This is a genomic window from Thalassotalea piscium (assembly GCF_030295935.1).
In the GTDB taxonomy this organism is placed as follows: Bacteria; Pseudomonadota; Gammaproteobacteria; order Enterobacterales; family Alteromonadaceae; genus Thalassotalea_B; species Thalassotalea_B piscium.
This window is the reverse complement of the sequence record NZ_AP027362.1, coordinates 57,672-173,014: the sequence shown is the minus strand read 5'-3', so window position 1 is coordinate 173,014 and position 115,343 is coordinate 57,672. Positions and strand designations below refer to the sequence as shown.

The window sequence follows — 115,343 nt, the reverse complement described above, 5'->3', positions numbered from 1 at the left end:
AATAGTAATTAAAAAGGCAGCAGAATGGGTGCCCATATGCCAACCATCAGCAAGTAAAGCCATAGAGCCCGACCAAATTCCTGCGGTGACTTCAAGGATCATAACAATGGTAGTCAACCAAAATACTTTCTTAACTTTATTGACGTTACTTGTATTTGCTACACCAAAGTCGTGAGCATGTTTCCAGTCAATATTACTTTCTTTTTTCATCTAACATCCAAATAAACTGATACATAAGAGGTGAATACCTCGACATCAATAGCGTCAACAAAACACTTTGTGTATACTATACCCCAGTATACTTGCTTTCAAGTTCCGGAATATTTATGTCACACAGCGTTGCCGATAAAAAAAAGTTACTCAATCGCGTTAAGCGAATTACAGGACAATCAGTGGCATTAGAAACCACATTACAAGGTGAGCCAGATTGTCTCGCTGTTTTACAACAAGTTGCCGCCATAAAAGGTGCTGCAAATGGTTTAATGAAAGAAGTGTTAGAAAACCATTTACGTGAGCACTTAGGTGCTAACGATTTAACCAATGAACAACGCTCACACGAAGTTGAACAAGTTATTCATATTCTTAAAAGTTACTTAAAGTAGTAGAAAAAAATGATTGAAGTCATTGCGCTTGCAATAGCATTAAGTATGGATGCATTTGCTGTGTCCATTGGGCTAGGCTCAAAACGAACACAGTCTATAACAGCACTAGCATTAATATCAGCATTATACTTTGGTTTTTTCCAAGCAGTTATGCCTTTAATTGGCTATGCCGGTGGCATAGGAATTTTGGGCTTGTTGAATGATTATCTCTCTTGGGTTTCGTTTCTATTATTACTCATAATTGGGGGGAAAATGATTTATGAATCATCAAAATCAAATGGACAAGATGAAATAGTAAACATAACACATAAAATTATGCTTTTACTTGCCGTTGCAACAAGCATAGATGCTATGGCTGCTGGGGTTACATTGACGATATTAGAAGTTAACCCTTTTGTCGCCTGCTTAATAATTGGGATTACTACTTTTGCCTTCAGTTGGGTTGGTGTTTTCGTTGGTGCAAAAAGTGGTACCTGGCTTGAGAATAAAGCAGAATTTTTTGGAGGGATTGTTTTAATAGCCATTGGTATAAAAATATTATTGCCTTTGTAAAGTTAACAAATCCACGATTATAAACAGCTTCAAATTGATAAATTTACCTAGTACTGTTAGTATTAATGCAATGATATTTTATTTATCAAGGTGTTAAGTGGGGCATACAGCATTAGGTTTTAAGGCGTTAACACGGGAACATCAATTAACATATAATATTGATGACTCAATAGTTACCCTTAATGTTGATGATAATAAAATTCCTGCCCTTTCTGAGCTTGTTAATTTTCAAAGTCGTTATTTTTATCAAAAAAATAGATATATACCTTTCCGAACTTTTCACCACTCTCAGCTAGGCGATAAAAGTTCACACACACCATCGAATATTATTATTAAAAATAACACTTCATCAAGTAGCACTATTCACCCTCTGCTAGCCCAAAGAAAATTAACAATTCAATCAAATAGCATTAATAATGATTGGTTTTTGGTAATACACTCACCAATTGATCAATTATTGCAGGACAACTAAATAGTTTAACTATAAGGTTTAAACACTTTAAAACGGAACAAACGTGAATATCGATAGCGAAGCATCGTCAAGGGAAGCAATAAAAACAAGCATTCAAGAAATGTCAGATAAACTGAATGAATGCTTTTTAACACACTCAATTCAAATGCTAATGCGCGAAAGAGCCAAGCATTTTGATCACCTGCTTTTACAATTATGGCAGCACTACCAACTTAATGCAGATAATCTTTCGCTTAATGCGGCGGGTGGATATGGTCGACAATCGCTTCATCCCCATTCAGATATAGATTTAGCCATTATTTATAACGGCAAGCTTTCTTCTGAACAGCAAGAAAATCTTTCTTTGTTCTTAACAAAATTATGGGATTTTGGTGTTGATATAGGTCATTCTGTACGTTCGATAGATGAATCGCTCAGTTCAGCTAAAAACGATATAACTATTGCGACTAACTTACTTGATATTCGTCATTTATCAGGTGCGGAGCAACATGCAGAAACAATACGCATTAACCTATATCAAAACCATTTATGGTCTAGCGAGTCTTTCTACCATGCAAAAATTGCTGAGCAAGACGCTCGCCAGAAAAAAGCGAAAGATACGTCGTTATATTTAGAGCCTAATTTAAAAAACAACCCTGGTGGCTTACGTGACGCGCACACAATTATGTGGATCGCGCAAAAACACTTCTCTGTTGAAAACGCTAATGCCCTTCCAAGTACTGGTTTTTTGCAACAGGACGAATTAGCAGAGTTAAGTGAGTCTTACGATTTTATTTGCCGCGTTCGATGGGCATTGCATTCAGTAACTAATAGCCCACAAGAAACGTTATTATTTGAACATCAAGCCGATGTAGCAAAGTTTATGCATTTTGGTAGTGGTGATAATAGCCAAACAGCTATTGAGCGTATGATGAAGCAATTGTTCAGAGCCATGACCCGTGTGCGAGAACTAAATCAGATGATCAGTGATTCTTTCAGACTTGATACACTTAATGGTAGAGCAACCGAGAAAAACATCATAATAGATGAATACTTTATGGTGCGAGATAATTTAATTGAAGCTCAATTTGAACACGTTTTTATTAACAAACAACAAGTTATTCGATTATTTAAACTAATAGCTGATAACAAAAACATCGACGGAATTGCGCCACAAACCCTGCGGTTACTTCGTCAAACACGACGTGGTTTGCTAGGTGAGCTGCAAGACTATCAAGGCTGCCGTGAAGAATTTCTCGCGATTCTTGCTCATCCAACCGGTACACAAAAAGCACTTGCACTTATGCATCGTTATGGAATTTTAGCGTCTTACTTTCCTCAGTGGCGACATATTGAAGGGCAAATGCAATTTGATATGCACAATGCCTACACTGTTGACGAACACGCCTTTAAAACACTGCAATTTATTGACTCGTTTAAGCGCAACAAAGACAAAACAAGCCTAGCCTACGCTGTTTGCCGAAGTATAAAAGATGAATTAGGCTTAAAATTTGCCGCTTTATTCCATCACTTATCAGGTATTCAAGCCATAGACAAAAATATGTTAAGTGCCATGCAGGCAAAAGAAATAGCCGATTTACATCAGTTAAAAAACTCTTCCATCAATCGAATTCAATGGTTAATTACCAACCAAGATTTACTTGTTTCAGCTATTCAAACACAAAACATTAATGAACCCGATGAAATAAAGCGACTCGCTCAACTTATTGGCTCTCAAGAAAAATTAAATTCGTTATATATTTTGACCATGGCTGACATGATGGCAACCAATGAAAATTATTTTAACGATTGGCATGAGTATCAGTTGAATCAAATATATATGTTTATTCGTGATGCGTTAAACCAAGGCTTAGAGAATATTTTTGCTGCCAGACAAGTGATACGTGAAAATAAACAAGATGCTCGAAAGCTATTAATTGAATTAGGCCTTAGCGAAGTGCAAGTTAATCATTGCTGGGCAGTATTGCCCAATAACTTTTTTAGTCATAACTCTTTGCCTGATATTGTAAGTATTACATCTGTATTAGCCAAATCGTTAGGCGATGAAAAAGTGTTTTCTATTGAAAATAGCGATCAAAACATTACCTCTTTAGTGGTTTATACCAAAGACAGACCTAAGTTGTTTGTTGACTTATTTAAAACATTTTCAAGCTCTAAATTACGAGTGAAAGACGCGCAAATAATGCGTACGAAAAATAATTATGCATTAGAAATTTTTAGACTGCTTGATCATGACGATGAACCACTTGACGATGAATATCGATTACAATCTGTTATTGAGCGTATTGAGCAAACTCTAACGAATGAGTTTACTCCTTCCTCTTTGAGTACACCTTTATATGTTAGAAACTTCGAGCACACCCCAAATATTGAACTACTTAAAACAACAAGCAAAAATAAAGCATTACTTAAGGTTAATACGTTAGATGATCCAAGTTACATTGAGCAAATTTGCCACTTATTCTCTAAGCATAATTTTTTTATACATTCAGCTAAAATTAGTACACTTGGTGAAACTACCGAGAATGTATTTTTAGTATCTCATGCAAATGCTGAAGGTGAAAAACAACCTATAGAGCATGAAAAACTAGTCGATTTATTAGCAAAAGAGATTTCTTAATTCGTGAGTTCTACTTACCTGTGAATGTAGGCTAGATTGATATTGCTGCTCGTAAAAAAGCATAAATGCAGTAAAAAAACTAATACGGCCTAAGGTTTTTCTCTAATGCTATTGTCCATAGGCGCTATTTCTAATACTGGCGATGCATCAAGTTCATTCGCGTCCATCATAGTCGCGATACGTTGCATTGAAGACAGCAATAGCGACTGCTCCCAGTCTTTTAAAGAACAAAACTTATCAATAAAGTGCTCTTGCAATGGTTGCGGAGCCCCCACTAGGCACTCTTTACCTTCGTCTGATAAATAAAGGCCAACCCGTCTTTTGTCTTCTAAGCTTCTTACTCGGTGAATTAAATTTCGTTTTTCCAATCGATCTAAAATGTTGGTAACCGTAGCCGCACTTACATTAATATTTTTGGCAATTTGGCTCGCCATAACACCTGAGACTTGTGAAATTTCTTTCATAATCAACAATTGCGGACCAGTTAAACCTGAAGACTTATTTAGTTGTTTTGAATGAAGGTCAATCGCTCTGATCACCTTTCTTATAGAGACAAGTAGCTCTTCATATTTTTCCATAATTAACCCAGAGGTATCACATTAATAGATTGTATAAAATTTGTGTGATGAGGATAACATTTGCCTGTTAGCTTGTAACTTTTTATTGTTAGGCCCCTCCTATTAATTACGTATAAATAAGGATATTTAAATAATGGGTTGATCAAATAGTTTTCGCCCCTCTGTTAATAAATGCTGTACCGCTGGGTGCTTTACTTTACGTTCTGGTGAAATCAAAAAATATTGCTCATTAATCTCATCTGTTTTACCAATTAAAGCCACATTAAATTGCTCAATAATATGCTTTTCAATAATCGTTGGCGCACAAAAAACACCGTAGCCTGCTTGGCCAAAATAATTAGACAATACAGAGTCATCAAACTGACCAATAATTGTCGGTGAAATTTTAAGTTGGTCAAACCAGGCACTAGCACTTAAGTGTTGATTAGATCCCTCTCCTGCCGTAAAAAAAGGATAGTTATCAAGTGAGTAAGGGAAATTATCACGTAATGTATCAGCAATAGTTTTATGGGCAAAGAAACTAAAGCCACTTTTTCCTACAAGATGACTATAGACTTTAAGGCGTGAGCCAGACTTTAAAGGAGAGTCGGTTAAAATAGCATCGAGCTTATTAGTGGCTAGCTCGCCTAATAACACATCTAAATTTGTTTCTTTGCACACCAATTTAATCGAGTCGTCCATCTCATAAATAGCTTTTAAGAAGTTAAACGAAAACACCTTTGCAATTACATCAGATACTCCGATAGAAAAACGAGCAGAAAAATCGGTCGAATGGTTTTTCAATGAGTGCATCAACTCATCACCCAAGCTAAAGATCTCTTGAGCGTAACTTAATGTTGTACGGCCCATTTCATTAAGCACTAAACGCCGGCCCTTACGCTCAAATAAATGATACCCCAACTGATCTTCTAACAAACTAAGCTGAGCGCTAAGTGTTTGTGGCGTGATATGCAGCAGCTTTGATGCTTTAGCAATACTACCGTGCGTGGCAATGGTATAAAAGTAATGCAGATGATGAAAATTTAACTTCCCCATTTAATCTCCCCAATAAAACAATGCGTTACTTACAACACTATCAATTTTAAGTTGTTATTAACACAACTATAGTCGACTTTTATTGCCTACGATGTTTGCTATAAAGTATAAGAACAAACCAAAAGGAGAGGCCATGCCAGAGAATATTCTCGTTCAACGATGGAAACGATTTATAAAAACAGATGCTAGCTCAGGTATTATTTTAGTAGTTGCAGCTGCACTCGCCTTGATAATGGCGAATAGCTATTTCAGTTATAGTTATAATGCGTTTCTTGAATTTCCAGTAAGTATCACTTTAGGTGACTTTGCTATTCGTAAACCACTGGTTTTGTGGGTTAATGATGGCTTAATGGCGCTGTTCTTTTTTGTGGTGAGTTTAGAAATTAAGCGTGAGTTACTCTATGGGCAACTGTCGAACCGTGACCAAATAGTGTTACCTTTTTTAGCAGCCGTTGCCGGAATAATTTTCCCTGCTTTGATCTATGTTGCTTTTAACTACCACGATGCAATTGCCATGAATGGATGGGCAATACCTTCTGCCACTGATATAGCCTTTGCACTTGGTATTTTTATGTTATTTGGCAAGCACTTACCCCCTAGCCTAAAGTTATTTTTATTATCTGTTGCCATTATTGATGATATTGGTGCTGTCATTATTATTGCTCTTTTCTACTCACAAGATTTAGCACCCTATTCGTTAATTGTTGCCAGTGTAGGCTTAGTTTTGCTGTTTATATTTAACCGACTTGAGCTTGAAAATAAAACACCTTTCATTCTTGTTTCAATTGTAGTTTGGGCCGCGGTATTAAAATCTGGTGTTCACGCAACACTTGCCGGTTTTGCTGTTGCTTGGTTCATACCCATTGCGCGAAAAGAGTCTGAGTCAATGTCTTATCAAGTAGAGCAAGGTTTGCACCCTTGGATTATATTCTTCGTGCTACCTTTATTCGCTTTTGCTAATGCAGGTGTTGGCTTAACAAATGTGTCAGCGGATAAGCTATTTACGCCAATTTCTATAGGCATTATTGGCGGGTTATTTATTGGTAAGCAATTAGGTATTTTTACGGCTTGTTTTATTGCAATTAAGTTGAAACTTTGCCGCATGCCTAAAGGCGCTACATGGTCTCAGCTATATGGCGTATGCTTGCTTTGCGGCGTTGGCTTTACCATGAGTTTATTTATTGGCTCATTAGCATTTGAAGAACAAGGCTTAGCTTATCAAACACAAGTAAAAGTTGGTGTTTTAGTTGGGTCATTAATCTCAGCAGTGGCTGGTACTTTATTAATTCGCAAATCATCAAAGTTAAAGACAGCCACTATAGATAGCGCCACCGACAAAAGTAGTGAATTGTTTAAATTAACTGAAGGAGAAAACAAATGAACACCCTAAAAAGCTTTATTTTTACAGCGCTAGCGCTAATGCTATTAGTAAGTCCATTAAGTGCGTTTGCTAACTTTAAGTCTGCAATTATCGACTCATGTTCGACGTATCAGCAAGATAGCAAAAAGGAAAAAATAAATGCCTGTAAATCTTATATTGACGGCTTCATCGACTCGTCATTAATTACTGACGATGCCGTGATAAAGCCAAAAGCTCAAATATCACAACAGGCAGAGCCTAAAAGTGATTATTTGAAGCGAGCTTATCAAACGCGCTTACTAACCACATCGTCGATGTTAGATAATGAGCAGGCGCATGAATTTTGTATTCCAAGAGAATTAGACCGTCAATCAATCGCTTCAAAAGTAGCTCAATCTATTGATATACAAAAGTTAGAGCACAAAACTCTCAAAGAGGTTTTGCTTGAAACCTTAATTATTAATTTTCCTTGTCAACAGTAACAAGGTTGTTAATAAAAGTTATGTCTGTGCTATTTAGGGTGTCTATTTCAAACGAATAAAAATAGGCACCTTTTGATTATAGGAACATTTTTACAAATAAAAGCGTATAAACACAAGTCATACCAAACCATTTAAGCAAGTAGCCGAGTAACGATAATATTTACGAAATGGTACTAAACCCCAAACAGGGCTAGATTTTACCCTAAGTTCAAAGATATACTAACAATCGCTTGTTATGTATAACTTGATAATAAATGACATTTTTACCAATCTTAAGGTCTCAAAATGAAAACCCTTTTACTTTAAATTTCTTTTCGAGATTTTTAGTCTTTATTGTCATCTTTCAAGTTATTGTTTATTGCATTCATCAAAGTCAGTTACTGTCTTATGCTGTACAACTTGCAATAAGCCATAGTGTTGCTTTTTTTTACTCGTTAGTAGCAGACATAACAATAATTGTTGATGGTAATCACCTAATACATAGTGATTCCCCTCGATTTTTAATTGTAGACAATGAATGTACTGGGTTAATGCTGTTTGCTAGCGTTAGCGCTGTTATTATGAGTTTTAAGCAACCTTTTACAGCACGGTTAAAAATGGTATTACTGGCTGCTGTGTTATTGTATTGTGAAAACATGCTACGAATTGCACACTTATTGTTTGAAGTAAAAAAAGATAATAATCAATTTGAGTTTTACCACCTGTATGTTTGGCAAATTATTAATTTTCTAACGGCATTACTTGTAATTACCGGTGTAGAGCGTTTATTTGGAACTAAAGAGGTTTAAATGAATAGAGTGCTTGTTGTCATTCTAACGTTATTAATTATGTCTACTCCTTTATTTGCCTTTGCGGGTGGTGGCGGTGGTGGCGGCGGTACCGGTGGCAGTGGTTCTAGCGTTCCGGTAATGAACTCACTATTTCATCTTTTATTTGTGGTGATCGCGCTCACTATTTATCGCAAAAAAAAGTAGTATGGCGCTATCATTAGCTTCTTTTCAGAGTTGCTTTAAACGTACTGAGCGTAACCTACAAATATTCAGCCTGCTTATGGGGCTGCTTACCATCTTGTTTTTTTATCTAGCGTTCCCAAGCGGTGGTGTGCCAGAGTTAGCCTGGTTTACTCTCGTGCCTGTGCTTTTTGTGCTAAACAAATTGTCGTTACGTAATGCGTTTATGCTGGGATTGCTTGCTGCAACTTTAGGTTGGTTTGTGAGTATTTGGTGGGTTATTGCAGGCCTTGCCGAAATAACCTCTTCCTCAGCGAATATCATGCTACCTTTTGTGCTGTTATTTTGCCTGCTATCAGCACTACCTTACGCTGTAGCCTGCTGGACACATGTGCGCTTTAAGTTTGGCCACTCAATAAGTGGCGCATTTTTCTCAGCAATCGTATTTACGGTGCTCGTCAATTACATTCCGCATATTTTACCCGGAAATTTAGCCCATGCACTTTATCAACAGCCCATTTTTATACAATTAGCAGATATAGGTGGTGTGGCTTTAGTATTTTTTATTATTCATGTGATCAATATCCTTATTGCCAATGGTATTAATTTCTCAACATCAAACACAACTAAAGCAACTCAATGCTTTGGCTTAGCGTGTTTACTATTTTTGGCTAATATGGCTTATGGTAGCTATAAACAGCACGCACTATTAAATTATGTAGACGCTCCAACAAAAACGATTAAAATAGCCATGTTGCAGCCTAACATTGATGTGAGTAACCGTAGTCGCATTGATTGGAAAAATGCTCAAGCTACAATATCGCAACTTTTAACACAGGTGAATAAAGAACAAGGGATTGATTTAATTATATTCCCTGAAGTTCCCGTACCAATTTCATTTCAACATTATCAAAACGACGGACTATTTTTTAATCGTTTTTTAGCAGAAACACCATTATTATTAACCGCAATAAGTCCGTTTGATGAATCGACAACGCAAGATGTTAGCTATTTTAATACGATGGAACTTATTGAGAGTAATGCCGTTCAACAAGAATACGCCAAGCAAGTACTGTTACCTTTTGGTGAATATTTACCCTATGAACAACAATTCCCTTGGCTTAGAAAAGTATTTCCATTTGCGCCGAATTATAAGCCTGGTAATACTTCCACATTGTTTACCCTTAATAACGCTCAAGGTGAGTCGATACAAGCCATTCCATTGATCTGCTACGAAGCTGTTTTTTCAGAGCAAATTGCCGCTGGAGTTGCCCAAGGAGGTGAACTAATGATAAATACATCTAATGACGCTTGGTTTTTTCAAACCGCGGGAAGAAAGGTGCATTTAGCTTTGTCTCTGTTTCGCAGTGTTGAGTATCGCCAGTATTTGGTAAGGGCGACCAACACCGGCTTAAGTGCGGTGATTAATCCGTATGGCCAAATAGTTGAAGGGTCTGAAATTACTGCTGATACGCAAGGTTATTCTGTGGTTGATATACCGATTGAAAAGCACTCAAGCTTTTATCAAATGTTTCCAAATTTTATAAAAATTATATTTATATTAATTTGCTTTGTATTTTTAATTTACGCAAGGGTAAAAAATGTTAACCGTTAACAAACAAGTAGAAACCATAGTAGCTGAGTATACGGATATACCCGCTGAAGAGTTTGCTCTGGCTACTTCCTTTAGCGATTTAGCAATTGATTCGCTATCTGTTGTTGAGATTGTTTTTGATATTGAAGAAACCTTCGATATTAAAATTCCTAATGAAACAGATCTTCAAAGCAAAGGGTTTTCTGTTGAGAGTTATAACGATATATTAAAAATAGTACTCGCATTGGTAAAAGAAAAAAAATCAAATGAATGAAGATATTGTCGTTACTGGACTCGGCTGCATTAGTGCTGCAGGTAATAATTTAATTGAATTTGAAGATCAATTATTTAACCAAAATAATCACGACAGCATTGGTCCTATATCACTATTTCCTTGCTCAGCTACTGATAACTTCATTGGTGCAGAAGTAAAAAACTATCAAGCAAGTGACCACTTTGCCAATAACCAGCTAAAACTACTCGACCGTTACGCACAATTTGCCGTTATTTCAGCACAAGAGGCAATACAACATTCAGCAATTGACTTTACACAATGCGATTTAAGTCGAGTAAGTGTTGTACATGGAACAAGTATTGGCGGGCAACAAACTATTGAGTCTTCTTATGCTCAGTTGTTTGAACAAGGAAAAACCCGAACACACCCTTTTACCGTACCTAAATTGCTGCCAAGTGCTGCAACTAGTCAAATATCGATACAATATGGCATAACCGGACCTAGCTTTGCTACATCGTCGGCTTGCTCTTCTTCTGGCCACGCTATTGCCATGGCTGTACTTATGCTAAGAAGTAACCTTATTGACGTTGCAGTTGTTGGTGGCGCCGAAGCATGTATTACCAAAGGCAACTTTATTGCTTGGGATGGATTGAGAGTATTGTCAAATGATACGTGTCGCCCATTTTCTAAAGGCCGTAGTGGATTAGTTATTGGTGAAGGCGCAGGTACGCTGATATTAGAAAGAAAATCTTTTGCGTTAGCGCGCAATGCGAATATTCATGCAAAAATAACAGGAATTGGCATGAGCTCTGATGCACACAATGCCGTGCAACCATTAGCAAAGGGCGCTCAACAAGCAATGCAAGCAGCATTAACAGACGCTAAACTCAATGCCACAGCGATTGACTATATAAATGCTCATGGCTCAGCGACCAACCAAAACGATCTAACCGAGAGTTCGGCAATTAATGCTACATTTAAGCATTCACCTTGGGTTTCATCAACAAAGTCAATTCATGGCCATGTACTTGGGGCGGGGGCAGTAATTGAAGCAATAGCCACAATTCTTGCTCTTAAAAAACAACAAATACCACCCACGGCAAATGTTAAAGAACAAGATCCCCTGTGCGCTATTAACCTTGTAGCAAACAAAGCGCTAGCAACACAAGTTAATAAGGCGCTGAGTAATTCATTTGCTTTTGGTGGCTTAAATGTCTCGTTAATATTTGAACAAGACATTACATAAACAACCTCAACTCGGGATAATAAATAGCTCTCTAGCAGCTATTTTTCCTTACCTCTGCGTTAAATTCATAAATAAAAGAATAATATTCTTAATGAATTTGCCTTGAATGAAGAAAAACTATCAAGCTAGTGAGTTGCTACAACCACAAGTCTAGCAATTTCAGGGCATTAATACCAATCTCACTAATTATATGATCATTTCTACTGGTTAAAACAATCAACTACTGCGTTATTTATTTTATAATTAGAACAACTAGTTATGAAAATAAATGCCTTGTATTTGACTGTTTTCACTGCGTATAAAATAGATCACATATTTAATGAAACTGGTATAACTTATCTCTTAACCCGAGCTAAGGTTAAATAATAAATTTAGCCGTCAAATTTTATTCTAATACCCGCATTAGCAATAAAACCATCATTACGTGACCAAATATCTGTAGTCCATTGACCATTAGGTGCCCCTGCTGGCAATAGTAACGGGTGCTCATCAGTTTGCTTAACATTTAAAAGGTTCTCAAAGTTGATAAACCAACTCACACGACCGATTGTTATTTCACCCATTAAACCTAAGTGCCAGTAAGGTCTTGATTCATTGATATAGGGATTATCATTTAAGCGTTGTGGCCCTGTATAATAGGCCTCAAAACCAGTTCTAAAGCTACCATGTTGTTCCCACATCGCAACAAATCCAGCTGAGTGTTGAGGCGTTAAGGCGATTTTTCTTCGCCCTTGTCCGTTTTCACTCTCCTCAGTAGCATCTAAATATAAGTAACTTGCTGTTAGTTTTATGTCTTCCCAACGGTAGCGCAGCAACACTTCTGAACCACGAATTTTACTTTCACCCGCTGCGTTAACTAATTTTATACGATCAAATGTAGCATCATTATTCGATGAAAAAGCTTCTAGGTTAGTAACATTATCAACATTTGAACCAAATAAGGTTAAGCTAGTTTCAATATGCTCAAAGGTATAGGTAAAATCTAGCGAAGCCGTTTCTGCATGTTCTTCTTGTAAATTTTTAATTTCTTCAAGCTTTGATAAACCAACAGCTTCTACTTCTTCGACAAAAGGCGTTGTAGCAAAGTAACCGCGGCCAAATGACGCTCGTATTGTTAAGTCTGATGGTCGATAAAGTAGTGACACTCTTGGATTAAACTGCGTACCATACTCACTATGCTCATCTAACCTAGCACTGAGTGAGGTTGTTAGCTGATCGCTAAGTTCATAATCTAGCTGGCCAAAAACACCAGGAACTTCGTATGAGTAATTAAATTTAGGGAGTGTATCAGAAGCATAGATCTCTGATTGATAAGCAAGCCCTACAACCCAATCACTTTTATCGTTATAACCAGCAAGACTTGTTTCAACTAAATAGCTTTCATGTTGGTCATCTTCAATAACTTTACCGTAGCCATGCTTATGCTCTTGTAGCATTGTTGATGCTCGCGCATTCAAAGTAAGCGAGTCTAATAACGGCATAGTAAATACTAAGCCGCTATCAATTCGCTGTGACTCTTGTGATTGTTTAAAAAAAGTACCATCGGCAACGGTACCATTAGCCGTATTCCCGCCGACGCGATTCTCAGTCATCAGTCCGATGGTGGCATAAAGCGTTTCACCTTCGTTACCTTCCCAAAAAAGTCGCGGACGAGCGGTATAACGTTCATATTCAGCAAGGTCAATCCAACCGTCATTATCAATATCTTGTGCTGTTTGATAATGAGCGCCAGCGGTTAACGACCCTTTTATTGAGTCTGAAAGTGGTGCTTCAATATACGTGGTAAGATCTTGACCATTGCGTGTAGTTGCATTTAGCAGCATTTCACCGGTAAATTCATCACTTGGTCGCCTAGATACAAGGTTTATTACACCACCAAGGGCTGAACCACCGTAAAGTGAAGAAGCTGAGCCCTTTATAATTTCAACTCGACCTAAATCTGTAGGTGGTATTTGTAGTAAGCCAATTGAAGACGCTTGGTTGCCATAAAGTGGCAGACCATCAGCCAGTAATTGTGTATAACGACCATACAAACCCTGTAATCGAATGTTCGCACTACCTAATGCTGGCGACGTTGTTTGCATACGCACACCACCGGTTTCAGCAACTAACATTGAAATATTTCCAGGACGCATGGCGGCTTTTTCTTCAATTTCTTCTCTGTTAATAAGTTCAACTCGAATCGGCTGTTCATTAGCAATACGGCCAGAACGCGTGGCTTGTACAATTATTTTTTCTATTTCTTCTTCGTGTTCATGATCATCTTCATGATGCTGTTCTTGGGATTCTTGTGATAATTCAGAATCCTTAGCTGGCGAACGAATATCTGCACTGAGTACCTCTGCACGGCTATGTGGAATAAAGCTAAGGGTAAATACAAGTAGGATTAAAAACTTAGAATTGAACATAGATAATTTTTCACACAAAATTTAAAATATTAAGGGAGTTAATTCTAAAGGTTACGCCTACTGGAAGGTCAAGGTAATAAGTTAATTAATAAGAAAAACACGTTAAAAAACGCGCTAATAGGTACCTATTAGCGCGCTCCTGTTAGGGTTAAGCGTTTTTATTCAATAACTGATAAACTTTATTGTCTACTGAAAGCTTTCCGCCACCTTGAAATAGCAAGGCGACTGTCATCGCTAATAGCGCTAAACCAAATTCATAGCCGTTGTTACTCATAAATAAACCATTATCCAAATGCACTGTAACAATGGCAACCACCATAGTAATAGCAAGAACTAAACTTGCTGGTCTGGTAAGTAGCCCTATAATCAATAATAAGCCACCAAAAAACTCAGCACTTCCTGCCATTAATGCCATGAAGTACCCTGGAGTAAGCCCTATAGACTCCATCCATTGCCCAGTACCGTCTAAACCATAACCACCAAACCAAGCAAAAAGCTTTTGCGCACCATGTGCAGTAAAAAGAATACCAGCAACTATTCTTAATGGTAGTGCTGATAATGACTGTTCAGTTTTAGTGACGTTTTTAATTGTGTTGATAAAGTTCATAATGTTGCCCTTTGAAATTGTGGTTAATTGATAATGTCGCTATTGTATAAGTTGAAGGATAATTAAATAAGCGTTAATATTTGCTTAATAACATCAAAAAAATTGAACATTTATTTTCAATAATGCTAAAAGTGAGCATATAAAGATGAAAACACCACCAATAAGTGTTGAAGCCTTGCTGGTATTAGATGCCATAGAATACCGTGGTAGTTATGCAGCAGCGGCTGAGCAGTTGAATAAGGTACCCTCGGCACTTTCTTATATAGTGCAAAAATTAGAAGAACAGTTAAATGTAACTATTTTTCAGCGACAAGGCCGACGCGCCGTACTTACCCCCGCAGGAAAACACCTACTCAGTGAAGGCCGTAAGGTACTGCATACAATAAATGCGCTGGCTGAACAAACGCAAACCATGGCGAATGGCTGGGAGCCCAAAATACGCATCGCTTGTGATTCAATTATTAATATAAAACCAGTTTTTGCTGGCATACAACAGTTTTTAGCGCTACATGAAAATATTGAATTTGATATACAAGAAGAAGTAATGAATGGTACTTGGGAAGCACTAGTAGAAGACAAAGTTGACCTGGTTATTGGTGCACCAGCCCCTGTGCCCAATCAAAAAGGCATTCGCGCGATAAAAATAGGACAGTTAGACAGCGTGCTTGTTATGAGTAAGTCACATCCGTTATTTCAAGACCTTTCTCACGCAAACAAAGCAATGACCACCAACGAACTTATCAAATATAGAAGCATTGTTGTTCATGACTCTTCCTTACATGATATTCCATGGTCAATAAATATGATTAAAGGCAGCCAACATTTTTTTGTGAGTTCCATTACTCAAAAAGTCGCCGCTATTATTGCAGGAATAGGTATTGGGCATTTACCCAAAGCGACGGCTCAACAGCATATTAATGACGGAACACTTGTTGAAATAGATTTAGCCGAGCAGCCTTCACCTCAAGACATATACATGGCATGGAAAATAACAAATAAAGGCAAGGGGCTCAATAAATTAACAGAGATCTTATTAAATTCAGAAAACCAGTACTAACAAAAGCATCACCAACTATGTGAACATTGCTATTAGCTAAAACAAACTACTACTGCGTTATTTATTAAGATGATGTAAGTTGAGAAGCAGTAAATGGGGTGGCTAACGAGACTTGAACTCGCGACAACCGGAATCACAATCCGGGGCTCTACCAACTGAGCTATAGCCACCACTGAACTTACTTAGAACGCCTTATGGTAAGGCGCCGAGAGTATATTGCATTTAGGCCTTGATTGACAAGCAAAATTTGTAGTTTAAATTAAATTTTTCCTTACTGATCTATTCTCAAGAAAAATAGCAGCTACTTGCTGGTTGATATTACAGCAGCTCTTATTTATTAATTGCTTGAATAAGCTTTCTGTCTTCAGATTGAATATGGCTTACGAACCAATCTAATAAATTATCGAGTAACACTGTAGTTACATTGTGGTGAACATCCATTTTATAAGCATAAAGCTGCTCAATAAAATGTTTGTGCTGCAACCGGTGCAGCAGTACATCTTGCATACTTAAATGCTTAAAATACGCTTCTTCGCTGGCGAAATGATATTGGGTATAGCTGATCAGTCGATCAAACAGCATTTCTAGATAGTCAGCAGGCGCATTTTTATTAATGTTTTTTGCGATATCATTAATAAATTCAACGATAACTTGGTGCTCTCTATCAATACTTTCAATACCAACACTTAGTTTAGCATGATCCCATTCTATTAAAGACATAAGTTTATATACCATCTTTCATTAAAAGCGTACCATAATTTAATTAACACCAATAAGGCCTGCAAATTTTTAAATCTACAAAAATATAAAGCAAAGTTTAATGTGTCCTAGTACAATATTAATCTATATTTACGTTATGGCAAAAGTATTCCCGAATAATTACTAAAAGGTAATTTGTTATATTTTTCAGAACGCTATGGTATTAACTAATATAAGCTCAACACGTCCTAGATTAATTTGCTATCGCTCCTTTTTATATTGGTGAAATAATGTCATTAAATAAACTGTCAGAACAACTTAAATCACAAGCTGATAAAAAGCTGCCTCCTGTTGAATTATGGGATCCACCTTATTGCGGAGAAATTGATCTCATAATCAAAGCAGATGGTAGTTGGTTCTATAATGGCACTATTTTTAAACGACTTGCCCTTGTTAAACTGTTCGCTTCGGTGTTAACGCGAGAAGAAAATGAATATTTTTTGGTTACTCCGGTCGAAAAAGTAAAAATTACTGTAGAAGATACACCTTTTCTACTCACTCAATGGCACTGGCTTGACGAAGAACAAACAACAATAGTTGCGAGTACAAACTTAGATGATACGTTTGAAATTAACCATGAACATCCTATAGAGGTTAATGAAGATGGCGAATTATCTGTGACTGTTCGACGCAACTTACCAGCTAAAGTACATCGTAATGTATATTATCAATGGGTTAACATAGCAAAAGAGCGAGTAACAGCTAAAGGTACCGAACTAGTCATTACCAGTTCAGAGCAAACCTTTAGCTTAGGGCTTATTGAATATTAAATTACGCGCGAAAATCGCTGTTGATTAACATGTTGCTTCATATAGGCATCAAAGCTCATACAAATATTTCTAATTAATAAACGCGCTTTTTGGCTAACTGCAATATAATTTTCGCTATTCTCAACCAGTTCATCATTAATAAAAGTAGTTAGTAATGGCAGGTCATCGGCAAAATATTCATTAAAATTGATGCCATGCTTGTCATTAATCTGTTGTTTATCAACATAGTAATTACACATTAACTCACGAATTACATCTCCACGAATTATATCGTCTTTATTCAAAGTTAAGCCTTTTTCTAATGCGTGTCCTTGTGCATCGATTGCTTGATAGTATGGCGTTAAGTCTTTTATGTTTTGCGAATAACTATCGCCTATCGCACTTATTGAAGAAACTCCTAAACCTAATAAGTCGCAGCCACCTTTGGTGGTGTAACCTTGGAAGTTTCGGTGTAAATGCCCTTCTTTTTGGGCAATGGCTAATTCATCTGTTGGTTTAGCAAAATGATCCATGCCGATAAACTCGTAGCCGTAGTCACAGAGTTTTTCAATAGCCAGTTTCATTAATGCAAACTTTTCATCTACGCTTGGCAGCCATTCGTCACGCAGTTTTCGTTGCGCAGCAAAACGGCTTGGAATGTGAGCGTAGCTAAATAATGAGATACGATCAACATCCATTTCATAGGCTTTATCTATGGTTCGAGTGAATGTATCGGGCGTTTGGTGGGGTAAACCATAAATTAAATCTACGTTTATCGAGTTAAACCCTACTTTTTTCGCATGAGCGATAAAGTCGCTAATAAACTCAGTAGACTGAACACGGTTTATCGCAACTTGAACTTTTTCATCAATGTCTTGAACACCTAAACTTAAACGATTAAAACCAAGCTGGTATAGATGTTCTGCTAAGTTCATTTCGATTTCACGCGGGTCTATTTCTATGCTCATTTCTAGTTCATCAGCAAAATTAAACTCTTTTTTAAGCAAGGTTACTAATTTAGTAATTTGCGCATGGGTTAAAAAGCTAGGCGTACCGCCACCCCAATGGAGTTGTTTAACTGTGTACTCTTGAAATAACGGAGCACGTGAGGCAATTTCTTTCGCTAACATTTCTAAGTAGTCGTCTGCTTTACCACGATGACGAGTAATTATTTTATTACAACCACAGTAGTAGCAAAGGCTATGACAAAAGGGAATATGTACATACAAAGACAGCTCTCTGTTATCTGAGTTTTCGATTGCTGTAACTAAGTCGTTATGGGTAAATTCATCATTAAATTCGAGTGCGGTTGGATACGATGTGTATCTTGGGCCACTGGTATTGTATTTATTTAACAACCCTTTATCGAAAAACTGATCGGCTTTCATAACTATTCCTACTAAATGAACTTGAGGCATTCTACTGCAAAGCCATTTGGTAATAGTTGATCAAGCGCAAACTATAGCTATTCTACTTCACGGTGCAGGATTTAGCTGAAATGGAATGGGGATTATACAGTCTCACATGCTATATGATCCGTTCAACTAGTTAACATAATCAGCGACAGTGTTATTAAATAATTATCGCTACAAGAATGTAGTTAGGGCGTGTTGATCTTTGCTGTACATTTTTGCGCCTAGCGTTCACATTTAATTAAAGCGAGTATTCAATAGAAAAAAACCAGCGTATTTATTACGCTGGTTTTTGCTGCTAGTTAAACAACCTTAAAATAGATCATCTAATAATTTAAACCCATTTATGCTACTGCGAAGATATAGTCATTTCAGCTATTTTATTCGCTTCTATATCTGCTTCTTTAAAAAGCAAAGGACGCAATTGAGGCTGGGCAGAATATAACTCAGACTGATCTGTATTATGCTCGCTACCATAAGCATGCGATTGCGAATAACTAAGCAAGCCTTTTGCAACGGGTCCATCATCAGTAAAGTTTACTACGCTCATCCAGCTACTACCGTAACCAATATGGTATCCTTGCGCAGCTGCGCTTAAAATCGATGTTCCGTCTTGCGCGGGGTAAACATGGCGAGGTAGTAGTGTCCCGTCGTTACCTGTTCGGCTGGTAAAGACATTAAAGCCACCTTCAATATTATGTGCGCCAGCCCAAGCAATTTTCTCACCACTTGCGCTACCATCAGCTTTACTACGCTCAACAAATTGTACTTCATCTAACCTTGCATCAAGCGCAATACCTGCTGTTTTTATTTTATTGATCGCTTGAGCAAATTGGGCAAGCGTAGTGCTGTTATTAACTAAACCTGATGGTGTATTTAACGGATTGTTAGCATCAAAAGGCGTTATCCATTGTGGATCACGATTAAATTGAAATGCAAACTCACGAAATAGATGCGCTGCAACACTTCCTTTGTTCATCGTGCCATCCCAAAGTGCTAACGCTGAACAACCTTCACTAATATCAATACCATTAACAGGAGTACTACCTTGCGCGTTACAAATGGTTAGCAAGTCATTGAGTACCGCTTCACTTAAGTAACTTCTATTCCCCACAAGCGCTTGCTCAACTTCAGCAAGTGAAAATAAATTATCTGACCCTGCAGCATCACCCAATAACGTATGCGCCATGCGTGAGCGCAACGACTGTTGATTACCTACATTACCATACAAGGGTGAAACACCAACAATTGGCATTTCTGCATTCGTTAGCCAGAAACTATCATTTGAGTTTTGTACGTAGTCTGTTCCCATATACTTCGGTGCTTTATCGTACGGCACGGCATCATCAAAAATAAAGGCAGAAATATTACCTGGTAATACAGTAAACCCTGCTGCTTTTTTAATACCAATTAAGGTCGGATTCGTTGTTAATGTTGCGATAGCTGAATCACTAAGATTAGGGACAGTAGAGTCATCAATATAAAAAACATTTCCTTCTTTATCTGCTGACATCGTATTGTTAAAAATAACGCCATCGTAATCTTTAAATGCTTGTTTAAATTCATTAATATCACCAGCGACATTCATTGCTAGCCAATGATCAAGAATATCTAAATTTTCTTTGTTGGCATCTTTAATGGCAAACGCATTAGTATTTGTCCATTCAAAGCTACCTGGAACAACTATCATAGGGCCTTGTAAAGTAGAATAGCTTTTCTTCGCAAGCTTGATTGTTACACCAGGTGCTACTGCTACATCAATAACTAATTCTTCAACCTCGATTGGGCGAGGTGCACCATCAACAGTTTGATTAAGTAACCCTGGTAAACTGTTATCCAAGGTTAATTGATATACCACGAAATGTTCAGCAGTAGAAAAAGTGTGTGTCCACGCAATATTTTCATTAAAACCAATATTTACCACGCCTGGCATACCCATTAGTGAGCCACCCATAACATTTAAATGCCCTGGAATAGTGCTATGAAACTGCCAAAAGCGTAAATTGCCGGTATGTGGAAAATGAGGGTTAGCTAACACCATTCCTTTACCATTTTCGGTTTTATCTTTACCTAATCCCCAGCCATTTGAGCCCATATCACTCGGGTTTTTTTCTGGCATTGTTACTTTAGGCAATATTTTCATCGGCGCTGAAGAATTTCCTGCCACAGGGTATGGCATAAAGCTTTCACCCATTGGAGCAGCTAAAAACATTGGCCCAAGAAAGTTTGATGCACCAGGTAATAATGCAACACCAAGTGAATATGTAAGCATATCAACATCTGAAATTGGCTGCACCCAAGGCTGTCCCGCACAAGCAGCGTCAATATTTTCTACACCAGTATCAGCTAAATACTTATTATACCCTTGTGCATAACCTGACAATAATGCTTGGCTGTTGATAGACATTAGCTTGAGGTTTTTTTCCGCTTGTGAGCGGATCTCTAATGCTAAATAACCAAAATCATTAATTAAATGTTCAGAGTCACCCGACCCTGGCGACATATCAGGCCCATAATATTTCGATCGTTGTGAATTATATTTAAGAATTTGATCAGCAAGTACACAGATATTATCTTTAGCAAACGCATAGCCAACACCGTAAGAAAGGCTTTGCAAGTTATCTGCTGTCACATGTGGCACACCATAATCAGTCCAGCGGATATTGGCACTAAGTACGCCATCGTTATCAAATGCAGGTATTGGAGCAGCTGTTGCAGGTGGTGTCGGGTCAACCGGTTGTGTTGGTTGGTATGTAGAATTATTTTCATATTTATATTCACCGCCGCAAGCAGCAAGTAAACATGCCAAGCTTATTGCCGTCATTGGCTTAGCTATGTGTTTTAAGTTTTGTTTCAAAGCGTATCCCCCAAGGTATATTAATAGTATTTACAAGCCATTAAAGCGTGTTTATCTTTGTTGTAATTTGTCATTAATTATAGTGAGTATAGACAAAATTATTATTTACGCTTTAATCTGCTCTTACCAGTTTGTATCACAATTAATAATCGTTGTACATTAGTACTATGACTAGCTCTTAAGTCTAAAGCCTCATATCTTCAAGTGTGAAGAATCAATGGCTCAGTGTGCTTAATCTGAGTTGTAGTTAGTGAGTCAGGCGGGTATAAGTTTTCTGTAACTAAAAAAGCACGCTGATGCGTGCTTTTAAAAGTATATACGACCTTTTTGACAAAAATTGCCAATTGAGAGTCAAACAGTCTCCCTCAAGATTAACAACCTTTGATAGCTGATATTTTATCTAACGTATATTGATGAAGAGATGTTAACTCTTGAACTATCGATGGAGTTAACTTAGCTTCTGCTTTGGTTCGCTCTAGATCTAACTTCATTCTATCCTGCTTCGCTAGTTTTTTACGCGCGTCCATAATAGGCATATGCTTAATTTGGTTATAAAGACCAAAAATAGCAGGAAACTGTTGCTCTAGCTCACTAACAGTTTGCAGAGAGTCAAGTAACACACTTATTCTCCAACATCCTTCAGAATAGTCGCATTGCTCTTCTTTCATTGCTCTAACAATAATAACAATACTGTTAAGTATTTTTAGATCGTGTTGGTTATGAGCCTCTTGCGTTGCTGCTAATGCCTTTTCCTGCAGTTGTGTTTGTTTGCGTAACTGAAGCAGGAGTTTTGTCGCATATATTGCTAATGCTAATACAATAATAATGCCACACAGAATATAAAATAAGCTGTATTCCATCACAATTTACTCGAAACTTGACAGGTCAGGTTTGTCTAACTTATCCCACAATTCTTCTTCATCAATTGTGCTCGGAGTCTTTTGTATCACCTCTTCTTCATCTTCCCAACCTAAGGCTTTACGTAACGCTTCATGTCGAGTCATTTTATCATTAAAAAAGTCAACTTCAGCCTCTGTTAGGTCAATATCATCTTCTTGTTTAGCTAAAATAGCTTGTAGTTTGGTATCATCTTCAATCGCATAAATCTCTTGCTCAAGTGCTTCCATACTACTTTCTGGTGATTTAATAGATTCAACTTCACGAATAGGAGCAATAGGTGATTTTTTAGCCGCTTTTGTTTTAGGCTTGTCTGCTGATTGGTTTGATTTAGCGGGTATACCAAGGTCAATTGGTTTTTTACTGCCAATTCTTGGATCTTTAGGTGTGTTATTACCACTAGAATTTAGTTTCTCTTGAAACGCTTCTTTTTGGCGATTACCTGACTCTTTACCGGTTTTTTTCTTTGGTTTTTTATCAGTAACGACGACTTCTTTTTTCTTATCATCTTTAGGAGTGCTCGTAGGCACGAACCTAGGCTTTCTCGATTTTTTAATGCGACTCATGATTTTCAAATATATTAACAAATATGTGTCTATTTTACGCCATTATGCGAACAAAGGTTAGCATCTATGCAAAATCTTTTGATAAAAAGAAAAAAACGATGGCTAGGCCATCGTTTTAGGAGAAAATAATTGTGTTTAGCTCGCAATTATATCAAGTTCCAATTCTGAAGTGGTTATCCAAACCTAATAGTACAATCCCTGTTATCTCTGACAGTTATCCTGTTTTTTATTAGCGCATTCCTAGCTATTAATTTTTATCGGTCATCCTAACGCTTTATTGGGCTTTCCGTATGTCCTTCTGGACAAAGTAATAGTAATCTTCCTAATTAAAGGTAATCATCCGTATTCGAATTTTTCAGTATTTAACATAAATACTCTTCGCTTTCCGTGCGTTTTCATGTCCTTTTTGTTTGTTGAGCGAATCAACTGGTAGTTACTTTACTCGAGTAACATAATGTAACAAGCAAAATATTTCAAAATGTTACAGTATTAAATTCGATAAAAAATAAACCATTGATTTTTAGTTTAATTTTTAATCTACAACTTATAATAAAGTAAATAACACTCACGCCAATGGTCAATGTCTTACATCAACAATGGTCGTTATACTACAAATATGAACAATCTCTTTATACGAAAAATTTCGTTCAATATATAATTCTGCGCTATAGATTTAACTGATAAAAAAAGCCAGTATTTACTGGCTTTTAAAAACGTGAGTATGGGCAACGAATTAGTCTTGCTCGTGTAACCATGCCGCATGACGAGGCGCCCGTTTAGTAACAGACCACTCTTCTATCATGTCTAAAGCAACATCATTTAATTGTTTATATTGCTCAGCTGTTCCTGTATTTGCGGCAAGCTCCAGGCGGTGTCCATTAGGGTCGAAAAAGTAAATCGACTTAAACACTCCATGATTTACCGGACCAAGTACATCTAAACCTTTACTTTGCAAAGAAGCTTTCGCTTCAACTAGTGCATCGTAGCTACTTACTTGCAAGGCAATATGCTGTACCCATTCAGGTGTGTTTTGGTCTCGTCCCATTTCGTCTGAATTTGGTAATTCAAAAAATGCTAGTACATTGCCCATCCCAGCATCTAAGAATATATGCATATAGGGATCAGGGGCTTTAGTCGACGGTACTTCGTCTTCGGCAATCGCAAGGTTTAAATCCATATTAAGCATTTTTTTATACCACTGGACCGTTTCTTTCGCATCTTTACAGCGATACGCAACGTGGTGAATTTTTTCTATTTTTATCATAACAACCTACGCTCTAAATTAAATTCAATAACTGAGCCTATTTTCACACAAAGTTATATCTAGCACTATTTTTAAACAATAATGGCGCTGTTATAAATGTCAGCAAAACACTACGCTTATAAAAATGCTATCGCATTAGCTAACAGAGGCTTTGCCATAAGCTTGCCTTGTTTGTGTCTATCACCTCTAACGCTATGCCTGTATCAGGTGAGTCTTTAAATTCGATATTCGTATTTATTAATCTATCGTCTCTAAAGTAACAACACTCCACGGCTGTATTAGCAGGCAAGTGCTCTGCTAGGCTTTGTAGTACAGTACTTGTTACTTTTAACTGGTCAATGGCAATAATAACGTCATTCACCGCTAACCCGGCAATGTTAGCAGGTGAATTTTCTAAAACCTGCGTTACCTTTAAACCCACTTCACTCGCTTGATATTGAAGCCCTAAGTATGGAATATAATCTTTACAGCCAACGGTTTCGACATTCATTAAACTCTTAAATTTATGGTTAACTTTTGCGATGCCAAACTTAGCAAGTAACGCTGTTAATTCAATTCGTTCAGATTTATAAAGCAGAGAATGGAAGTCTTCTGAAATATCTTCACCGCATAGTTTATTTGCTATATGAATATAGTCTTGCGTTGTTGTTCCAATATTTTTAGCACCAAAATTGAGCCATATTTCCCGCATTAACGTGTCTAAGCTGTATTTTTGTGCTGATTTGTCACGGATGGTTAAATCTAACCATAATGAAATAATTGCACCTTTTACGTAATAACTAACAATATGATTAACGGCTTCAGGCCCTTGTTGATAAAATTTAGTCCATGCGTAGTAACTAGAGTCAGCAACACTTTGTTTTAGCTCACCATTTCCTCTATTAACCCGTGTCATTGCTTTACTTAATATTAAAAGGTACGCGTTAAAATCGATAATACCGGCTCTAAAGAGTGAGAAGTCATCATAGTAAGATGTTATCCCCTCAAATGCCCACAACTGTTCGGTATAACTTTCTTTAGAAAGGTCATATGGAATAAACTCGATTGGTTTAATTCTACAGACATTCCATGCATGAAAATATTCATGGGAGCATAGACTTAAAAAGGTTTGGTAAGCATCGGTTAATTCTTCAGGTTTATTTGGATTAGGTAGATCAAATCGACTGGCTTGTAAAATAGTTGAGTTTTTATGCTCTAAACCACCAAAACCATCAGCAAGCAAATGGGTTATAAACCAATATTCGTTAAACGGTACATCGTTAAATAAATTAATATGATGCTGACATAATTTACTTACATCTTTTGTTATGCGTTCGCGGTCGCCATAATGTTTGCTAGTAAACACCATATGATGACAAACACCATTTACATCAAACTCAAAGGCATCAAAATCACCTATTGCAACGGGGCAGTCTATTAACTCATCATAATTATCGGCATGGTACTGACCAAACTGATATTTTTTAGTACCTGCCGCGCGTGTTAAACCTGTAGCTACACGCCAGTTATCTTGTTGCTTAACTTGATTAATCAATAATTCACACGGGCTATATTGCAGCTCTTTAATAGCTAAAAAGGTTGAACTCCCATTAAAAAAACCTCGTTGATTGTCTAGGTAAGCCGTGCGTACCGACAAATCAAAGGAAAATACTTGATAGCTAATGGTCAATTTATTGTTAGGTGCTATTACCTGCCAACTTTGTTTATCTAACTTTGTTAATGCAACATTATGCTTGTTAGCGTCTGTCGCTGATAGTTGATGAATGTTTTTTGCAAAGTCTCGGATCATGTAGCTGCCGGGCAGCCATGCTGGTAATGTTAAATGGTAAGCTTTGTTAGCAACGGTATCAAAACAGATACTCACATCGAATAAGTGGCTATTGAAGTTGTCTGCAGAAATTGTGTAATAAACAGTCATAAGTACATTGAAGATAATAAATTTTCTTCAATGTAGCAGATATTTGAACGTCTCACGTAGTTGATCAGTAAAAAAAATGTACTGAACCTGAGCTCGGGATAATGAATGTGCGCAAAAAAAAGAAAACGTAACATTTACAATGCTATAATTTTGTGCGAATCAAGGCTAATTTGTGTACCTAATAGCCTGGTATTAGTAGCAAATTAACGGTTTTTTAGTTCCAGACAAAAACCAAGTATTTACGTCCATGCAGACAACGCAGATACGCGTAAAAATCGTAGCTTTGGTATACTTAGCTTATCTCGAATTCAGGTTATTTACGACAAAATAACCGTTTTATCGCCATTTACACAAATACGCTGCTCAGCATGTAATTTAACGGCATGGCTTAATGCTGTAGCCTCTAGGTCATGTCCTAAATGTACCATTTGCTCAATGGTAAATGTATGGTTAATCGGCTTAACTTCTTGCACAATAATTGGCCCTTCATCTAAGTCAGCTGTAACGTAATGCGCAGTAGCACCGATCACTTTAACCCCTCTAGCATGCGCCTGATGATAAGGACGTGCACCTTTAAAGCTGGGTAAAAAAGAATGATGTATATTAATTGCTTTACCTTGTAACTTTTGGCATAACTCATCGGACAATATTTGCATATAGCGCGCGAGTACTAACAAGTCAGTGTTTGTACTTTCGAGTAAGCTTAACAACGCAGCTTCTTGCGCTGGCTTATTTTCTTTCGTAATAGGAAGGTGATAAAAATCTACACCATGCCACTGCACTAAGTCTTGGCAATCTAGATGATTAGAAATAACGGCAACGATATTCACGGGCAATGCCCCTGACTTCCACTTGGTTAATAAGGACACCAAGCAATGATCATACTTTGACACAGCAATGGCGATATTAGGAAAGTTGCTGCGATCTCGTAACTGATATTTCATATTCAATTGCTTTGCTAAAATATCTATGGCATCTCGTATTTCAGCTATAGGGACAGTTAAACTGCGATCATCAAAAGCGATACGCGAGAAAAAGGTTTCACTGTATGGATCACTATATTGCGCTGTTTCGGTAATAAAAGCGCCGTGCTCAAATAAACTTTGTGACACCTTGGCTAATACTCCAGAGGTATCAGGACATTGCCATGTTAAAATATAATGATGAGTTGTATGCATTTGTAATAGCCAACCTAACCTTGAATAAAAACATTGTGCCAGTATTTTAAAATAATCAACTAGCTTTTATTACGATGAGATATGCTATTGGTGTATATCCAGCGTATTTAAAGAAGGCTATTGCATCGCTTAGCTGTTTATTTTTGCCTTGTTTTTCAGATAAAACTGTTCAACTTTCTCTCTTGCCCAAGGTGTTTTGCGCAAAAAAGTTAAGCTCGACTTAATACTTGGGTTTTCGTTAAAACACTTCATTTTAAGATGCTTGCCTAAATATTCAAAACCAAAGTGAGCAACTAACTCAGTTACTATTACTTTTAAAGTTACACCGTGCAAAGGATTAAAAGGTTGATTATCCATAGTATTTGTCAATTATCTAAAAGGTGCAGTATATCAGTTAGTAGCGATTATGCCTGTAAAAACTAACCAAAGCTGAGCACTAAACAATTACACTATAATTTAGCTCAAGTCGCATACATCGAGTATACTGAGATATATTAATGACCAATTAACACTCGGGTATTGTTTATGCGTAACTTTATAACATTACTGCTTTATCGATTAGTACTTATGAGTTTATTGCCTCTGGTAATAATAACCCTTGTAATTCGTTCAAAAAACAACCCACAATACCGTAAACGCTTAAGTGAGCGCCTAGGCTTTGTTCGATCGTCATTTAAACAAAATAGTATTGTTATTCATGCCGCAAGTGTAGGTGAAGTTATTGCGTTAAAGCCCTTTGTTGAAAAACTATTACAACAGCAACCTGAACTAGTTATTACCTTTACTACTTTTACACCTACTGGGTCAGCACAAGTTAGCACCCTTTTTGGCGATCGCGTTCAGCATTGTTATTTACCTCTCGACATTTGGCCTTGCACAGCCATGTTTTTATATAAATTAAAGCCTAAAGCTGCCGTTTTTATGGAAACTGAAATATGGCCAAATTTAGTTGCTCAATGTAAACACAAAGATATTAAACTACTGCTCATTAACGGGCGTTTATCTGAGAAGTCTGTTGAAAGTTACCAAAAGCTTACTTGGCTTATTCAACCAAGCTTACTGGCGTTTGATCATATTTATTGCCAAAGCCAAGATAACCTTGCACGCTTTTTAATGATAGGCGCCACTAATACTAATATCAGTGTTTCAGGCAACTTAAAGTATGATATTAGTATTAATGAAAAAGTTGCTTCAAAACAAAAAGAATTAAGCCAATACCTCAAAGAAAATCGAAGAATATGGGTGGTAGCTAGCACTCACCAAGGCGATGAAGATATTATATTATCAGCCTTTAGGCTGATAAAAGCACAACACCCCGACTTGTTACTTATTTTAGTACCTCGTCACCCAGAACGGTTTGATGCCGTTGCCAGCTTATGTAAAAAGTGTTTTAACACAATACGCCGTAGTGAAGAAACACCGATTAAACCTGATACTGATATTTGGTTACTTGATAGCCTAGGAGAGTTACTAGCGGTTTTTGCTTTAGCCAATGTAGTTACAATGGGCGGAAGCTTTAGCCAAATTGGTGGTCATAACCCTTTAGAGCCTGCATTATTTAAATTGCCCATTATTGTTGGACCAGATATGAATAACTTTACAGATATTATGTATCAATTAATGGAGCAGCAAGCAGTTATACAATTATCAGAAGAAGGTAATATAAGTGAGCACCTTAGTGCTGAAATGATTAACTTACTCAATAATTCCTCGCTAGCTGATAAATACGGTAACAGCGCACACAAGGTTGTTTTAGCAAACCAAGGTGCTAGCCAACGCTCACTTGATAAGCTACTAGCGTTAATTCATAAAAGTTAGCCGATGCACTTAACGGTAATTGCTACTGCATTACCCTACTACTGCCATCTATACCGGCAAAGCCCAATCTACAAAAAAATCTAAACTAACAAAAGTCATCCGAATTAAATGTAGGTCGATATTTATGCCGTAAAATGAAATCTTTGATGGGCTGAAGCCCAACCTACAAAGAATTCTCAACTAACAAAAGTCATCCGAATTAAATGTAGGTCGATATTTATGCCGTAAAATGAAATCTTTGATGGGCTGAAGCCCAACCTACAAAGAATTCTCAACTGACAAAAGTCATCCGAATTCAATGTAGGTCGATATTTATGCCGTAAAATGAAATCTTTGATGGGCTGAAGCCCAACCTACAAAGAATTCTCAACTGACAAAAATCATCCGAATTCAATGTAGGTCGGCATTTATGCCGTAAAATGAAATCTTTGATGGGCTGAAGCCCAACCTACAAAGAATTCTCAACTGACAAAAATCATCCGAATTCAATGTAGGTCGATATTTATGCCGTAAAATGAAATCTTTGATGGGCTGAAGCCCAACCTACAAAGAATTCTCAACTGACAAAAGTCATCCGAATTAAATGTAGGTCGATATTTATGCCGTAAAATGAAATCTTTGATGGGCTGAAGCCCAATCTACAAAAAAATCTAAACTAACAAAAGTCATCCGAATTCAATGTAGGTCGGCATTTATGCCGTCAGTCGTTTTCTTAGCGTAATAAGGGTAAACTACAATGTGATTAAATAATTCTAGCTACAATAAAACTACATTAAGGATAAAAAATGAAAAAATATATATCACCTCTGTTATTCGCACTTTTATTTACACCCATCGGTGCCTTCGCTAATAATACAGCAAGCATAATTTCCACGGCTCCTGAAAATGCAGAAGTGTATTTTATTCAACCGCAAGATGGGCAAACAGTTTCACAAAAGCTAAAGGTTGTATTTGGCCTAAAAAATATGGGGGTTGCACCCGCAGGTACTGATAGAGAAAATACTGGGCACCATCACATTTTAATTGATACAGATACTTTACCTGATCTATCTCAGCCATTACCTGCTACAGATAAAATAATACATTTTGGTGGTGGCCAAACAGAAACAGAAATAACCTTATCTCCAGGAAAGCATACTTTACAACTTGTGTTGGGTAATCATGCGCATATACCTCATAGCAAGCCGGTTATATCTAAAAAAATAACGGTTACCGTAAAGTAATAGCCACTGAAATAGCTATTTAACCTGAGTTCTGGATAACGGATGTACGAGTAACACCGGTAAAGCTATATTTTTCATTTACTTGTTATAAATTAATCGTATTGCTTATGTAGTTATATATCAATGTTATAAGTGTTCAGTGAATCAAGGCAAGTTTGCGTACCTAATAGCGAGCTATTAGGAGCAAATTAACGGTTTTTTAGTTCCAGACAAAAACCAAGTACCTACGTCCATGCAGGCAACGCAGGTACGCACAAAAATCGTGACATTGACGTGTATAGCTTATCCAGAATTCAGGTTACTTAGCTTATCCCGAACTCAGGTTATTTACGAAGTTCAGGATAATTGTCGGCAACAAGTTGTCGAATTTTATCCTTAACTTGCTCTAGCGTAATAGCATTCATTAAGCCCGGACCTTTAGCACGAATACCCCAAGGCAATTTTGCTAACGGTTTATGATATTGTTGTTGTACCATTGACTGATAACAGCTCACTACATAATGCTGATATTTATACGGGCCTGTTCTGTGCGGGTTGCTATGGGCATATAAGCCAATAACAGGCGTTGCTACGGTTACCGCCATATGGGTTGGTCCTGTATCAGGAGCGATAACTAAATGCGCTACTTTTAAAATCGCAAGCAACTGTTTTAATGAAGTTTTCCCTACCATATTGGTAATTTCACAATCTGCACGAGCAATAATATCTTCTGCTAGTAACTTTTCTTGCGTTGTTGGTCCGCCGCAAATTACCACATTGAAACCTAGCGAGCACAAATGTTCTGCTGTTTTAGCATAACCTTCACTATGCCAATTCCGTTCAGCTTTACTCGCAGCTGGGCTGATTACAGCTATCGGCTTTTCTGATGACAATTGTTCAGTTGCCCACAGGATATCTTCATCTCTTATCGGCATTTCCCAGTACGGGCTTGATAGAGGCACATTTATCGCCTGAGCAAACCCCATAAAACCATCTAATACATGCGGATTATCTTGTGCTGCAATCATGCGGTTAGTGAATAACCACTGTCCTTCTTTAGCTCGAAAGCGATCAAAACCAATTTTAATTTTAGCTGGTATACATAAACTAGCTAAACTAGCACGCAAAGCAACTTGCATATGTAACAGTACATCAAATTTATAACTTTTAAGTTGCCGCCATAAATCGGTATAACCCTTGAGCCCCGCTTTTTTATCAAAAATAACAAAGTTCACCCCTGGTAAGTCTTTTAGCAGCATGGCTTCTACTTTACCAATAACCCATGTAATTTGAATTTCGGGATAGTAACGTTGAATAGCTTGGACCATTGCAACCGCATGGCAAACATCGCCAATAGCCGAAAGTCGTAAAATACATAAGTTTTTTGGCGCAGTTAATTGACCTTGCATCGTTGAATCACCACAATATGGAGTAAAGTACTAATTGGCGTATTATCTTGAACCCTTCAGCAAATGTAAAACACTGTCAGCAAAAAGTTTTTCAACAGAAAAATCTTTATGCCGTTTATAATCCAGCATTAGTCAAAAGCTTTACCCCTGAAATGCTAACAGCTCAATATTGGCAGCAACATAATGCTGTTATCGGTCAAGCTCAAGGTCGAGGTATTACCTACTTTGTACAGCATAACCAACAACAATGGGTATTAAGACATTACTACCGTGGCGGCCTTATTGGCAAATTTAATCGAGATAGTTATTTATTTACCGGAGATAAAAACACACGAGCTGCAAAAGAATACCAGTTATTACAACAATTAGTTGAATTAAATTTACCTGCGCCAACACCTATTGCCTACGCGGTAATTAAGCAAGGTATTTTTTATCACGCTAATATATTAACTAGCCGAATAGAAAATGCGCAAGACCTTGTCGCACTATTATCAAAAGGGCCTTTAGCTGAAAACTTGTGGTTAGCGATTGGCCGGTGTATTGCTCAATTTCATCAACACGGTATTTTTCATCACGATCTAAATGCACATAACATTCTGCTCGATACAGATAATAAAGTTTGGTTAATAGACTTTGACCAAGGTGAAAAGCGGGCGATAAAACAGGGTTGGCAACAAGCGAACATAAGCCGATTATTAAGGTCATTTAACAAAGAGTTGCAAAAGTTACCAACTTTTCATTGGCAACTTAGTGATTGGCAATTACTAATGGAAGGCTATTTAAGTGAGTGATAATGCTTCTTTATGGCGTTCTCGATACATTTGGCGTGCGTCTAAAAAGTCACTCATTGCAGAATCAGTTATATAAGGCCTGATCATCACTAGAATTTTCAACACCCCGTCATAAAATACTGAATCGTTAATTTCAGAGTTTTGTGTTTGGGTTTGATAGAAACTTAACCAAAAAGTATTGATTAAGCGTAGAATACTGACGATGTCAGCTAATTCATCATCTTCAAATGTCATCATATCGGCATCACGCAACGCATGCAGCATTTCAGTTAAGCGCTGGGTAATTGTTGATTGCACTTCAACATATTTTTCATGAAGCAGAGGGTTCTTTGCCAATAAAACCGGTAAGTTTACATAGAAAAAACGGAACTTCATTAGTGCTTGAAACACCGCATCCATATATAAAATAACTGCATCAAATGGCTTAATTTCTGGTGAAACTTGAGGGAATGTGTCTAGTAGTAAGTTTCGTGCATACTCTTCATAGATAGATAAAATAATGTCTTCTTTATTACGAAAATGATAATACAGATTTCCCGGACTAATGCTTAAATGAGCTGCAATGTGATTTGTCGTAACGTTACGTTCGCCTTGCTCATTAAATAACTCGATACTCGCTTGAATTATTTTATCACGGGTTTTCATTGTATTTTTTTCTGCCATTAATGAGTAATTATTCACTTATCATACTATCAAAAATCAGCAAGGGTAAATCTTTTTGAGTAAATACTTTAGAAATTATCAATCTTTGCGCTATTTAAATGACAAATAACATCAATTGTGGCTACAATAACCCTAAAATAACACTAAATTTATCGCTATGCCCAAAAAAGCCATATACCCAGGTACATTTGATCCTGTAACCAATGGTCATACAGACCTTATAGAACGCGCCAGCCAGTTATTTGGTTCAGTTGTTGTGGGAGTCGCAGCAAGTCCAAGCAAGCAACCCTGCTTTGATTTAACTACTCGGGTACGCATGATTGAACAAGTAACAGAGCATTTAGATAATGTAACCGTTGTTGGCTTTGAAGGTTTATTAGTTGATTTTGCCGCGTCAATTAACGCCAGTGTGTTAATTCGAGGCTTAAGAGCGGTATCTGACTTTGAATACGAATTTCAGCTCGCGAATATGAACCGCCGTTTGTCTCCCGATCTTGAAAGCGTATTCTTAACACCCGCAGAAGAGAACTCTTTTATTTCATCTACACTCGTAAAAGAAGTTGCGCTACACCATGGCGATGTTAGCCAATTTGTTCACCCTGAAGTTGAAGCCGCATTAATTAAAGCACTTCAATAAAATAGATTTACACTTAAGGGCTTAAAAACGATGAAAATACTGATTAGCCTAATATTAATTACTTTAGGGCGTGTTGATCTTTCGAGTACAAATTTTGTACGAATTAAACATGATTTAATTGAGACGTAGCGAATAAAGTGTAATTATTCTACATAAATGAGCTAGACAGCTTCCGCGTCCTGCTCACGCTAAGTACCTACTTCTGTGTAAGCAACGAAAAGTAAATCATGTTTAAACGTATCCGTAGGACAGCGCCTCTTTGGTTTTTCTACGGCGTTTTCACTTATTTATGGGGAACAACCCCATTACATAAGTTCAGCCTTGTATAAACACCAAACAAATCGCTGCAAAAACGTACAGCAAAGATCAACACGCCCTAGTATCTAGCTGTAGCCAAAGAAAGCAGCTGACTTACGAACAAAGAGATAGTGCTTACACACAATATATTAGCGATAATAATATAGCTAACGTTAAACGAATTAATAGCTTTCGCTTTGATACTTGGCAATCGTTATCACATAAGTTTTTAATTCTTTCAACTACGGTAACAAAAAAATACTTAATTGAGATTACAAGAGATTGTAACAACTTAGTTCATAGCCATGTATTGGTATTTAAGCAAGCAGTAGACGGTAGTTTACAGGCTCGTTTTGACTCTATTTTAGTTGGCGGTGAAAACATACCGTGTCGCATTCAAGCCATTTATCCGCTAACTGTTGAACAAGCTAAAGCAATTGCTAATATTGGTATGCCAACGAACGCAAAAGACAACAACACTAACGCTGACAGTTAGGACAAAATACTGAACTGCGATTCGATTGGCGGATCTCTTCTAATTTTGTTTCGCAAACTAAACATTTTTTACCCGCTCGCCCATAAACATTGAGTTGTTGGGCGAAATATCCTGGTTTACCATCTGCTTGAGTAAAGTCTTTCAGCGTTGTACCACCTTGTTCAATTGCCGCTGACAACACACTTTTTATAATATCTGTAAGCTTATCAAATTGTGATCTAGTTATTTTATTAACAGGTGTTATGGGTAAAATACCCGCTTGAAACAATGCTTCATTAGCGTAAATATTACCAACTCCAACCACAATATGATTATTCATTAAAAAGGTTTTAATCGGGACTTTCCGGTTTTTTGCTTTTTCAAATAAGTAACCAGGACCAAAATCTTCTAAAAGGGGTTCTGGGCCTAACTTTGCTAATATGCCTTGCTCATCAACATGTTGCTCAAACCATAAAATAGCACCAAAGCGACGAGGATCATTAAACCTTAAACATTTGTTATTACTAAATTTCAGGTCAAAATGGTCATGTTTTTTTACCTCAGGCGTTCCGTCAAGCACTCTGATAGTACCTGACATTCCTAAGTGGACCAGTAATGTTCCTTGATTAAACCTCAGTAATAAATACTTAGAACGACGATCAACTGACAGTAGCTCATCACCTTTAATTTTATTAACTTCATCAGGTATCAGCCAGCGTAATTGCTTATGGCGAACAATAACATCAACGACAACATGACCACATAAATGTGGGCTAATGCCTTGTCGACAAACTTCTACTTCAGGTAGTTCAGGCATAGTCTCGCTTACCTTATTTAATTTTATAGCGTAATATGTTGCATACGCTCAACAAAGGCTTTAGCAAAGCGCTTAGGTGATTCTTCATCCATATTAAAATATAACGATGGTTCAATCAGCTCGGCTTCCATTAACGCAAACCCGCCTTCATTACGAACAAAGTCAACTCGCGCATATAAGGGGGTTTGGTGTAATGTGGTGATCGCTGTCATAGATTTTTCAGCAAATTCAAGTAAACTTTTTTCTGGTGTTATCGACTTTAATTGCCCGCCGTGCTCTTCTTGAACTCTAAAGTCATTGGCTTTAGGTGTTTTTAAAATGGTATGGCTATAGTGACCATTAAAATAAAAAAGTGAAAACTCGCCTTCTTTAATCACACTTTCTATAAAGGGCTGCACCATAAAATTACGCGTTAAAAAAGCATTATGTATCTGTTCATAATACTGCTGAACGCTGTTCCTATTTATCCAAAAAGTATTGTCTGCATTCGCACTTATTCGCGGTTTTAAGACAATTTGATCTTGTTTAAAGTGATCAAAATACCCTTGTAGCTCATCAAGAGAGAGTGCTTTTTGGTTTATTTGTTCGCGCCAAATTGTTGGTACTACGCTAACATTTTGCTGCTGCAGGTCTTTCAGGTACTGTTTATCTATATTCCAGCGAACGATGGCTAAACTATTTTCTAAATGTGCTGACGATGCCTCAATCGCCTCTAACACAGCTAAAAATGCGGGTGCATCATCTTGATAGTCCCAAGGAGAACGAATAATAACAGCGCTATAGTTGGACCAGTCAACATCTTGCTTACGCCAAGAAACCATATCTACCTGCCAACCTAAAGCCGCCAAGGGTGATACTATCAGTTGATCGTATGCTTCAAAGTTATCTAAACTGTCCATTGTTAATATGGCACATTTATTCATTTGCCTACTCTCCTTTTATTGTGAGGATAAATCGGTAAAAACTGCATCGGGTAAAAGTTGATTATATAACGCTAGTGGTAAAGCAAACCATAATTCTTGGTCTGAGCTATAAACTAACAACTCAGCGTCGGTAGCTAATAAACTTAAATTAATCGTTTTAGGGTTGTCTGCAACTTCTGCCGTGATCATTAGCGCAAGTTTTAAATCTGCGCCTTCTGGTTCAGACACTACCTGCCCTTCAAGTTGCTGCCAAGAACGCATCATTTGAGTGAGTGCTTGGCCAGAAATACGCTCGGGTGTAGCCCGCCAATTACGCCCCACTCGTTCAATTGAAATTTCTTGACCAATAGCAAGTGTTAACAATACTGCGTTTTTACCAAGCACAAACTGCTCTGACTGTTGTTTTTCTTTACTAGAGAACACATTTTTATTGGTGACATTAATTAGTAAAATAAACCCCATCACTGCAAAAATAATGACGTTATTCCAACCTGAACGAGATAATTTAATCATAAAGTAAACCTGAATTTAACGTAACGCTATGATAGAAGATTATTATATAAATGTAATTTGATTTAAGGCGTTTTCATTGTTTTAAGGAGTAATAACCGTTTCATTAACTAAGTGTTCTACTTTTATAAGCAATGAAAACAGTCAAATAATTAATTACAAAAATGTACAGCAAGACAAACACGCCCTAGAGTAGTTGCTAACCAAAACTCTTTGATTAGCAACCGTCTAAAAACTACTTGTTATTATTTGCTTGCATAATAGCTGGCAACACTTTTATCTGCAGCTATGCGCTGTGCGTGTAAATTTAATTTTGGGGCAACTCGTTCAACTAAATCTTTAGGTATGTACTCTAGCATCCCTGAGTTAAGCCAACCTACAATAGGTATAATTTTTAAATCTGCAATCGTTAATTGTTGTTGTGCAAAGTATTTTCCGCCTTGATTAACCAGTTTCAACTCAATAAATTTGAGATATTTAGTTAGATCTTCCTTAGCAATTTTTTCTCGTGCAGCTTTTAGCGCCTCACCTTCTAAACCGAACGTTAATACTATTTTGTTAATGCAATCTTCTGCGGCATCCATCACTTCATCACACACTAGCGCTTGATATAAATCTTCAGGATACAATTTAGCTTGTTTTCCAACGTAGCGTAATATCGCATTAGATTGGGTAATAGCAGTACCATCAATATCAAGTACAGGCACTTGCCCTAATGGTGTTTTTTTACGTTGCTCTTCAAAGTCACTATAAGGAAAACGATGATCTTCAAAATTAATACCACCAATGTGTAATGCCAGCCTAATTGGCTCTGCACGGCCACCGTCTACATCAAAATATGTTAATGTTAATTGTGTCATTTTATATCCTTTGTATTACTTATAAGTAGTAAAACCAATCTCACTAACTATGTGATCATTTCTACTGGCTAAAACAGTCAACTACTGCGTTATTTATTTTATAATTATCGCTACAAGGATGTAGCTTATGTGGGCAATTCAGAAGCATAATTGCCCTGAACAACTAGTTATGAAAATAAATGCCTTGTGTTTGACTGTTTTCACTGCGTATAAAATAGATCACTTAATTAATGAAACTGGTATAAAACCGACTAATGGTAGATGCTTGATACTTTGTTAAGATCAACAATAATTAACTCGAGGGTCAGTTATCCCCGTATTATTAAGATTGGGTAGATATTGGGCAAATCAAGTAGCTGTAAAATTTGAACAAAAAAAAGTCCAGCAATTACTGGACTTTTTACATTAAATTATAACTAAAACTACTTAATTTTAGCTTCTTTATAAATTACGTGTTGACGGATTCTTGGATCAAATTTTTTGATCTCCATCTTTTCAGGCATAGTCTTTTTATTCTTATCAGTAGTATAAAAATGACCTGTGCCAGCACTTGAAACTAAACGAATTTTATCACGCATGATGATTCCTTAAACTTTTTCGCCACGGGCACGAATATCAGCTAATACTGCATCGATACCATTTTTATCGATAATACGCATTCCTTTCGGAGTTAAACGTAATTTAACGAAACGGTTTTCACTCTCAACCCAAAAACGGTGAGATTGAAGGTTTGGTAAGAAACGACGACGTGTTGCGTTTCTTGCGTGAGAACGGTTGTTCCCTACGATTGGCTTTTTGCCTGTTACTTGGCAAACTTTAGACATATGAGTACTCCAAAATTAATTTCAGCTCGAGCTTTATTTTCCCCAAGACCGTCGCCTCGGGATCCTGAAAAAGGTGGCATATTATAGAGAAAGTGGTTAGCGAAATCTAGCCTTTATCAACAATCCGACCTTTATCTTTGCTAAAGCAATGTATATCAGCGACTTACGATTGTTTTTTGACTAAGAACAGAAGAAATTTTAGACTTTTATTCGTAAAATGAGTGACTAGTTTTCAATTTCTATACGATTAATCTATATCTGATTCTAATAGCTTATTTATTTTTTCTTGTTGCTCTGCACTACACAGTTCGTCAATTAATATTCTAATAATACGAGATTTAGCCAAGTTAGTGTCAACGGCAAGCGCTTGAAGTTGTTCAATTGCTTGCTCGCTTAATGTGAACGTGGCATGACGGAAAGGCTTGCTTTTTGCCTTACGTCGCTCTGCTTGTTGCTTGACCTCAAATTGTTTTGCTGCCGCAATCGCCTCTTTCAGCCCTAATGTTTGTGATTTTTCACCACTTACAATTTCAGGCGCACCTTTAGCGTAATTTTCAGCATCAGCAATAAACTCATCAACCGTAAATTGCTTTTTGGTTGATTTGCCTTTATTTGATTTTTTTAGATCACTTAAACTCATGTGAGTCGTCCGCTTTCATTGCTAGCAGCTCTTCAGCGATAGCTTTCATTTCATCAGCTGCCTTGCTTGTTGGATCACTCTCTAATACAGATGAACCGCTCTCTTCACTGTCATCGTAAACATTTCGGCTATAGGTAACAGCGTTTAGTACGTTAATACCGTATGAGCTACACACTTCTTTAGCTTCAATAATTCGACTCGCTTGGTTAGGCAGTGATGGGCATTGTGTTATAACAAATGACGCGAGCATTTTAGGGTTAACCATTTTACAGGTACTAAGCATGTCTTCCATGTGAGGCACAGTTTTTAAATCACGACGTTTAGGTCTTAGAGGAATTATAACATGGTCAGCAACCGACATTGCAGCACGTAATGCTAAGTTATCTTGCCCACCACAATCAACAATTACATAGTCATAATGTTGATTTAAGCTCAGTAGGTCATTTCGAATTTTGCCATACAACTGAATACAGTTAATTGCGGGTAATGTTGGATCAGAGTTTCGTGCTTGAATCCAATCAGAAGTTGTTCGTTGCGGATCACAATCAACCATTAATACTATTGCTTGTTTATCACGAGCAAAGTACACGGCAAGATTTTGAGCAAGACAGCTTTTACCACTACCGCCTTTCTCTCCACCTACTAATATCATCATATTGCCATTTCCTTCTATTACTTCCTAAGTATAGTGCATAAATGCACCTTTCGCGCAAAACACCTATTCGTCAAGTTGTAACGCTATTTCAAACCAGCCATTATCCTGTTTTATACAGCGAATTACTCGCCCTGATAACTTTTGACTTCGAGGATCAGCAGCTTTAAAAACCACTTTAACTGATGTTTCTAGTGCTATTGCTTGGTCACAATCGAGTTTAAGGCCACCACGAGAAAAGTCTAAACACACAATTTTTTTTGCTGATTGTTGGCCATCATCATTTACCCAAACAATATCAACTAACTCTTTTTCCATATCCAATCTAAATGACTGCCTACGCTCTTCATTTAGTTTTTCTTGTTCAGCATCTGCCATCAGTTGATCCTTACTTCTTAGTTCTGATTTTATAAAATTAACTGGCATTGAGCGCAGTTGCAACTATTTTCATTAAAGAATACCGTGTTCGGCAAATGAATAACAATGGTGATTAGCAATAATCATATGATCAAGCACTCTCACATCAATTAAACCAAGGGCCTGTTTTAGCTGCTCAGTAATTTGTTTATCCGCCATACTTGGCTCAGCAATGCCTGAAGGATGGTTATGAGCAAATATTACCGCACTAGCACCATGTTTTAATACTTGCTCAACCACAACTCTCGGATAAACCGCTGCCGCATTAATAGTGCCTTGAAAGAGTCGTTCAAATATAATGACTTGATGTTGATTATTAAGTAGCAACATTGAAAATACTTCGTGACGCTCGTGCCTAAGCTCTGCCATTAAAAAATTTTTACTCGCTTGAGAAGAAGTTAGTTCATGTCCTGCACTTAATTCTTCTGCAAAGTAGCGCTTACTTAACTCAAGACAAGCTTGTAATTGCACATACTTTGCAACACCTAAGCCATTTACTTGACAAAAAGCTTGTTCATCAGCTTTATATATTGCCCCAATGCTGCCAAAGGTTTGTAATAGCTTGCGCGCTAAATCAACGACATTACAGCCTTTCACTCCTGTACGTAGAAAAATAGCCAACAACTCCGCATCGCTTAAGCTTTTAGCGCCTAAGTTACGCAATTTTTCACGGGGCTTTTCTTGCTCTGGCCAATCTTTTAGCATAATAACTTCCTTGTAATAAAATTTAAATTATCGGTATTTGGTGGTATCGTATCGCCAAACATTAATAAGATTAGCAGTTAATGAATATTCTTCATGGAAAAAATATCGTCCTTGGTATTACTGGTGGCATTGCTGCCTATAAAACGCCTGAACTCGTTAGACGTTTAAAAGATCACGGGGCAGATGTAAGAGTTGTTATGACTGAAGGTGCTAAAGCGTTTATTACGCCGCTAACCTTACAAGCTGTTTCAGCTAACTCTGTGTCTGATAGCTTACTTGATACTCAAGCCGAATTAGCGATGGGTCATATTGAATTAGCCAAATGGGCTGATTTCATTTTAATCGCACCAGCCACTGCCGATACTATTGCGCGAATAACCGTAGGTATGGCTAATGACTTACTCACAACAGTTTGCCTAGCAAGTGCCGCAAAAATTACCGTAGCCCCGGCAATGAACCAACAAATGTGGCACGCGCCAATCACTCAAGAAAATGTAGCACGCCTAACCGAGCGTGGCATTAATGTTTGGGGACCAGGTCAAGGCGAGCAGGCTTGTGGAGACGTTGGTTTTGGCCGTATGTTAGAAGTAGACCAGCTTGTTGAATTAACTTGCCAGCACTTTCTCGCTCAAAATACAGCACAAATCTTAAAAGGACAGCATTGGTTAATTACCGCAGGTCCTACTAGAGAAGCTATCGATCCCGTACGTTATATTTCCAATCATAGCTCAGGAAAAATGGGCTTCGCTATAGCAAAAGCTGCTGCAGATGCTGGCGCAACGGTTACCTTAGTGTCGGGGCCTGTTGCTTTAGTAACCCCAAGTAATGTGAATCGAATAAATGTTATTAGCGCTGAAAATATGCACCAACAAGTAATGGCACATGTTAAAAGCACAAATGTCTTTATTGCTTGCGCGGCTGTCGCTGATTACAAAATTGCTGAAGTTGCACAACAAAAAATTAAAAAATCTAACGACAATATGCAAATTAATTTAGTTAAAAACCCTGATATTGTTGCTGATGTTGCCGCATTAGCCGATAAACCTTTTACTGTTGGCTTTGCAGCAGAAACACAAGACGTTGAACACTATGCAAAGGATAAACTTACTCGTAAGAACTTAGATTTAATTGCTGCAAATAATGTAGCAGCCAGTAATCAGGGCTTTAATAGTGATACCAATGCCTTAACTGTTTTTAGTCATGCAAAGCAGTTTGAGCTGCCATTAGCGAGTAAGCAACAAATCGCTCAACAACTAGTTGCTTTGATCGCTCAACAACGAGATGAAAACCAATAAATAACAAGATACAATAGTATCTGTCAGACAATAACAGCCTTAGAGAACACAATTTATGTCGGTTAACCAAAAGCCCAACCGTAAACAACAAATATTAGAATGTTTGGCACTGATGTTACAAAGTAGCCCTGGTGAGCGTATAACTACAGCAAAGCTTGCCGCTGAAGTTGGCGTTTCAGAAGCAGCTTTATATCGTCATTTCCCCTCAAAAGCGCGTATGTTTGAAGGGTTGATTGAATTTATTGAAGAGTCGACATTTTCACGAGTAAATCTAATACTTTCAGACCATAAAGAAGCATTAGTAAGGTGCCACCATATTCTGCATGTATTACTGGTTTTTGCAGAACGTAACCCTGGCATGTGCCGCATACTATCTGGTGACGCACTGATGGGCGAAAATGAACGTTTACGTGCCAGAGTTAATCAGTTTTTTGACAAGTTAGAGTCTCAATTTAAGCAAATACTACGTGAACGTAAATTACGTGAAGGTAAAAGCTTTTCTATTGCAGAGCAGCCTTTAGCTAATTTACTCGTGTCTTTCGCAGAAGGTAAAATTAGCCAATATGTTCGTTCTGGATTTACTAAAAAACCAAGTGAAAGCTTTAATGACCAATGGCAATTTTTAATGGCAAGTAAATAAGCTTCTCCCATACCGATCCAAAGATAATGGTTACAACAACAATTATATTATGATTAGGTATGGGAATTTAAATAACCTGAATTCGGGATAAGCTAAGTAAACCAAAGCTACCATTTTTATAGGCTTTAAACGTACATCCATTATTCCAAGTTCAGGTTAAATAGATCACTGTCATGGATAACGTACACATCGCGCTATGTAAAAATAGCTATTTGCATGCGCTCAACCTTATCTTTAGTTATTATACCCGCAATTAAACATTAGATAATACCAATTCGTGTAATACCAATCTCACTAACTATGTGATCATTTCTACTGGCTAAAACAGTCAGCTACTGCGTATAAAATAGATCTCTTAATTAATGAAACTGGTATAATAAAACTAGCCGCGTCTTTTACTCGTGGTGGTATTTCAAAACCAAAGGATGATTCTTTGAGCACCTTATCACAACTAAAACCTACTCTTTTATGGCAATTTTTTGAACAAATTTGTTCAATTCCTCACCCATCAAAGCATGAACAAAAAATTTCATTATGGATCCAGTCTTGGGCAACTGAACTTGGCTTAGACGTTAGCGAGGATAACGTTGGCAATATACGTATAGCCAAGCCCGCAACAGCAGGTTATGAAAATCGTAAAGGTGTAATTTTACAAGCCCATATGGATATGGTACCTCAAAAAAACACCAATACTGTTCACGATTTTTTAACCGACCCAATCACACCTTATATTGATGGTGATTGGGTAAAAGCTAAAGGCACAACGCTCGGTGCAGACAATGGCATTGGTTTAGCTTCAACGCTTGCCGTTCTAGCCAGTGATAACATTGAACATGGTCCATTAGAAGTACTTATCACAATTGACGAAGAAGCAGGTATGACCGGCGCATTCGGTTTACAGCCTGGTTGGTTTAACGGCGATATATTAATAAACACCGACTCAGAGCAAGAAGGCGAAGTTTATATGGGCTGCGCGGGTGGTATTGACGGTACCGCAAGTTTTACCATTGAATATCAAGACGTACCAGCAGGTTACCAAGCATTCAACCTAAATATATCAGGATTAAAAGGTGGTCACTCGGGGGTAGATATTCACCTAGGTCGAGCAAATGCTTGCCAGTTACTGACGCGTTTTTTACTATCGTCTTGCGAACAGTTTGACCTTCACCTGACCGAATTGTCAGGGGGCAGCTTACGTAATGCAATTCCCCGTGAAGCAGATACCAGTTTTGTGATCGCGTTAAAAGATATAGACGCATTTAAAAACGCTTTAGCGCAATATAGTGCAACGATTAAACAAAATTTTCGTTCAGTTGAGTCTGATATTGAAATGCTATTAATTTCGCCAGAAACATTTGAGCAATGCTGGACTAAAACCTGCCAAATGAATATTTTACGCGCGTTAAATGCCTGCCCTAATGGCGTAGTACGTATGAGCGACGATATTGAAGGTATTGTAGAAACGTCATTAAACCTAGGGGTTATGCGTACTAAAGGGGCTAAGTTTGAAGTATTAACCTTAATTAGAAGCTTACATGATGATGGTCGTCTAGCGACTCAAATGATGGTTGACTCTGTGTTTAAGCTAGCAAATGCAGATATTAACTTTTCAGGTGCCTATCCTGGTTGGCAACCCGATATTAAATCACCAATCATGGCGACTGTGCGAGAAACATATCAACAACTATTTAATAAGATACCAGAAATAATGGTGATTCATGCTGGGTTAGAATGTGGGTTATTTAAAGACTCTTACCCTCATTGGGATATGGTATCGTTCGGTCCAACAATAAAGTTCCCTCATTCACCTGATGAAAAAGTTGAAATTGCAAGCGTTGAACCTTATTGGCAATTACTTATTGCTGTATTAAAGGCCATTCCGTCTAAATAAAAGATGTGAATAAATAAAAGTTCATTAGGCTGTGTTGCTAATGAACTTTTGCTAAAAATTTATGCCGTAATAATAAACAATATTGACAGAGGCACACTGAAACTCGCATCTTGAGGTTGAATGGGTATATACTCTAAACTAATTGTAATTTTGAGGTAACATTATGATTCAGCCAGAAAAAATAATAATAGCTGATGATCACCCCTTATTTCGCCAAGCACTATTAGATACACTAAAAGTGCAACTAACCGACACTAGTTGGGTGGAAGCACAAACAATTGAAGAATTGGAGCTACAATTAACACAAAACACTGATGCAGATCTCCTGTTATTAGATTTAAATATACCAGGCGCGCATGGTTTTAACACATTGATCCATGTTCGCAATCACTTTCCTCAAATACCTATTGTTGTTGTTTCAGCACATGAAGATCAAGACACTATCTCGAAAGCGATGGAATATGGTGCAGCTGGGTTTGTACCTAAATCAACGCCTGTAGCGACTATATTTGCAGCAATTCAACACGTTTTAGCTGGTGATACTTGGGTACCAGAATACTTTCAAATACAGCAAGATGACAGTGAATATAGTGATATCGCCGAACGTGTAGCAAGCCTTACACAGCAACAATATAAAATACTGATGATGTTTGCACAAGGCATGTTAAATAAGCAAATAGCTTATGACTTACATGTTTCGGAAGCGACCATTAAGGCCCATGCAACGGCAATATTTCGAAAACTCAATGTCCGTAATCGAACACAAGCTGTTATTGCTATTGGGCAGTTAGATATTTCTGAATCGAGCTTCTCTGACGAGTAGCGCCTTTCCCTGAAGGTATTATCGATTCAGAAAATTTACATTAAACCAACCAGATAAGTCTCTTCATCACATTTGCTACTGCTGTTTGTAGTTGTTTAAATACTTTAGCTAAAACTTGCCCTAGTTCAATTTACAAATGTATTAAAAAGTACAATTGCCCCATTAAGTACCAGGTAGTGATTAAGGCGCGTTATAAAAACTAACGGGTAGATATTTATATCCTAAATTAAGGAAAATTAGCAAGTTTATGGCTATTATCAACTTATTGACTAAAGTTATGTTAGATTTAAGTTATGGCTTGATAACGATAAAATTCAAAGAGTCAGTGGCTCTTGGTTCTACTAAGGCGCTCTACCGATTAGCACTGAACTGTATAAAGGCTTAACGATTTATGAACTTAAAAGTAACCCATAAAGTTATTCTTGGCTTTGTTGTGATAACACTATTGCTATTTGTTACTAGCATTAGTGCAATTCGCATACTTGGTGAAATTAAAAATGCCACCAATCAAGTGGCTGACTATGCTATACCTGTCCAACATTTCAGTAGCAAGGTGCAAATGTCTTTATTAAAGCAGGCTAAGTTATCTTCTGGCATTACCCTAACCACTGATTTAGCAAAATTACATGCATTAAAAGAAAAGTTTAACCAAGAGCATAAGCAGTTAAATCAACAAGTGAAAGAAATTGAAAACTTATTTTCACAACAAAAAGAGTTGAAACTTATTCAAGAGTTTAATCAACTCTACACTACTTACTTAGCCACTGTTACCACCATGTTTACTAAGAAAACGATGGTATTCGAACAATACGCTCAGTTAAATAACATGACAACTGAGTTAATCACTCGCTTTCGGAGCGTAGAAGATAAGTTAGTCGATCTTTCATATATTGAAGATGCTGAAAATGAAGATTTAATCGAACAAATATCATCAGCCTCGGTACCAATAGAAAGTTACGTTGTTAATATGGGGGAAACGATTAGCAGCCTAGTTGATATTGAAAATGTTACTGAAGCTTCTAACGTTAACGATACCATCGACATTGGCTTAAACAATGCTACTCCACTATTTGATTACTTAAAACGTTTAGTTAAAGGGCACTTTAGCGAAGAGAAGGTCGTTAATATCTCTGATGAGTTCGAACAATTAAAAGCAGATTTATTGGTAACCGATAGCATTTTTTCACTCAAAATGGCACAACTCGAACAAATAAAAGCTTTAAACAACTTATTAGCCACATCGGATCAACAGGCAGAAATGTCTCTCGATAGCATAGATAAAATTAGAGCAGAATTCGACAGCCAAGTAAGCAAATTACAAAGCGGTATCTTCAACGATGTTAATCAAGGGCAAACCACTAGTTGGACCTTATTAGCCATTATTATTGTTGTTAGCACAATAATTTCTTTTATTACCGTACGGTCTATGAGTATTCCGTTAACGCGGATCAATAAAATATTATCATTTATTGCCAGAGGAGACTTGTCTCGCCAGTTGACCGTTAGCTCCGATGATGAATATGGTGAGTTGTCCAAAAATGTTAATTTAGTCGTTGCTCACTTGCGCTCGCTAGTAGGGGAAATTAGTAGCAACTCACACTTACTCAATAATGCTGCTGATCTCTCAAGTTCAGAAATTGCTGAAGTGGTAGCTTCAATAAAACGCCAACAGCAAACAGTAATAGACATGACAGCTGTTACTACTCAGTTAAGCGACAATGCTGACCACGTATTAGCTCAAGTAAAAACCGCCGAACATCAAATGAATGACGCACTAGCACAAAGTGATGATTTAAAAAACATTGCCAATAAAACTAATTCACACATTTCATTACTGGTTAATAAGCTTGATACTTCAAGCCATTTAATGGCTGCCTTACAACAACAGTCTGACAATATTGGCGGTATTATTGAGACTATCCAAAGTATTGCCGATCAAACAAATTTGTTAGCCTTAAATGCAGCAATAGAAGCAGCAAGAGCCGGCGAATCAGGCAGAGGTTTTGCTGTAGTTGCCGACGAAGTTAGAATGCTTGCTAGTCGTACCCAAGAGTCTACTGCTGAAATAAACAATATGATCACCTCTTTGCAAGAACAGACACAAAAAGCCGCATTAGATTTAAGTGAAGGAAAAACTGAAGCCACTAACAGCAAAGAGTATACCGATAAACTATTAATAACCTTATCGCTCATTAACACCGCGATTGAACAAATGCATTTAATGAGTGTTAATATTGCAGACTCTGCCAATGAGCAAAACTCATTAAGTAATCAAATTAATGTCAATATTCAAGATGTCGTAGAACTAAGTAAACACAGTAATGAAAAAGCGCTTGCAACCTTGTCATATAGTGAGCAAGTTGCAGGCTTGGCACAAAAATTAGATAAATCTGTTGATCAATTTAATATTTAACCTGAACTCAGGTTATTTAAGCTCAGTCTGGTTTATACCAATTGAAATAACTATTTGACCAATTCAGAGCATCGTTAGGGAAATTAGAACAAAGCAAATTGATGCAGGTGTAGTATTTTCCACTCAATAGCCTACTGTTGGTAGTATAGTTTTTCCAGAGAGACACAAAGCTGAAGTTATACCAATCTCACTAACTATGTGATCACCTAATTAATGAAACTGGTATTATTTAGCTAGATGTTGAGTATTTCGCTTGCAGTTTTTGTGCAAGCATCGCACCCATCATCGCCCGTAAAGCCGCTGGTTTAACTAACTTTCGCATATAGCCAACGTCTGCCGCATCGGTTTTTTCTCCAATATCTGGATCGGTTGTTGCGGTAACTAATATAGCAGGTAAGTAATGATTGCACTTCGCTCTCATTAACTCTATTAAATCGAGTCCGTTAAGATCATTCTCTAATTGATAATCTACGAGTAGAATTTCAATTTCATCAATATGCTCATTAAACAACTGTTTAGCTTGGCTAAACGATTCTGCAGATATCACATTACACTGCCATGCACTGAGCAGCTCAATCATGCCACTGAGCACATCAGGGTCATTATCAATACACATTACCGTTACACCTTTTAAACCAACCTTAGTTGCAGGCTTTTCAATCGCTAATTTAACCTGAGGCAGTGCTTTTTCAACTGAAACACTAAACTTACAGCCTTGGTTAACTTCTGATTTTAGACCTAATTTATGCCCCAGTAACTGACTTAAACTCTGGGTTATATTTAAACCAAGTCCGAGCCCTCTTCCTCCATTGACTTGCGCTGTATTTAATTGAATAAACTGATCAAATACAATATCTTGCTTATCTATTGGTATGCCTGGGCCGTTATCAAGTACAAAAATATCAACGTTATTATGAATCGCCCGTGCCGCCACCAAAATAGTACCTGGGCTTGCATAACGAAATGCATTAGCAATTAAGTTTTGTAAAATTCTACGAAGTAAACCTCTATCAGACCTTACCCACACTTTGGTAGGAGCGACTCGAAACTTCACCTGATACTCTATCGCTGCTGCAGAAAACTCTTGTGCCAATTCTTTTAATAATTCATTTAATGAGAATGCGCTAAATCTAGGTTTAATGTTGCCACTTTCAATACGTGCTATTTCTCCAAGTTCAGCTAATAAGTCATTTGCCACTTTGAGTGAACGATCAATATTAGTGACCTGGCGCTTTTGATCATCATTTAAATTATCTTGGCTAGCCAATGCAGAAGTGAACAAACGAGCGGCTTCTAGAGGTTGCATTAAATCATGAGAGCATGCTTTCAAATACAGGCTTTTTTTAATATGAGCTTGTTCTGCTTTTTCTCTTGCGATAGCCAATGCTTCATTCGTTTGTTCTAACTTTTGTGTTCGCTCTTGAATAATAGTTTCAAGATCAACATTTGTTTCTTTTAATACCTTCTCAGCTTGTCTGAACGCGGTAATATCAGAGAAAAGCATAACAAAGCCCCCACCGGGCAATGGATTTCCTTCTATCCGAATAACCTTGCCGTCATCGTGCACACGCTCAGAGCTATGGGGACTACCACTGCGCAAGTAGGCTAACCGCTTACTCACTTGTTGTTCAATATTACCGTCGCCTATTAGCCCTCTGCTAATGTTAAAACGAATTAGTTGTTCTATCGGGCATCCCTTAAAAATGAGTTCTGGAGGGTAGTTAAAAATATCTAAATATTTTTTATTCCAAGCAACTAGGTTTAGCTCTTGATCAACAATTGATATGCCTTCACTTGCATTTTCAATTGCACTTTGTAGTAAGTGTTCACTATACTGCTGGCGCTGACTAGAGGCTTCTTCAACTAACACGGCTATCTCATCAAGTGCAATATCTCTTCCATCGATTGCCGATGATAGAACTAAACGAGCACTTGACGAACCCATTACGCTCGCTAACGTATTCTCAGTATGTTGAAGTAGCTTTTCATTATAAGCGACGTTGCCTAGCTCTTTTCTAATGGTACTTCTTTGAAAGTTTGCAAAACTATTTCGTGCTTTTTTAACGCCAACAAAGCGTGACACTAATAGCTCTAATTCACGATAGTCGATATGTCGATTAATTTGTGAGTTATGTAAGTCAGGTGACTGCCATTCAAAAAACAATGAAGCTTGAACACGCTCTTGCACACTTTGTCGGCTAATTTGTGACAAGGCCCACATTACAAAAATATTGGCACTTAAACTTAATAAGCTTGAAGTACTGGATGCTGGCAAAAAGCCATCATTGAATGGTTGCTGATACAGCCCAAATTGCGGCAGAAAATTTAATATCAACCACAGCATAAAACCAATTAAAATACCGGCATAAACACCGGTAAGTGTCGCTCTTCGCCAGTAAAAAGCGGCAATCAATGCGGGTGTAAGCTGCGCAAAGGCACCAAAAGCGACCTCACCTAAAGAGCTAAGTGTATCTGGCGATGCCATCAGAAAAACACCGTAACCTAGCAAGGTAACAACTAACACTAGAAACTTTCGAATATTAAGTAAGCGTGAGCGAAAGTTTTCATAATCTGTGTTATTGGCAGTTTCAGAGCGAAATATCATGGGGAAGATAATTTCATTACTCAACATAGTACTTAGTGCAATTGAGGAAATAATAACCATAGAGCTTGCCGCTGATATAGCACCAATAAAAGCAACTAATGTTAACCATGTTTGGTCTTGTGACCAGGGTAAGAATAAAACATAAGCGTCAGCTGGTACTGTATCGCCTAATAACATATCGCCAGCTAATCCAAGCGGTATAGCAAACAGTGCAAATACTAATAAATATAATGGAAAGACCCTGCGCCCCAACCAAGTATCTTTTTGATCTTTTAACTCTACCACCATCACCTGAAATTGACGTGGCAAAGACAAAAATGCGGCCATAACTATCACCAACATGGCCGACATCGATAAGATATTTGAAATATTTGAATTTTCAATTAGCTGTTGATTCGCGCTCGACTGCTGCCAAATTACCGAAGGTGAATCGAATAAAAAAAAGGTAACAAAGATGCCAACAGCAAGAAATGCGAGTAATTTTACTAAGCTTTCAAATGCTATCGCTAGCATTACGCCCGGATGTCGCTCTGTGACATCTATATTGCGAATTCCAAAAACAATGGTAAAGCCCGCTAGAATAAAGCTAACAATTAAACCAAATTTCCATGTACTTATTGTTGTGCCAGCCTGTAATTGCTGAAATGAATAAACAATCGACTTAAGCTGAAGCGCTAAATATGGCAAGGTGCCAATTAATGCAACAACAGTCACTAAAATAGCAAGGTTGTGTGATTTTCCAAAACGCGCAGCGAGTAAGTCAGCAACTGAAGTTAAGTTTAATTTTAAACTTACTCGAATAATGCGCTGTATAAATGGCCAAGCAAAAACAAAAAGCAAAATAGGCCCAAGATAAATGGGTACATGCGAAAGAAAGTTCGTAGATGCTTGCCCTGTGGTACCTAAAAAGCTCCAAGAAGTACAATAAACTCCTAGGGTAAGTGCGTAAATAACAGACTGGCTTTTTTTAACAATTTTATGGCGGTATTTATCACCCAAAAAAGCAATTAAAAATAATAAACCTATATAGCCAATACTAATTATTGATAACTGCCAATTAGGAAACATGCTAGATCTCGTCTTGTTAAGATAATCTGTAGCGTATTAAGCTAAAGCGTTTGTGTATAAAATTCAGCAATATATTTACCACCTTTAATTTCAGCAATTAAGCGAAGTTTATATTTATCACCTTTATTAGCAACTAGCTTCCCTAAAGGGGTTTCTCGTTTCCAATAATAAGGACTATCTTTCATACCTAATCGATAGTATTGAGCTTTATCGCTTTGATCAACAATAAAAAAAGTAGCTGTGTCTAATGGGTAGGTTGAATTTACTGTGGTAATGCCATTTTCATGGGTAACATTCACCTCAAATTCCTCAGCTTTTAAAATACAACGCTGATTAATAACATCGCAATGTCCTTCTTGCTGTATCTGAATAACTTTATTTTCATGTGCTTTATTTTCAAGGTACATATCAGACAGTATGTACCCACCAAGAATTAATATCGGCGCAACAAAAAGAGCAGTTTTAGTATGACGATTCATCGATTATCCTATCGTTCTTTTAAATAAAATTGTTTTAGTTTGATATTAACATCTGTTGAATATCTTATATCATTAATCCACCAACAATGTGATCAATTACGCTGTTAAAGCTTACCCAGAAAATAAAGGCTCCTCAAATGGGAGCCTTTAAAATATCTATCTAGTATAGTTTATTAATGGTCATGCGCTGCTGCAATAGCACCATGAGGTGTACGGAAGTTTGTCACCATTTGTTGTATATGTTTCGGCGCTGGGCCTGTAAACATTAGCAATATGAATGCTACAGCAAAGTTAACTAAAGCGCCTACAGCACCAAACGCATTGGGTGAAATTCCTAAGAACCAATTTGGCTCCATACCACCTAAGAAAGATGTGCCCGGTATAAACATAATACCTTTATGTTGGAATACATATAACATAGTTACACCTAAGCCTGAACACATACCAGCTACCGCCGCTCTACCACTCATTTTCTTAGAGAAGATCCCCATCATTAACGCTGGGAAAATACTCGAAGCAGCTAAACCAAAGGCCAGCGCAACCGTGCCTGCGGCAAATCCAGGCGGATTTAAACCAAGGTAACCTGCCACACCAACAGAAATGGTCATTACAATTCGTCCTGCGAGTAACTCGTTCTTCTCTGATAAGTCAGGTGTAAACACCCCTTTCATTAAATCGTGAGATATTGACGAAGAAATTGCTAATAACAAACCTGCCGCTGTTGAAAGTGCCGCAGCTAAACCACCGGCAGCTACTAGTGCGATAACCCAGTTAGGTAGGTTAGCAATTGCAGGATTAGCAAGTACCATAATGTCGCGGTCAACTTTAATCATTTCATTTGTTGCACTATCGGCATTATATTGTACTTTACCGTCGCCATTCTTATCTTCAAATTGTAATAAGCCTGTATGCTCCCAATCTTTAAACCATTGTGGACGTTCTTCGTATACTAAATTTTGGCCAGCTGCTGGTTCAATTGTATTCATTAAATTAAAGCGAGCCATTGCGCCAACTGCAGGTGCGACCGTATAAAGTAAGGCGATAAAAACTAACGCATAACCAGCTGATTGACGTGCCGCTTTCACTGAAGGCACAGTAAAGAAGCGCATAATTACATGTGGTAAACCTGCTGTACCAATCATAAGCGACATAGTATATGCAAACATATCTAATGTGCCACCCATGTTGTCAGTTGTGTACTCTTTAAAACCTAAGTCGGTTACCACCATGTCTAGCTTATCAAGTAAGTAAACACCGCTACCATCAGCTAACGTTGAGCCTAAACCTAACTGAGGAATAGGGTTTCCTGTGAGCTGTAATGAAATAAAGACTGCTGGAATGGTATAAGCAAAGATTAATACACAATACTGTGCAATTTGGGTATAAGTGATCCCTTTCATTCCACCTAAAACCGCGTAAACCCAAACCACAAACATACCAATGTATAGACCCATGTCATACTCAACATCTAAGAAGCGCGAGAAAGCAACACCAACGCCTTTCATTTGTCCGATGATATAAGTCAAAGAAGCTACAATTAAACAAACAACCGCCACGATACGTGCTGATTTTGAGTAATATCTGTCAGCAATAAATTCCGGTACAGTAAATTTACCGTGTTTACGCATATAAGGCGCTAAACACATCGCCAATAATACATAACCACCGGTCCAGCCCATTAAGAAGACTGAACCACCGTACCCTAAAAAGGCAATCAAACCTGCCATTGAAATGAATGACGCTGCACTCATCCAATCGGCACCGATAGCCATACCATTTTGCATGGGTGTAACACCACCTCCTGCAACATAGAAATCGCTAGTAGAACCTGCCCTTGCCCACCAGGCAATAGCAAAGTAAAGCGCAAAAGAGCCGAAAACAGCAATGTTTGTATAGAGTGTTAACTCATCCATTTTCTACTCCTCCACATTATATTTTTTATCAAGGTCATTCATTTTCTTGGTATACCAGAAAATCAAACCTAAGAAAGTGTAAATTGAACCTTGCTGTGCAAACCAAAAACCTAGCTTGTACCCACCTAGACGAATTTCATTCAACGGCTCAACTAAAAGTATACCGAAACCAAATGACACCACGAACCAGACAGCAAGACAGATGAATATTAGGCGAAGATTTTCTTGCCAATATGTTGTTTTGTCTTCCATTATTCTCTCCTAGCAATTAACTAACTGAGCTTAATGCTCGTTTAGTAAAGCGTTTTATATTTATTAGTACGCTTATTTACCTGTTATACCAATCTCACTAATTATGTGATCATTTCTACTGGTTAAAACAATCAACTACTGCGTTATTTATTTTATAATTAGAACAACTAGTTATGAAAATAAATGCCTTGTATTTGACTGTTTTCACTGCGTATAAAATAAATCACTTATTTAATGAAACTGGTATTATTGTAATTAGCAAAACTCTCAGTAGGTTATGCTCAATTAGAACAAAAGCCCTTGCGAATTTTAGCTAATTTAAACACTAACAAGCTTTTTGAGCTCAAGGTATTAAACTTTAGTCTAGAGTTGTGCAATTAACGTTGACTTACTTTAGTCAAATCAACTAAAAACAACATATAGATACTAAAATTGAGGCTGTATACATGGAAAACGAACTAACAGAAATTAGTGCTTTCATCAGAGACATACCGCCTTTTGAGCAGCTCTCAATGTCGGTAATTAGCCAGTTAACTAAAGAAATACACATTTGTTATGTACGCAAAAACCAGCCACTTCCCCCCAAAGATTGTGGCACCGAAATGCTTTATATAATTCGAAAAGGAGCGTTGGTTTATCGTTCGGTTGAAGGCGAATTACTTGGAAAATATGGCGAAGCAGATATTTGTACAGTATTTATTTGTGCGAATAAAGTTACAGATATAGAAGTACAAACAGAAGAAGATACGTTACTGTATTGCTTAAGCTATAACGCATTTAAAAAAGTCGCTGCTGACTTCCCAAAAGTGATCAGCTACTTTGCTAATAGCTCTGAAGAAAGACTTAATAGACAAATGCTCCAGTTAAATGAGGATGCCATTATTTCTTCTTCTTTAATGAATACCTCTGTCAGCCAGTTTTGTCATGGTCCTTTAGCTACTGTTGATAGCAGCAATAGCATTCAAGAGGCCGCTATAAAAATGACTGAACTAGGGTTTTCATGTTTAGTGGTTACCAATAACAATAAGCCCGCAGGTATAATTACCGATAAGGATATTAGACGCCGTTGTGTCGCACAAGGCCTGCCCTTTACTCAGCCAGTTTCTAACATTATGACCAAAGATATGCTGACACTAAATGAAAACGACAGAGCCTACGATGCGCTTATGCTCATGACAAGTAAACGCATACATCACTTACCCGTTTCTAAAAATGGCAAATTAACCGCAATGGTTACCATTACTGATTTAATGAATAACGAAGGTCAAAACGCCATTAACATCACCAATATGATCCGTCGAGCTAATAACCTTGGCGAACTAAAAGTTATTAGCGGTCTGTTACCCAAACTTCAAGTAAAAATGGCTAAATTAGGTACTACGGCTGATCATATTGGCAAAAGTATTAGCGCAATAACATCGGCTTTAACCATACGACTAATAGAAATTGCAGAAGATATGTATGGCCCTGCGCCAGCCCCTTGGGCTTGGTTAGCCGCTGGCTCACAAGCACGACAAGAGCAGTTTGCTCATTCTGATCAAGATAATGCAATTATATTTTCTAATGATGTTATTACTGAAGATAGGGGATGGTTTAAGGATGTTGCGACATTTGTTTCAGACGGATTAGCAGCCTGTGGTTTTATTTATTGCCCCGGCGACATAATGGCAACGAATACTAAATGGTGCCAACCCCAATCAACTTGGCATAAATACTTTGAGCAATGGGTTAATAAACCCAGTCCGCAAGCATTACTTAATAGCAGTGTATTTTTTGATTTAATTACTATTTATGGTGACGACAGCCTAGTAGCAGACGTGAGAGAAAAACTGCTACAAAAAACTAAGGGTAATAGCTTATTTTTGGCTCATTTATCACGTAATGCCTTAATGCTAAGACCACCATTAGGTTTTTTTAGAGACTTTGTTTTAACGCCTAATGGCAAAGATAAAGCAACGTTAGATTTAAAGCATAATGGTATTGCTCCCATAGTCGACTTAGCACGAATTTATGCGTTAGCCGAAGGGATAACAGCAACCAACACAATAGAGCGCTTGTCTTTAGCTGCAGGTACTCGCTCCCTAACCAAGTCTTCTGCAGCTAATTTAATTGATGCTTATGAGTTTCTTGGTATTTTACGTATGAATCATCAAGCAGTAAAAATACAGGCGGGAGAAGCACCTGATAACTTTTTAGCACCCAAAAATATATCTAAGCTTGAACGAGAACATTTAAAAGATGCGTTTAAAGTAATTAAAACCATGCAAGACAACCGCCAAACAACCTATTAGAGTTAATTATGTATAGCAATCATTTTTTATTACATTGGTTAATGGGTTACGAAGCTAAAAGAAAGCGCACATTAGCCATAGCACCTGAAGGCCCATTAAAGCACTTTTTGTCAAAGCCGTTACCCCCACCGCAAACACCGCTAGAAGATATTGAATTGCTTTCAGTTGACTTTGAAACAACGGGACTTGATGCTGTTAATGATAAATTACTCAGCGTTGGTTTTGTTGAAATGACCCATCAGCAAATAGCACTTAACCACTGTTATCATAAAATAATTAATACTGAACAGGCACTTACACCCGAGAACGTAATTATTCATCAAATCACGGATGATCAAAAAGCGCAAGGCGCCCCCTTAAAAGAGGTGATTGATGATTTACTATATGCACTAACAGGAAAAATTATGGTGGTGCATTTTGCTCGAATAGAACGTCAATTTTTACGACAAGCATGTTTAGAGGTTTATGGTGTAGCACCGCCGTTAGCGATAATTGACACCCTAGTGCTAGCAAAACGAAAATTAGATAAACGGGATGTTGCATACGACCCATCTGAACTGAGGCTAGGTGCTGTACGCCAAGCCCACCAATTGCCAGAGTACTATGCACATAATGCACTTAATGATGCGGTTGCTACGGCAGAGCTATTGCTCGCGCAATTATCAACTATGTCAGAACAGGTAAGGCTTAAAGAGTTATTATTATAAAAGTGCTCAAACGTGAGCGTGTCAGTTGCTTTTCTCGCACTTCTACCTAGGAATTAGATTAACTGTTCAATAAGCATAGTAAACAGTAAGTCTTTTTCAATTGGCTTACCAAGATGGTCATCAAAGCCAGAAGCGAGGTAGCGAGGTAGCGATCTACATCTTCTCGCATTACATTTGCTGTTAATGCAATTATGGTCAAGTTAGGCATTGATTCTTTAATTATTTTACAGGCTTCAATACCATCCATAACCGGCATTTGAATATCCATAAATATTAAGTCTGGTATTTGCTGGTTAACCGCATTAACCGCTTCTTGACCATTATTAACTATAGTAACCTTAGCCCTAGTCGAGGCGAGTAGTTTCTTAATAATAACCTGATTAACGCGATTATCTTCAGCCACCAAAATAGACTTAGTGCTCAAATCAATACCATGTTCACCATCATGATTATATTTAATTAGTTTAGTTGCTTTACTGAGTGGCAGCGTCATAGTAAATGCTGTCCCTTTACCTACCTCACTATTTACGTTAATTGTACCATTCATTAACTCAACGAGTGTTTTACAAATTGACATGTCTAAACCAGTACCACCGTATTTGCGAGTAGTGGAAACATCCGCTTGGGTAAATTGTTCAAATAATGTCTCAAGGCCTTTAGCATTCATGCCAATACCAGTATCTACTACATTAAAAATTAACTGTGAATTATCGGCATGACTTTTACAGCTTAATATCACCTCACCTTGTTCGGTAAATTTAAACGCATTAGTTAATAAATTCAGTAGTACTTGTCTTAAACGAGTGGGATCTCCAATCCAAAATGGGTGAATATTTTCTTCTACTTCTACAGAAAACTTAATTTCTGCATTATTTTGCTGTGCGGTAAATTGCATTTTGAGCTGTTCAATAATTTCGAGCAGGTCAAATACGCTATACTCAAGCTCTAACTTACCCGCTTCAATTTTAGAAAAGTCTAAAACATCGTTAATAATAAATAGTAGATTTTGGGTAGATGATAAAGCGTTATCAACTAACCCTTGAGCGCTTTTATTCATAGGCTCAGCTTTTAGTAGCTGTAATGAACCATAAATTCCATTCATGGGTGTGCGAATTTCATGGCTCATATTGGCGACAAATAAACTTTTGGTTTCGCTAGCAACTTCAGCAAGATTCTTTGCTTTCTCTAACTCATGGTTACGCTCATCTAGTAATCGTAAATGCTCGGTTAAATCAGCATTAAGCTCAGACAGCTTAAATGTTTTAGCCTTAACCGACTTACGCAGTTGTAAATTAAAGCCTAGTACTAACACCAGTAACCCTGTAAAAGCGATCATAATAAAAAGAATATAACGATAGTTGAGTAACGACTCAGACTTTATATAATCAGCTAAAAGCAAACCCTCTAACGGCAACATTTCTTTAGCAAGCCCTGTATCATGGTAGATACGTGCAATTCGAGAAAAGCGCTCTTTATATGTTGCGCCAATAGGCAACACTTCTGACATAATCAACGGCTTAGTTTTACGCGCTTCAAAGCTAAGTGAATGTTTATCTAATTCAGGTCGATACTCATTAATAATTAGATTTATAATTTCTTCTTGATGGGTTAATGCATACTCCCAACCCTTCAAGCTTGCCTCTACAAACGCTTGTGCTTTTTCTAGGTTGTTTTCCACATACCCTTGAGAGGTAAAAATTAAGTCACCATAAAAATCAATGCCATAATTAGCAGGATCCATAATCGATATATCAATATTTTTACTTTGATAAAAATTTGGTTGATTCGTGCTGTAAACAGAAAAAGCGTCAAGGTCCTCTTCAATTAACCTTGCATCATTGAAATTAAAAGGAACATAAGTAAATTGATTTTGCCTAACACCAGTGGCTGAAAACATTGCTGTTATTGAAGCACCATCAACCGTTCTTTGGTAAGAGATTTTTTTACCAATTAAGTCTTCCGGCGTTTTAATACCAGACTCTTTTAGGCTAATTAACACCAAAGGGCTATGCTGAAAAACAGCGGTTAGCACCACCACAGGTTTTTGTTGCATTCGTTGTAAAACAATACTGGAATCTGATATACCAAAGGTAGCAACGCCATTGAGTACGTCATCTACTGGGTTTGTTTGCGGATTTCTTGCTCTAATGTCAACATCAAAGCCCGCGTCTTTATAATAGCCTTGCTGCTTCGCCGCATAATACCCAGCAAATTGAAATTGATGTTTCCACTTCAGTTGTAACACTACTTTATCATTCGTAAAACCAGTTAACGGCAAGCACACTATTCTCAGTACATTAGAAAGTAACTTTATATTAGCTTAGTCACCTTTTTCTGCAACTGCCTGAACATTAATAAAATTAACCGATGCTAGAGCGTGTTGGATTGTTTGATTTTTGCAATAATAATTTAAATCACATTTTCCACACCAATAATTGGCTATTAGACTCAAAAATAGCATTGTTGGATAATAGGTTTTATACCAAACGAAAGCTAACTATCAACCAGTATTTTTTGACTTCATCAGCATCGCTAATAACTGGTCTTTTAAGTGTAAGCGTTGTTTTTTATTCGAATTTAAATATTCATCTGTAGTATTTTCCACCCCTTGTTCAATGCGGCGCACTTCATGATCAAGTGCATGGTATTCTTTAAACAAGCGGGAAAAGTGAGCGTTATTCATTTTTAATTCATGTATTGCTTGTTCAAACTCTGGCAGCTCATGATGTAAATCGTGCTTTTCAATCATAATAAAAACCTTTCAGCGTTAATTTTGTCATCACACTCACAGCACTGCCCATAGGTGTTATTTGCAAGTCGAATAATACCAGTTTCATTAATTAAGTGATCTATTTTATACGCAGTGAAAACAGTCAAATACAAGGCATTTATTTTATAACTAGTTGTTCTAATTATAAAATAAATAACGCAGTAGTTGATTGTTTTAACCAGTAGAAATGATCACATGGTTAGTGAGATTGGTATAATAGCTTCGTTGACTAATGCTAATTCAATCTTGGCTTCTCGATGGATCGCATCTAATACTTCATCATTTTCACTTTCTGTTGTCTGTTCAGCAAAGTCGGCAGAGCGTCCTTTTTTAAAGTCTGCTTCTATTGCAGATATACGCGTGGTTAATTCAGCTTGCTTCTCATGTAAGAGTGTTGAAATGTGTGACACGTCCATAGTTTCTCCGTTGTTTAAACAATGGGTACAACGTCACTATATCGCGATATCTCGCAATGCGTTTGATCTAGCGCAAACAAGCTCTCGGTATTACCGGCTCAGGCTAAGTTCACCCTAGCCGTTAACTGAGGCTAAGGTGAACTAAGGGCAAATGTGATTATTTTTTCAAACTGTGAAAAACAAACTCTTTAGGCGGGGTAGCTCCCATTAGGTGCGTAACAAAGTAGTCCCAACGCTTACGAAGCATAAAAGGCTCTCGCGAAAAACCATGGCCCCGGTTTGGTAGCATGATCATATCGAAGTCTTTATTTGCTTCGATTAAAGCTTCAACTACCACTAATGTATTATATGGAGGTACATTGGTGTCTGTTGTGCCGTGGGCAATTAACAATTTACCCTTCAAATTTTTAGCAATAAGTTGATTAGCTTGGCTATCGTAGTTAGTTGTACCGTCCTCGTTATTCACTAATAAACCATGAAATTTTTCGCCCCATTCATCAGCATAGTTACGGTTATCATGATTTCCTGCCTGTGAAACAGCGACTTTATAAAAGTCAGGATAAGTTAATAACGCACGAGTGGATGCAAAACCTCCCCCCGAATGTCCCCATATTCCAACACGGGTATCATCAATCCATGTATATTTTTCTGCTAACTGTTTAATTGCTGCGACTTGGTCTGGAATACCACTGTCCCCCATATTGCCATAATAGCCGTCATGAAAGCTTTTTGATCTACCAGGAGTTCCTAAGGCATCAATGGCTACAACAATAAAGCCTAGTTCAGCAATTGCATTATGATCGTTTCTTGACGCCTGAAAATGACGACCTCGAATACTGCCTACTTGCGGGCCAGGATAAAGATAATTAATTACTGGGTATTTTTTAGTTTCGTCAAAGTTTGACGGTGTAAAATATAAACCATAGATGTCATGTTCACCATTACGATCCTTTACTACAAAAGGTGTTGGTGCTTGCCAACCCGTTGCTAGTAACTTAGTAACATTCATCTTATCGATAAGAAAACCTGAACGAGAAGTAGTGCTACGTATAAATGTTTCTGTTGGAATTGTTGGTGTTGACACGCTATCAACAAAGTACTTACCATCATCCCTTAATGTAACTCGATGATGTTTTTTCTCCGGCGTTAATAAAGTTAACTCTGAGCCATCTTTATTAACACTGTATAAATAGTGAAAATACGGATCTCCACCTTCACGTCCTGCACCGGTGAATATGAGTTTATCGTTTTCTTCATCAACATGAAGTAATTCAAGCACCGTCCAATCACCTTCAGTTATAGCTTGCTTTACTTTACCCGTTGCAGCATCTATCAAATATAAATGCCCCCAATCACTGCGCTGAGAAAACCAAATAACTTCATTGCTTTTAGCTAGGTAATGCCAACTTATACCGCTAACACCAGATTCAAAAAATGTCTGTTGTGTTTCGGTAAAAATGGTAGTTACCTTGCCAGTATTTGCATCGGCTATTTTTAACGTGGCTTTTTTGTGATCGCGACTTGATGAAACAAATGCGAAGCTTTGTCCATCGTCTGCCCAGTCAATATCAAGCAAACTACCATCACGGCCAGCAACGTGGTCTGTAATAGTTGAGCGGTGTGCGTCAGGCGCCATGTCTAGCTTAACTAAGTTACCTGACTCAATATCAATAACAACTCGGTGGATAGAAAAAATATTTTCATCGCCAGGTAAGGGGTATTTCCAAACGTCAATTTCAGGATGGCCTACAGCGGTAGAAACTATTGCCATTTCTCCTACTTTACGACCGTCATGCTTGAATGTGGTAAGCTTTTTAGAATCAGGCGACCATTTTACCACTGGTGATCCTCTTCGCACCCAACCTGCATTATTTGTTGCATAACCAAAGTCTTTAACACCATCAGTTGTCAGCTGAGTTTCTGTTTTATTTACAAGATCACGTACCCATAAATTATGATCTTTTATAAATACCGCTTTGGTACCATCTGGTGAAGCTAACTCATTGCGTTTTTTTGTGTTTTTATCGAGTTCACACAAATAGCTAGTTAAGTTGCACTGGTAGGCTTTACCTTTGATGGCAACATCTAAACGCCCTTTCATATCTATATCAATTTGATAAAAGGGTAACTTATTGTGTTCAACCGCCGTGTCTGTTACTCGTGCTATAGATTCAGCTAATTTTTGGTGATCAAAAGCAAGTGACTTTTTTTGAGAAAGTGCGTTAACAACAAAAAAGCGCTCGCCGTTTTCAGTTGTGCTACGATAACTCAGTTGGCCATTACTCATCCAATGTGGATAATTAACGGTTCCTGTAACTAACTTATTGGTTGTTTTCGATAAACGCTGCTCGGCGCGTTTATAGTCTTCCTCGGTTATTTGTATAGCATTAGATGTTAGCGGTAAAAGCACTAACAAAGGGATAAGTGAAAAACACTTCCTCATAAAGCACACCTTATTTATTAATATTTTCAGTTATTGTAACAACTCTCATTCAAGAGAAAAGTAAAACACGTTCAATTGGTTTATAAGCACGACAAAGCTGCCATTACAATGAGTTTAATTTCCGCTTTTTATTCACTGGTTAAATCTTAGACTTAGGTCTAATTCCTAATCCCTTGATTACACTTTATCTTATAAAACAAGAAATATAATAACGATAAAATAGCCAAGAAGGGATGAATGTAGTTTCCAAGGCTAAAATATAAACGGGGAAATAAAATGTTCAATAAAAAGCAACTATTAATAGCTACGGGCCTACTTGCTATGGCTAGCACTTCACATGCAACTTATACCGTAAAAATTAATGATACCGATAGTATTAGTTTTGGCGGTTACCTTCAGGCAGATGTCCGTTATGTTGACGGTAATGTAAATTCATATTTAGGTGACTTTTGGATTGGTAATGCCGTAGAAGGAGACGTTTCAAGTGTTAAGTTCTCCGCGGCATCATCAAGGTTAAACACCAAGTATGTACATGGTGATATTACCGGTTTTGTTGAAATGGATTTTTATACCGGTACGGGTAACCAAGTACTAACAAACTCTGTTAGTCCTCGGTTACGACATGCATTTATTAAATACAAAAACTGGACCGTTGGTCAAACTTGGTCAACTTTTATGAATACCAGTGCTTTAGCAGAGTCTGCCGATTTTGGTGGCCCCTTAGTTGCTTCAGCCTTTGTTCGCCAAACACAAGTTCGTTATACCCATGGTAACTTTCAAGTAGCCATAGAAAACCCAGAGTCTTATGGTGGTGACAGTAGCCAAGATTCAATGCCTGATGTGGTAGGTAAATATACCTTTAGCGGTGATTGGGGAAATGTAGCAGTGTCAGCAGTTGCTCGACAACTTAACACGCTTGGTGGAGAGTCTGAGTCTGCGTTAGGTTATGGCATTTCGGGTCGAATTAAAACGGTGGGAAATGACGATCTTCGCTTTGCTTTTCATGGAGGCAATACCGGCCGTTATGTAGGTGCAGCAGCATCTACCGATTTAGTTGGTGAAGAAGTCGAAGATGCCACTTCAATTATGGTGTCGTACCGCCATTTTTGGACAGAAACACTACGTAGTAATTTTTTCTACGGTAATACCGAAACAGATGAATCAGATCGCGACCGCAGTCATTGGGGAATCAATATTTTTAAAAGTGTAACCAAAGAGTTATCTTACGGTGTAGAGTTCGGTAACTATGAAGTAGCTGATATGGATATTGAATCTGACTACGCACAACTATCAATAAAATACGTGCTTTAAAGTGAAGTGACTCAACAGTGGTTCTAGGTTAATTTTTGACAGCATAAACTTTGACCCAAAATGCCAAACTACAAATTTTTTATGATTTTTTGGCGGCATAAATGACCTACAACTTTTTGTAATTGAAACACACTCTTGCGTTAGTTAACCTCAACTGAGGTTATTTTAGGGGAAGTACTTTACTTCCCTTTTTTTCATTCTATTTTAAAAAAATATTATAAGTAATTGTTTAAATGTGCTTTTTAAATTAAACAATTTTCATATAGTGTACTATGCTTAATAAATTACTTAATTTTATATACCTATTTATATTCGGCAGGAATAATGAGCAAAAACCTAACAGGGAAAGAGGTTACCTTCGCCGCAGACGAACAATTAATATCAACCACTGATCTTAACGGCGACATCACTTATACCAATGACAACTTTTGCCGAATTGCCGGTTATTCTCGGGAAGAGTTAATAGGTCAACACCATAATATGGTGCGCCATCCCGATATGCCTAAAGCAGCCTTTGCAGACTTATGGCAAAAGCTTAAACGTGGTGAATCATGGAGAGGTATTATTGTTAACCGCTGTAAAAATGGCGACTATTATTGGGTTGATGCTTATGTAACTCCCTTGTATGAAAATGATAATATTATAGGTTATCAATCAGTTAGAGTACTACCGAGTAATGAACAAAAGAAATCCGCTCATGCCTTGTATCAAGACATTAATAACGGTAAAAAAATACGTGAGTTTTCAACTCATGTTCAACTAAAGCGCTTATTGTCTGTTGCTACTATTTTAATAGCACTTACTTATACTTTTATTGCATTTGGTTTTACTGCAATGCTGCCTTTATTGCTTAGCTTTATCGCACTTTTTAGTATTTACTTTGAAGAAGTAATACGACTCCCCTATACAATGATAAAAATTAAAAAGCGCTACGATAGTATTTCGCGTTATTTATTTGCTGGTAAAGGTATAGCGGCTTTACTTCAATACCCTTTTTTAATGCAAACAGCAAAAGTACGCACTATTTTAGGGCGCAGTAGAGACTCTGGCGTTATTCTAACTAATTTAGCTAGTGAACTCGGCGATTCATCACAGCAAACATTAGATGGCTTAGTTGAAGAGAATCACCAACTTAACCAAGTGGCTACAGCTATTACGCAAATGAGTGCAACGATTGATGAAGTGAGCCAAAATACAACGGTTGCCTATGACAAAGTAGTTGAAATTGTTGGCGAATGTAACCATACCATTTTATCGATAACAACTACCGAAACTAAAATCACTAGCCTTTCTCAAGAGGTAGGTAAAGCGGCCTCTACTGCAGCAGTTTTAGTTGAAGATGCTAATAATATTTCAACCATAATGAATGAGATTCAAGGCATCGCCGATCAAACGAATTTACTTGCATTAAATGCAGCAATTGAAGCCGCACGAGCAGGTGAACAAGGACGAGGCTTTGCTGTTGTTGCCGATGAAGTAAGAACATTGGCCAGTAGAACACAATCTGCAACTGAGCATATCCAAAAGTCTGTGGTCGAGTTACAAAAAACATTGCAACAATGGAGCGAGGTAATGTTAGCAAGCCGAGACGAAGCCAATTTATGCGTACAGGACACTCAAACCGCAAAGCAAAACATGGATAAGGTGAAAGCAATGATAGATGTTATTAACGGCATAGCCGCTCAAATAGCAACAGCTACAGAGCAACAAAGTGTGGTGGCGGATCAAGTAAGCCAAAACATTCATACAATTGATAATATCTCAAAGAAAAATACCGAAAGCGCAGAAAAAGTGAATGAAAATAGCACTGCCGTAAAAGACAATGCTAAGTCATTAGAGTTACTTAGCTCAACCTTTAGATAGAATAAAACCACCTCTAAGCCCGCACGTTGGAATTTAAAGGTGGTGTTTTGTATAAGGAACTTACTTTTTTAGCTTAGCAAGCGCATCTGCAAATGCATTACCCATAGCGCCATTGGCTGGGGCTTTGTTTACTTTTGCTTTGGTTGGCTTAGTGTTGGTATGTTGACTAGGTTTAGCCTTATGCGCTTTAGCTTCGTGTTTATTGGGCTTATAGTTAGTTGTTGCTTGTTGAGGTTTTGTTGGTATTGCATCATCTAAGCGCATGGTTAAACTAATACGTTTACGGTGAGCGTCTACCTCTACCACCTTCACTTTAACAATATCTCCTGCTTTTACCACTTCATGTGGGTCACTAACAAACTTATTGGTTAATGATGAAATATGCACTAATCCGTCTTGGTGAACACCGACATCAACAAATGCGCCGAAGTTAGCAACATTGGAAATAACACCTTCAAGCACCATTCCCACCTGAAGATCGCTTATTGTATTAATACCTTCTTTAAACGTAGCGGTTTTAAACTCAGGCCGAGGATCTCTATCAGGCTTTTCTAATTCCGCAATAATATCTTTAATGGTGAGTTCGCCGAAATTACTATCAGTTAATGCACTAATGTCGAGTTGGTGCAACTTTTCACTATTTCCCAGCGCTGTCGCCAGATCGATATTTAATTGTTTAATAATTTTATCAATTACCGGATATGTTTCAGGATGAACACCCGATGCATCTAACAAGTTTTCACCATCACGAATGCGTAAAAAGCCAGCGGCTTGCTCAAATGCTTTAGGCCCAAGTCTTGCTACCTTTTTTAATTCTTTACGATTATTAAAGCGGCCATTTTCATCACGATAGGCAACAATATTATAGGCCATTGTTTTATTTAAGCCCGCAACACGTGTTAATAACGCAGTAGAGGCACTGTTAAGATCAACGCCTACCGCATTTACACAATCTTCAATAACATTATCTAACGACTGGCTTAATTGACTTTGGCTTACATCATGTTGGTATTGACCAACACCAATAGCTTTAGGGTCTATTTTAACGAGTTCTGCCAATGGATCTTGCAAGCGTCTAGCAATTGACACCGCGCCGCGCAACGACACATCAAGCTCAGGAAACTCTTTCGCTGCTAATTCTGAAGCCGAATACACCGACGCGCCAGCCTCGCTCACAATTAACTTATTCGGTTTGCCGGTTTCTAATTCTTGAATGGCTTCAGCAATTAATTTGTCACTTTCACGTGAACCGGTACCATTGCCAATCGCAATCAGTTCAACCTTATGCTGTTTACATAAATTCACAATGGTACGCTTTGACTTTTCCCAATTATTTTGCGGTGCATGAGGGAAAATAGTAACGGTTTGTAAAAGTTTCCCTGTACTATCAACAACCGCTAACTTACATCCAGTGCGTAAACCAGGATCTAAACCTAAAGTTACTTTGGCGCCAGCAGGTGCTGCTAGTAATAAATCCTTTAAATTTTTAGCAAATACTTTAATTGATTCGGCTTCCGCTTTTTCGCGTAACTGTCCTAATAGCTCTGTCTCTAAGCTTAATGAAAACTTTAACTTCCACGCCCATTGCACAACTTTTGTTAAAAAAGCAGCACCAGCTTGCTGTGTTAAGTTTAATCGGTAATGGTCACTAATAATTTGCTCTGCACTAGAATAGCCGTTGGCTTCCTGCCCTGGGTCAACATTTATCGCAAGCTGTAAAAAACCTTCATTTCGTCCTCTAAGCATTGCTAACGCACGATGCGAAGGTACGTGTTTAAGTAATTCACTATGTTCAAAATAATCACGATACTTTACCGCATCTGCTTGCTTGGTTTTTACAACTGAACTGGTTAAGTGCGCTTGTTGTAATAAGTGACGACGTAATTTTTGCAATAAATCAGCATCTTCAATCATACGTTCAATTAAAATATAGCATGCACCATCGAGAACTTGCTTTTCATCTGCATAACCTTGTTCTTTATTAAAATAAGCCTTTGCTTCTACTTCTGGGTCAAGCTGCCAATTATTAAACAGTTTATCTGCTAAAGGCGCTATACCAGCAGTAATTGCCATTTGCCCTTTGGTTTTTCGCTTAGGTCGATAGGGTAAATATAAATCTTCTAGTCGAGTTTTATTATCTGCCGCGTTTATTTGCTTAGCTAACGTAGGTGTTAATTTATCTTGCTGTTCAATCGTTGCTAAAATAACTTTGCGACGATCATTAAGTTCTCGTAGGTAAGTTAAGCGCTGTTCTAAGTGGCGTAAGTGGTTATCGTCAAGTCCGTTGGTGGCTTCTTTACGATAACGTGCGATAAACGGTACGGTAGCACCATCGTCGAGTAAATTAATTGCTGCATTTATCTGTGAAGTTTTAACACCAAGTTCTTGAGCAATTTGCTCGGCAATACACGTCATTTAACTATTTTCCTACTAACTATTTAGGCGCTATAGCCTACCAATGGTTCGTTATTGATATTGAATGTTAAGCTGGTAATTTTAAACTTTAAGCAATCAAAATAAATAAACAGCAAAACTTAACAAACCCTAATATAATGCCGCATAGTATAACGTTTAAAAATTAAAATATTAGTAACTTTTAGATGAAAAAATCAAATTACATTACCCGCGAAGGTTGGGACAGACTCGATAAAGAACTTAAGTATCTTTGGAAAGAAGAGCGCCCTCGCATTACCCGCTCAGTTTCTGAAGCTGCGGCCTTGGGTGATCGTAGCGAAAATGCTGATTACATTTACGGGAAAAGACGTTTACGAGAAATTGACCGCAGAGTGCGTTTTTTAATGAAACGTTTAGATGATCTGAATATTGTTTATCCCAACAAACAGCAAGTAGGCAAAGTTTACTTTGGCGCTTGGGTAACCTTAGTTAATGAGAATGACGAGGAATTATGCTATCGCTTAGTTGGCCCTGATGAGTGGGATGTGAAAAATGCTGAAATTAGTATCGACTCACCAATGGCAAGAGCTTTACTTGGCAAGCAAGTAGATGATGAAATTGTAGTAAATACACCTGATGGAAAAAAAACCTTCGATATAATTGCTATCAAGTATCAAGGTATTTAACCTTCAAAGCCTTAGCTGCACAGAAATATTACAATATTAAAAAGCGTTGCAAGCGCTCAATCACTTTATCTTTATTAATTGGCTTTGATAAATAATCATTCATGCCTGCGGCTAAACATTTTTCCTGATCGCCAGACATTGCATTAGCGGTCATAGCAACCACTGGAATATTGATATAACGTTGACCCGCTTTGCCTTGCCTAATTTGTTCAGTGGCTTGGTAGCCATCCATTTCAGGCATTTGGCAATCCATAAAAATAAAGGTGTAAGGCGCATTTTCATTACTTTCATTAAGTTTAGCCAATGCGTCTAAGCCATTTATTGCAATGTCACAATTAAGCCCTAATTTTGCTAATAAACCTTTGGCAACCATTTGGTTAACACGGTTATCTTCCACTAACAATATTCTGGTATTAACAGGCCAGCCATAACTATGCACTTTTTCTTTGTCTATATTTTTTTGCTCTTGGCTTGATGGTAAATTGTTTTGCTCAATTTTTTTATCTAAAGCAGTCAGCGCTAGCCTCAAGTCTGAGGTGGTAGCTGGTTTGATAAAGTAATGGTCTACGCCTAATTCAGTTAAGTGATGCTGAGTAATATTAGCCGACATAGGCGTCATTAATACCATTTTCATTTGTTTAAAATTGGGTTTTTCTTTTAAGTAATTCACTATTTGCCTATTACTTGTTGCGTACAAATCATAGCTAATGATAATTAGCTGGAAAGTTTCGCTTTTAACCTTCTTTTCTTCGCATAAAGCATACACCTGCTGTTCAGTTGATACCGAATAAGCTGTTAATCCCCATTGCGCTAATTGGCGCTGAATAACCTTTCCATTACCCTCATGGCTATCAATAACTAACACATGAGCATTCTGTATTGAGTTGCTAAAAGGTAAATGTACATTATCTTCTGATTTATCAATTAATATCTCACCTGAGAAACAACTGCCAGAGTCATTACTACTCTGTAAGCCAACACGTCCCAACATACTTTCACAAAGCTTTTTAACAATAACTAAGCCAAGACCCGTTCCGCCATATTCTCGCGTTGTTGAAGCATCGACCTGACTAAAAGCAGAAAATAGTTTATTTTGCTTTTCTTTAGCAATGCCAATACCTGAGTCTTGTATTTCAAACGCTAGCTGCCACTGAGATTGAGTATGTGAAGTGAGTGTTAAACGAACAACAACCTCTCCTTCCTTAGTGAATTTAATGGCATTACTCACTAAATTAGTAAGAATTTGTCGAATTCGACTTGGGTCACCTTTTACTTTGGTTTCTTTTACATTAACTAAATCAAATACAAGCTCTAAACCTTTATCTTGTGCTGGCAGTGCCATTGCTTTGGCGAAGTCACCTACCATTTGGTGCAAGTCAAATTCTATATTTTCTAAATCGAGCTTATTAGCGTCTATTTTTGAGAAGTCGAGAATATCATTGATCAGTCCTAATAATGAGTTAGCGCTTTCTTTAGCAATAACGACACGGTTTTCTTGCTCATTGGTTAGCTCAGTGTCTTGAAGTAATGAAAGCATACCAATAACACCATTCATTGGCGTGCGTATTTCATGGCTCATACTCGCTAAAAATTCATTTTTAGCCTTAACTGCAGACTCTGCCAATACTTTTGCTGAAATTAATGCTTGTTCATTTTCAACTCGCGCGGTTATATCATAATTAGCGCCAATAACTGAGATCGGCTCACCACTACTATCTCTAATAGCCAAGCCAGATGCTTTAAGGTGACGGATCTCACCATTAGGCCAAATAATGCGAAATTGAGTATCGAACTTGGTATTCCCCGTTAATGCCTGTTGTAGCTCTTGAGTTGCAAGCTCAATATCATCAGGGTGAACGCAATCAGACCAAGTACTGAGTTTGTGATCAAATTCACTTTCTTCAATACCATATAGTTTGCAAGCCCAGCTATCCCAATCAAGCACATCGTTAACAATGTCGTACTCCCAAATACCAAAACCAGCATCGTCTGCTGCTATTTTCATTCGTCGGGTATACTGAATTTTTTGTGCTTCAGCCATTTTTTGTTCAGAAATATCGATCATTGTGCCAATCATTCGACGCGGCGTATTGTCTTCATTAAACTCAACCGACTTACCGGTATCAAGCACCCAAACCCAGTGTCCGTCTTTATGTAGAATTCTAAATTCGCACATATAAAACTCATCAGTGCCTTGCTTGTAACTATCAAGCTTTTCTTCAAACAAGTGAATATCGTCTAAGTGTATACGCGAAAGCCAAGTATCTTCTTTTACTGGGCTTAATTCGTCGCTCGTATAACCAATAATAGCCGCCCAACGTTCATTGATAGTAACTTTATCGGCATTTACATCCCAGTCCCAAATACCTATACCCGTTGACTGTAAAACAAACTCTAAACGTTGACGCCCCTCACTAATCACTCGTTGAGTAAAAACACGCTCAGTAATATCTTGAAGCGATCCACTTATACGGACACATTGACCATTTTTAATTTCACCTTTACCGCGTGCTGACACCCACACTTCTTGCCCTTTCGCAGTAACTAGCTCTAATTCAGCCTCAAACTCTTCACCAGTTGCCATACTTTTTTCAATTAAGGCTTGAATGGTGTTACGGCTGTTCCCTTCTTTATAAAAACCAAGGCCTGAAGCTAAGTCTGGCTTAAAGTCAGCGGGAACTTGGTGAATTTCACGCACCATTTTTGACCAATATACATTGTTATTAATAACATCAAAATCCCACGCGCCAATTCGTGCTTGCTGCTCCATTTGCTCTAACAACACCTGTTGCGTGCAAAGTTCTTGCTCCTGTTGTATGCGTAATAACTCTAAACTTAACCAGTTAGCAAACAATTGAATTAGCTCTAATTCTTGCTCGCTATAAGCTTTAGCTCTTGCCTTAGGCCCTGAAAAGTTTAACGTTCCAAAACGTTTACCACCAACACTTAGTGGCACACCAATATAACTTTCTAACCCAAAGCCTTTATAGCAAGGGTGCTCAGAGATTTCACTCTCTCCTGCATGATGAAATGCGAGCGGCTTATCAGCGTCTAGCGTATGTGTACAGTAGGTATTACCCAACTCAAAAGTATCTCCTGGCGCAATTTCATTATTAGGCGCTAGGCAATACAACACCTTGTATTCGTTATTAACAATTTGGCTGACTATCGCGAGGGGTAAATGATATAACTGGCTACCAAGTGCTAATAACTTCTGAATTTTTTCATCGCTTGTTAAATTACTACTTGAGGTGATTTTGTGCAATTGATTAAGCGCCTGCTCGGTTTGCTTAATATCGTTAATCTCATTTTGTATCACAATAAAAGAAACAATGCGCTGCAGATCATTTTTCAAAGGCACTATGGTTGTGTCTAACCAAAGTTCTTGGCCGCCTTTAATTTTATTAACTGATTCTCCGCGCCAAAAATCTTGTATCACACACTGTTTAAAAATCGCTTCAAACTCTTTTTGCTGATAGTTTTCACCACAAATAGAAAAAACACTTTTATTCAAAACCTCATCTTTTGAATATTGATAAAAATCAATAAAGCGATCGTTAACCGACGTAATTTCACTATTGGTATTAATACGAAAAACAATGGCGTGCTTATTAATGGCAAATTTTAATTCTTCGTTTAAGTTTTGGCTAAAAGTTAAGTCTTTATAACTTTCTATAATGCGCTGTTGCATCGGTTTGAATAAAACCCAATAGATAATGACTAATGCAACAAGTATTCCTAGCCAAACTATAAAACCGATTAACTTTATTGTAGTAATTTTAGCTTTTGCATTTTGCTCTAAATTTTGTACTAAGGTGTTTAAATCAACCAGTATTTTTTCAACTATATCTGGGTGAAATTGAGTGTTAACAATAGTAAAAGCATCATTAGCTGAAGTTATCTCGCTAAGTGTTTGCGCTGATTCAATATAGCTTTTAACATCTTGATTTAAGCTTTTTGAAGATAAAGGCCCTGCTTGTGTTACTAACCAAGCCCACTGGTTTTCCTGTTCGACAATTAAGTCAGCTAAGTAAGCATGTTTTTCTGCAAATGTTGTTGCTGTTTGAAATAAAGAATTACGCAGGCGGTCATCAACAACCCCAGATTTAAGCGCATTAAAGTGTTGTTTAGCCAACATTGCAATTTTCTGCGAATACATACGCTGGCTGCCTGATACGTCGATAACCTCTGCCACTTTTTCTTGTTGCTGAAAAAGCGATATTAATAGCAGGTAAGACACGCTCACTAAAATACCAATTAATGCGAGTGCTAAGGTGTTTTTATGTTTTACCTTCTTTTGCAGATCTGTAGCTACCGTCATATAAATTGTTCATCTATTTCAATAAGTCTTAAAAAGGAGACTGATGTCTCCTTTTAATTAATTAAGCAATCTTTAAATAATCTTTAATAATTTCAGCACCACTGTCGGCCTGTATAGGTTTAAATATAAAACCAGATATTCCTAAATCTTGGCACTTATCAACTAGACCTTTATCTGTTACTGACGACAACATTACAATAGGTACATTTGAACCCGCGGCACGAATTTGGCGTAATGCTTCATCGCCATTAACCTCGTTCATCACAACATCCATAAACATAAAGTCAGGTGACTCTTGTGCAACACTCGTTATCGCACTAGCACCATCATCAGCTTCAATTATATTATTATAGCCTAGTTGTGATAAATAACGCTTAATGGCTTTGCGGATCATTGCACTATCATCAACTAATAATATTTTACTCTCTGTACTTAAGGTATTGGTGTGTGTATTTTCAATACCTCGACTTTCTTCACGCTTAACCCCGACCTGCTGATAGTCAACACTTCGCACCAATAAATTAAAGTAATAACGTCCAACACCTTCAATGGTAATAGGCACGGTTACCACTTCAGTAACGCCTGCTAAATATTGCGCCATATCGCTCACATCATGAACAAAATAAGGGCTAGAAAAATTATAATCTAAGCTATAACGACCATGTAAATCTGTTGAGCGACCAACAATGGTGTTTCCCCACTCGGCTAATGCATTCGCTAACTCCTCAGTAATTTCTTCGTAGTTATATTTTTCATCAAACATTTTTTCACATACAGAATTACCGATCGCAATCGCAGTTTCTGGATAATGATGCATCATAATCACACCATCTAAGTTGCCTGTTACATCAGAGCAAACGGCATAACCTTTAAATCGAAAATCATCAACATTATCAATAAAAGGATCACCCGCTGTTCCCTCTAAATTAGTCATTGCTTTAAGACTTGCGATAGATTCAGTGATAAACGGATAGAGAATTACTTTATATATAGTGTCTACAGACATGGCGATACCTTAAATTTGTTATTATTTTTAATACTCACCCAAATTACTAAACCCAAATAAGTAATGCAAGCGACTAGATAAATTAATCATTAGCCTACGCTGTGATTGCAGTTATATTAGGGCGTGTTGATAATAGAACCAACAAAGGTAGGGTCTAATACTGTTTTTTGAATAATTTTAATTATCAAGTATGAAGTTAGCGCTAAGTAGCCACTGATCTCCACCCTTGGTATTGTTATCTTGTTATCTCACGATTAAACATTTGTTATTAAATAGCTCGCACAATTTTAATTATCAGCTTACACTGGCAAAAGGAAATATATAACAACATGATTAATAAGGATTAGGTGTGGATTGGTTAGCAGAAGATACAACTACTACCATTGATTATGGGCTTCCGCCATGGAAGGTCGTTATCGTCGATGATGATGATGAAGTGCATAAAATCACTACAATAAGCTTAAATGATTTCGAGTTTGAGCATAAAAAACTTGAGTTTGTGCACTTATACTCGGGCAAAGAAGCAGAGCAATATTTTTCTCAGCATAATGATATCGCCTTGGTACTTTTAGATGTGGTAATGGAGTCAGACCATGCTGGTCTTGAGGTGGTTAAATATATCCGTGAAACGCTAGGAAACTATTACACTCGTATTGTGTTGCGTACTGGCCAACCTGGCACTGCTCCTGCAAATGAAGTAATTAAAAATTATGATATAGATGGCTATAATGAAAAAACAAAGGTCACCATTAACACACTTCATCATGCCATTTATACCGCCTTACGCTCCTATCGCGATTTAACCCGAATTCAGAACTATCAACGAGGGCTAGAAAGATTAATTAGTGCAATTAATGATATGACCCAAATAGATAGTGTTATGGAACTGTCAAACGCTGTATTGCAGCAAGTTAAAACGGTACTGGATGCAGAAAACGCACATTTTTTAATTAAAGACAGCGCTGCATTTACCATGATGAAAGCTAAAGATAACCATTGGAATTTTTCGATAAACGAAACTCAAGCAACCTTTGTTGATGAAAGTACTATGCTACAAAGCTCACAGCCAATAGTAGAGTATGCTCAGCAGTGCTTTCTTGAAAAAAAACACATTGTTGCTCCGCCTTATTATTGCTTTTATTACCACTCAAAACGTGGCACAGACAGTGCTTTTGTTTTTAAATGTGGCAGCGAGTTAAGTTCACTGTCACATAAGTTAATTAAACTATTTTCTATTAACATTGTATTAACGGTTGAAAATTTATTAATTGAAAAAGCACAGCAATCATTAGGTCATTAGTTGTCTATGATGGGTTACCTTAAGCTCAAAATTCCACCATTGCTTGTGGTGGTGTTATTTGCAGGATTAATGTGGTTAGTTTCTATTAGCTTCCGTTTATATTCTTTTAGCTTACCTTACAATTTAGTCATTGTAAGTAGTTTTTGGTTGGTGGCATTAGTGATCACCCTAGTCAGCGCTATTAGTTTTAAAAGCGCCAAAACAACGGTAAACCCTACCCAACCAAATAATACCTCTGCCCTCGTTACTTCTGGTATATATCGCATTACTCGCAACCCAATGTATTTAAGTTTTTCCCTTATCTTACTTGGTTGGGGTTTTTACCTCTGTGCTGTTGGTCCTTTGTTACTCGTGCCACTTTTTATCGCGTATATAAATTACTTTCAGATTATTCCTGAGGAGAATGCACTCTCTAAAATTTTTGGGCAACACTATAATCACTATAAAAAGAATGTTAGACGGTGGCTATAATAATGATGACTGCACCCTGTTTAAATCGCCTTAACAAATATATCCAAAAGACAATATTAGCCCTATTGTCCTTAATTTTTATTGCTGGCTGTAGCGACAATACTTTAGTAGATTCACCCGCCGTTACCACCCAATATTATAGCGAAAAGCTATTAAAGTCGGCTGATATTTCCAACGATGGTCGTTACTCGCTGTTGAGTGACAACCAACAAGTCTGCTTATGGGATAATACTAAGAATCAACTCGTTTATAATTGCATTGCTAGTCTTGAGGCTCAGCTGATAGAGCTAGTCGGCATCTCTAAGTCCAACAAGTATTTTTATACATCTAACCGAGTTAATGTGCATTTATATCAATTAGATACCGGACGTTTAATTACTGTGTGGTCGGCTGGCGATAATATTATTAACGACATTGCCATGTCTGCTGACGACGCTACTATGATCTTAGGCTTTCGAAATGGGCAAGTAAGTGTCATTGGTGTGCATGATAATAAAATAAACACCTTTGATATTCACCGTCTAGACATTAATAGCGTTAGCCTTTCAGATGACGGACAACTCGCATTCACTGGTTCAAGTGATAAAGCAGCTAAGTTATGGCACACCCAAACAGGTGAAATAAAGAAAGTATTTACCCATAAAATGCGCGTTAACCATGTTGCTATTAGCCCTGATGCAAAGCTCGCTTTTTCGTTAGACGCTATTGATAATCGCTACTTTTGGCTATTACCAAGTGGGCAATTGTTTTCAGAGCTACAAAGCTCAGTACGCTTTATTGAATTTAACCAATCTCAATTTTCATCAGATAAGCAATGGTTACTCACTGGTGGGCCACGGCAAAGTTTACGGCTATGGCGACTGACAACAGGAAAACTCTATGCAAAATGGGAAACATATAAGCCACCTGAAAAAATACGCTCTTCTGTATTGAGCGTTACTTTTATCAATAATTATACCGTAGCCTCTTTATCGAGTGATGGCGTATTTCAAACATGGCAAATACCTACAGCACATTAATAATTTCAAGGACAGATATGCGTAAACTTCATAAATACTTAGGTTTGATCCTGTTATTGCCTTTTTTTGCATGGGCTGTAACTGGGGTTTTCTTTTATTTTAAGCCCGGTTACCAAGAAGCTTATCAACCGCTTCCCATTAAGCTTTATCCAATTACACAAAGTATTAACTTACCTGAGGCTCATAATTGGTTAGCGATAAAACAGCTAAAAACAGTATTAGGCGATCATTTGTTAGTAAAAAGTAGCAACGGTTGGCAACAGCTAGACCCTGAAAGCTTTCAGCCCAGAGTTGCGATTACAGATGAACAAATCAATTTACTTATTAACGATGCCATTGCCAGTAATCGCACACGCTATGGTGAAATTACCACTATTGACCAATTTAGAATTGCGACCAGTACAGATGTTAGGATCACACTAAATTGGCCAACAATGACCTTGCAGCAGCAAGGTAAAGATACTGATTTAATCAATACCATTTACGACATACATTATCTTCGCTGGACTGGGATAAAAACACTTGATCAAGTGTTAGGTGTGGTTGGGCTTCTTTTAGTGGTAGTACTTGCGCTAATTGGCACTTACTTAACTTTTAATCGTACGGCCGATAAAAGATAATAATAGCAACACAATAGCAGCAAAGTTAACCCGCCCTAAAAACACAAACTCAATGGCTGATAGGTTATAGCGGATAGTATTAAGTAACCTGAATTTGGGATAAGCTAAGTAACCTGAACTCGGGTTAAGTACACCAAAGCTACGATTTTTATATGCTTTAAACGTACATCCATTATCCCAAGTTCCGGTTAAGTAGCTGACGAAGCGGAGCCTGCAACAATAACAGCACTCGCTGCTGCCTGCTGAGTAGCAATTTGGCTGGCAATTACAGAAGTACTCTGCTGCTCACTAGCAATAATACAAGTGCCGTAGCCTAAACCTTTTAACTGATTCTCCCATACTATTGAACCATCTTGTGCGCTTATACAAAAAAGGTGACCACCCGAGTAGGCATAGACAAAACCTTCTTCATAGTAGACATTCGTAATGGTTGAGCTTTTAACTTTTGTTTTCCATTGCTCATCGCCGTCCTTTTTGTTCAAACAAACTACATGATTACCAATACCTAAAAACAACTTATCCATTATATTTCCAACCTATTCATACTTATACAATAATGACAATTACGATAGCAAATAAGCCATCGCCTATTTGCTATCGGCTTACTTTACCCGTCTACTTTTTACCGGTGTTTGACAAATATCTAAAACTGGCGGTGGTTTTTTGAAGAAAAATGCATTATCACGAGTTCGACGGTCTGCTATTTTATTACGATAAGTTTCGGTATCTGTGCGAGACACTTCAATATTTATACGCTCACTTGGTGCGACATCGCTCATAACTTGCACTGACAACATTCGAGTGTAGTATTTTGGATCAACAGGTGTATCTCCTTCAACCACTTCTGTGCGCCTAATTGCCTGCACATGTTCCATTCCATAAACGACTCGCCCAAATACGGTCATTAATCTATCTAAATAGCGGGTTGCTTGCCCTATGGTAATATAAAAGTGGCTAGTGGCGGTATCAGCCCCGGTTTGTCTTGCCATGGCAATAACGCCTGGGCAATGTAACATCCATGCTTTTTGCTCTTTTGAATTGTAACCGAGCGCAAAACCCTCTTTAAAGCCTGTTTGTTCAACAAACATATCGTTCGTTTGTACCTGCGTAAAGGTAAAGTTTTCATCAACACTAAACTCACCTTCTAACACTAGTTTTTTCGTTGCTTTATCAAGTGGGCTGCCATCTTTTGGCCCTCCTTGTGCAACAAAGCCATCAATAACACGATAAAAACTAGCACCATTATAATGCCCTTCACGCGTTAACTTTATAAACTGTTTAACATGATTCGGCGAAAACTGAGGCGCTAACTCAATAACAACCTTGCCGTGGGGTAAAGTAAGTAACACAGTGTTTTCTGGGTCAAGGGCTCTCCACTCACTCGCCTGACCAACAAAAGTTAAGGCTAGTAGGGTAGTGGCTACCAATATTGTTTTTATTATTTTCATATTACCGTATTTCCCATTTGTATTTATGTGACAGTAAAGCAAATACTCTGCCTTGATGCTAGTAAAAAAGCTAAGTGGTTGGCGATTATCAAATGGCTTGGTAATATGGCGCTAATTTTTTAACTAACTGTATATAAATATGAATAAAAGCATCGCGACTAACCTAACCGCATTACTGGCAATGCTCGCTGGTCATTTTTTAGCTTATCCAGTTTTATTCGCTGTTGGTTTATTTGCGCTTTCTGGCGCAATTACCAACTGGGTGGCCATACATATGCTCTTTGAAAAAGTGCCTTTCCTTTATGGTTCTGGTGTTATCCCTGCCCGTTTTGAAGACTTTAAAGCAGGTATCCGTAACTTAATGATGGAGCAATTTTTTACCGAAGATAATATCGACCGCTTCCTTTCTGACAGTGGCGGTAAGGCAAGCATGTTAAATTTATCTCCGGTAATAGAAAGAGTTGATCTATCACCTGCATTTGACAACCTGATTAAAGTTATTGAAACTTCTTCATTTGGTGGCATGCTAGCCATGGTGGGCGGCAGTGAGGCATTACAACCACTAAGAGAGCCTTTTATCGAAAAGATGAAAGAAACGATGAGCAATCTTTCTCAAAGTGAGGCATTTAATACGATTTTGCGTGAAGAACTTGAACAGCCAAATGTTGTTGCTAATATGCGCGATAAAGTCAGTGATATTATTGAAAAGCGTTTAAATGAATTAACGCCACAGTTAGTAAAAGAGATTATTCAAACCATGATCCGCCAACACTTAGGCTGGTTAGTAGTATGGGGAGGTGTGTTTGGTGGTGCTATCGGCTTTATCGCTGCAATGACCAATAGTTTTTAATGATTAATGAGGTTGAACTTACATTTCAACCTCTATTTTACTAATACACTCAACCAAACTAGCAGCCTGAAAATCAGTCAATTATAAATCCCATCCTAATTAATTTACTGTCAACAAATGTATACCGCTTTGTATATTAGATAGCACTTTTTAGCATAAAAACTTCTTTATTTTTTTAGCTCCAATGCTTTAAAAACAACCGTAATAGGGCTATGCTTGCCTTTCAACAATAGGGAATTTATCTTACTGAAAGTGCGACGGCGTATTATCAGTTAAATCCCGCGGTTTTTAGAAGGTAAACGGAGCAATGTTTGGTAGCTTAAAAGCATTACCTGCCGACCCAATTTTGGGTTTATTGGCAAAATATCGTGAAGATTCAAATCCGAAAAAAGTAGATTTGGGTGTAGGTGTATATAAGAATGAAGCTGGACATACTGCAATTTTAAATTGTGTAAAAAAAGCTGAAAAATATCGATACGATACTGAAGATACCAAAGTTTATATTGGCCCCACTGGCTCACCTTTGTTTAACGAAGAAATGAGCAAATTAATATTTGGCCACCATAAAGCGCTACTTGAAAACCGCGTACGCACCGTTTCAACTCCAGGTGGTACTGGCGCTTTGCGTGTTGCAGCTGAGTTCATTAAATCATGTAAAGCGGGTACAACCATTTGGGTAAGCAACCCAACATGGGCCAACCATACAGGGTTATTCCAAGCCGCAGGCTTAACCGTCAAAACCTACCCTTATTATGATTATGAAAATAAAACACTCGACTTTGACGGCATGCTAGCCGCTCTTAAAGAAGTCAGTGCTGACGATGCTGTTTTATTACATGCTTGTTGTCACAACCCTAGTGGCATGGACTTAACCAACGAACAATGGCAACAAGTAGCCGAAGTAGCAAAAGCAAAAGCTTGGCTACCCGTTCTAGATATGGCCTATCAAGGCTTTGGTGACGGTTTAGACGAAGATGCTTACGGGTTACGCCTGATCGCTGAAAGTGTTGAAGAAATGATTGTCTGTAGTTCATGTTCAAAAAACTTTGGTTTATATCGTGAGCGTATTGGCGCAGCTACCATTATCGCTAATTCAACAGCTAATGCTGATATTGCTAATTCAGTTCTGTTATCAGTTGTTCGCTGTATTTACTCTATGCCACCAGCACATGGTGCAGCTTTAGTAGAAACTATTTTACATTCTGATGAGTTACGCCAGCTTTGGCATGCTGAATTAAAAGAAATGCGTGACCGTATTAATGGCAACCGCCAGATTCTTGTAGATAAGTTAGCTGAAAATGGTGTTGAACGTGATTTTAGCTTTATTACCCGTCAAAAAGGTATGTTCTCTTTCTTAGGTATTACTCCTGAGCAAGTGCAACGATTGCAAGACGAGTTTAGTATTTATATGGTTGGTTCGAGCCGTATGAGTATTGCTGGTATTGCAAAAAGTAACGTAGACTATTTAGCACAATCTATTGCTAAAGTGCTCTAACGCTAGCTTAGTTCCCACGGTTTAATTAAATATAAAAGGCGAGTGCTTAACTCGCCTTCTTATTTAAAAGCTGTAATGCAACCCCACACCTAACTGTCGTGCTTCCCCTTTTAATTCTGTAACAGCAGCTAACGCAGCAATCGAGTCAAATCTTAATTCAGCATATTCTGTATTAGTGATATTTTTACCCCAAACCGATAACAGTAATGCATTGCTTGCTTGATAACTTATTTGGCCATTAACCAGGGTATAACCCTTATGCTCGGTATATATATTTTCATTCTGATCAAAAAAGAAATCTGATTGGTAATCAAAGCTTAATTGAGAGGTTAATCGTTTTCCCGCTAATTGAGTTTCATGCACGACAACACCGCTAATATTCCATTTTGATGAAAATGGGAGGCGATTATCGTCAACACTAATATTATGCTTTTGATAGCGACCTATATTAGCTTTAGGTAAATACCCAACATTGAAGTTGAATTGTAAATTGTTCGTTGGTGTATAGTACATTTCTACTTCAGCACCATAAATAGTTGAGTCGCCAGCGTTTTTTAATACATGATAGGGAACAACATTATCTGGCACATTAACAAACACTTGCTGGTCTTGATAATCATAATAAAATGCCGCTATATTTAGCTGCAAATCAGTCATTAAATTACCTAGCTTACCGCCAACTTCATAGGCATTAAGCTTTTCGGCTTGGTATTCTGAATCTTGAGCTTGTGATAAGTTTGTAGAGTAACCAGCGTTGTATCCGCCACTTTTATAGCCTCTGGTGAAGCTGGCATAAATACTACTTGTGTGGGTTAATTTATGGGTTAATGCTAGCTTTCCTGACCACTCACCGTCTTCTACTTTGCCATTAAGGTCCCAAACATCGGCAATAACACCGTATAGGGTATCGATATCAGCATTAGCATGATACCTGGTACTTTCATCTGTATATCGCAACCCTGCGGTTAAGGTAGTTGCTTGTCTCAGTGGGTAATCTAGCTGTGAATAAAGCGCCATAGAGCTATTTTCTAAGTTGTTATCATATAAAAACTCTACTGCATTAGCCGCTAATGAAGGTACAAGCCTAAAGTCGCGAAACAGATCAAAGGTATTGTTCTGGTTAATACGCTCACTTAAGTAAAATATCCCTGTTTGCCAGAAAAAATATTGATGCTGATAGGCGATATTAAGTTCATGGGACACCAAGCGATTATTGGTGTCCATTGAGCCTTCAATGTAGTTACCACTGCCATCAGAGTCCCATGAATGCTCTCTATCTAAGTGTCGAACGCCACTAATCAAGGTTAAGTCAACTTGTTGATTAATATCCCATAGCACATTAACACTTGCACCCCAACTGTCTGTTTTATGGCTTCTATCAGCTGTATCTGCTCTTACATCCCAATAGTTTGTGCCTCCAACAGTCATACCAAAGGCATCTACACAATTGTCACTACCCAGTTGCTCAGGGGAGCACATTCCAGAACCATCACGCTTTAATACACCATTACTTGCGATTGGCTTTGGCTTACCCGACCAATCATCTTGATGCAGCTTTGTTAAAATAGTAATGCTATCAAATTCAGTTTTAAGCATTAAACGAAAATTCTGTTGTTTTAGCCCTCCGTTTGGTGAGCCTGCCATCAAATTGTTAGTGGAGAAGTTATAGTCATCTTGGTTGAACGCAAAACGCATAGCGGTAGTATCAGATAGCGGTATATTGACTGCACCATCAACAGAACGCCAATGGTATTCTCCAACACTCGCATTAACATACCCCCCTAACTCAGTGTCTGGTTGCTTAGATCTAACTAAAATTGCACCACCTGTCGTATTTCGGCCAAACAAAGTGCCTTGAGGGCCACGAAGTACTTCTACTTGCTCTATGTCAAATAGGTTAACAGAAAGGTTGTTCGCACTACCGCTAACAATGCCATCACTATAAATAGAAATAGGGGATACGGTCGAAGTATTGTAGTCAATCATACCAATACCTCGAATATTAAATGCAGGGGGCGTACCCTCGCCTGCATTATTAGTGATTTTTAAATTTGGTACTAAGCTAGTAAGTTGAGTAGTATCTTTTATTTGAGAGCGCTCAAGGCTTGAGCCATCAATGACGGTTACCGCAACTGCCACATCAACAATACTTTGTGCCCTTTTTTGCGCATAAACATCGATAACTTCAATGTCTGTTTTGTTGTTTGTTGACTCGAATCCATTTGCCTTACCTGAAATACAGGTAGCAGTTGCTAGCATTCCTATTGCTACTGAAATAAATAGTGGGTTTAACTTGAACATTGGAACGCCTTTTTTTGCTTTAGCTAAAGAGTTGCGTGCTGATAAATACCAATCTCACTAACTATGTGATCATTTTTACTAGTTAAAACAATCAACTACTGCGTATAAAATAGATCACTTAATTAATGAAACTGGTATAACTCAAAATAGTGGTATAAATTGAAGCAGTAGATGCTTAACTTGGGGAGCCTGCTCTACCAACATGTTGAGTTAGAATAATTATAGGTTATAGTGTGCTAAACGCCTATTTAAAGCTATTTACATCTGAAAAAAGCTTGATATATGGTCAGTAAATACTAGTGTAGTTATATAGCCTTATAAAATTTAGTGTTATTATAAACTGATATGCAATGTTTACACGCGTATATTTAAATAATGGTAAATGCTACTTGGAGGTATTTCCGAACAAAAAATATATACTTGCCGTACATATTACGGTAAAAAATAAAGCACTGCTGATCAAATAAAACATTCCATTGACAAGTAGGGTTTACGATTATTTACCTCATTAAATTTATCAAGGAATATTCACTTTTATGCTTTCGTTTAAAGATTTCAGTATCATTAAAGAATTAGATGCTATATCAACAACCATTGACCTTTTTGTAGCGCAAGACGCTAATGGCCAAAAGGCAATAGTAAAACGATTCAATAAAAGTGATAAGAAGCTTACCCCTACTAAATTTAAACAGGCAATAACACTTGCTAATACCCTTGAATTAAATGGCATTGTTAACACACTTGCCACCGATGAAAACCCATCTTTTTGCTATGCTATTTACCCTTATTTAGCACAATACTCCTTGTTTGATTATAGCGAGCAATCAGACAATCTAATTAACCAGTTAACAATCGCGATTAACCTATGTAATTTAGTAAGCTATTTACATAATAAAAGCATCATTGTTAATAATATAACAGCCTCAAATATTTTCGTAGACGATAAACTCAATGTGTATTTGTTTGATCTGTCCTTAGCTAGCCAATTTAGTTCTCTACATAAAAAGCGCTCAAACCAATTAATTGATAGTTATAACCTAAAAACAATATCACCTGAAGCGACGGGAAGAATAAAAAAACCCGTTGAATATTATTCAGATCTTTATTCTCTAGGGGCAACTTTATATAAATTATTTTCAGGACAATACCCATTCGAAATAAATGATAACATTAGTTTAGTACACTCCCACATGGCCGTGGCGCCTAAACTTGCTAGCTACTACCAACCAAAAGTACCTGAGCAAGTTGCTTTAATTTTAGATAAATTATTACAAAAAACACCTGAGCTACGATATAAAACAGCAATGGGCATTTCAGAAGACTTACAGCACTGTTTATTTTCATTGACCCAACAAGGTGATATTAGCCCTTTCGAGCTCGCCCAGAGAGATATTAGTAAAAACCTAGTTTTTTCTGAGAAGCTTTATGGACGCACTCAGGAAGTGAAAACGCTATTAAATGCCTACCATACTGTACAGCAACAACATAACTCGCAACTTTGTGTAATCAGTGGCTATTCTGGCGTAGGCAAATCTAGACTGATTAAAGAGATCTATCAGCCTATTAATGAAGATCAAAATTATATTGCTAGCGGGAAGTTCGAACAATATAAAAAATCTATCGCTTATTTTGCGCTAATTAATGCATTAACAGAGTTAATTGAACAACTATTAAGTGAGAGTAGTGATGAGCTATCAAAGTGGCGCGACATCATTCAACAAGAATTAGGTGACGATGGTCAATTAATGATTGATTTGCTCCCTGACTTAGCATTTATTATTGGCCCTCAAAAACCTACTGTGGCAATTGGTCCAAGTGAAAGTAAAGTACGATTCGAAAATACTATTATTCGCCTATTTAAAGCTTTTGGTGCAAGGCAAAAGTCGATCACTTTATTTTTAGATGATATGCAATGGTCTGATTCAGCAACCGTAGTGTTACTCGAAAAAGTAATAAAGCATCCTGAAATAAAACATTTATTATTGATCATTGCTTATCGTGATAATGAAATAGATACCTTTCATTTACTTAATCATTTTTTGAGCCGTATCGACGACTCTCAAGCCTTTCATAGCCACATCAAACTTAAGCCGCTAACAAGCAGTATAATTAAACAATTTATTGCAGACACTCTGAACTTAAGTGAAAAAGTTGTAGAGCCTTTTTGTAACGTCATTATTAAAAAAACCGCTGGCAACCCATTTTTTACCAAAGAAATGATTAAATCGTTGCAAGAAAAACATATTCTCTTTCAAGATGTTACTTATCAATGGAGTTGGGACTTAACAGCACTTAACCAACTCTCTGTAACTGAAAATGTGGTTGATTTAATGATTAGTAGAATAAAAATACTGTCTGAATTTCAACAAGATATTTTACATATAACGGCATGTATAGGCACCAATGCTCACCTGAATATTATTGCTGATATTATCGATAAAGAAAATGAGATTATTCTGCCACACCTACAAGCAATGGTAGCGCACGGACTGATCAATGCTTTCTCTAAAAGTGATAGTGATACCATACAAACAATTCGTTTTGTTCATGATAAAATACAACAAGCTGCTTACCTTTTAGAACGACCAATGCCTAAATCGGCTATTCATTATCGCATTACTGAATATTTTCTCCGCGAATTAAGTAGTAAAGCTGATGTTAATATTTTCGATTATATAGAGCACTTAAACATTTCTGCACCTTTATACATTCAGCAAAACAAACAACTACTATTGGTCAGCAAAAATATTGAAGCGGGAAAAAAAGCATTAACTGCAAACGCTTATAGCAATGCCTATTACTATTTTGAACAAGCTGAATCTAATTTAGATAAAGATCCATGGCAAAACTATTACCAGCAGGCGTTAGAAATTGTTTTAGGTAAAGCTAATACCAGTTATTTAATTCAAGACTATGCTCAGGTAAACACAATTTATCTCGAAAACTATGAACACATTAGTAAAAAGCTCGATAAAGCTAACTTGGCTAAAATACAAACCCTCACGTTAATTGCACAAGGTAATATACCAGAGGCGCTCGCCTTAGGTATTAGTGTACTTGCTGAATTAGGCTTTGAATTAGCGCCTCAAGAAAATATAGCTTCGCTCTACTTAAATTTAGAACAATTTTACGCTAAAAAACCGATAAGCCAATTCATTGACTTACCGACAATGACTGACGCAACCCAATTAGCTGCTTTAGATATTTTAAATGTTATTCAAACGCCTGCCTATTTAACAAGCCCTAGTGATTACTTAGCGGTGTCGTATACTTCAATGAATATTTGTCTTAGCTCGGGTGTTTCGGCAATAGCGAGTAAAGTATTTATCACTCACGCATTATTGCTTTGCGGTGCATTTAATAAGTTTAAAGACGGTTTAGCCTTTGCTAATTTAGCAACAGAGGTTAGCAGTAAGTACCCTTTACCTTATCGTGACATTGAAGTTGAATTTACCCGTAATGCATCTGTTATACACTGGAACAAGCATTTAAAAACAACGCTTGCACCACTTGAGCATAATTTTTATCACGGTATCGATAGTGGCAATATTGAATATGCTTTTCATTCCATTTTATTTTTTTGTATTCATCAACTGTTTACAGGAGAACATTTAGATAAAGTAAACTTAAGCTTCAGAAAATATAGCCAATTAATGGTAGAAAAAAAACAAACCTATCAGCTTGGGGTAATGCAAATTTGGCATCAGTTTTCACTAAACCTGTCTGATAAAAACAACATAAATATTGCGTTTAATGGTCCTGCATTTAACGAAAGTAAAACACTTTCCTTCTTACAAGAAACCAATAATGTCACTACGCTATTTTCATTTCATAGTGCGAAAATGGCATTAGCGTATCTTTTTTCTGATGATAAACAGGCTAATGAGCAATTTAACTTAGCTGAACCCATAGTAAACTCATTGGTTTCTCTTTTTCCATTTTCTGAATTCTATTACTTTGGCGCGCTGGTGTTGGCTAAGCAATGTCGTGCGCTCGATCAACAGTCAGATAAGTTTATAGCTACGCTTGAAAAGCTTAAGCAATATCATCAACAAGTAAGCCTTTGGTCAAAAAACTCACCTGAAAACTACTTGCATAAGGCACAGCTTATTAACGCTGAAATCGCATTTATTGAACAACAGGCTAATGCATGGCAGCTTTATGACGAAGCAATTGATAGCGCTTATCAACATGGTTATATTCAATACCAAGCACAAGCTCAAGAGTTAGCTGCTCAATATTGGCTTGCAAATAATAAAGCGAATATTGCCACCGACTATTTGCATAATGCTTATGATAATTTATTAATGCTGGGGGCTCATGCAAAAGCAAGGCAATTAAAGCGTCATTACAAATCATTAAATAACTTTAGTAATACACAAACACCTGTAGCTAGCGCAAGTTACTCGCATAACTCTCATACTCAATCCTTAGATTTAGCCTCGGTTTTAAAAGCATCAGAAACGTTAAGTGGTAAAGCAGATATTAAAGCATTTTTACATAGAATGTTGGTTATTATTATTGAAAATGCGGGCGCACAAAAAGGTGCTTTACTGCTACAAACTGAAGGCATACTTAATGTTGAAATAGCCATTGGGCACTTCAGTAAAAATGCCACAGAACAACAGCTTCCCTACAGCTTAATTAATTATGTTGCTCGCAGTAAAAAAGCTAAAGTAATAGAAAATACCGTGAGTGAGTCTAAGTTTTCAAATGATCCATATTTTGTTAACAACCACCCTAAGTCAGTAATCTGTATTCCTAGTATTGTTAAAGGGATTTTGATGGGCGTAGTTTATTTAGAGCACTACGCTATTGAAAATGCATTTTCCGAAGAAAGAGCAAACGTGCTTCAATTACTTGCGGATCAAACTGCTATTTCTTTCGATAATGCTAAGCTTTATCAACAAGTGCTTTCATATAGCCGTAACCTTGAACAACAAATCCATGAGCGCACGAAAGAGCTTGCTTCAGAAAAAATTAAAGCTGAACAAGCCAGTCAAGCAAAGTCTAATTTTTTAGCTAATATGAGTCATGAAATTAGAACACCGATGAATGCCGTTATTGGATTAAGTCAATTAGCGCTGCGCACTGATTTAACCTCGGCTCAACAAGATTACTTAGTGAAAATACAAGATTCGTCAAAGTCATTGCTAGGCCTAATTAATGATATTTTAGATTTTTCTAAGATTGAAGCACAAAAAATGAGCTTGGAGCGTGTCACCTTTTCTTTACCTGACGTTCTGCAACGCGTTGTTAATGTTTGTACCTATAAAGTACATGAAAAAGGCTTAGAGTTTGTTATTGATATGGGTAACGATGTTCCACAAACCCTAATAGGCGATCCGTTAAGATTACAACAAATAATTATAAATCTTGCCAACAATGCGATTAAATTTACCAATAAAGGTTCTGTACATATCCAAATTGAACAAATAAATACCAACAAAGTAATTACAGAGTTAAAGTTTGCAATACACGACACTGGTATAGGTATGGCTGATGAGCAAATAGCCCATTTATTTACATCATTTTCTCAAGCCGACGAATCAGTCACACGAAAATATGGGGGAACGGGCTTGGGATTAGCAATCAGTAAACAATTGACAGAGCTAATGGGTGGAAAAATTTGGGCTGAGAGTCAACTACACAAAGGTTCAACTTTTAGCTTTACAGCAACATTTGAACAATGTAGCCATAAAGAGGCAGCCTTACCTACTTTAAACCGACAAGCACTTTCAAACTTAAAAGTGTTAGTTGCTGATGATACTGACATAGCCAGAAAGGTTATTTTAAAGGCACTTTCTCACTTTGAAATACAAGCTGATACTGCAGAAAATGGGCAACAAGCACTCGATAAAGTATTGGCTGCTGAAGAACTTGACCAACCTTACGACTTAATTTTAATGGACTGGAAAATGCCTGTAATGGATGGTATTGAAGCTGCAAGAAACATACAGCATCAATCTAAAGGCAAGCAACCTCATATTTTAATGGTTTCAGCCTACGACCAAGACGATGCGAAACGTCACGCCATAGGCGTTGAAATAAACCAGTTCTTAGAAAAACCCATTAACGCCTCTACCTTGGTTGACGCCATTGCAGAGCTTTTTAGTAAAGATAGTCAGCACACTACTGATATTAACATTGAAAAAAGTGTAATTATTCCTGATTTAAGTAAATTCAACGTCTTATTGGTTGAAGATAATCCCATTAATCAACAGGTTGCCAAAGAATTCTTGGCCGATACCTACATTAATATTGAATGCGCTGAAAATGGCGTAATTGCCTTAGATAAACTAGCAGCAACTAGCTTTGATATTGTGTTAATGGATATACAAATGCCCGAAATGGATGGCTTAACTGCCGCGGCTGAAATTAGACAGACCCTTAATTTAAAAGATATACCAATTATTGCGATGACAGCTCACGCAATGGAAGGTGATGCCCAAAGAAGCATGCTAGCAGGTATGAACCATCACTTAACTAAACCTATAGAGCCTGAGTTACTTTACCAAACATTATCGCGCTATTTAACTTCCGATGAAACACCACTAAAAGCAAGTACCGAGACGCAGAAAGTGAGCAGCGATACCTTTAAACTTCAACAATTGAAAGAAAACACCACCCTTAATGTTGATGAAGCGATTAAGAAAATTCAAGGAAAACACTTACTTTATTTGCAACTCGTTAATGACTTTTGGTCAAAAAATCAAAACTTAGCTATAGAACTTAGTGAACTGTATAAAACAAACCAGCATGATGCATTTTATCGGAGTGCACATTCTTTAAAGTCTACAGCACAATATATTGGTGCTTATGAGCTATCAAAGTCTGCAAGCATGCTAGCAATTGAATTAAAAAGTAAAGGTATGCATTCACAGTTAAAACTTAATGAGGTTTGCACACATATTGAGTATTTAATTTCGCAGTTAAATAGGGTTTACCAGCAGGAAGAGTGCCTACCTGCGACAGAAGATTTCGACTACAAGCAAGCCGAGCTATTGTTTTCAAAGCTAAAGCCCTTGTTACAAAGTGCAGACATTGAAGCTGAAGAAGTATCTCAACAACTCTATACATTAGCCGTTAGTACAAAATATCATAACGAAATTGCTCATCTGCATGCTTTGATTAATGATTATGATTTTAGCGAGGCTTTGGAAATTTTGATCAACGTTGAAGAGACGATAAGAGAATCAATATGAATGAAGGTGAAGATAAAATAGGTCAACGGCGTGCTGTTGATAAACACTTTACCTTGTTATGTATTGACGATGAAAGTGTTAATTTAAAAGTGCTCGCCTCCATTTTTAGAGACCATTATAAAGTGGTTGCTTGTAAAAGTGCTCAACACGGCTTTGATATTGCTTTAAATATTCTTCCTGATTTAATTTTATTAGATGTTTTAATGCCTGAACAAGATGGTTTTGAACTTATACAGCGATTAAAACTAAATAAAAAAATAAGGCATATTCCTGTTATTTTTATCACTGGACTACAAAGTACAGAAGATGAAGAAAAAGGCTTATCTCTTGGTGCTTGCGACTATATTCAAAAACCATTTAATTATGGAATAGTTCGCGCTCGCGTTAATACTCATCTAGAAATTATTCGTCAACGAAAATTATTAGAGCGCTTCGCCCATTTTGATAGCTTAACTGAGTTACCTAATCGTAGAAAGTGGGAGAAAGACATACAAGAACAATGGCTTTTTGCAATTGAGTCAAAGCAATCATTAGCTATTGGCATTGCCGACGTTGACTGCTTTAAGCTATACAACGATACCTATGGGCACCAAATGGGTGATATTGTATTGCGTAAAATAGCCAATGCCCTGCGAAGAGTGCTTTTTGACTATCATGGTGATATTTATCGATGTGGTGGTGAAGAATTTTATTTTTATTTACCTTTATGCGAAACAACGTGCATTAAAACTATTTTAACTCAATGTATTGAACATGTGGGTCAGCTTAATATAGAGCATTCTAGTTCAAAAGCCTGTTCAAAGGTTTCGGTTAGTATTGGTGCTGCAGAAGTATTGCCAACTCATAATACAAAGATAGAAACGGTCATTAAAACGGCAGATGACAAGCTCTATCAAGTTAAAAACAGCACGCGTAATGCAGTTGCCATTGAAAAAATAGCCTAGGTTTAGGGCGTGTTGATCTTTGCTGTACATTTTTGCAGCGATTTATTTGGTGTTTATACAAGGCTGAACTTATGTAATGGGGTTGTTCCCCATAAATAAGTGAAAACGCCGTAGAAATACCAAAGAGGCGCTGTCCTAGGGATACGTTTAAACATGATTTACTTTTCGTTGCCTTCACGGAAGTAGGTACTTAGCGTGAGCAGGACGCGGAAGCTGTCTAGCTCTTTTATGTAGAATAACTACACTTTATTCGCTACGCCTCAATTAAATTATGTTTAATTCGTACAAAATTTGTACTTAAAAGTTCAACACGTCCTAATATGGATATTTCAAAATAGACAAAATTTCAGTATAGTGCGCCCCTTATTTATTTTAGTTTTACAACATTGATATCGCCATTAGGAGAAGCATAGTGACCACCTCTGGTAACTTATTTATATTGTCGGCCCCAAGTGGCGCAGGTAAATCAAGTTTAATTTCGGCATTACTAAAGCAACCAAATAAACGTAAATTGCAAGTGTCTGTCTCCCATACCACACGTGCTCCAAGGCCCGGTGAAGTAGATGGCGAACACTATCATTTTGTTTCAGTAAATAAATTTAAGCAAAATATTCAGAAAAAGCATTTCTATGAATGGGCTGAAGTATTTGGTAATTACTACGGGACGTCTGAAGTAGCTATTGATGAGCAGCTAGCCCAAGGCATTGACGTTTTTTTAGATATTGACTGGCAAGGTGCCCAGCAAGTACGCATGAAAAAGCCCGATGTCACCACTGTTTTTATTTGCCCGCCCTCAAAAGCAGAACTTGAAAAAAGATTACGCGGACGGGGACAAGACAGCGAAGAGATAATTAAAGAGCGAATGGCACAAGCACAATCTGAGTGTTCTCATTATCAAGAGTTTGATTACATCATTATAAATGACAATTTTGATCAAGCATTATGCGATTTAACCACTATTGTTGAAAATCAACGCCTAAAAAGAAGCAAACAAATCGAAAATAACCAAGATTTATTCAAAGATCTATTGGCTAACGATTAAGCACATAGTAAACTACGCAACTATTTTATAAATATTTAAGTTGGAGTGACCAAATGGCTCGCGTAACTGTTGAAGATGCCGTAGATAAAATCGGTAATCGTTTTGACTTGGTGCTAGTTGCATCTCGTCGTGCTCGTCAAATAGCAACGGGTGGTAAAGATCCATTGGTTGAAAGAGAAAATGACAAGCCAACTGTACTTGCATTAAGAGAGATTGAGGAAGGTTTAATTACTTCTTCGGTTATGGATGTGTCAGATCGTCATGAACAAGTACAGCATGAATCAGATGAATTAGCGGCTGTTGCTGCAATTGTTGGCGGAAACAACCAGTAATTTAGCAATGCTTAAAAACTAAGAACGCGTAATTTACCTTTCAGTAATTACGCGTTTTTTATTCATAAACTTCGAAGATTACTTAACCTGAACTCGGGATAATAGATGTAGGTTTAAAGTATATAAAAGTGATACTTTACAATGCTTTAGATTATTTCCTTCTTAGTGCTAAGTGCAAATTTACGGTTTTTAGTTTCTAACAAAAACCAAGTACCTACGTCCATGCAGGCAACGCAGATACGCATAAAAGTTGTAGCTTTGGTGTACTTAGCTTATCCCTAATGCAGGTTGTTTAGATAAATAGCTATAAATTGACTCGTTAAAATATTGGCTTTCTGTATAAATACACGTATTCTTTAATCTCAACCCCTATCAAGGAATAATTGGTGTACCTTTTTGAACCATTAAAAGAAATTGTTTCAAGTTATTTGTCAAAAGTGCAAGTAGACTTATTAAAGCAAGCCTACATTGTGGCAAGAGATGCCCATGAAGGACAAATGCGTTCAAGTGGAGAGCCTTATATTACTCATCCTGTTGCGGTTGCTCACAACTTAGCAAAAATGAACCTTGATCATGAAACATTAATGGCAGCTTTGCTGCATGATGTTATTGAAGATACGCCAGTTACTAAAGATGAACTCGCCGAACTTTTTGGTAATACTGTAGCTGAACTCGTCGAAGGGGTAAGTAAGCTCGATAAGTTAAAGTTTGATAATAAAGAAGAAATGCAAGCTGAAAACTTCCGTAAAATGATCCTTGCAATGGTACAAGACATTCGTGTTATTTTGATCAAACTTGCTGACCGCACCCACAACATGCGTACACTTGAGTCACTCAGACCAGATAAACGCCGTAGAATTGCACGTGAAACCTTAGATATTTATGCTCCTATTGCTAACCGTTTAGGTATTCATGATATTAAAAACGAATTGGAAGTACTCGGCTTTGAAGCATTATACCCAATGCGCTCAAGAGCGTTAAAATCAGCATTAAAACAAGCCCGTGGTAATCGCAAAGAAATTATTAATAATATTCGTAATTCCATTCAATCAAGACTTGAACAAAGCGGCATTCACTCCCAAGTGATAGGTCGAGAAAAGCATTTATTCTCTATTTACCAAAAAATGTTAAATAAAGAGCTACTATTTAACGAAGTAATGGATATATACGCGTTTCGCGTTATCGTTGACAAAATTGATGACTGCTACCGTGCGTTAGGTGCTGTTCATAACTTGTTCAAACCAATTGAGACTCGCTTTAAAGACTATATTGCTATTCCTAAAACTAATGGATATCAGTCTTTGCATACTTCCCTTGTTGGCCCTCATGGTATTCCTGTAGAAATTCAAATTCGTACCCACGACATGGACCAAATGGCCGATAAAGGTGTTGCCGCTCATTGGTTATATAAACAAGATAACGATGACAGTGGTACCACAGCGCAAATGAAAGCACGCCGTTGGATGCAAAGTTTATTAGAGTTGCAGCAGAGTGCAGGTAGCTCGTTTGAATTTATCGAAAATGTAAAATCAGATTTATTTCCTGAAGAAATTTATGTATTTACCCCTGATGGCAGAATTATAGAGTTACCTATGGGTGCCACTTCTGTTGATTTTGCATATGCCGTTCATACAGATGTGGGTAACTCATGTGTAGGCGTTAAAGTAGATCGCAAACCTTATCCGCTTAATCAACCTATAGATTCTGGTCAAACAATAGAAGTTATTACTTCACCAGCAGCACGGCCGAATGCGACATGGTTAAACTTTGTGGTTACGGCAAAAGCACGTTTACAAATACGCACCTATTTACGATCACAAGAGCAGAATGAATCACTTGCTTTAGGTCGTCGCTTATTAAGCCACGCATTAGGCAAGGTAAAAATTACTGACATCAGCCAAGAAAAGATTGATCAAGTTGTACGAGAAACAAGTAATAAAACCTTCGATGAACTCTTAATTAATATTGGTTTGGGTAATGCCTTAAGCATCGGCATTGCGCGAAGATTAACAGATGAATTTACCGATGACAGTGTATTAAATTACTCTAATAGCAAAGCCAAAATGCCTATTAAAGGTACAGAAGGCATGCTAGTTACTTATGGTAAATGCTGCCGCCCTATTCCTGGTGATGCTATTTTGGCATACTTAAGCCCCGGTAAAGGTTTAATAGTGCACCAGCAAGGTTGTCGTAACATAAAAGGGCACATTGAAGGTCAGCTATTTCCAGTGAAATGGGACAGTGATATCGATCGAGAGTTTATCGCTAAATTACGGGTAGAAATTATAAACCACCAAGGTGCCTTAGCCACATTAACTAATGTAGTGGCAAAAGCAGGTTCAAATGTACACACGCTTAATTCTGGTGAGAAAGATGCAGGCATTTACTTAATCGATATGGAACTCACCTGTAAAAATCGTGTTCACTTAGCTGGTATTATTAGAAAGATTAAAGTAATGCCTGATGTTCAACGTGTTGTTCGAAATAAGTAATTATAATATAAGGTAGTAGTAGGTTATTCATGAAAACAATTATTAAAACAGATAAAGCACCAAGTGCGATCGGCACTTATAGCCAAGCAGTAAAAGTAACCAATACTGTTTATTTATCAGGCCAAATCCCACTTATTCCAGAAACAATGGAAGTCATTGAAGGCGACTTTGTCGCTCAAGCTGATCAAGTATTTAAAAACCTTGTTGCCGTTTGTAATGCAGCTGGCGGTGATATTAATGATATGGTTAAAGTGAATATATTTATGACCGACTTATCCAACTTTGCCACAGTTAATGAAGTAATGAGCAAGTATTTTAAAGAACCCTACCCTGCTCGTGCTGCAATTCAAGTTTCAAGGCTTCCAAAAGACGTAGCTATTGAAATTGACGGCATTATGGAAGTGCCTAACGTCAGTTAATTCATATTGCTTAATAACAATCAATTCCTTTAATAATAGCGCTATGAGTACCATAGCGTTTTATAAAATTTTTTACGCTACAATATCAACCTCAAGTGAACACATTATGACACCCGAAAGATTACAACGGATTAACGCCATGCTAGATCAACGTCAGCCTGATCTTACTGTCTGTATGGAAGGTGTTCATAAAACGCATAATCTTGCCGCAGTTGTGCGAACAGCTGATGCAATTGGCGTTAGTGATGTACATGCTGTTTGGAAAAATGAGCAGATGCGTGTTTCTGGTGGTAGTGCAGCAGGTAGTCAAAACTGGATTGACGTGCATAGCTACACCAAAACTGAAGATGCCATTGCCCAGCTAAAAGCTCAAAATATGCAAGTGCTAGTGACTAATCTATCAGATACAGCTGTCGACTTTAGAGAGATTGATTACACTAAGCCCACCGCTATTATATTAGGCCAAGAAAAATTTGGAGCCTCTGAAACCGCATTAACCTTAGCTGATCAAGACATTGTTATTCCAATGGTAGGCATGGTGCAGTCGCTTAATGTTTCGGTAGCTTGCTCTGTTGTACTCTATGAAGCTCAGCGACAAAGACAAGCGGCAGGGCTATATAATACGCCTCGCATCAGTGAAGAGCGTCGTCAGCGTTTTTTATTTGAAGGTGGTCATCCTATATTTGCACAAGCATGCCAGCGTAAAGGGCTACCATACCCTCAAATAGATGAAAACGGCCAAATTATTGCTTCTGATCAGTGGTGGCAAAAAATGCAAATGACCAAGGAAACTTGGCAAGATTTAGATAGCTAAATTATTCAGCAAAAGGAAGAACAAATGAACGAGCAACAAGGACTAGGTAATCTCGCTCGTATCCCCATATCTTCACTGAAAGGTGTGGGTCCAAGCATGACCACTAAGCTCGAGAAAATCGGTTTACATTCGCTGCAAGACTTACTATTTCATTTGCCGCTTCGTTATGAAGATCGCACTCGTATTACCACCATCAGAGATTGTCTACCTGGTATTTTCACCAATATTATTGGTGAAATCACCAATAACCAAATTATTCAGGGCAAACGCCGTATGATGCTAGTAACCATTAATGATGGTACTGGCATTATAAACCTACGTTTTTTTCATTTTTCAGCCGCGCAACGAAATAATTTAGCCGTGGGTATGACTATCCGTTGTTATGGAGAAATTAACCGTGGCGCGCGCAGCTTAGAAATTGTTCACCCTGAATACAAACCGTTAGATCAAGATCAACCATTAACACCAGTTGAAGAAACATTAACACCAGTCTATCCAACCACCGACGGCCTTAGGCAGCTTTCACTGCGCAATCTCACCGAACAGGCTTTACTGCGTTTAGCACGAGGTGAGGTTGAAGAGCTATTGCCTAGTGAGATGATTAACGAGCCTTATTCTCTAAAACAAGCATTAACATTAATACATAGACCACCGCCCGATACTTCAGTGGTTTTATTAGAGCAAGGTAAACACCCTGCTCAGTTACGTTTAATTAAAGAAGAATTAATTGCTCATAATTTAAGTATGTTAAAGCTTCGCCAGTCTAGTGATGTACATAAAGCGCTGTCATTGACGGTAGATCTTAATTTAAATAAACAGTTTTTAGCGTCATTACCCTTTACACCAACCAACGCCCAAAGCCGTGTAGTATCTGAAATAAGACACGACTTAGCTAAAAACACCCCCATGATGCGCTTAGTGCAAGGTGATGTCGGCTCTGGCAAAACACTAGTCGCTGCATTAGCGGCAATCACAGCTATTAGCCAAAATATGCAAGTAGCATTAATGGCACCAACAGAAATTTTAGCAGAACAACATGCAATTAATTTTCAGCAGTGGTTTGAACCGCTTGGCATTTCCGTTGGTTGGTTAGCAGGTAAAACAAAAGCTAAAGCTCGTAATAATGTATTAGAACAACTGGCCAATGGTAATGTGCAATTACTCGTTGGCACCCATGCGCTTTTTCAAGAGCAAGTTGTTTTTAAAAATTTAACCTTAATAATTATTGATGAGCAGCACCGTTTTGGTGTTCATCAACGCCTCTCTTTACGTGAGAAAGGAGCATTTGACGGTAATTACCCTCACCAATTAATTATGACTGCAACACCAATTCCAAGAACACTAGCAATGACAGCCTATGCAGATTTAGACACTTCGGTTATTGACGAGTTGCCACCTGGACGAACGCCTATCACTACCGTGGCATTACCTGATAGCCGCCGTGAAGAGGTGATAGCACGCATACTAGAAAGCTGTTTAAACGAAAGCAGACAGGCTTATTGGGTTTGTACGTTAATAGAAGAGTCTGAGGTATTACAATGTCAGGCGGCTGAAGATACGGCTGTTTATTTACAAGAATGTTTACCTGCACTTGCTATCGGCTTAGTTCACGGCAGAATGAAAGCCACTGAAAAGCAGGCGGTAATGGATAAATTTAAACAAGGTGAATTACATTTATTAGTAGCGACTACCGTAATTGAAGTTGGCGTTGATGTGCCTAATGCTAGTTTAATGGTAATTGAAAACCCAGAACGGCTGGGGCTTGCTCAATTACATCAATTGCGTGGTCGCGTTGGTAGAGGTTCAGTTGCCTCTCACTGTGTATTAATGTATAAATCGCCACTGTCTAAAACAGCCACTAAACGCTTAGCAGTATTACGCAAAAGTAATGACGGTTTTGTTATTGCCCAAAAGGATTTAGAGATCAGAGGCCCTGGTGAATTACTTGGCACTAAACAAACAGGGTTGGCAGAGCTTAAAATTGCTGATTTAGTCAGAGACGCAGATATTATTCCTCAAGTACAACAGGTTGCGTATTTACTTTGGCGGCAAAGTCCTGAGCAAGCAATCAAGTTAATTAATCGATGGCTTGCCAATAAAGAGCAATATAGTAATGCTTAGGGGGTGTTGATCTTTGCTGTACATTTTTGCACTCGAAAGAACAACACGCCCTAATACCCTATGCTTTAATACTTCTACGCATTAATACCAACAACATACTTAATAGCGCAAAGATACCAAATGTACCACCTGAGCTTGATTTAGGTGTAGACTTTGGAGGAGTTACTATTGCTTTACTAACCGAAATATTAGTAGATGCTTGTTGTGTAACCCCCTGCCCATCAGTCACTGATAATGTTACCGTGTAACTACCACCTTGGCTGTAAGTATGACTAGGCGAAGCAGTTGTTGCCGTGTTGCCGTCGCCAAAGTCCCATTGGTAACTATAGTTGCTATCTCCACCCGAAACAGTCGATTGGAAGTTAGCAGTAAGATTGTTAGTTGTAGGGTTAATTACAACGTTAATAGGCACAACAACCTCAACAGAAGTCGTTAATATTAAACGCTGTTGAATCTCATCGGTTAACGTCAGCTGCACATTATAACTGCCACTTTGTTTATATGCGTGCGTAGGACTTGCAACTGTAGACTGCTCCCCATCACCAAAGTCCCAACGGTAACTAAACTCACCATAACCACCAGTTAATACTGTGCTAAAAGTGACACTGTCATTGCTTACTGACGCACTAATACTACCCGTAATATTTTCAGCAACAATAAATTGTTTTTCTAAAGTAATAAGGTCATCTGACGAGTTTAAATAACTCACTATAACGAGTTTTTCACCCGAGCTTTCATAATGATGCGTAATTGTTTGACCCGTTAATTCTGTACCATCACCCATTAACCATTTAACTTCATTAGTGCTTGGTAAGTCTTCATCATTAATTGATAAAGTGACAGAAAGACCTTTTATTACAGCATCAATTTTAGCCGTATTTACGCGTTTTAACTCAACACTTGCTTTGCTGCTGTTGGTACTTTGTGTTACCACTTCCATAGTCAGCCCTAAGTAGGGCAATTTAATGCCTGACTCTGGCTGTAAGGGAGAGGAATAATCGTCTACATCTGAAAAGAAAGCATTATTAGTTAAGTGAGAATCTCCATTTCTAGGTGACTGATCAAACAAGCTAAATGCTGCATCTCTAATTTGTGTACTCGTACCTCGTATACTATCACCACTTTTAATTAAGTATTGATCGGCATCAACCACGCCAATAAAGACCTCACCAGGGTGGCTATTCACTTTGTTATCGCTCACATTTTGGTCGCGATACCATAATAAAACACCAGGTTCATAGCCAATATTTTCAAGCTTTGCATCAGTACCACTGTAGTCACGCAGTTGGATGTAATAATTGTGACTGTTGCCATCAGCTTTGTCGCCTACGCGGCTAAACCCATTAAGTTGTACTTCATTGGTATACTCGCCACCGCTAAAAAACAATTCACTGTCGCCAGCCTTTATTAATACATTATCGGCAACAAAGCCATAACCTAACTCATATTCATCCGTTTTATAACGCAATTCAATCGTGACATTTTCACCGGCATACTGTGACAAATCAAAACTTAAATCTACCCATGACAAAGTGCCATAAGCATCAGCTAAGTCAGCTGAGTCACCCGATATATAGTTAGTTACAGTTGAGCGAACATCATTAACGGCTTTCGTATGACTACCACTAATCGCACTACCATTAACCAATACTTGTACATAGTCCCAATCAGTCTCAATACTCCAACGTGCGGTCATCGTTAAAGTAGCAGTTTCACTTGGTAGTGCGACATCAAAGGCTAAGCGATTATCTAACAACGCTTCTTTGCCTGAATAATACTGAAAATCGCCTTGAACTGGTGCACCAAACTCAATTTGCTTTGCAGGTAAAAGCACTTTTATTTGATTAAAGCCGTTTTGGTGATTATTTGCAGCAACTAAGTTTATGGTTTCTTGTGTTAATGACGAAAACTCAACTTCTTGTTGGTTTATCCAATTACCTTGATAACGCGTACTTAAATAATCGCGAGCGTACGGACTAAAAGTTGCTGGGCTCGTTCCGCCCGGATAGCCTAACCAACTGCCTGAAGCCATAACCGACCAGCTAGCTACTGGCGAGCCTAACGCGCCATTATCGGTGTCGTATTCATCTGGTAAACCTAAATCATGACCAAATTCATGTACGGTAACCCCTGTGGCCGCATCGATTGGGTTAATGGTATATCCATATAATTTAACATCTGAACCGGGTACTGCCACCGGCTGATTATCATCACCAAATACATAAAAACGATGTGACCAAATAGCATCTTCAGCTAAAACTCCGCCGCCAGCCTCTTCGCCAATGCTTGAATGGAAAATCATAACATGATCGATAATACCATCCGGTTCATCAATAATACCGTTACTATTTAAATCATAAGGGTCTTTTTGATCATACTCAGCTAAATCAATACTCAGTTCACTTACCGCTTTAGTAACTGCTTCTAAGACTAAAGCAGGTGCATTCATATCACCGTCATCGTTATCAGCATCATTTTCACCATAGTGTTTGGCATTATTATCCGCAGTTACCCAACCATTTGCTTGCCCTGTAAAAAAGAAAGTACCGCCAGATTCTTGTTGATAATATTGATAACCTGAGATAATAGTTTGCCCTGATGGGCCTTCATAGCCGGTTTCAGAAAACAATAAATCGTTATAGTGCTGCACAGAGTAGTTACTATAATACATAGCGGTATCGCTAGACGTTAAACCGTTATCGTCATGCTTTAGATCAGGAAAATCTATCATGATCGCTAATACTTTAACTGTGGTTTCTACTTCATTTTGAGCCACGGCAGACTGTATTGACGTTCTGTTTTTATTGAGCTTTTTAGCATTAAGTTGATTGCCTTCTTCAATAAAACTTTCCGCTTTTAATACTTGTTTACCCATCACGCCAGGCAATTCTTTTCTATCGAATGATTTTTTATTGATATAACGTTCAAGTGCCAATTTTCGTGTTTCAACATCTGCATTAGGTGCTAACTCACCTCGTTTTTCTAACCAATAAAGAATTTGCTCTTGATTAATAACACCAGGGTCTGCAGGTGATGAGTGATTAACGCTTTGCGCTGCCGACACAGTAAAACTAGCAACTGACAACAATAACGTATTTATAAAAGAAAACTTCATAGGACTACCTATTCGATATTAATTGGATATAACGCAAGAGCCATTACTTGCAGGTATTTTTAGGGGTTTGTTTAGCACGAATAAAGTCATTCACAACCTTGTCAGCCTGTTCATCTGTCATCTCAGGCGTAATTTTTCCGGACTTGAGTAACATGGCTTTAATTTTACTTTTATCTTGAACTGGAGGAGACTTATTAATGGTATGTTTACTTACACAGGGAAAGTTTGTCGTAACTTCGTTTACGCCTTTGCTAGCTTCACTTGTCGCTACAGGTTGATCATTCACATTTTCTGACACCAACGGTTTATCTTGGCAGGCTGCCAACAACGCTAATGTTATAATTACGAGTAATACCTTCACTACAACCCCACTCAATGTAAAATAGTTGTTACTTTAAACATCAAAGTATAGCGATAGCAAGATAAAAAACCTAGTAACAATTTACCTTTACGGGTTCACCTTGAATAAAATTGACACTATAAAAATAATACACACCCCCCTATTTTTATTGATCTAATCGTTTAATTATTCATTCAAAATGAGATAGACTAAGCGTAATTTCAACGTAAAGTGATAAAACAATGCCAGTGCAAGAACCAACTCAATCAACACAAGCCAACAGCAACGAGAAAGAAACAACACACTTTGGCTTTCAAACAGTTGAAACAAAAGAAAAAGAGTCTAAAGTTGCTAGCGTTTTTCATTCAGTTGCTCAGCAATACGATGTAATGAACGACCTAATGTCTTTCGGTGTACACCGCTTATGGAAGCGTTTTACTATTGATGCAAGTGGCGTAAGACCCGGCAACAGCGTATTAGATTTGGCCGGTGGTACGGGTGATTTAACAGCAAAGTTTTCCAAACTTGTTGGCAGAGAAGGCAAGGTAGTATTAGCCGACATTAATAGTTCAATGCTCAACGTGGGGCGTGACAAACTTAGAGACCAAGGCTTAGTACAAAATATTGAGTATGTGCAAGCTAATGCCCAATATCTCCCTTTTGAAGATAACAGCTTCGATATTGTTACCATTGCATTTGGATTAAGAAATGTAACCGACAAAGATATGGCGTTACGCTCTATTTTTCGTGTTTTAAAGCCAGGTGGACGTTTATTGGTGCTAGAATTTTCAACCCCTGAGCATGAACTATTAAATAAAGCGTATGATTTTTATTCGTTCAATATTCTCCCAAAAATGGGGGAACTTGTCGCCAAAGATAGTGAAAGTTATCAATACCTTGCTGAGTCAATTCGTATGCATCCTGACCAAGAAACCCTAAAAGGTATGATGGATGAAGCTGGTTTTGAACAAACAAGTTATAAAAATTTAACGGGTGGCATTGTTGCGCTTCACAAAGGCTATAAGTTTTAATTTATGAGCTTTTTTATGCCTCAGCAAGCACTTTCAATGGCGCTTGAGTATGTAATAAATCAAGCGTTACGCATGAACAGCGGGGGTAACCACGCTTTGCAAGCGCTTGATCAAAAAGCACTGACGCTCAATTTGGCAGAACTAAATTTTTCATTAACTTTTATCTGTCATCAAGAAGAATTTACCGTATCAGGTAATAGTGATAGTGCTGACTGTACCATTACCACCAGTATTGTTGCCTTAAAAAAAATTAAAGAAAATCATGCGCTAACCCAAGCCATTAAGGATGAACTTTTAGATATTGAAGGCGATTTAAAAGTGGCGCAATCGTTTATGGCGATGGCAGAATCAATTGAAATTGACTGGCAAAGTGAAGTAGCTAAACATATTGGCGATATACCTACTTATAAACTTACACAACTTGCCGAGAGTATTTCAACTAAAGTAAATTTCGCTAGTAAACAAATTAAAGCTGATGCAAGCGAATGGCTAGTTCATGAAAAACAATTAGTAGTAACCCGTAGCGAGTGCCAACACTTTATTAGCCAAGTTGATGATGTGGCTGAACAGGTGAATCAATTAAGTAGTCGTTTGACTACACTAGATCAAGCATTACTCAAACCATAGGACTAAGCGTGAACGCCACATGAGTACTAAAAGAGTTTATAAAATAGTAAAAACCTTTTTAAACTATGGTTTAGATGAATTGCTCCCTAAAAAGAGTTTGCCTTGGTATGTAAAACTTATTCGGCCAAGTATATTTTGGCTGCGTAATAAGCATAAAGACAAGGCGTTATCGCTACGTTTTCGTTTAGCAATAGAGTCTTTAGGGCCAGTATTTATCAAATTTGGGCAAATGCTCTCAACCCGAAAAGACCTATTACCTGAAGATTTTGCCAATGAGCTTAGCTTGCTACAAGATCAAGTGTCCGCCTTTGACGGAAAACTCGCCGAACAAATAGTAATAAACGCAATTGGCGCCGAAGCTTTTGAGCAAAATTTTAAAGCCTTCGATTCAACCCCATTAGCTTCTGCATCCATTGCCCAAGTACATACGGCAACCATGCTTAAAGACAATGAACAAATAAACATTGTTATCAAAGTACTAAGGCCCGGCATTGAACAAACCATTAAAGAAGATTTAAAGGTAATGAGCCGCATGGCAGGGGTTGTCGCCAAATGGTTACCCGATGGTAAGCGCTTACGCCCAAAAGAAGTTGTTGCTGAATACCGAAAAACGATTCTAGATGAATTAGACCTTAACCGTGAAGGCGCCAATGCTATTCAGTTAAAGCGTAACTTTTCTCAAGGAAAACCACTCGACAATATTTTATATGTACCTGAAATTTATAGCGAATACAGCCATAAAAGTGTATTAGTAATGGAGCGAATATATGGTATTGGTGTCGGCGAAGTAACAACACTTAATCAGCTCGGCGTTGATATGAAATTGCTTGCTGAGCGTGGCGTTGATGTGTTTTTCACTCAAGTGTTTCGTGACAGCTTTTTCCATGCAGATATGCACCCTGGCAATGTTTTTGTTAATGCAGATAATCCAGCAGATCCTACTTGGATAGCAATTGATTGTGGTATTGTCGGCACTTTAAATAGAGAAGATAAACGCTACTTAGCCGAAAATTTCGTCGCGTTTTTTAACCGTGACTACCGCAAAGTCGCCCAATTGCACGTTGACTCAGGTTGGGTACCTAACAATACAAATGTAGATGAATTCGAGTTTGCTATTCGCACAGTATGTGAACCCATTTTTAATAAGCCTTTAGCTGAGATTTCTTTTGGTCAGGTCCTAGTTAATCTATTTAACACAGCTCGACGCTTTAATATGGAAGTACAACCACAGTTAGTATTACTGCAAAAAACACTACTTTATATTGAAGGTTTAGGCCGCCAACTTTATCCTCAGCTTGATTTATGGCAAACCGCTAAGCCCTATTTAGAGAATTGGGTAAAAGAGCAGATGGGGGTTAAAGCCGTTTTTACTAAGGTAAAAGACAACCTACCCTTCTGGAATGAAAAACTACCTGAAATTCCTGATCTCATATACGATTATCTCAAAAAAGATAAGCAACTCGCCAATCAACAACGCAATATGTTTGATCAACTACAAAAGCAGCAGCAAAAACGCCATAAACAATTATTGCTCACTATTATATTAGCAACTATAGCGATCAGCAGCGCCATTATATTTGGCTAATTATTTAGCGTTTGTAGTCTAGCTTTTACTAGTTAAGTTCTGTTATATTTTTGATAAAGTTCAATGATGTGGGTAGTAATATGGATGAACATGGGCATTACACATTATCAGTTCAAGATAACTTGATATTATCTCGTTTTTTTGGTGCCTGGAATGTTGAACAAATAATAACCTACACCAATCATGTTAAAGAAGTTGCAAAAGCTATCGCAAGCAAACCTTGGGCAAGAGTAGTTGATTTATCTGATTGGGAAGGTGGCGGTGTCGAAGTTGTACAGCCACTATTATTATTACAACAATGGGCTGAAGATAATAATTGTCGCCAGGTGGTTTTTATCAGTCCACCACTAATACCCAAATACATGTTGGAAAAGTATGGTGATCCATACCACGACTATAAAATTTGTAACAGTGTAGAAGAAGCAATTTCTTACCTAAAATCAGTCCTTTAAAATAAGCTTAAACTAACCTTTTATTGGATGCTTACAGCATTGGCATTCAGGATCAGCTGTGAGTACCAAACGTTTAAAAGACATTTGCCATGCGTCAAAAATTAACAACTGATTAAGTATTTGATACTCGTTTAATATTAGTCTGAGCACTTCTGTTGCCTGTAAGCTCCCCATCACACCAAGTAGCGTACTTAAAACACCTAAACTGCTACAATTTCTTGTACTTGATACTTTTTCTGGCACTAGGCACTGATAACAAGGCGAGCCTTTTTGTGCAAAATCAAAACTAATTAATTGTCCTTGACCTTGTATCGCAGAAGCGCTGACTAGCTTTCTTTTTGCCTTAAGACATGTGTAATTAATAAAATAGCGCGTATCAATATTATCAGTGCAATCAAGCACTACATCAACCTTCGGCATCAAGGCGGTTAGGTTTAAATCGAAAACAGATTGATAAAAAGTGTTAATTTTCACCTTGGGGTTGATTGCTGTTAACTTGTTTTTAGCAATCGTTACTTTCGCACCACCAACATCCTCAGTGGTAAACAATATTTGCCTTTGTAGATTGCTCACTTCAACATTATCATGATCGATTAAGGTTAATTGACCAATACCTGCAGCAGCAAGGTATTGTGCGGCCGCACAACCTAAGCCTCCCATGCCAACAATCAAAATATGAGCCTGTTTTATTGCAATTTGGCCCGCCTCACCCACTTCATCCAACATAATGTGGCGGCTAAAACGAATATATTCTTGGTCAGTTAACAACATTCAAATATTTGCTCAAAACTTTCTATAACACTTTCAGGGCTTTTTGATTCGGTAATGGCAGTGACAACTGCTATGCTTCCTACCCCTGTGTTTAATACTTCTGTTGCATTGTTTAAGGTTATTCCTCCAATGGCAACAATGGGTGTTTCTGTATTTAGCTTAACCAAACGAGCTAATGTTGCTGTTCCTTGAATTTGATTACTCATATCCTTTGTTTTTGTTGGAAATATTGCGCCAACAGCAATATATGAGGGCTGATACTCTTGCGCTTGTAAAAACTCATAATAGCCATGAGTACTTATGCCTAAGCGTAATCCCACTGATTTAATTTTGGCTAAATCAGCCTTTAGTAGATCTTCTTGTCCTAAATGAATACCGTAAGCATCAAATTTAATGGCTAACTGCCAATAGTCGTTTATAAACACCCTAGCATTATATTGTTTACCCAAGAGAACCACTTGCTCTATTGCTTGAGATAGTGGCTCACCCGTCAATTGCTTTTCGCGATACTGAAGTGTTTTAACGCCAGCTGCTAATAACCGTTTAACCCACTCAACTGAGTCAACAACAGGGTATAACCCCAAAGATTGACACGCAGTTGATGGAAAGTTTTTTGCAAAGGTATAAGTGCTGCAAATGTTATCACCTAGTTGCCAATCTAGTGCATTGGCCATGGTTGAGTGTGCCACCAAAACTTTTGGAAAATATTTAGCCTGCACAGGCCAACCGCCTTGCCAAACAGCGCCATTTTCAATTTTTTGCCGTGCTTTTTTAATTAATGATTGATGACTTAAGCCCTGATTAATATAAGCTTTAGCAATAGAAACCGCATCACGCAGTAAAAAACCTTGTGCCAAACACGCACTAACAGCTGATGCATAAGTACAACCCGTTCCATGGTTGTTTGAGTGATTAATGCGTTTGCTTGCAAGCCAATAGTTATGCTCGCCATCAGTACAGTAATCAACACAATATCCTGCTGCAATATCAATATGACCACCTTTAATGGCAACACTTCCGACACCTAAATCTAATAGTACTTGTCCTGCACGCGCTAAACACTGCCAAGAAAAGGCATACACACCCGATAGCTTTTGTAATTCATTATTATTTGGCGTTAACACATCAACTAAAGGTAGCAACTTAGTTTTTATCGCCACTAAAATATCTTCTTCTGTTAAATGGTCACCACAAGAAGCGATAGCGACAGGATCGTAAACAACAATAGGCGCTTGTGGCCAATTACCTTTATAAAAAGTTAAACGCTCGGCAATTTGCTCTACTTGCTGAACATTTGTTAACAGCCCAATTTTAATCACACTTGCCGGTAATTCAGCAGATAGCGCATTCAGTTGGCTAGATAAAACCTCAGCACTCACAGAGTTAATTTCTAACACCCCTGATGAGTTTTGGGCAGTAACCGCAGTAATCACTGTACAAGCTTTTACCCCTAGGTTATGCAACGTTTTAATATCCGCTTGAATGCCCGCGCCACCAGTGCAATCAGAGCCTGCAATTGTCCAAACAATGGTATTATTCATACGTTTTTGTTAATTCCTCGGTTGGTCTTGATGCCAAAATGGCATTCCCATTAATGGGGTACTTGGCTGAGCGACTTGTCGTTCAGGCATTCGTCCAGCTAAATAGCCTTGTCTACCCGCCTGACAAGCATGAGCAAAAGCTTTTGCCATAGCAATAGGGTCAACCGCTTGTGCAATAGCAGAGTTTAGTAAAATCGCATCATAACCCAACTCAAAAGCTTGTACTGCATGAGACGGCAAACCTAGGCCTGCATCAATCACTAAGGTAGTATCAGGCAAACGATGACGTATAGCTGATAATGCCTGCGGATTGGCTAAGCCTTGGCCTGTACCAATTGGCGATCCCCAGGGCATAATAACTTCACAACCGCTGTCTGCTAATCGCCGGCATAATACTAAATCATCAGTACAATAAGGCAGTACCTTAAAACCCTCTTTTATTAATGTCTCAGCCGCGCTTACTAAGTTAATCGGATCGGGCTGTAAATTATATTCATCACCAATTAATTCAAGCTTGATCCAGTTGGTTTCAAATAACTCGCGCGACATTTTAGCCAAGTTCACCACTTCTTTTACACTATGACAACCCGCAGTATTGGGCAGCAAAGTTAAACCAAGTGATTGTATTTCTTGCCAAAAAACATTCCCGCCATTGCGCTCTGGGCTTTGTCTGCGCAGAGAAACGGTAACTATTTCACTCGCGCTATTAACAATAGCGGCTTTCATCACATCGATAGATGGGTAAAGAGCACTACCAATTAACATGCGGCTAGTAAACGACTGCCCGTAAATTATTAAATTATCATGTTGACTCATCATTAACCTTTTAATTAGCCGCCAAAAATGGGAGATACAATATCAATTAAATCATTCGGCTTTATTTGAGTAGTGCCGTAAGTAGATTTGGCGACAAATTCACCATTAATGGCAACCGCAAATGGTGGTTTAGCACCATAAAGTTGCAAAATATCCACTAGACTGTCAGCGTCGGTAACTAGCTCTTTATCATTAACTGTTATTCGCATACTGTTTTACCTTGGTTATAAAAGTTAATTAATCGTTCATCTAGGCAATTATTACTGTTAGTAACAACTGACCACGGTACTTGTTTAACCAGATTAAATGATCGTAATAACAATAACATTTGCTCAAGTAGGTAAGGTGTAAGTAAATAGCCATGGCGATACAAGCCATTAACTTGTATCACTTGATTATTAACTGATATGACGGGTTCATTGTCAGAAAATGTAGGTCGAAGGCCAGTTTGGATCGCCATTATTTCTGCCTCAGCAAAGCCAGAATGTATACTATAGGCGGCTGACAATAACTCCAATGCAGAGCGTACACTTATTGCTTGTTCACTGTCAGACTCTATCTCAGTCGCTCCAATAACGTATTCATCATTACCTTTAGGCACAATATAGATAGGATAACGCGGGTGCATCACTCTAATTGGCCGCAACAGCTTTACCTGTGGTGCGCGCACCCGCACTACTTCTCCTCGCACACCACGTAGTAATGCTTGTGGCTGTAATAATTGACGACTAGCCCCCAGTCCTCGACAGTCAATAACCCAATCAAAAGTGATCAGATCTCCATTGGGTAGTGCAACACTATTGTCTTTTAATTCAACATTTAAATGCTCATATAAATTAATATCACTGTCTTTTATCAACTGTGCACTTTGTTGATAAAGGGCGCAATTATCCACATGACCTTCATCTGGTAGGAGTAATCCATACTGAAATCGGCTAGCCAATTCTGGTTCAAGGTCAGTTAAGCGCGCATGATTAACTTCTACACTTGCTGCATGCTCATTCAGCGCATACTTCTGCAGTTTAAGTCGTTGTTTAAAATGAACTAAACTTGAATGATCTTTTGGATGTGCGACAGCAATACTTCCTAACTGCCACCAAGCATTATCAATTGCTAAGCAAGTAAGTAATTCAGGCCACAGCTTTAATGAACGTTGCCCCATTAGCATTATATGCTCACTCGCTGTAATAGATTCTGCGGTAGGTGCAACCATGCCAGCTGCTATTAACCCTGTCGAATTTGCCGATAACAAGCTGTTTTTTTCAAATAAACTAATCTGTTCAATGATACCTTCATCTTGTTTCGACAATAATAGCGCGAGTAATCGCCCCATTAAGCCAGCACCAACAATTGCAATATTAGACATAAATATCCCCTACTTTGCCGTATGGTAAAGCTCACTTCCTTTAGCTTTAAATTCAGCTGACTTTTCTTGCATGCCTTGCTTTGCTTTTTCATCAAATTGAGCTTTTATATCAAGCATTTTAATTTCAATATCACCCTCTTGCTTAGCAGCATATTCTCTGACTTCTTGACTTATTTTCATTGAACAGAATTTCGGACCACACATTGAGCAAAAATGCGCGACTTTGCCTGACTCTTGCGGCAAGGTTTCGTCATGATATTCACGCGCACGTTGTGGGTCTAACCCGAGATTAAACTGATCATACCAACGAAATTCAAAGCGCGCTTTAGACAAGGCATTATCTCTAATTTGCGCACCGGGGTGCCCTTTTGCAAGATCACCTGCATGCGCAGCAATTTTATAGGTAATTAAGCCTTCTTTAACATCTTCTTTATTAGGTAAGCCTAAGTGTTCTTTAGGTGTGACATAACATAGCATTGCACAACCGTACCAACCGATATTGGCCGCTCCGATTCCCGATGTTATATGATCATAACCTGGCGCAATGTCAGTGGTTAACGGGCCTAATGTATAAAAAGGTGCTTCATCACAGTGTTTTAACTGCTCTTCCATGTTCTCTTTAATCATATGTAATGGCACATGGCCTGGGCCTTCAATCATCACTTGTACGTCATGTTTCCAAGCGATTTTAGTTAATTCTCCTAGGGTTCGTAATTCACTAAATTGTGCCTCATCGTTGGCATCGGCTATTGAGCCTGGTCGTAACCCATCACCCAAAGAAAAAGAAACATCGTAGGCCTTACATATTTCACATATCTCTTCGAAATGTGTGTATAAAAAGTTTTCTTGGTGATGTGACAAACACCATTTCGCCATTATCGAGCCACCACGAGACACTATGCCCGTGACTCGTTTAGCTGTCATCGGAACATAACGTAATAACACGCCGGCATGAATGGTAAAGTAATCAACACCTTGCTCTGCTTGTTCAATTAATGTGTCTCTAAAAATTTCCCAAGTAAGGTTTTCAGCAACCCCATTAACTTTCTCAAGGGCTTGGTAGATAGGTACAGTACCAATAGGCACTGGTGAGTTTCGAATAATCCACTCTCGGGTTTCATGAATATAACGACCAGTAGATAAGTCCATTACGGTGTCTGCCCCCCAAAGTGTTGACCATACGAGTTTTTCTACTTCTTCTTCTATTGATGATGTGACTGCTGAATTACCAATATTGGCATTGACTTTAATAAGAAAATTACGACCAATAATCATAGGTTCAGCTTCAGGGTGATTGATATTGGCAGGTATAATTGCGCGCCCTTGTGCAACCTCTTTACGAACAAATTCGGGGGTTATTTGTTGAGGGATATTCGCACCAAAACTTTTACCCTGATGCTGTTGATTTAGGCTTTCATCACCAAGCTGTTGACGCTTAAAGTTTTCCCGAATAGCAATATACTCCATTTCAGGGGTAATAATGCCACGCTTGGCATAATGCATTTGAGTAACATTTGCGCCAGCTTTAGCTCGACGTATTGTCGGTAAGTTTTCAAAGCGAATATGCTCTAGCCCTTCGTCTGCTAACCTTTGCTGGCTATAACCCGAAGTATTATTAGCCAACACTTCTGTGTCATCTCGTGCCTCAATCCAAGTTTGGCGAAGTTTAGGTAAGCCCAGTTGTACATTTACTTCCGCTTTAGGGTCTGTGTATGGGCCTGAAGTATCATAAACTTGTACCGGCTCATTGGGTGAAAATATTGGTTCGTCTTTAGTACCGCCAATAAGTGAATCTGACAGCGAGATTGACCTCATTCCAACACTTATCGGATGAAGTAAGCCTTTAATGTATATTTTTTCTGAATTAGGAAAGCTTTGATTCGCACAGCTTTTAAGAAATGCCTGTGCGGCTTGGCGGTTTTCTTTACGAGTAGGTTTAGTCATTTTCAGCCTTTCAATATTATCGAGGCCATGCAAAAGCATAGCAAAATATAAAAGACGGAGTGTAGATCTCAGGTAGGGTTAATTTTACCTTGTTTCCTTCGCAGATATTAGTCTGAATCAGGTTCTACGGATCCCGCTTACGCGATCTCAGCCAAATGGCACTCCGACAAGAAGCTGTGATGTTAATATAGAACCAATAACATAGGCAAGGAGAATTCTATAAGAATTAGGTGACGAGCTATAACACTATCGCTTAAGCAGTCGAATTTACTGCGCTAGTTTAACTCTTATACGATTACTTGCTACCCTTGTTTCATGCAGCGCCGCAAGTGCTTTTTTAGCTTCTTTTTCATTTGGCATTTCAACAAAAGCAAAACCTTTAGATTTACCCGTTACTTGATCTAATACCAATGTGCATTCATTAACAGTACCGTGGGCTGTAAATAAAATACGAATTTCTTGTTCAGTTGTTGAGCGTGAAAGGTTACGAACTAAAAGTTTCATAATAAACCATAAGTAGTGATTACTGGTTAAATTGTCGCATATATTCTCAATTGACCAAGTTATTTTTCAAATTTCCTGTTAAATAGTCAATAACTGAGTAAAAGTGTAAACCTATAATTACAAAGCGGCTTTATTAGCGTGAACAGTTTATTTAAAATAAATTATCTTCATAATTTTTATATAATTAATTCTACAAATGTACTTTTATCACACTTTATAATAAAACAATTGATTTAAAGTCATTAAGGTTTACACTCTGTATTCTATTTTTCTGGGGTTAAATGACCTCATAATTGTTGTTAGGTTGTAGTTGTGAGTTCTTCGATTAATCTCGAACAGTCATGGATCATGGCTATTCAAGACATAATAGGGCTAACTAAGGATGGGCAGTCTGAAAAAATTAATACGCTAGAAAGTAAAAGTCAGCCCAATACTACTTTTGCTACACTAATTAATTCTCTCGATAAAATCGTAATATTAACCGATATTGATGGATTCATTGTAGAAGCAAGCCAAAAAGCAATTAGCTTATCTCAATACCCTCTTGAAGAACTTAAAGGCGAAAGTATACAAAAGCTTTATTGTTCTCTGCATAACAAACAATTTTTTAAAAGCACTTGGACACAAATACAAAGTGCCAACAAAAGTAAAACTGAATTATGGTATCAGAATAAACATGAGCAAATAATCCCTGTCGCGCAAACTTCGATAAGATTAGCATCAACAGAAGATAGCCTCGGCTACATTGTTCATACCATAGAAGATCTATCTACCAACATCGCCAGCCAAAGTAAAATGCAAAAATTGGCAATGTGTGATCATCTAACAAGCTTACCTAATAGATTAAATATAATACAAAAATTACGTGACGAAGTTGCTCATTTAAGCGTTAGTAACAAAAAGTGTGCGGTCGTATTTATTGATCTAGACGGATTTAAAAAGATAAATGATGTTTATGACCATTTAACTGGTGATCATTTAATGTTAGCAGGTGTTAAACGCCTACAATCAGTTATTAGCAACATATTTTTAGGTCGACTAGGTGGTGATGAATTTATCATGATCTACCCTTTCGATGACCTTAAGGCTCTCAGCTCTTTGCTCGACGATATACTAGCAGCATTTATCGACCCTTTCTCAGTACAAAGCCATGAGCTATTTTTAGGGATTAACATTGGTGTCTCAATTGCTCCTGATAATAGTAGTGACCCAGAAGTGTTAATTAACCAAGCCGACATGGCATTACACGCAATAAAAACAGGCGAAAAACGCGTTCAGTTTTATACTGCAGATTTTTTACATTGCATGCAAAGGCAACTAAAAATAGAGCATTGTTTAAAACAAGCTATTGAAACAGAAGAATTAAAAGTCTATTTTCAACCTAAGTATAATTTGGCCAATTATGATATTGTTGGTATAGAAGCGTTACTGAGGTGGCATCATCATGAACTTGGGGTTGTATCACCAGATGAGTTTATTAAGATCGCCGAAAATGCAGGGCTTATTGTTAACATTGGTCGTTACGTATTAAAAAAATGTGCCGCTTTGATCAATAAATTACAAGTTGAGAAAAAAGTATGTGTCCCTATTGCTATCAATATTTCAGGTCATCACTTTTCACAATCTAACATTTTTCAAGATGTTAAAGCGGTCTTATCACTTTATCAAATTTCTCCACAGTTTTTAGAAATAGAAGTAACAGAAAATGTAGTGATGATGGATTACGATATTGTGATTGATCAACTCACTCACC

The 115,343-nt window shown here is 37.7% G+C and carries 96 protein-coding genes, 1 tRNA gene and 1 riboswitch (2 of these 98 cut by a window edge); of the genes, 47 read left to right on the top strand and 50 right to left on the bottom strand.

All coding sequences use genetic code 11. The annotated features are described in order from the left end of the window. Positions 1-210, bottom strand: the 5' end (the start) of a protein-coding gene (gene dmeF, locus QUD79_RS00755) for a CDF family Co(II)/Ni(II) efflux transporter DmeF (protein WP_184422144.1). 762 nt of this gene lie to the left of the window's left edge; only the first 210 of its 972 coding nucleotides appear in the window; it begins with the start codon at positions 208-210; its stop codon lies off the left edge, out of view. Between the two features lie 116 nt (positions 211-326). On the opposite strand from dmeF, the gene QUD79_RS00750 reads away from it, so the two are divergent. From QUD79_RS00750 to glnD, 4 genes are all read left to right on the top strand, one after another. Next, positions 327-602 carry a metal/formaldehyde-sensitive transcriptional repressor gene (locus QUD79_RS00750; protein ID WP_184422147.1) on the top strand — a complete coding sequence of 92 codons (276 nt, stop codon included), beginning with the start codon at positions 327-329 and terminating at the stop codon, positions 600-602. Positions 603-611: 9 nt separating this feature from the next. After that, positions 612-1,154, top strand: a complete 543-nt coding sequence (locus QUD79_RS00745; RefSeq protein WP_184422150.1) for a manganese efflux pump MntP — start codon at positions 612-614, stop codon at positions 1,152-1,154. Between the two features lie 97 nt (positions 1,155-1,251). Next, entirely contained in the window at positions 1,252-1,626 is a 375-nt protein-coding gene (locus QUD79_RS00740) for a hypothetical protein (RefSeq protein ID WP_184422152.1), read from the top strand. Between the two features lie 43 nt (positions 1,627-1,669). Beyond that, entirely contained in the window at positions 1,670-4,246 is a 2,577-nt protein-coding gene (gene glnD / locus QUD79_RS00735) for a [protein-PII] uridylyltransferase (protein WP_286289446.1), read from the top strand. A gap of 89 nt (positions 4,247-4,335) precedes the next feature. Here the strand turns inward: glnD and QUD79_RS00730 are convergent, their stop codons facing one another. Beyond that, positions 4,336-4,824: a MarR family winged helix-turn-helix transcriptional regulator gene (locus tag QUD79_RS00730; RefSeq protein WP_184422155.1), complete on the bottom strand. Its 489-nt coding sequence runs from the start codon at positions 4,822-4,824 to the stop codon at positions 4,336-4,338. Positions 4,825-4,950: 126 nt separating this feature from the next. Beyond that, positions 4,951-5,859, bottom strand: coding sequence for a transcriptional activator NhaR (gene nhaR / locus QUD79_RS00725; RefSeq protein WP_184422158.1), 909 nt, complete (start codon positions 5,857-5,859; stop codon positions 4,951-4,953). A gap of 133 nt (positions 5,860-5,992) precedes the next feature. Between nhaR and nhaA the strand changes: the two genes are divergently transcribed. The 7 genes from nhaA to QUD79_RS00690 all read left to right on the top strand — a co-directional run bounded on the left by nhaA (position 5,993) and on the right by QUD79_RS00690 (position 11,726). Continuing rightward, positions 5,993-7,240: a Na+/H+ antiporter NhaA gene (gene nhaA / locus QUD79_RS00720; protein ID WP_184422161.1), complete on the top strand. Its 1,248-nt coding sequence runs from the start codon at positions 5,993-5,995 to the stop codon at positions 7,238-7,240. Further along, entirely contained in the window at positions 7,237-7,701 is a 465-nt protein-coding gene (locus QUD79_RS00715; RefSeq protein ID WP_184422164.1) for a Rap1a/Tai family immunity protein, read from the top strand. Before nhaA ends, QUD79_RS00715 begins: the two co-directional genes overlap by 4 nt. Positions 7,702-7,955: 254 nt before the next feature. Next, positions 7,956-8,489 (top strand): archaeosortase/exosortase family protein, encoded by a 534-nt coding sequence (locus QUD79_RS00710; protein ID WP_184422166.1) that lies wholly within the window; start codon positions 7,956-7,958, stop codon positions 8,487-8,489. Continuing rightward, positions 8,490-8,675: a hypothetical protein gene (locus tag QUD79_RS00705; protein WP_184422169.1), complete on the top strand. Its 186-nt coding sequence runs from the start codon at positions 8,490-8,492 to the stop codon at positions 8,673-8,675. Between the two features lies 1 nt (position 8,676). After that, entirely contained in the window at positions 8,677-10,266 is a 1,590-nt protein-coding gene (gene lnt / locus QUD79_RS00700; protein WP_184422172.1) for an apolipoprotein N-acyltransferase, read from the top strand. Beyond that, positions 10,253-10,519, top strand: a complete 267-nt coding sequence (locus QUD79_RS00695; protein ID WP_184422175.1) for an acyl carrier protein — start codon at positions 10,253-10,255, stop codon at positions 10,517-10,519. The genes lnt and QUD79_RS00695 overlap by 14 nt, the downstream gene beginning before the upstream one ends. Continuing rightward, positions 10,512-11,726 (top strand): beta-ketoacyl-[acyl-carrier-protein] synthase family protein, encoded by a 1,215-nt coding sequence (locus tag QUD79_RS00690; RefSeq protein ID WP_184422178.1) that lies wholly within the window; start codon positions 10,512-10,514, stop codon positions 11,724-11,726. The genes QUD79_RS00695 and QUD79_RS00690 overlap by 8 nt, the downstream gene beginning before the upstream one ends. Positions 11,727-12,097: 371 nt before the next feature. Here QUD79_RS00690 and QUD79_RS00685 read toward each other — a convergent pair whose 3' ends face one another. After that, positions 12,098-14,134 (bottom strand): TonB-dependent receptor plug domain-containing protein, encoded by a 2,037-nt coding sequence (locus QUD79_RS00685; RefSeq protein WP_184422181.1) that lies wholly within the window; start codon positions 14,132-14,134, stop codon positions 12,098-12,100. Positions 14,135-14,282: 148 nt separating this feature from the next. Beyond that, complete coding sequence (locus tag QUD79_RS00680) at positions 14,283-14,741, bottom strand: DoxX family protein (protein ID WP_184422184.1); 459 nt, start codon at positions 14,739-14,741, stop codon at positions 14,283-14,285. A 145-nt stretch (positions 14,742-14,886) separates the two neighbouring features. Here QUD79_RS00680 and QUD79_RS00675 point away from each other — a divergent pair, with 145 nt between their 5' ends. Beyond that, entirely contained in the window at positions 14,887-15,798 is a 912-nt protein-coding gene (locus QUD79_RS00675) for a LysR substrate-binding domain-containing protein (protein ID WP_184422186.1), read from the top strand. 94 nt (positions 15,799-15,892) lie between these two features. Here the strand turns inward: QUD79_RS00675 and QUD79_RS00670 are convergent. Both QUD79_RS00670 and QUD79_RS00665 read right to left on the bottom strand, forming a co-directional pair. After that, a tRNA-His gene (locus tag QUD79_RS00670) sits at positions 15,893-15,968 on the bottom strand. A gap of 160 nt (positions 15,969-16,128) precedes the next feature. Continuing rightward, a complete protein-coding gene (locus QUD79_RS00665; RefSeq protein ID WP_184422189.1) occupies positions 16,129-16,518 on the bottom strand; it encodes a bacteriohemerythrin in 390 nt (129 codons plus the stop codon). Between the two features lie 269 nt (positions 16,519-16,787). Here QUD79_RS00665 and QUD79_RS00660 point away from each other — a divergent pair, with 269 nt between their 5' ends. Then, complete coding sequence (locus QUD79_RS00660) at positions 16,788-17,327, top strand: DUF1285 domain-containing protein (RefSeq protein WP_184422192.1); 540 nt, start codon at positions 16,788-16,790, stop codon at positions 17,325-17,327. Here QUD79_RS00660 and hemN read toward each other — a convergent pair. The 8 genes from hemN to QUD79_RS00620 form a co-directional block, all read right to left on the bottom strand. Then, the gene (hemN, locus tag QUD79_RS00655; RefSeq protein ID WP_184422195.1) at positions 17,324-18,694 is read right to left on the bottom strand and encodes an oxygen-independent coproporphyrinogen III oxidase; all 1,371 of its coding nucleotides are present in this window, start codon (positions 18,692-18,694) and stop codon (positions 17,324-17,326) included. The two genes, QUD79_RS00660 and hemN, sit on opposite strands and share 4 nt — an antisense overlap. A 373-nt stretch (positions 18,695-19,067) precedes the next feature. Then, positions 19,068-21,542, bottom strand: coding sequence for an acylase (locus QUD79_RS00650; protein ID WP_184422402.1), 2,475 nt, complete (start codon positions 21,540-21,542; stop codon positions 19,068-19,070). A gap of 404 nt (positions 21,543-21,946) precedes the next feature. Continuing rightward, positions 21,947-22,435: a DUF2489 domain-containing protein gene (locus tag QUD79_RS00645; RefSeq protein ID WP_184422198.1), complete on the bottom strand. Its 489-nt coding sequence runs from the start codon at positions 22,433-22,435 to the stop codon at positions 21,947-21,949. A 6-nt stretch (positions 22,436-22,441) separates the two neighbouring features. Then, entirely contained in the window at positions 22,442-23,038 is a 597-nt protein-coding gene (yihI, locus tag QUD79_RS00640; protein ID WP_184422201.1) for a Der GTPase-activating protein YihI, read from the bottom strand. 733 nt (positions 23,039-23,771) lie between these two features. After that, the gene (locus tag QUD79_RS00635) at positions 23,772-24,302 is read right to left on the bottom strand and encodes a VOC family protein (protein WP_184422204.1); all 531 of its coding nucleotides are present in this window, start codon (positions 24,300-24,302) and stop codon (positions 23,772-23,774) included. 139 nt (positions 24,303-24,441) lie between these two features. Next, positions 24,442-26,220: a M61 family metallopeptidase gene (locus tag QUD79_RS00630; protein WP_184422207.1), complete on the bottom strand. Its 1,779-nt coding sequence runs from the start codon at positions 26,218-26,220 to the stop codon at positions 24,442-24,444. A gap of 317 nt (positions 26,221-26,537) precedes the next feature. After that, complete coding sequence (purU, locus tag QUD79_RS00625; protein WP_184422210.1) at positions 26,538-27,398, bottom strand: formyltetrahydrofolate deformylase; 861 nt, start codon at positions 27,396-27,398, stop codon at positions 26,538-26,540. Between the two features lie 129 nt (positions 27,399-27,527). Next, positions 27,528-27,755, bottom strand: a complete 228-nt coding sequence (locus tag QUD79_RS00620) for a VF530 family protein (RefSeq protein WP_184422213.1) — start codon at positions 27,753-27,755, stop codon at positions 27,528-27,530. A 168-nt stretch (positions 27,756-27,923) separates the two neighbouring features. On the opposite strand from QUD79_RS00620, the gene waaA reads away from it, so the two are divergent. After that, positions 27,924-29,216 (top strand): lipid IV(A) 3-deoxy-D-manno-octulosonic acid transferase, encoded by a 1,293-nt coding sequence (gene waaA / locus QUD79_RS00615; protein WP_184422216.1) that lies wholly within the window; start codon positions 27,924-27,926, stop codon positions 29,214-29,216. A gap of 785 nt (positions 29,217-30,001) precedes the next feature. Further along, positions 30,002-30,439, top strand: coding sequence for a DUF4399 domain-containing protein (locus QUD79_RS00610; protein WP_184422219.1), 438 nt, complete (start codon positions 30,002-30,004; stop codon positions 30,437-30,439). Between the two features lie 323 nt (positions 30,440-30,762). Here QUD79_RS00610 and QUD79_RS00605 read toward each other — a convergent pair whose 3' ends face one another. Then, entirely contained in the window at positions 30,763-31,827 is a 1,065-nt protein-coding gene (locus QUD79_RS00605) for a glycosyltransferase family 9 protein (RefSeq protein WP_184422229.1), read from the bottom strand. A 47-nt stretch (positions 31,828-31,874) separates the two neighbouring features. Between QUD79_RS00605 and QUD79_RS00600 the strand changes: the two genes are divergently transcribed. Further along, complete coding sequence (locus QUD79_RS00600; protein WP_184422231.1) at positions 31,875-32,618, top strand: 3-deoxy-D-manno-octulosonic acid kinase; 744 nt, start codon at positions 31,875-31,877, stop codon at positions 32,616-32,618. Here the strand turns inward: QUD79_RS00600 and QUD79_RS00595 are convergent. Continuing rightward, positions 32,607-33,299 (bottom strand): TetR/AcrR family transcriptional regulator, encoded by a 693-nt coding sequence (locus QUD79_RS00595; RefSeq protein WP_286289413.1) that lies wholly within the window; start codon positions 33,297-33,299, stop codon positions 32,607-32,609. The two genes, QUD79_RS00600 and QUD79_RS00595, sit on opposite strands and share 12 nt — an antisense overlap. A 139-nt stretch (positions 33,300-33,438) precedes the next feature. On the opposite strand from QUD79_RS00595, the gene coaD reads away from it, so the two are divergent. Both coaD and QUD79_RS00585 read left to right on the top strand, forming a co-directional pair. Next, the gene (gene coaD, locus QUD79_RS00590) at positions 33,439-33,918 is read left to right on the top strand and encodes a pantetheine-phosphate adenylyltransferase (protein ID WP_184422233.1); all 480 of its coding nucleotides are present in this window, start codon (positions 33,439-33,441) and stop codon (positions 33,916-33,918) included. A 325-nt stretch (positions 33,919-34,243) separates the two neighbouring features. Next, complete coding sequence (locus QUD79_RS00585; protein WP_345530681.1) at positions 34,244-34,711, top strand: DUF6491 family protein; 468 nt, start codon at positions 34,244-34,246, stop codon at positions 34,709-34,711. Here QUD79_RS00585 and mutM read toward each other — a convergent pair. The 10 genes from mutM to radC form a co-directional block, all read right to left on the bottom strand. Next, a complete protein-coding gene (gene mutM / locus QUD79_RS00580) occupies positions 34,695-35,507 on the bottom strand; it encodes a bifunctional DNA-formamidopyrimidine glycosylase/DNA-(apurinic or apyrimidinic site) lyase (protein WP_184422237.1) in 813 nt (270 codons plus the stop codon). The genes QUD79_RS00585 and mutM overlap by 17 nt on opposite strands. Positions 35,508-35,530: 23 nt before the next feature. After that, positions 35,531-36,430, bottom strand: coding sequence for an ATP-grasp domain-containing protein (locus tag QUD79_RS00575; RefSeq protein WP_184422239.1), 900 nt, complete (start codon positions 36,428-36,430; stop codon positions 35,531-35,533). Between the two features lie 15 nt (positions 36,431-36,445). Further along, positions 36,446-36,943: a hypothetical protein gene (locus QUD79_RS00570; protein ID WP_184422241.1), complete on the bottom strand. Its 498-nt coding sequence runs from the start codon at positions 36,941-36,943 to the stop codon at positions 36,446-36,448. Positions 36,944-37,185: 242 nt separating this feature from the next. After that, a complete protein-coding gene (locus QUD79_RS00565) occupies positions 37,186-37,800 on the bottom strand; it encodes a glutathione S-transferase (RefSeq protein ID WP_184422243.1) in 615 nt (204 codons plus the stop codon). A gap of 422 nt (positions 37,801-38,222) precedes the next feature. After that, complete coding sequence (gene rpmG, locus QUD79_RS00560) at positions 38,223-38,378, bottom strand: 50S ribosomal protein L33 (protein ID WP_126670413.1); 156 nt, start codon at positions 38,376-38,378, stop codon at positions 38,223-38,225. Between the two features lie 9 nt (positions 38,379-38,387). Continuing rightward, the gene (gene rpmB / locus QUD79_RS00555) at positions 38,388-38,624 is read right to left on the bottom strand and encodes a 50S ribosomal protein L28 (protein WP_184422245.1); all 237 of its coding nucleotides are present in this window, start codon (positions 38,622-38,624) and stop codon (positions 38,388-38,390) included. A 247-nt stretch (positions 38,625-38,871) separates the two neighbouring features. Continuing rightward, positions 38,872-39,264 (bottom strand): hypothetical protein, encoded by a 393-nt coding sequence (locus QUD79_RS00550; RefSeq protein WP_184422247.1) that lies wholly within the window; start codon positions 39,262-39,264, stop codon positions 38,872-38,874. Then, positions 39,251-39,919: an AAA family ATPase gene (locus tag QUD79_RS00545; RefSeq protein ID WP_184422249.1), complete on the bottom strand. Its 669-nt coding sequence runs from the start codon at positions 39,917-39,919 to the stop codon at positions 39,251-39,253. The genes QUD79_RS00550 and QUD79_RS00545 overlap by 14 nt, the downstream gene beginning before the upstream one ends. 63 nt (positions 39,920-39,982) lie before the next feature. Further along, on the bottom strand, positions 39,983-40,294 hold the full coding sequence (locus QUD79_RS00540) for a PilZ domain-containing protein (RefSeq protein ID WP_184422251.1): 312 nt from the start codon (positions 40,292-40,294) through the stop codon (positions 39,983-39,985). Between the two features lie 72 nt (positions 40,295-40,366). Continuing rightward, positions 40,367-41,041 (bottom strand): RadC family protein, encoded by a 675-nt coding sequence (radC, locus tag QUD79_RS00535; protein ID WP_184422406.1) that lies wholly within the window; start codon positions 41,039-41,041, stop codon positions 40,367-40,369. 77 nt (positions 41,042-41,118) lie between these two features. Between radC and coaBC the strand changes: the two genes are divergently transcribed. The 5 genes from coaBC to QUD79_RS00510 all read left to right on the top strand — a co-directional run bounded on the left by coaBC (position 41,119) and on the right by QUD79_RS00510 (position 48,100). After that, positions 41,119-42,333 (top strand): bifunctional phosphopantothenoylcysteine decarboxylase/phosphopantothenate--cysteine ligase CoaBC, encoded by a 1,215-nt coding sequence (coaBC, locus tag QUD79_RS00530; protein WP_184422253.1) that lies wholly within the window; start codon positions 41,119-41,121, stop codon positions 42,331-42,333. Positions 42,334-42,388: 55 nt separating this feature from the next. Beyond that, a complete protein-coding gene (slmA, locus tag QUD79_RS00525) occupies positions 42,389-42,973 on the top strand; it encodes a nucleoid occlusion factor SlmA (protein WP_184422255.1) in 585 nt (194 codons plus the stop codon). A gap of 433 nt (positions 42,974-43,406) precedes the next feature. Beyond that, the gene (locus tag QUD79_RS00520; RefSeq protein WP_184422257.1) at positions 43,407-44,864 is read left to right on the top strand and encodes an aminoacyl-histidine dipeptidase; all 1,458 of its coding nucleotides are present in this window, start codon (positions 43,407-43,409) and stop codon (positions 44,862-44,864) included. Between the two features lie 160 nt (positions 44,865-45,024). Further along, positions 45,025-45,687 carry a response regulator gene (locus tag QUD79_RS00515; RefSeq protein ID WP_385958579.1) on the top strand — a complete coding sequence of 221 codons (663 nt, stop codon included), beginning with the start codon at positions 45,025-45,027 and terminating at the stop codon, positions 45,685-45,687. Between the two features lie 391 nt (positions 45,688-46,078). Next, positions 46,079-48,100, top strand: a complete 2,022-nt coding sequence (locus QUD79_RS00510; protein WP_184422261.1) for a HAMP domain-containing methyl-accepting chemotaxis protein — start codon at positions 46,079-46,081, stop codon at positions 48,098-48,100. A 229-nt stretch (positions 48,101-48,329) separates the two neighbouring features. Here the strand turns inward: QUD79_RS00510 and QUD79_RS00505 are convergent, their stop codons facing one another. The 4 genes from QUD79_RS00505 to QUD79_RS00490 form a co-directional block, all read right to left on the bottom strand. After that, positions 48,330-51,773 carry a hybrid sensor histidine kinase/response regulator gene (locus QUD79_RS00505; RefSeq protein ID WP_184422270.1) on the bottom strand — a complete coding sequence of 1,148 codons (3,444 nt, stop codon included), beginning with the start codon at positions 51,771-51,773 and terminating at the stop codon, positions 48,330-48,332. A 41-nt stretch (positions 51,774-51,814) separates the two neighbouring features. Beyond that, on the bottom strand, positions 51,815-52,252 hold the full coding sequence (locus tag QUD79_RS00500; RefSeq protein ID WP_184422272.1) for a hypothetical protein: 438 nt from the start codon (positions 52,250-52,252) through the stop codon (positions 51,815-51,817). Positions 52,253-52,425: 173 nt separating this feature from the next. Further along, a complete protein-coding gene (locus tag QUD79_RS00495) occupies positions 52,426-54,165 on the bottom strand; it encodes a sodium:solute symporter family protein (protein ID WP_184422274.1) in 1,740 nt (579 codons plus the stop codon). A gap of 3 nt (positions 54,166-54,168) precedes the next feature. Next, positions 54,169-54,417 (bottom strand): DUF4212 domain-containing protein, encoded by a 249-nt coding sequence (locus QUD79_RS00490; RefSeq protein WP_184422276.1) that lies wholly within the window; start codon positions 54,415-54,417, stop codon positions 54,169-54,171. A 446-nt stretch (positions 54,418-54,863) separates the two neighbouring features. Between QUD79_RS00490 and QUD79_RS00485 the strand changes: the two genes are divergently transcribed. Together QUD79_RS00485 and QUD79_RS00480 are read left to right on the top strand one after the other, a co-directional pair. Beyond that, positions 54,864-56,708: a putative nucleotidyltransferase substrate binding domain-containing protein gene (locus tag QUD79_RS00485; RefSeq protein ID WP_184422278.1), complete on the top strand. Its 1,845-nt coding sequence runs from the start codon at positions 54,864-54,866 to the stop codon at positions 56,706-56,708. A gap of 8 nt (positions 56,709-56,716) precedes the next feature. After that, the gene (locus QUD79_RS00480; RefSeq protein ID WP_184422280.1) at positions 56,717-57,415 is read left to right on the top strand and encodes an exonuclease domain-containing protein; all 699 of its coding nucleotides are present in this window, start codon (positions 56,717-56,719) and stop codon (positions 57,413-57,415) included. 58 nt (positions 57,416-57,473) lie between these two features. Here the strand turns inward: QUD79_RS00480 and QUD79_RS00475 are convergent, their stop codons facing one another. The 4 genes from QUD79_RS00475 to QUD79_RS00460 form a co-directional block, all read right to left on the bottom strand. Continuing rightward, a complete protein-coding gene (locus QUD79_RS00475) occupies positions 57,474-59,693 on the bottom strand; it encodes an ABC transporter substrate-binding protein (RefSeq protein WP_184422282.1) in 2,220 nt (739 codons plus the stop codon). Positions 59,694-59,915: 222 nt separating this feature from the next. Beyond that, complete coding sequence (locus tag QUD79_RS00470) at positions 59,916-60,164, bottom strand: HP1242/YdcH family protein (protein WP_221435118.1); 249 nt, start codon at positions 60,162-60,164, stop codon at positions 59,916-59,918. Between the two features lie 212 nt (positions 60,165-60,376). Then, positions 60,377-60,601 carry a hypothetical protein gene (locus QUD79_RS00465; protein WP_184422284.1) on the bottom strand — a complete coding sequence of 75 codons (225 nt, stop codon included), beginning with the start codon at positions 60,599-60,601 and terminating at the stop codon, positions 60,377-60,379. A gap of 157 nt (positions 60,602-60,758) precedes the next feature. After that, complete coding sequence (locus tag QUD79_RS00460) at positions 60,759-63,044, bottom strand: S9 family peptidase (protein WP_184422286.1); 2,286 nt, start codon at positions 63,042-63,044, stop codon at positions 60,759-60,761. Between the two features lie 276 nt (positions 63,045-63,320). Here QUD79_RS00460 and QUD79_RS00455 point away from each other — a divergent pair, with 276 nt between their 5' ends. Next, positions 63,321-64,355: a DcaP family trimeric outer membrane transporter gene (locus QUD79_RS00455; RefSeq protein ID WP_184422288.1), complete on the top strand. Its 1,035-nt coding sequence runs from the start codon at positions 63,321-63,323 to the stop codon at positions 64,353-64,355. A 324-nt stretch (positions 64,356-64,679) separates the two neighbouring features. Next, positions 64,680-66,218 carry a methyl-accepting chemotaxis protein gene (locus QUD79_RS00450; RefSeq protein ID WP_184422290.1) on the top strand — a complete coding sequence of 513 codons (1,539 nt, stop codon included), beginning with the start codon at positions 64,680-64,682 and terminating at the stop codon, positions 66,216-66,218. A gap of 60 nt (positions 66,219-66,278) precedes the next feature. On the opposite strand, the gene QUD79_RS00445 is transcribed toward QUD79_RS00450, so the two are convergent. Then, positions 66,279-68,633, bottom strand: a complete 2,355-nt coding sequence (locus tag QUD79_RS00445) for a Tex family protein (protein ID WP_184422292.1) — start codon at positions 68,631-68,633, stop codon at positions 66,279-66,281. A 185-nt stretch (positions 68,634-68,818) separates the two neighbouring features. Between QUD79_RS00445 and greB the strand changes: the two genes are divergently transcribed. Then, entirely contained in the window at positions 68,819-69,298 is a 480-nt protein-coding gene (gene greB / locus QUD79_RS00440) for a transcription elongation factor GreB (RefSeq protein WP_184422294.1), read from the top strand. Positions 69,299-69,326: 28 nt separating this feature from the next. Here greB and QUD79_RS00435 read toward each other — a convergent pair whose 3' ends face one another. Further along, positions 69,327-73,619 (bottom strand): PAS domain-containing protein, encoded by a 4,293-nt coding sequence (locus tag QUD79_RS00435; RefSeq protein ID WP_184422304.1) that lies wholly within the window; start codon positions 73,617-73,619, stop codon positions 69,327-69,329. 61 nt (positions 73,620-73,680) lie between these two features. Further along, entirely contained in the window at positions 73,681-74,625 is a 945-nt protein-coding gene (locus QUD79_RS00430; protein WP_184422306.1) for a response regulator, read from the bottom strand. A gap of 349 nt (positions 74,626-74,974) precedes the next feature. Here QUD79_RS00430 and QUD79_RS00425 point away from each other — a divergent pair, with 349 nt between their 5' ends. Genes QUD79_RS00425 through QUD79_RS00410 form a run of 4 tightly spaced genes read left to right on the top strand, consistent with a single transcriptional unit; the run spans position 74,975 to position 78,035 of the window. Beyond that, complete coding sequence (locus tag QUD79_RS00425) at positions 74,975-75,925, top strand: DUF3369 domain-containing protein (RefSeq protein ID WP_184422308.1); 951 nt, start codon at positions 74,975-74,977, stop codon at positions 75,923-75,925. Between the two features lie 6 nt (positions 75,926-75,931). Continuing rightward, positions 75,932-76,396 carry a methyltransferase family protein gene (locus tag QUD79_RS00420; RefSeq protein WP_246454865.1) on the top strand — a complete coding sequence of 155 codons (465 nt, stop codon included), beginning with the start codon at positions 75,932-75,934 and terminating at the stop codon, positions 76,394-76,396. A 2-nt stretch (positions 76,397-76,398) separates the two neighbouring features. Then, positions 76,399-77,415, top strand: a complete 1,017-nt coding sequence (locus tag QUD79_RS00415) for a WD40 repeat domain-containing protein (protein WP_184422310.1) — start codon at positions 76,399-76,401, stop codon at positions 77,413-77,415. Positions 77,416-77,432: 17 nt separating this feature from the next. Further along, positions 77,433-78,035 carry a PepSY domain-containing protein gene (locus QUD79_RS00410; protein WP_184422312.1) on the top strand — a complete coding sequence of 201 codons (603 nt, stop codon included), beginning with the start codon at positions 77,433-77,435 and terminating at the stop codon, positions 78,033-78,035. A gap of 188 nt (positions 78,036-78,223) precedes the next feature. Here the strand turns inward: QUD79_RS00410 and QUD79_RS00405 are convergent, their stop codons facing one another. After that, positions 78,224-78,559 carry an outer membrane protein assembly factor BamB family protein gene (locus QUD79_RS00405; RefSeq protein ID WP_184422314.1) on the bottom strand — a complete coding sequence of 112 codons (336 nt, stop codon included), beginning with the start codon at positions 78,557-78,559 and terminating at the stop codon, positions 78,224-78,226. Positions 78,560-78,637: 78 nt separating this feature from the next. Beyond that, positions 78,638-79,483 carry a peptidylprolyl isomerase gene (locus tag QUD79_RS00400; RefSeq protein WP_184422316.1) on the bottom strand — a complete coding sequence of 282 codons (846 nt, stop codon included), beginning with the start codon at positions 79,481-79,483 and terminating at the stop codon, positions 78,638-78,640. A gap of 139 nt (positions 79,484-79,622) precedes the next feature. Between QUD79_RS00400 and QUD79_RS00395 the strand changes: the two genes are divergently transcribed. Then, complete coding sequence (locus QUD79_RS00395; protein ID WP_184422318.1) at positions 79,623-80,333, top strand: DUF445 domain-containing protein; 711 nt, start codon at positions 79,623-79,625, stop codon at positions 80,331-80,333. 307 nt (positions 80,334-80,640) lie between these two features. Continuing rightward, positions 80,641-81,828 (top strand): amino acid aminotransferase, encoded by a 1,188-nt coding sequence (locus QUD79_RS00390; RefSeq protein WP_184422320.1) that lies wholly within the window; start codon positions 80,641-80,643, stop codon positions 81,826-81,828. Positions 81,829-81,891: 63 nt separating this feature from the next. Here QUD79_RS00390 and QUD79_RS00385 read toward each other — a convergent pair whose 3' ends face one another. Continuing rightward, on the bottom strand, positions 81,892-84,129 hold the full coding sequence (locus QUD79_RS00385; protein WP_184422322.1) for a TonB-dependent receptor: 2,238 nt from the start codon (positions 84,127-84,129) through the stop codon (positions 81,892-81,894). A 536-nt stretch (positions 84,130-84,665) separates the two neighbouring features. Between QUD79_RS00385 and QUD79_RS00380 the strand changes: the two genes are divergently transcribed. The 8 genes from QUD79_RS00380 (at position 84,666) to recG (ending at position 99,498) form a co-directional block, all read left to right on the top strand. Then, positions 84,666-91,334, top strand: a complete 6,669-nt coding sequence (locus QUD79_RS00380) for a response regulator (RefSeq protein WP_184422324.1) — start codon at positions 84,666-84,668, stop codon at positions 91,332-91,334. Next, entirely contained in the window at positions 91,331-92,278 is a 948-nt protein-coding gene (locus QUD79_RS00375) for a GGDEF domain-containing response regulator (protein WP_184422325.1), read from the top strand. The genes QUD79_RS00380 and QUD79_RS00375 overlap by 4 nt, the downstream gene beginning before the upstream one ends. Positions 92,279-92,690: 412 nt before the next feature. Then, positions 92,691-93,320, top strand: a complete 630-nt coding sequence (gmk, locus tag QUD79_RS00365; RefSeq protein WP_184422326.1) for a guanylate kinase — start codon at positions 92,691-92,693, stop codon at positions 93,318-93,320. Between the two features lie 53 nt (positions 93,321-93,373). Further along, positions 93,374-93,652, top strand: coding sequence for a DNA-directed RNA polymerase subunit omega (gene rpoZ / locus QUD79_RS00360; protein ID WP_184422327.1), 279 nt, complete (start codon positions 93,374-93,376; stop codon positions 93,650-93,652). Positions 93,653-94,038: 386 nt separating this feature from the next. Further along, positions 94,039-96,144, top strand: a complete 2,106-nt coding sequence (gene spoT, locus QUD79_RS00355; protein WP_184422329.1) for a bifunctional GTP diphosphokinase/guanosine-3',5'-bis pyrophosphate 3'-pyrophosphohydrolase — start codon at positions 94,039-94,041, stop codon at positions 96,142-96,144. A gap of 29 nt (positions 96,145-96,173) precedes the next feature. Next, positions 96,174-96,563, top strand: a complete 390-nt coding sequence (locus tag QUD79_RS00350) for a RidA family protein (protein ID WP_184422331.1) — start codon at positions 96,174-96,176, stop codon at positions 96,561-96,563. A gap of 106 nt (positions 96,564-96,669) precedes the next feature. Continuing rightward, on the top strand, positions 96,670-97,377 hold the full coding sequence (trmH, locus tag QUD79_RS00345; protein ID WP_184422333.1) for a tRNA (guanosine(18)-2'-O)-methyltransferase TrmH: 708 nt from the start codon (positions 96,670-96,672) through the stop codon (positions 97,375-97,377). 24 nt (positions 97,378-97,401) lie between these two features. After that, positions 97,402-99,498, top strand: a complete 2,097-nt coding sequence (gene recG, locus QUD79_RS00340; RefSeq protein WP_184422335.1) for an ATP-dependent DNA helicase RecG — start codon at positions 97,402-97,404, stop codon at positions 99,496-99,498. A gap of 58 nt (positions 99,499-99,556) precedes the next feature. Here recG and QUD79_RS00335 read toward each other — a convergent pair whose 3' ends face one another. After that, positions 99,557-102,613 (bottom strand): immune inhibitor A domain-containing protein, encoded by a 3,057-nt coding sequence (locus QUD79_RS00335; protein WP_184422343.1) that lies wholly within the window; start codon positions 102,611-102,613, stop codon positions 99,557-99,559. A gap of 43 nt (positions 102,614-102,656) precedes the next feature. Beyond that, complete coding sequence (locus QUD79_RS00330; RefSeq protein WP_184422345.1) at positions 102,657-102,974, bottom strand: hypothetical protein; 318 nt, start codon at positions 102,972-102,974, stop codon at positions 102,657-102,659. A 221-nt stretch (positions 102,975-103,195) separates the two neighbouring features. On the opposite strand from QUD79_RS00330, the gene ubiE reads away from it, so the two are divergent. From ubiE to QUD79_RS00310, 4 genes are all read left to right on the top strand, one after another. Then, positions 103,196-103,984: a bifunctional demethylmenaquinone methyltransferase/2-methoxy-6-polyprenyl-1,4-benzoquinol methylase UbiE gene (gene ubiE / locus QUD79_RS00325; RefSeq protein WP_184422347.1), complete on the top strand. Its 789-nt coding sequence runs from the start codon at positions 103,196-103,198 to the stop codon at positions 103,982-103,984. 3 nt (positions 103,985-103,987) lie between these two features. Continuing rightward, entirely contained in the window at positions 103,988-104,611 is a 624-nt protein-coding gene (locus tag QUD79_RS00320) for a ubiquinone biosynthesis accessory factor UbiJ (protein WP_184422349.1), read from the top strand. Between the two features lie 19 nt (positions 104,612-104,630). Next, entirely contained in the window at positions 104,631-106,196 is a 1,566-nt protein-coding gene (ubiB, locus tag QUD79_RS00315) for a ubiquinone biosynthesis regulatory protein kinase UbiB (protein ID WP_184422351.1), read from the top strand. A gap of 80 nt (positions 106,197-106,276) precedes the next feature. Then, positions 106,277-106,648 carry a hypothetical protein gene (locus QUD79_RS00310; protein WP_184422353.1) on the top strand — a complete coding sequence of 124 codons (372 nt, stop codon included), beginning with the start codon at positions 106,277-106,279 and terminating at the stop codon, positions 106,646-106,648. 12 nt (positions 106,649-106,660) lie between these two features. On the opposite strand, the gene QUD79_RS00305 is transcribed toward QUD79_RS00310, so the two are convergent. The 7 genes from QUD79_RS00305 to QUD79_RS00275 form a co-directional block, all read right to left on the bottom strand. After that, positions 106,661-107,419: a HesA/MoeB/ThiF family protein gene (locus QUD79_RS00305; protein WP_184422355.1), complete on the bottom strand. Its 759-nt coding sequence runs from the start codon at positions 107,417-107,419 to the stop codon at positions 106,661-106,663. Continuing rightward, positions 107,410-108,960 carry a thiamine phosphate synthase gene (gene thiE, locus QUD79_RS00300; RefSeq protein ID WP_184422357.1) on the bottom strand — a complete coding sequence of 517 codons (1,551 nt, stop codon included), beginning with the start codon at positions 108,958-108,960 and terminating at the stop codon, positions 107,410-107,412. Before thiE ends, QUD79_RS00305 begins: the two co-directional genes overlap by 10 nt. A gap of 9 nt (positions 108,961-108,969) precedes the next feature. After that, positions 108,970-109,776: a thiazole synthase gene (locus QUD79_RS00295; RefSeq protein ID WP_184422413.1), complete on the bottom strand. Its 807-nt coding sequence runs from the start codon at positions 109,774-109,776 to the stop codon at positions 108,970-108,972. A gap of 14 nt (positions 109,777-109,790) precedes the next feature. Then, positions 109,791-109,985: a sulfur carrier protein ThiS gene (thiS, locus tag QUD79_RS00290; RefSeq protein ID WP_184422359.1), complete on the bottom strand. Its 195-nt coding sequence runs from the start codon at positions 109,983-109,985 to the stop codon at positions 109,791-109,793. Next, a complete protein-coding gene (locus QUD79_RS00285; protein WP_184422361.1) occupies positions 109,976-111,142 on the bottom strand; it encodes an FAD-dependent oxidoreductase in 1,167 nt (388 codons plus the stop codon). The genes thiS and QUD79_RS00285 overlap by 10 nt, the downstream gene beginning before the upstream one ends. 9 nt (positions 111,143-111,151) lie before the next feature. Continuing rightward, a complete protein-coding gene (gene thiC / locus QUD79_RS00280) occupies positions 111,152-113,086 on the bottom strand; it encodes a phosphomethylpyrimidine synthase ThiC (RefSeq protein ID WP_184422363.1) in 1,935 nt (644 codons plus the stop codon). 76 nt (positions 113,087-113,162) lie between these two features. Further along, positions 113,163-113,262: riboswitch (TPP riboswitch) on the bottom strand. Between the two features lie 91 nt (positions 113,263-113,353). Next, positions 113,354-113,590 carry an RNA recognition motif domain-containing protein gene (locus tag QUD79_RS00275; protein WP_184422365.1) on the bottom strand — a complete coding sequence of 79 codons (237 nt, stop codon included), beginning with the start codon at positions 113,588-113,590 and terminating at the stop codon, positions 113,354-113,356. Between the two features lie 312 nt (positions 113,591-113,902). Here QUD79_RS00275 and QUD79_RS00270 point away from each other — a divergent pair, with 312 nt between their 5' ends. Then, on the top strand, positions 113,903-115,343 hold the 5' portion of the coding sequence (locus QUD79_RS00270) for a sensor domain-containing protein (RefSeq protein ID WP_184422367.1). 335 nt of this gene lie beyond the right edge of the window; the window shows 1,441 of its 1,776 coding nt (coding positions 1-1,441); the start codon lies at positions 113,903-113,905; its stop codon lies off the right edge, out of view.

What these genes read in the sequence shown, in the direction of transcription:
- QUD79_RS00380 (WP_184422324.1), top strand. Translation starts at nt 84,666, where the DNA reads ATGCTTTCGTTTAAAGATTTCAGTATCATTAAAGAATTAGATGCTATA.
- QUD79_RS00385 (WP_184422322.1), bottom strand. Translation starts at nt 84,129, where the DNA reads ATGTTCAAGTTAAACCCACTATTTATTTCAGTAGCAATAGGAATGCTA.
- purU (WP_184422210.1), bottom strand. Translation starts at nt 27,398, where the DNA reads ATGCATACAACTCATCATTATATTTTAACATGGCAATGTCCTGATACC.
- thiE (WP_184422357.1), bottom strand. Translation starts at nt 108,960, where the DNA reads ATGAATAATACCATTGTTTGGACAATTGCAGGCTCTGATTGCACTGGT.
- QUD79_RS00405 (WP_184422314.1), bottom strand. Translation starts at nt 78,559, where the DNA reads ATGGATAAGTTGTTTTTAGGTATTGGTAATCATGTAGTTTGTTTGAAC.
- rpmB (WP_184422245.1), bottom strand. Translation starts at nt 38,624, where the DNA reads ATGTCTAAAGTTTGCCAAGTAACAGGCAAAAAGCCAATCGTAGGGAAC.
- QUD79_RS00645 (WP_184422198.1), bottom strand. Translation starts at nt 22,435, where the DNA reads ATGGAATACAGCTTATTTTATATTCTGTGTGGCATTATTATTGTATTA.
- QUD79_RS00310 (WP_184422353.1), top strand. Translation starts at nt 106,277, where the DNA reads ATGGATGAACATGGGCATTACACATTATCAGTTCAAGATAACTTGATA.
- QUD79_RS00495 (WP_184422274.1), bottom strand. Translation starts at nt 54,165, where the DNA reads ATGGATGAGTTAACACTCTATACAAACATTGCTGTTTTCGGCTCTTTT.
- rpmG (WP_126670413.1), bottom strand. Translation starts at nt 38,378, where the DNA reads ATGCGTGATAAAATTCGTTTAGTTTCAAGTGCTGGCACAGGTCATTTT.
- QUD79_RS00295 (WP_184422413.1), bottom strand. Translation starts at nt 109,776, where the DNA reads ATGAGTCAACATGATAATTTAATAATTTACGGGCAGTCGTTTACTAGC.
- QUD79_RS00690 (WP_184422178.1), top strand. Translation starts at nt 10,512, where the DNA reads ATGAATGAAGATATTGTCGTTACTGGACTCGGCTGCATTAGTGCTGCA.
- hemN (WP_184422195.1), bottom strand. Translation starts at nt 18,694, where the DNA reads ATGAAAGCCGATCAGTTTTTCGATAAAGGGTTGTTAAATAAATACAAT.
- slmA (WP_184422255.1), top strand. Translation starts at nt 42,389, where the DNA reads ATGTCGGTTAACCAAAAGCCCAACCGTAAACAACAAATATTAGAATGT.
- recG (WP_184422335.1), top strand. Translation starts at nt 97,402, where the DNA reads ATGAACGAGCAACAAGGACTAGGTAATCTCGCTCGTATCCCCATATCT.
- QUD79_RS00610 (WP_184422219.1), top strand. Translation starts at nt 30,002, where the DNA reads ATGAAAAAATATATATCACCTCTGTTATTCGCACTTTTATTTACACCC.
- lnt (WP_184422172.1), top strand. Translation starts at nt 8,677, where the DNA reads ATGGCGCTATCATTAGCTTCTTTTCAGAGTTGCTTTAAACGTACTGAG.
- QUD79_RS00430 (WP_184422306.1), bottom strand. Translation starts at nt 74,625, where the DNA reads ATGTCTGTAGACACTATATATAAAGTAATTCTCTATCCGTTTATCACT.
- QUD79_RS00375 (WP_184422325.1), top strand. Translation starts at nt 91,331, where the DNA reads ATGAATGAAGGTGAAGATAAAATAGGTCAACGGCGTGCTGTTGATAAA.
- coaD (WP_184422233.1), top strand. Translation starts at nt 33,439, where the DNA reads ATGCCCAAAAAAGCCATATACCCAGGTACATTTGATCCTGTAACCAAT.
- QUD79_RS00605 (WP_184422229.1), bottom strand. Translation starts at nt 31,827, where the DNA reads ATGCAAGGTCAATTAACTGCGCCAAAAAACTTATGTATTTTACGACTT.
- QUD79_RS00665 (WP_184422189.1), bottom strand. Translation starts at nt 16,518, where the DNA reads ATGTCTTTAATAGAATGGGATCATGCTAAACTAAGTGTTGGTATTGAA.
- nhaR (WP_184422158.1), bottom strand. Translation starts at nt 5,859, where the DNA reads ATGGGGAAGTTAAATTTTCATCATCTGCATTACTTTTATACCATTGCC.
- QUD79_RS00695 (WP_184422175.1), top strand. Translation starts at nt 10,253, where the DNA reads ATGTTAACCGTTAACAAACAAGTAGAAACCATAGTAGCTGAGTATACG.
- thiC (WP_184422363.1), bottom strand. Translation starts at nt 113,086, where the DNA reads ATGACTAAACCTACTCGTAAAGAAAACCGCCAAGCCGCACAGGCATTT.
- QUD79_RS00570 (WP_184422241.1), bottom strand. Translation starts at nt 36,943, where the DNA reads ATGATTAAATTATCTCGTTCAGGTTGGAATAACGTCATTATTTTTGCA.
- QUD79_RS00435 (WP_184422304.1), bottom strand. Translation starts at nt 73,619, where the DNA reads ATGACGGTAGCTACAGATCTGCAAAAGAAGGTAAAACATAAAAACACC.
- nhaA (WP_184422161.1), top strand. Translation starts at nt 5,993, where the DNA reads ATGCCAGAGAATATTCTCGTTCAACGATGGAAACGATTTATAAAAACA.
- QUD79_RS00565 (WP_184422243.1), bottom strand. Translation starts at nt 37,800, where the DNA reads ATGACACAATTAACATTAACATATTTTGATGTAGACGGTGGCCGTGCA.
- ubiE (WP_184422347.1), top strand. Translation starts at nt 103,196, where the DNA reads ATGCCAGTGCAAGAACCAACTCAATCAACACAAGCCAACAGCAACGAG.
- QUD79_RS00715 (WP_184422164.1), top strand. Translation starts at nt 7,237, where the DNA reads ATGAACACCCTAAAAAGCTTTATTTTTACAGCGCTAGCGCTAATGCTA.
- QUD79_RS00685 (WP_184422181.1), bottom strand. Translation starts at nt 14,134, where the DNA reads ATGTTCAATTCTAAGTTTTTAATCCTACTTGTATTTACCCTTAGCTTT.
- QUD79_RS00480 (WP_184422280.1), top strand. Translation starts at nt 56,717, where the DNA reads ATGTATAGCAATCATTTTTTATTACATTGGTTAATGGGTTACGAAGCT.
- QUD79_RS00400 (WP_184422316.1), bottom strand. Translation starts at nt 79,483, where the DNA reads ATGAAAATAATAAAAACAATATTGGTAGCCACTACCCTACTAGCCTTA.
- QUD79_RS00305 (WP_184422355.1), bottom strand. Translation starts at nt 107,419, where the DNA reads ATGTTGTTAACTGACCAAGAATATATTCGTTTTAGCCGCCACATTATG.
- QUD79_RS00675 (WP_184422186.1), top strand. Translation starts at nt 14,887, where the DNA reads ATGAAAACACCACCAATAAGTGTTGAAGCCTTGCTGGTATTAGATGCC.
- coaBC (WP_184422253.1), top strand. Translation starts at nt 41,119, where the DNA reads ATGAATATTCTTCATGGAAAAAATATCGTCCTTGGTATTACTGGTGGC.
- QUD79_RS00415 (WP_184422310.1), top strand. Translation starts at nt 76,399, where the DNA reads ATGATGACTGCACCCTGTTTAAATCGCCTTAACAAATATATCCAAAAG.
- rpoZ (WP_184422327.1), top strand. Translation starts at nt 93,374, where the DNA reads ATGGCTCGCGTAACTGTTGAAGATGCCGTAGATAAAATCGGTAATCGT.
- QUD79_RS00395 (WP_184422318.1), top strand. Translation starts at nt 79,623, where the DNA reads ATGAATAAAAGCATCGCGACTAACCTAACCGCATTACTGGCAATGCTC.
- yihI (WP_184422201.1), bottom strand. Translation starts at nt 23,038, where the DNA reads ATGAGTCGCATTAAAAAATCGAGAAAGCCTAGGTTCGTGCCTACGAGC.
- QUD79_RS00550 (WP_184422247.1), bottom strand. Translation starts at nt 39,264, where the DNA reads ATGAGTTTAAGTGATCTAAAAAAATCAAATAAAGGCAAATCAACCAAA.
- QUD79_RS00730 (WP_184422155.1), bottom strand. Translation starts at nt 4,824, where the DNA reads ATGGAAAAATATGAAGAGCTACTTGTCTCTATAAGAAAGGTGATCAGA.
- mutM (WP_184422237.1), bottom strand. Translation starts at nt 35,507, where the DNA reads ATGCCTGAACTACCTGAAGTAGAAGTTTGTCGACAAGGCATTAGCCCA.
- QUD79_RS00350 (WP_184422331.1), top strand. Translation starts at nt 96,174, where the DNA reads ATGAAAACAATTATTAAAACAGATAAAGCACCAAGTGCGATCGGCACT.
- QUD79_RS00650 (WP_184422402.1), bottom strand. Translation starts at nt 21,542, where the DNA reads ATGACGGCAATAAGCTTGGCATGTTTACTTGCTGCTTGCGGCGGTGAA.
- QUD79_RS00450 (WP_184422290.1), top strand. Translation starts at nt 64,680, where the DNA reads ATGAGCAAAAACCTAACAGGGAAAGAGGTTACCTTCGCCGCAGACGAA.
- QUD79_RS00705 (WP_184422169.1), top strand. Translation starts at nt 8,490, where the DNA reads ATGAATAGAGTGCTTGTTGTCATTCTAACGTTATTAATTATGTCTACT.
- QUD79_RS00500 (WP_184422272.1), bottom strand. Translation starts at nt 52,252, where the DNA reads ATGAATCGTCATACTAAAACTGCTCTTTTTGTTGCGCCGATATTAATT.
- QUD79_RS00630 (WP_184422207.1), bottom strand. Translation starts at nt 26,220, where the DNA reads ATGACTGTTTATTACACAATTTCTGCAGACAACTTCAATAGCCACTTA.
- QUD79_RS00545 (WP_184422249.1), bottom strand. Translation starts at nt 39,919, where the DNA reads ATGATGATATTAGTAGGTGGAGAGAAAGGCGGTAGTGGTAAAAGCTGT.
- QUD79_RS00505 (WP_184422270.1), bottom strand. Translation starts at nt 51,773, where the DNA reads ATGTTTCCTAATTGGCAGTTATCAATAATTAGTATTGGCTATATAGGT.
- QUD79_RS00745 (WP_184422150.1), top strand. Translation starts at nt 612, where the DNA reads ATGATTGAAGTCATTGCGCTTGCAATAGCATTAAGTATGGATGCATTT.
- QUD79_RS00750 (WP_184422147.1), top strand. Translation starts at nt 327, where the DNA reads ATGTCACACAGCGTTGCCGATAAAAAAAAGTTACTCAATCGCGTTAAG.
- QUD79_RS00660 (WP_184422192.1), top strand. Translation starts at nt 16,788, where the DNA reads ATGTCATTAAATAAACTGTCAGAACAACTTAAATCACAAGCTGATAAA.
- QUD79_RS00465 (WP_184422284.1), bottom strand. Translation starts at nt 60,601, where the DNA reads ATGGACGTGTCACACATTTCAACACTCTTACATGAGAAGCAAGCTGAA.
- thiS (WP_184422359.1), bottom strand. Translation starts at nt 109,985, where the DNA reads ATGCGAATAACAGTTAATGATAAAGAGCTAGTTACCGACGCTGACAGT.
- QUD79_RS00485 (WP_184422278.1), top strand. Translation starts at nt 54,864, where the DNA reads ATGGAAAACGAACTAACAGAAATTAGTGCTTTCATCAGAGACATACCG.
- QUD79_RS00540 (WP_184422251.1), bottom strand. Translation starts at nt 40,294, where the DNA reads ATGGCAGATGCTGAACAAGAAAAACTAAATGAAGAGCGTAGGCAGTCA.
- QUD79_RS00470 (WP_221435118.1), bottom strand. Translation starts at nt 60,164, where the DNA reads ATGATTGAAAAGCACGATTTACATCATGAGCTGCCAGAGTTTGAACAA.
- QUD79_RS00455 (WP_184422288.1), top strand. Translation starts at nt 63,321, where the DNA reads ATGTTCAATAAAAAGCAACTATTAATAGCTACGGGCCTACTTGCTATG.
- QUD79_RS00285 (WP_184422361.1), bottom strand. Translation starts at nt 111,142, where the DNA reads ATGTCTAATATTGCAATTGTTGGTGCTGGCTTAATGGGGCGATTACTC.
- QUD79_RS00275 (WP_184422365.1), bottom strand. Translation starts at nt 113,590, where the DNA reads ATGAAACTTTTAGTTCGTAACCTTTCACGCTCAACAACTGAACAAGAA.
- QUD79_RS00510 (WP_184422261.1), top strand. Translation starts at nt 46,079, where the DNA reads ATGAACTTAAAAGTAACCCATAAAGTTATTCTTGGCTTTGTTGTGATA.
- waaA (WP_184422216.1), top strand. Translation starts at nt 27,924, where the DNA reads ATGCGTAACTTTATAACATTACTGCTTTATCGATTAGTACTTATGAGT.
- QUD79_RS00490 (WP_184422276.1), bottom strand. Translation starts at nt 54,417, where the DNA reads ATGGAAGACAAAACAACATATTGGCAAGAAAATCTTCGCCTAATATTC.
- trmH (WP_184422333.1), top strand. Translation starts at nt 96,670, where the DNA reads ATGACACCCGAAAGATTACAACGGATTAACGCCATGCTAGATCAACGT.
- QUD79_RS00620 (WP_184422213.1), bottom strand. Translation starts at nt 27,755, where the DNA reads ATGGATAATCAACCTTTTAATCCTTTGCACGGTGTAACTTTAAAAGTA.
- QUD79_RS00410 (WP_184422312.1), top strand. Translation starts at nt 77,433, where the DNA reads ATGCGTAAACTTCATAAATACTTAGGTTTGATCCTGTTATTGCCTTTT.
- ubiB (WP_184422351.1), top strand. Translation starts at nt 104,631, where the DNA reads ATGAGTACTAAAAGAGTTTATAAAATAGTAAAAACCTTTTTAAACTAT.
- QUD79_RS00635 (WP_184422204.1), bottom strand. Translation starts at nt 24,302, where the DNA reads ATGATAAAAATAGAAAAAATTCACCACGTTGCGTATCGCTGTAAAGAT.
- QUD79_RS00420 (WP_246454865.1), top strand. Translation starts at nt 75,932, where the DNA reads ATGATGGGTTACCTTAAGCTCAAAATTCCACCATTGCTTGTGGTGGTG.
- QUD79_RS00445 (WP_184422292.1), bottom strand. Translation starts at nt 68,633, where the DNA reads ATGACGTGTATTGCCGAGCAAATTGCTCAAGAACTTGGTGTTAAAACT.
- greB (WP_184422294.1), top strand. Translation starts at nt 68,819, where the DNA reads ATGAAAAAATCAAATTACATTACCCGCGAAGGTTGGGACAGACTCGAT.
- QUD79_RS00680 (WP_184422184.1), bottom strand. Translation starts at nt 14,741, where the DNA reads ATGAACTTTATCAACACAATTAAAAACGTCACTAAAACTGAACAGTCA.
- QUD79_RS00575 (WP_184422239.1), bottom strand. Translation starts at nt 36,430, where the DNA reads ATGAATAAATGTGCCATATTAACAATGGACAGTTTAGATAACTTTGAA.
- QUD79_RS00710 (WP_184422166.1), top strand. Translation starts at nt 7,956, where the DNA reads ATGACATTTTTACCAATCTTAAGGTCTCAAAATGAAAACCCTTTTACT.
- QUD79_RS00460 (WP_184422286.1), bottom strand. Translation starts at nt 63,044, where the DNA reads ATGAGGAAGTGTTTTTCACTTATCCCTTTGTTAGTGCTTTTACCGCTA.
- QUD79_RS00320 (WP_184422349.1), top strand. Translation starts at nt 103,988, where the DNA reads ATGAGCTTTTTTATGCCTCAGCAAGCACTTTCAATGGCGCTTGAGTAT.
- QUD79_RS00390 (WP_184422320.1), top strand. Translation starts at nt 80,641, where the DNA reads ATGTTTGGTAGCTTAAAAGCATTACCTGCCGACCCAATTTTGGGTTTA.
- QUD79_RS00335 (WP_184422343.1), bottom strand. Translation starts at nt 102,613, where the DNA reads ATGAAGTTTTCTTTTATAAATACGTTATTGTTGTCAGTTGCTAGTTTT.